This window comes from Micromonospora sp. WMMD1102 (assembly GCF_029626265.1).
Classification (GTDB): domain Bacteria; phylum Actinomycetota; class Actinomycetes; order Mycobacteriales; family Micromonosporaceae; genus Plantactinospora.
Genome location: NZ_JARUBN010000001.1, coordinates 4,247,516 through 4,360,667, shown reverse-complemented (window position 1 = coordinate 4,360,667; position 113,152 = coordinate 4,247,516). Strand labels below are relative to the sequence as shown.

At 71.1% G+C, this 113,152-nt stretch carries 111 protein-coding genes and 2 pseudogenes (1 of these 113 only partly in view); 42 read left to right on the top strand and 71 right to left on the bottom strand.

All coding sequences use genetic code 11. The annotated features are described in order from the left end of the window. Positions 1-854, top strand: the 3' portion of a protein-coding gene (locus O7626_RS19450; protein ID WP_278062592.1) for a hypothetical protein. It extends 658 nt beyond the left edge of the window; the window shows 854 of its 1,512 coding nt (coding positions 659-1,512); the start codon falls outside the window, past its left edge; the stop codon is at positions 852-854. A 4-nt stretch (positions 855-858) separates the two neighbouring features. On the opposite strand, the gene O7626_RS19445 is transcribed toward O7626_RS19450, so the two are convergent. The 3 genes from O7626_RS19445 to O7626_RS19435 are packed head-to-tail and all read right to left on the bottom strand — an operon-like array spanning position 859 to position 1,438. Continuing rightward, on the bottom strand, positions 859-1,047 hold the full coding sequence (locus O7626_RS19445; protein ID WP_278062591.1) for a hypothetical protein: 189 nt from the start codon (positions 1,045-1,047) through the stop codon (positions 859-861). Further along, positions 1,044-1,256 (bottom strand): hypothetical protein, encoded by a 213-nt coding sequence (locus tag O7626_RS19440; protein ID WP_278062590.1) that lies wholly within the window; start codon positions 1,254-1,256, stop codon positions 1,044-1,046. The genes O7626_RS19445 and O7626_RS19440 overlap by 4 nt, the downstream gene beginning before the upstream one ends. After that, on the bottom strand, positions 1,253-1,438 hold the full coding sequence (locus O7626_RS19435) for a hypothetical protein (RefSeq protein ID WP_278062589.1): 186 nt from the start codon (positions 1,436-1,438) through the stop codon (positions 1,253-1,255). Before O7626_RS19435 ends, O7626_RS19440 begins: the two co-directional genes overlap by 4 nt. Before the next feature lie 317 nt (positions 1,439-1,755). Here O7626_RS19435 and O7626_RS19430 point away from each other — a divergent pair, with 317 nt between their 5' ends. After that, positions 1,756-1,962: a winged helix-turn-helix domain-containing protein gene (locus O7626_RS19430; protein ID WP_278062588.1), complete on the top strand. Its 207-nt coding sequence runs from the start codon at positions 1,756-1,758 to the stop codon at positions 1,960-1,962. Positions 1,963-2,338: 376 nt separating this feature from the next. Here O7626_RS19430 and O7626_RS19425 read toward each other — a convergent pair whose 3' ends face one another. From O7626_RS19425 to O7626_RS19375, 11 genes are all read right to left on the bottom strand, one after another. Further along, positions 2,339-4,504: an FtsK/SpoIIIE domain-containing protein gene (locus O7626_RS19425; protein ID WP_278062587.1), complete on the bottom strand. Its 2,166-nt coding sequence runs from the start codon at positions 4,502-4,504 to the stop codon at positions 2,339-2,341. A gap of 80 nt (positions 4,505-4,584) precedes the next feature. Further along, a complete protein-coding gene (locus tag O7626_RS19420; RefSeq protein ID WP_278062586.1) occupies positions 4,585-4,821 on the bottom strand; it encodes a hypothetical protein in 237 nt (78 codons plus the stop codon). Positions 4,822-4,826: 5 nt separating this feature from the next. Further along, on the bottom strand, positions 4,827-4,979 hold the full coding sequence (locus O7626_RS19415) for a hypothetical protein (protein ID WP_278062585.1): 153 nt from the start codon (positions 4,977-4,979) through the stop codon (positions 4,827-4,829). Next, positions 4,979-5,179 (bottom strand): hypothetical protein, encoded by a 201-nt coding sequence (locus tag O7626_RS19410; protein ID WP_278062584.1) that lies wholly within the window; start codon positions 5,177-5,179, stop codon positions 4,979-4,981. Before O7626_RS19410 ends, O7626_RS19415 begins: the two co-directional genes overlap by 1 nt. Positions 5,180-5,191: 12 nt before the next feature. Continuing rightward, entirely contained in the window at positions 5,192-5,632 is a 441-nt protein-coding gene (locus tag O7626_RS19405; protein ID WP_278062583.1) for a DUF3307 domain-containing protein, read from the bottom strand. Beyond that, a complete protein-coding gene (locus O7626_RS19400; protein WP_278062582.1) occupies positions 5,629-5,763 on the bottom strand; it encodes a hypothetical protein in 135 nt (44 codons plus the stop codon). Before O7626_RS19400 ends, O7626_RS19405 begins: the two co-directional genes overlap by 4 nt. Then, complete coding sequence (locus O7626_RS19395; protein ID WP_278062581.1) at positions 5,760-6,776, bottom strand: ABC transporter permease; 1,017 nt, start codon at positions 6,774-6,776, stop codon at positions 5,760-5,762. The genes O7626_RS19400 and O7626_RS19395 overlap by 4 nt, the downstream gene beginning before the upstream one ends. Further along, positions 6,776-7,066: a hypothetical protein gene (locus tag O7626_RS19390; protein ID WP_278062580.1), complete on the bottom strand. Its 291-nt coding sequence runs from the start codon at positions 7,064-7,066 to the stop codon at positions 6,776-6,778. The genes O7626_RS19395 and O7626_RS19390 overlap by 1 nt, the downstream gene beginning before the upstream one ends. Positions 7,067-7,181: 115 nt before the next feature. Then, the gene (locus O7626_RS19385) at positions 7,182-7,433 is read right to left on the bottom strand and encodes a helix-turn-helix domain-containing protein (RefSeq protein ID WP_278062579.1); all 252 of its coding nucleotides are present in this window, start codon (positions 7,431-7,433) and stop codon (positions 7,182-7,184) included. Continuing rightward, positions 7,430-8,092 carry a hypothetical protein gene (locus O7626_RS19380; protein WP_278062578.1) on the bottom strand — a complete coding sequence of 221 codons (663 nt, stop codon included), beginning with the start codon at positions 8,090-8,092 and terminating at the stop codon, positions 7,430-7,432. The genes O7626_RS19385 and O7626_RS19380 overlap by 4 nt, the downstream gene beginning before the upstream one ends. Then, positions 8,092-8,772, bottom strand: a complete 681-nt coding sequence (locus tag O7626_RS19375) for a hypothetical protein (RefSeq protein WP_278062577.1) — start codon at positions 8,770-8,772, stop codon at positions 8,092-8,094. Before O7626_RS19375 ends, O7626_RS19380 begins: the two co-directional genes overlap by 1 nt. A 178-nt stretch (positions 8,773-8,950) precedes the next feature. On the opposite strand from O7626_RS19375, the gene O7626_RS19370 reads away from it, so the two are divergent. The 3 genes and pseudogenes from O7626_RS19370 to O7626_RS19360 all read left to right on the top strand — a co-directional run. After that, positions 8,951-9,145 (top strand): hypothetical protein, encoded by a 195-nt coding sequence (locus O7626_RS19370; protein ID WP_278062576.1) that lies wholly within the window; start codon positions 8,951-8,953, stop codon positions 9,143-9,145. A 289-nt stretch (positions 9,146-9,434) separates the two neighbouring features. Continuing rightward, on the top strand, positions 9,435-10,394 hold the full coding sequence (locus O7626_RS19365; protein ID WP_278062575.1) for a tyrosine-type recombinase/integrase: 960 nt from the start codon (positions 9,435-9,437) through the stop codon (positions 10,392-10,394). Positions 10,395-11,029: 635 nt separating this feature from the next. Further along, positions 11,030-11,944, top strand: a pseudogene (locus O7626_RS19360) (ISAs1 family transposase); the annotation flags it as partial. A 101-nt stretch (positions 11,945-12,045) separates the two neighbouring features. On the opposite strand, the gene O7626_RS19355 reads toward O7626_RS19360, so the two are convergent. The 15 genes from O7626_RS19355 to O7626_RS19285 all read right to left on the bottom strand — a co-directional run bounded on the left by O7626_RS19355 (position 12,046) and on the right by O7626_RS19285 (position 28,122). Beyond that, positions 12,046-12,939 carry an alpha/beta hydrolase gene (locus O7626_RS19355; RefSeq protein WP_278062574.1) on the bottom strand — a complete coding sequence of 298 codons (894 nt, stop codon included), beginning with the start codon at positions 12,937-12,939 and terminating at the stop codon, positions 12,046-12,048. Positions 12,940-13,148: 209 nt separating this feature from the next. Then, positions 13,149-13,757, bottom strand: a complete 609-nt coding sequence (locus O7626_RS19350; protein WP_278062573.1) for a TetR/AcrR family transcriptional regulator — start codon at positions 13,755-13,757, stop codon at positions 13,149-13,151. After that, positions 13,751-14,932 (bottom strand): M20 family metallopeptidase, encoded by a 1,182-nt coding sequence (locus O7626_RS19345; RefSeq protein ID WP_278062572.1) that lies wholly within the window; start codon positions 14,930-14,932, stop codon positions 13,751-13,753. Before O7626_RS19345 ends, O7626_RS19350 begins: the two co-directional genes overlap by 7 nt. Positions 14,933-14,959: 27 nt before the next feature. After that, positions 14,960-15,844, bottom strand: coding sequence for an ABC transporter ATP-binding protein (locus tag O7626_RS19340; RefSeq protein WP_278062571.1), 885 nt, complete (start codon positions 15,842-15,844; stop codon positions 14,960-14,962). 8 nt (positions 15,845-15,852) lie between these two features. Next, a complete protein-coding gene (locus O7626_RS19335) occupies positions 15,853-16,614 on the bottom strand; it encodes an ABC transporter ATP-binding protein (RefSeq protein WP_278062570.1) in 762 nt (253 codons plus the stop codon). Next, positions 16,611-17,462, bottom strand: coding sequence for an ABC transporter permease (locus O7626_RS19330; protein WP_278062569.1), 852 nt, complete (start codon positions 17,460-17,462; stop codon positions 16,611-16,613). The genes O7626_RS19335 and O7626_RS19330 overlap by 4 nt, the downstream gene beginning before the upstream one ends. A 2-nt stretch (positions 17,463-17,464) precedes the next feature. Next, complete coding sequence (locus O7626_RS19325; RefSeq protein WP_278062568.1) at positions 17,465-18,487, bottom strand: ABC transporter permease; 1,023 nt, start codon at positions 18,485-18,487, stop codon at positions 17,465-17,467. Between the two features lie 58 nt (positions 18,488-18,545). Beyond that, the gene (locus O7626_RS19320; RefSeq protein WP_278062567.1) at positions 18,546-20,153 is read right to left on the bottom strand and encodes an ABC transporter substrate-binding protein; all 1,608 of its coding nucleotides are present in this window, start codon (positions 20,151-20,153) and stop codon (positions 18,546-18,548) included. A 16-nt stretch (positions 20,154-20,169) separates the two neighbouring features. Continuing rightward, positions 20,170-21,117, bottom strand: a complete 948-nt coding sequence (locus O7626_RS19315) for an LLM class flavin-dependent oxidoreductase (protein ID WP_278062566.1) — start codon at positions 21,115-21,117, stop codon at positions 20,170-20,172. Beyond that, positions 21,114-22,037 (bottom strand): DUF1028 domain-containing protein, encoded by a 924-nt coding sequence (locus O7626_RS19310; RefSeq protein ID WP_278062565.1) that lies wholly within the window; start codon positions 22,035-22,037, stop codon positions 21,114-21,116. The genes O7626_RS19315 and O7626_RS19310 overlap by 4 nt, the downstream gene beginning before the upstream one ends. A gap of 29 nt (positions 22,038-22,066) precedes the next feature. Continuing rightward, complete coding sequence (locus O7626_RS19305) at positions 22,067-22,627, bottom strand: hypothetical protein (protein ID WP_278062564.1); 561 nt, start codon at positions 22,625-22,627, stop codon at positions 22,067-22,069. 115 nt (positions 22,628-22,742) lie between these two features. After that, complete coding sequence (locus O7626_RS19300) at positions 22,743-23,741, bottom strand: LLM class flavin-dependent oxidoreductase (protein WP_278062563.1); 999 nt, start codon at positions 23,739-23,741, stop codon at positions 22,743-22,745. A gap of 190 nt (positions 23,742-23,931) precedes the next feature. Continuing rightward, the gene (locus tag O7626_RS19295) at positions 23,932-25,317 is read right to left on the bottom strand and encodes a dihydroorotase family protein (RefSeq protein ID WP_278062562.1); all 1,386 of its coding nucleotides are present in this window, start codon (positions 25,315-25,317) and stop codon (positions 23,932-23,934) included. Beyond that, positions 25,314-26,618 carry an amidohydrolase gene (locus tag O7626_RS19290; RefSeq protein ID WP_278062561.1) on the bottom strand — a complete coding sequence of 435 codons (1,305 nt, stop codon included), beginning with the start codon at positions 26,616-26,618 and terminating at the stop codon, positions 25,314-25,316. Before O7626_RS19290 ends, O7626_RS19295 begins: the two co-directional genes overlap by 4 nt. Before the next feature lies 1 nt (position 26,619). Continuing rightward, a complete protein-coding gene (locus O7626_RS19285) occupies positions 26,620-28,122 on the bottom strand; it encodes an amidohydrolase (protein ID WP_278062560.1) in 1,503 nt (500 codons plus the stop codon). A 372-nt stretch (positions 28,123-28,494) separates the two neighbouring features. On the opposite strand from O7626_RS19285, the gene O7626_RS19280 reads away from it, so the two are divergent. The 3 genes from O7626_RS19280 (at position 28,495) to O7626_RS19270 (ending at position 31,443) form a co-directional block, all read left to right on the top strand. After that, positions 28,495-29,712 carry a serine hydrolase domain-containing protein gene (locus O7626_RS19280; protein WP_278062559.1) on the top strand — a complete coding sequence of 406 codons (1,218 nt, stop codon included), beginning with the start codon at positions 28,495-28,497 and terminating at the stop codon, positions 29,710-29,712. Between the two features lie 161 nt (positions 29,713-29,873). After that, positions 29,874-30,236, top strand: coding sequence for a transposase (locus O7626_RS19275; protein WP_278062558.1), 363 nt, complete (start codon positions 29,874-29,876; stop codon positions 30,234-30,236). A 172-nt stretch (positions 30,237-30,408) separates the two neighbouring features. Further along, a complete protein-coding gene (locus O7626_RS19270) occupies positions 30,409-31,443 on the top strand; it encodes a GDSL-type esterase/lipase family protein (RefSeq protein WP_278062557.1) in 1,035 nt (344 codons plus the stop codon). 192 nt (positions 31,444-31,635) lie between these two features. Here O7626_RS19270 and O7626_RS19265 read toward each other — a convergent pair whose 3' ends face one another. The 3 genes from O7626_RS19265 to O7626_RS19255 all read right to left on the bottom strand — a co-directional run bounded on the left by O7626_RS19265 (position 31,636) and on the right by O7626_RS19255 (position 33,650). Beyond that, complete coding sequence (locus O7626_RS19265) at positions 31,636-31,779, bottom strand: hypothetical protein (protein WP_278062556.1); 144 nt, start codon at positions 31,777-31,779, stop codon at positions 31,636-31,638. Next, positions 31,776-32,606, bottom strand: a complete 831-nt coding sequence (locus O7626_RS19260; protein ID WP_278062555.1) for a hydroxyacid dehydrogenase — start codon at positions 32,604-32,606, stop codon at positions 31,776-31,778. The genes O7626_RS19265 and O7626_RS19260 overlap by 4 nt, the downstream gene beginning before the upstream one ends. Before the next feature lie 255 nt (positions 32,607-32,861). Beyond that, entirely contained in the window at positions 32,862-33,650 is a 789-nt protein-coding gene (locus tag O7626_RS19255; RefSeq protein WP_278062554.1) for a FadR/GntR family transcriptional regulator, read from the bottom strand. Between the two features lie 211 nt (positions 33,651-33,861). Here O7626_RS19255 and O7626_RS19250 point away from each other — a divergent pair, with 211 nt between their 5' ends. From O7626_RS19250 to O7626_RS19240, 3 genes are all read left to right on the top strand, one after another. Beyond that, positions 33,862-35,031: an ABC transporter ATP-binding protein gene (locus O7626_RS19250; RefSeq protein ID WP_278062553.1), complete on the top strand. Its 1,170-nt coding sequence runs from the start codon at positions 33,862-33,864 to the stop codon at positions 35,029-35,031. Further along, positions 35,028-35,156, top strand: coding sequence for a hypothetical protein (locus O7626_RS19245; RefSeq protein WP_278062552.1), 129 nt, complete (start codon positions 35,028-35,030; stop codon positions 35,154-35,156). The genes O7626_RS19250 and O7626_RS19245 overlap by 4 nt, the downstream gene beginning before the upstream one ends. Before the next feature lie 1,685 nt (positions 35,157-36,841). Further along, complete coding sequence (locus O7626_RS19240; protein WP_278062551.1) at positions 36,842-37,996, top strand: DUF2264 domain-containing protein; 1,155 nt, start codon at positions 36,842-36,844, stop codon at positions 37,994-37,996. Positions 37,997-38,302: 306 nt separating this feature from the next. Here O7626_RS19240 and O7626_RS19235 read toward each other — a convergent pair whose 3' ends face one another. The 3 genes from O7626_RS19235 to O7626_RS19225 form a co-directional block, all read right to left on the bottom strand. Beyond that, positions 38,303-38,863 carry a sialidase family protein gene (locus O7626_RS19235; protein WP_278062550.1) on the bottom strand — a complete coding sequence of 187 codons (561 nt, stop codon included), beginning with the start codon at positions 38,861-38,863 and terminating at the stop codon, positions 38,303-38,305. Continuing rightward, positions 38,860-39,276, bottom strand: a complete 417-nt coding sequence (locus O7626_RS19230) for a sialidase family protein (RefSeq protein WP_278062549.1) — start codon at positions 39,274-39,276, stop codon at positions 38,860-38,862. The genes O7626_RS19235 and O7626_RS19230 overlap by 4 nt, the downstream gene beginning before the upstream one ends. Before the next feature lie 573 nt (positions 39,277-39,849). Beyond that, positions 39,850-40,446, bottom strand: coding sequence for a tetratricopeptide repeat protein (locus tag O7626_RS19225; protein ID WP_278062548.1), 597 nt, complete (start codon positions 40,444-40,446; stop codon positions 39,850-39,852). Positions 40,447-40,680: 234 nt separating this feature from the next. On the opposite strand from O7626_RS19225, the gene O7626_RS19220 reads away from it, so the two are divergent. Then, entirely contained in the window at positions 40,681-41,304 is a 624-nt protein-coding gene (locus O7626_RS19220) for a hypothetical protein (RefSeq protein ID WP_278062547.1), read from the top strand. 151 nt (positions 41,305-41,455) lie between these two features. Here the strand turns inward: O7626_RS19220 and O7626_RS19215 are convergent, their stop codons facing one another. The 3 genes from O7626_RS19215 to O7626_RS19205 all read right to left on the bottom strand — a co-directional run bounded on the left by O7626_RS19215 (position 41,456) and on the right by O7626_RS19205 (position 43,600). Continuing rightward, positions 41,456-42,541, bottom strand: a complete 1,086-nt coding sequence (locus O7626_RS19215; protein WP_278062546.1) for a non-ribosomal peptide synthetase — start codon at positions 42,539-42,541, stop codon at positions 41,456-41,458. Continuing rightward, positions 42,448-43,215, bottom strand: coding sequence for a BTAD domain-containing putative transcriptional regulator (locus O7626_RS19210; RefSeq protein ID WP_278062545.1), 768 nt, complete (start codon positions 43,213-43,215; stop codon positions 42,448-42,450). The genes O7626_RS19215 and O7626_RS19210 overlap by 94 nt, the downstream gene beginning before the upstream one ends. A 100-nt stretch (positions 43,216-43,315) precedes the next feature. Then, positions 43,316-43,600: an integrase core domain-containing protein gene (locus tag O7626_RS19205; protein ID WP_278062544.1), complete on the bottom strand. Its 285-nt coding sequence runs from the start codon at positions 43,598-43,600 to the stop codon at positions 43,316-43,318. 264 nt (positions 43,601-43,864) lie between these two features. On the opposite strand from O7626_RS19205, the gene O7626_RS19200 reads away from it, so the two are divergent. The 8 genes from O7626_RS19200 to O7626_RS19165 are packed head-to-tail and all read left to right on the top strand — an operon-like array spanning position 43,865 to position 51,962. After that, positions 43,865-44,305: a DUF402 domain-containing protein gene (locus tag O7626_RS19200; protein WP_278062543.1), complete on the top strand. Its 441-nt coding sequence runs from the start codon at positions 43,865-43,867 to the stop codon at positions 44,303-44,305. Beyond that, the gene (locus O7626_RS19195; protein WP_278062542.1) at positions 44,302-46,383 is read left to right on the top strand and encodes a GNAT family N-acetyltransferase; all 2,082 of its coding nucleotides are present in this window, start codon (positions 44,302-44,304) and stop codon (positions 46,381-46,383) included. The genes O7626_RS19200 and O7626_RS19195 overlap by 4 nt, the downstream gene beginning before the upstream one ends. A gap of 53 nt (positions 46,384-46,436) precedes the next feature. Next, positions 46,437-47,141, top strand: coding sequence for an alpha/beta fold hydrolase (locus O7626_RS19190; protein ID WP_278062541.1), 705 nt, complete (start codon positions 46,437-46,439; stop codon positions 47,139-47,141). Further along, positions 47,120-47,737 carry a hypothetical protein gene (locus tag O7626_RS19185; RefSeq protein WP_278062540.1) on the top strand — a complete coding sequence of 206 codons (618 nt, stop codon included), beginning with the start codon at positions 47,120-47,122 and terminating at the stop codon, positions 47,735-47,737. Before O7626_RS19190 ends, O7626_RS19185 begins: the two co-directional genes overlap by 22 nt. Next, on the top strand, positions 47,734-48,978 hold the full coding sequence (locus O7626_RS19180) for a (d)CMP kinase (protein ID WP_278062539.1): 1,245 nt from the start codon (positions 47,734-47,736) through the stop codon (positions 48,976-48,978). Before O7626_RS19185 ends, O7626_RS19180 begins: the two co-directional genes overlap by 4 nt. Further along, the gene (locus O7626_RS19175; protein ID WP_278062538.1) at positions 48,975-49,712 is read left to right on the top strand and encodes an alpha/beta fold hydrolase; all 738 of its coding nucleotides are present in this window, start codon (positions 48,975-48,977) and stop codon (positions 49,710-49,712) included. Before O7626_RS19180 ends, O7626_RS19175 begins: the two co-directional genes overlap by 4 nt. A 43-nt stretch (positions 49,713-49,755) precedes the next feature. Further along, complete coding sequence (locus O7626_RS19170; RefSeq protein WP_278062537.1) at positions 49,756-50,943, top strand: TPR domain-containing glycosyltransferase; 1,188 nt, start codon at positions 49,756-49,758, stop codon at positions 50,941-50,943. Then, a complete protein-coding gene (locus O7626_RS19165) occupies positions 50,916-51,962 on the top strand; it encodes an LLM class flavin-dependent oxidoreductase (RefSeq protein WP_278062536.1) in 1,047 nt (348 codons plus the stop codon). The genes O7626_RS19170 and O7626_RS19165 overlap by 28 nt, the downstream gene beginning before the upstream one ends. A gap of 189 nt (positions 51,963-52,151) precedes the next feature. On the opposite strand, the gene O7626_RS19160 is transcribed toward O7626_RS19165, so the two are convergent. Further along, positions 52,152-53,141, bottom strand: coding sequence for a hypothetical protein (locus O7626_RS19160; RefSeq protein WP_278062535.1), 990 nt, complete (start codon positions 53,139-53,141; stop codon positions 52,152-52,154). 320 nt (positions 53,142-53,461) lie between these two features. Between O7626_RS19160 and O7626_RS19155 the strand changes: the two genes are divergently transcribed. Next, positions 53,462-54,349 carry a TauD/TfdA family dioxygenase gene (locus O7626_RS19155; RefSeq protein WP_278062534.1) on the top strand — a complete coding sequence of 296 codons (888 nt, stop codon included), beginning with the start codon at positions 53,462-53,464 and terminating at the stop codon, positions 54,347-54,349. 120 nt (positions 54,350-54,469) lie between these two features. Here O7626_RS19155 and O7626_RS19150 read toward each other — a convergent pair whose 3' ends face one another. From O7626_RS19150 to O7626_RS19105, 10 genes are all read right to left on the bottom strand, one after another. Further along, positions 54,470-56,239 (bottom strand): ABC transporter ATP-binding protein, encoded by a 1,770-nt coding sequence (locus O7626_RS19150; RefSeq protein WP_278062533.1) that lies wholly within the window; start codon positions 56,237-56,239, stop codon positions 54,470-54,472. Positions 56,240-56,313: 74 nt separating this feature from the next. Further along, a complete protein-coding gene (locus O7626_RS19145) occupies positions 56,314-58,314 on the bottom strand; it encodes an ABC transporter ATP-binding protein (RefSeq protein ID WP_278062532.1) in 2,001 nt (666 codons plus the stop codon). A gap of 5 nt (positions 58,315-58,319) precedes the next feature. Continuing rightward, positions 58,320-59,804 carry a glycoside hydrolase family 30 beta sandwich domain-containing protein gene (locus tag O7626_RS19140; protein WP_278062531.1) on the bottom strand — a complete coding sequence of 495 codons (1,485 nt, stop codon included), beginning with the start codon at positions 59,802-59,804 and terminating at the stop codon, positions 58,320-58,322. Positions 59,805-59,838: 34 nt separating this feature from the next. After that, positions 59,839-60,648 carry a hypothetical protein gene (locus O7626_RS19135; RefSeq protein ID WP_278062530.1) on the bottom strand — a complete coding sequence of 270 codons (810 nt, stop codon included), beginning with the start codon at positions 60,646-60,648 and terminating at the stop codon, positions 59,839-59,841. Beyond that, entirely contained in the window at positions 60,648-61,244 is a 597-nt protein-coding gene (locus O7626_RS19130) for a class I SAM-dependent methyltransferase (protein WP_278062529.1), read from the bottom strand. Before O7626_RS19130 ends, O7626_RS19135 begins: the two co-directional genes overlap by 1 nt. 100 nt (positions 61,245-61,344) lie before the next feature. Further along, positions 61,345-61,653: an acyl carrier protein gene (locus O7626_RS19125; RefSeq protein ID WP_278062528.1), complete on the bottom strand. Its 309-nt coding sequence runs from the start codon at positions 61,651-61,653 to the stop codon at positions 61,345-61,347. Beyond that, the gene (locus O7626_RS19120; RefSeq protein WP_278062527.1) at positions 61,650-62,939 is read right to left on the bottom strand and encodes an AMP-binding protein; all 1,290 of its coding nucleotides are present in this window, start codon (positions 62,937-62,939) and stop codon (positions 61,650-61,652) included. Before O7626_RS19120 ends, O7626_RS19125 begins: the two co-directional genes overlap by 4 nt. Before the next feature lie 11 nt (positions 62,940-62,950). Beyond that, positions 62,951-63,946 (bottom strand): radical SAM protein, encoded by a 996-nt coding sequence (locus O7626_RS19115; protein WP_278062526.1) that lies wholly within the window; start codon positions 63,944-63,946, stop codon positions 62,951-62,953. Positions 63,947-64,107: 161 nt separating this feature from the next. Then, on the bottom strand, positions 64,108-64,878 hold the full coding sequence (locus O7626_RS19110) for a hypothetical protein (protein WP_278062525.1): 771 nt from the start codon (positions 64,876-64,878) through the stop codon (positions 64,108-64,110). Continuing rightward, positions 64,875-65,654 carry a hypothetical protein gene (locus O7626_RS19105; RefSeq protein ID WP_278062524.1) on the bottom strand — a complete coding sequence of 260 codons (780 nt, stop codon included), beginning with the start codon at positions 65,652-65,654 and terminating at the stop codon, positions 64,875-64,877. Before O7626_RS19105 ends, O7626_RS19110 begins: the two co-directional genes overlap by 4 nt. A gap of 333 nt (positions 65,655-65,987) precedes the next feature. On the opposite strand from O7626_RS19105, the gene O7626_RS19100 reads away from it, so the two are divergent. After that, the gene (locus O7626_RS19100; protein ID WP_278062523.1) at positions 65,988-67,331 is read left to right on the top strand and encodes a condensation domain-containing protein; all 1,344 of its coding nucleotides are present in this window, start codon (positions 65,988-65,990) and stop codon (positions 67,329-67,331) included. A 19-nt stretch (positions 67,332-67,350) separates the two neighbouring features. Here the strand turns inward: O7626_RS19100 and O7626_RS19095 are convergent, their stop codons facing one another. The 3 genes from O7626_RS19095 to O7626_RS19085 form a co-directional block, all read right to left on the bottom strand. Continuing rightward, complete coding sequence (locus tag O7626_RS19095) at positions 67,351-67,593, bottom strand: acyl carrier protein (protein ID WP_278062522.1); 243 nt, start codon at positions 67,591-67,593, stop codon at positions 67,351-67,353. An 88-nt stretch (positions 67,594-67,681) separates the two neighbouring features. Continuing rightward, complete coding sequence (locus O7626_RS19090) at positions 67,682-68,578, bottom strand: alpha/beta hydrolase (RefSeq protein WP_278062521.1); 897 nt, start codon at positions 68,576-68,578, stop codon at positions 67,682-67,684. A 281-nt stretch (positions 68,579-68,859) separates the two neighbouring features. Next, the gene (locus O7626_RS19085; RefSeq protein ID WP_278062520.1) at positions 68,860-71,892 is read right to left on the bottom strand and encodes a S8 family serine peptidase; all 3,033 of its coding nucleotides are present in this window, start codon (positions 71,890-71,892) and stop codon (positions 68,860-68,862) included. 496 nt (positions 71,893-72,388) lie between these two features. Between O7626_RS19085 and O7626_RS19080 the strand changes: the two genes are divergently transcribed. From O7626_RS19080 to O7626_RS19070, 3 genes are read left to right on the top strand one after another with little or no spacing between them, the layout of a single operon-like run. Beyond that, complete coding sequence (locus O7626_RS19080; protein WP_278062519.1) at positions 72,389-73,660, top strand: P-loop NTPase fold protein; 1,272 nt, start codon at positions 72,389-72,391, stop codon at positions 73,658-73,660. Then, on the top strand, positions 73,657-74,634 hold the full coding sequence (locus O7626_RS19075; RefSeq protein WP_278062518.1) for a hypothetical protein: 978 nt from the start codon (positions 73,657-73,659) through the stop codon (positions 74,632-74,634). Before O7626_RS19080 ends, O7626_RS19075 begins: the two co-directional genes overlap by 4 nt. Beyond that, the gene (locus O7626_RS19070; RefSeq protein WP_278062517.1) at positions 74,627-77,491 is read left to right on the top strand and encodes a hypothetical protein; all 2,865 of its coding nucleotides are present in this window, start codon (positions 74,627-74,629) and stop codon (positions 77,489-77,491) included. Before O7626_RS19075 ends, O7626_RS19070 begins: the two co-directional genes overlap by 8 nt. Before the next feature lie 94 nt (positions 77,492-77,585). Here the strand turns inward: O7626_RS19070 and O7626_RS19065 are convergent, their stop codons facing one another. Continuing rightward, on the bottom strand, positions 77,586-79,274 hold the full coding sequence (locus O7626_RS19065; RefSeq protein WP_278062516.1) for a glycoside hydrolase family 30 beta sandwich domain-containing protein: 1,689 nt from the start codon (positions 79,272-79,274) through the stop codon (positions 77,586-77,588). 345 nt (positions 79,275-79,619) lie between these two features. Here O7626_RS19065 and O7626_RS19060 point away from each other — a divergent pair, with 345 nt between their 5' ends. The 7 genes from O7626_RS19060 to O7626_RS19030 all read left to right on the top strand — a co-directional run bounded on the left by O7626_RS19060 (position 79,620) and on the right by O7626_RS19030 (position 85,323). Then, complete coding sequence (locus O7626_RS19060) at positions 79,620-81,437, top strand: ABC transporter ATP-binding protein (RefSeq protein ID WP_278062515.1); 1,818 nt, start codon at positions 79,620-79,622, stop codon at positions 81,435-81,437. Positions 81,438-81,511: 74 nt separating this feature from the next. Next, entirely contained in the window at positions 81,512-81,646 is a 135-nt protein-coding gene (locus tag O7626_RS19055) for a keywimysin-related RiPP (protein ID WP_278062514.1), read from the top strand. A gap of 40 nt (positions 81,647-81,686) precedes the next feature. After that, positions 81,687-83,519 carry an asparagine synthase-related protein gene (locus tag O7626_RS19050; RefSeq protein WP_278062513.1) on the top strand — a complete coding sequence of 611 codons (1,833 nt, stop codon included), beginning with the start codon at positions 81,687-81,689 and terminating at the stop codon, positions 83,517-83,519. Positions 83,520-83,529: 10 nt separating this feature from the next. After that, entirely contained in the window at positions 83,530-83,790 is a 261-nt protein-coding gene (locus tag O7626_RS19045; RefSeq protein ID WP_278062512.1) for a lasso peptide biosynthesis PqqD family chaperone, read from the top strand. A gap of 11 nt (positions 83,791-83,801) precedes the next feature. Next, positions 83,802-84,227: a lasso peptide biosynthesis B2 protein gene (locus tag O7626_RS19040; RefSeq protein WP_278062511.1), complete on the top strand. Its 426-nt coding sequence runs from the start codon at positions 83,802-83,804 to the stop codon at positions 84,225-84,227. Further along, positions 84,224-84,766 carry a MauE/DoxX family redox-associated membrane protein gene (locus O7626_RS19035; protein ID WP_278062510.1) on the top strand — a complete coding sequence of 181 codons (543 nt, stop codon included), beginning with the start codon at positions 84,224-84,226 and terminating at the stop codon, positions 84,764-84,766. The genes O7626_RS19040 and O7626_RS19035 overlap by 4 nt, the downstream gene beginning before the upstream one ends. An 8-nt stretch (positions 84,767-84,774) precedes the next feature. Further along, on the top strand, positions 84,775-85,323 hold the full coding sequence (locus O7626_RS19030) for a hypothetical protein (RefSeq protein WP_278062509.1): 549 nt from the start codon (positions 84,775-84,777) through the stop codon (positions 85,321-85,323). Between the two features lie 95 nt (positions 85,324-85,418). Here the strand turns inward: O7626_RS19030 and O7626_RS19025 are convergent, their stop codons facing one another. The 5 genes from O7626_RS19025 to O7626_RS19005 all read right to left on the bottom strand — a co-directional run bounded on the left by O7626_RS19025 (position 85,419) and on the right by O7626_RS19005 (position 88,311). After that, complete coding sequence (locus tag O7626_RS19025) at positions 85,419-85,736, bottom strand: hypothetical protein (RefSeq protein WP_278062508.1); 318 nt, start codon at positions 85,734-85,736, stop codon at positions 85,419-85,421. Then, positions 85,648-86,415, bottom strand: a complete 768-nt coding sequence (locus O7626_RS19020) for an AMP-binding protein (protein ID WP_278062507.1) — start codon at positions 86,413-86,415, stop codon at positions 85,648-85,650. Before O7626_RS19020 ends, O7626_RS19025 begins: the two co-directional genes overlap by 89 nt. 359 nt (positions 86,416-86,774) lie before the next feature. Continuing rightward, positions 86,775-87,191 (bottom strand): YeeE/YedE thiosulfate transporter family protein, encoded by a 417-nt coding sequence (locus tag O7626_RS19015; protein ID WP_278062506.1) that lies wholly within the window; start codon positions 87,189-87,191, stop codon positions 86,775-86,777. Continuing rightward, on the bottom strand, positions 87,191-87,874 hold the full coding sequence (locus O7626_RS19010) for a YeeE/YedE thiosulfate transporter family protein (protein WP_278062505.1): 684 nt from the start codon (positions 87,872-87,874) through the stop codon (positions 87,191-87,193). Before O7626_RS19010 ends, O7626_RS19015 begins: the two co-directional genes overlap by 1 nt. Then, positions 87,871-88,311 (bottom strand): hypothetical protein, encoded by a 441-nt coding sequence (locus O7626_RS19005; protein WP_278062504.1) that lies wholly within the window; start codon positions 88,309-88,311, stop codon positions 87,871-87,873. The genes O7626_RS19010 and O7626_RS19005 overlap by 4 nt, the downstream gene beginning before the upstream one ends. Before the next feature lie 325 nt (positions 88,312-88,636). On the opposite strand from O7626_RS19005, the gene O7626_RS19000 reads away from it, so the two are divergent. Further along, a complete protein-coding gene (locus tag O7626_RS19000; RefSeq protein ID WP_278062503.1) occupies positions 88,637-88,849 on the top strand; it encodes a hypothetical protein in 213 nt (70 codons plus the stop codon). An 83-nt stretch (positions 88,850-88,932) separates the two neighbouring features. On the opposite strand, the gene O7626_RS18995 is transcribed toward O7626_RS19000, so the two are convergent. Together O7626_RS18995 and O7626_RS18990 are read right to left on the bottom strand one after the other, a co-directional pair. Continuing rightward, positions 88,933-89,460 (bottom strand): hypothetical protein, encoded by a 528-nt coding sequence (locus O7626_RS18995; protein ID WP_278062502.1) that lies wholly within the window; start codon positions 89,458-89,460, stop codon positions 88,933-88,935. A gap of 233 nt (positions 89,461-89,693) precedes the next feature. Then, positions 89,694-90,499: pseudogene (locus O7626_RS18990) on the bottom strand (transposase family protein); the annotation flags it as partial. 218 nt (positions 90,500-90,717) lie between these two features. Here O7626_RS18990 and O7626_RS18985 point away from each other — a divergent pair. The 6 genes from O7626_RS18985 (at position 90,718) to O7626_RS18960 (ending at position 95,036) form a co-directional block, all read left to right on the top strand. Continuing rightward, complete coding sequence (locus tag O7626_RS18985; protein WP_278062501.1) at positions 90,718-91,209, top strand: hypothetical protein; 492 nt, start codon at positions 90,718-90,720, stop codon at positions 91,207-91,209. A gap of 57 nt (positions 91,210-91,266) precedes the next feature. Next, entirely contained in the window at positions 91,267-91,419 is a 153-nt protein-coding gene (locus O7626_RS18980) for a hypothetical protein (protein ID WP_278062500.1), read from the top strand. Then, a complete protein-coding gene (locus O7626_RS18975; RefSeq protein WP_278062499.1) occupies positions 91,416-91,724 on the top strand; it encodes an epoxide hydrolase N-terminal domain-containing protein in 309 nt (102 codons plus the stop codon). Before O7626_RS18980 ends, O7626_RS18975 begins: the two co-directional genes overlap by 4 nt. Positions 91,725-91,750: 26 nt before the next feature. After that, on the top strand, positions 91,751-92,575 hold the full coding sequence (locus tag O7626_RS18970; protein WP_278062498.1) for an alpha/beta hydrolase: 825 nt from the start codon (positions 91,751-91,753) through the stop codon (positions 92,573-92,575). Between the two features lie 189 nt (positions 92,576-92,764). Further along, positions 92,765-93,376: a hypothetical protein gene (locus O7626_RS18965; RefSeq protein ID WP_278062497.1), complete on the top strand. Its 612-nt coding sequence runs from the start codon at positions 92,765-92,767 to the stop codon at positions 93,374-93,376. Further along, on the top strand, positions 93,369-95,036 hold the full coding sequence (locus O7626_RS18960; RefSeq protein ID WP_278062496.1) for an SUMF1/EgtB/PvdO family nonheme iron enzyme: 1,668 nt from the start codon (positions 93,369-93,371) through the stop codon (positions 95,034-95,036). Before O7626_RS18965 ends, O7626_RS18960 begins: the two co-directional genes overlap by 8 nt. Before the next feature lie 73 nt (positions 95,037-95,109). Here the strand turns inward: O7626_RS18960 and O7626_RS18955 are convergent, their stop codons facing one another. From O7626_RS18955 to O7626_RS18915, 9 genes are all read right to left on the bottom strand, one after another. Beyond that, entirely contained in the window at positions 95,110-96,000 is an 891-nt protein-coding gene (locus tag O7626_RS18955; protein ID WP_278062495.1) for a dihydropteroate synthase, read from the bottom strand. 189 nt (positions 96,001-96,189) lie between these two features. Beyond that, positions 96,190-96,498 (bottom strand): hypothetical protein, encoded by a 309-nt coding sequence (locus tag O7626_RS18950; protein ID WP_278062494.1) that lies wholly within the window; start codon positions 96,496-96,498, stop codon positions 96,190-96,192. A gap of 497 nt (positions 96,499-96,995) precedes the next feature. Continuing rightward, positions 96,996-98,240, bottom strand: coding sequence for a HAMP domain-containing sensor histidine kinase (locus O7626_RS18945; RefSeq protein WP_278062493.1), 1,245 nt, complete (start codon positions 98,238-98,240; stop codon positions 96,996-96,998). 41 nt (positions 98,241-98,281) lie between these two features. Continuing rightward, entirely contained in the window at positions 98,282-98,968 is a 687-nt protein-coding gene (locus O7626_RS18940; protein ID WP_278062492.1) for a response regulator transcription factor, read from the bottom strand. A 49-nt stretch (positions 98,969-99,017) separates the two neighbouring features. After that, on the bottom strand, positions 99,018-100,304 hold the full coding sequence (locus tag O7626_RS18935) for a cation:proton antiporter (RefSeq protein WP_278062491.1): 1,287 nt from the start codon (positions 100,302-100,304) through the stop codon (positions 99,018-99,020). 46 nt (positions 100,305-100,350) lie between these two features. Next, positions 100,351-101,727: a cytochrome P450 gene (locus tag O7626_RS18930; protein ID WP_278062490.1), complete on the bottom strand. Its 1,377-nt coding sequence runs from the start codon at positions 101,725-101,727 to the stop codon at positions 100,351-100,353. Then, complete coding sequence (locus tag O7626_RS18925; RefSeq protein ID WP_278062489.1) at positions 101,724-102,782, bottom strand: alpha-hydroxy acid oxidase; 1,059 nt, start codon at positions 102,780-102,782, stop codon at positions 101,724-101,726. The genes O7626_RS18930 and O7626_RS18925 overlap by 4 nt, the downstream gene beginning before the upstream one ends. Before the next feature lie 68 nt (positions 102,783-102,850). Continuing rightward, positions 102,851-104,461 (bottom strand): FAD-dependent oxidoreductase, encoded by a 1,611-nt coding sequence (locus O7626_RS18920; RefSeq protein ID WP_278062488.1) that lies wholly within the window; start codon positions 104,459-104,461, stop codon positions 102,851-102,853. Between the two features lie 35 nt (positions 104,462-104,496). Continuing rightward, on the bottom strand, positions 104,497-106,074 hold the full coding sequence (locus O7626_RS18915) for an aromatic amino acid ammonia-lyase (protein ID WP_278062487.1): 1,578 nt from the start codon (positions 106,072-106,074) through the stop codon (positions 104,497-104,499). Positions 106,075-106,148: 74 nt separating this feature from the next. On the opposite strand from O7626_RS18915, the gene O7626_RS18910 reads away from it, so the two are divergent. Together O7626_RS18910 and O7626_RS18905 are read left to right on the top strand one after the other, a co-directional pair. Then, positions 106,149-107,702, top strand: coding sequence for an NAD(P)-binding domain-containing protein (locus tag O7626_RS18910; protein ID WP_278062486.1), 1,554 nt, complete (start codon positions 106,149-106,151; stop codon positions 107,700-107,702). Beyond that, positions 107,689-109,407 (top strand): AMP-binding protein, encoded by a 1,719-nt coding sequence (locus O7626_RS18905; RefSeq protein WP_278062485.1) that lies wholly within the window; start codon positions 107,689-107,691, stop codon positions 109,405-109,407. The genes O7626_RS18910 and O7626_RS18905 overlap by 14 nt, the downstream gene beginning before the upstream one ends. A gap of 97 nt (positions 109,408-109,504) precedes the next feature. Here O7626_RS18905 and O7626_RS18900 read toward each other — a convergent pair whose 3' ends face one another. After that, the gene (locus tag O7626_RS18900; RefSeq protein WP_278062484.1) at positions 109,505-111,226 is read right to left on the bottom strand and encodes an alpha/beta hydrolase; all 1,722 of its coding nucleotides are present in this window, start codon (positions 111,224-111,226) and stop codon (positions 109,505-109,507) included. A gap of 90 nt (positions 111,227-111,316) precedes the next feature. Then, positions 111,317-112,252, bottom strand: coding sequence for an RNA polymerase sigma factor SigJ (sigJ, locus tag O7626_RS18895; RefSeq protein WP_278062483.1), 936 nt, complete (start codon positions 112,250-112,252; stop codon positions 111,317-111,319). 195 nt (positions 112,253-112,447) lie between these two features. Between sigJ and wrbA the strand changes: the two genes are divergently transcribed. Beyond that, positions 112,448-113,065 (top strand): NAD(P)H:quinone oxidoreductase, encoded by a 618-nt coding sequence (gene wrbA / locus O7626_RS18890; protein WP_278066211.1) that lies wholly within the window; start codon positions 112,448-112,450, stop codon positions 113,063-113,065. Positions 113,066-113,152: the final 87 nt, after the last annotated feature.

The window sequence follows — 113,152 nt, the reverse complement described above, 5'->3', positions numbered from 1 at the left end:
TCAAAGAGATCGGCGCCATGATCGCACCGGTAATCGATAAACTCGCACCAGCGCTCACCAAATTCGGTGACAACATGATGCCGGGGTTGAAAGAAGCCGTCGAGCAAAGCGTTCCGCTGTTCGAGACGTTAGCGGAGTATCTGCCGGAGATCGGCGTTGCCATGTCGTCTTTCCTCAGCAGCATCGCCAGCGGTGGAGAGGGCGCGAACACCGTTCTTACCCACATGCTGATGTTCATCGAAGGCGCGATCATCGCTGCCGGGTGGCTGATCGGCTCACTGGCGTCGCTCTACCAATGGATCGTCGATACCTTCAGCTCACTGGGCAACACGACAGCCACGGTGTGGAATTCGATCAAGAACGGTGCCACATCCGCTGGCCGGTGGGTTGTCGACAAATTCACCGCGATGGTTGATTTCATCAGAGGGTTGCCGAGCCGGATCTCCCGTGCCGCGTCGGGTATGTGGAACGGTATTCGGGAATCGTTCCGATCCGCCCTGAACTGGATCATCGGCCGGTGGAACAGCCTGGAGCTGCAACTGCCGTCGGTGTCGTTCATGGGTGCCACGGTCGGTGGCGGGTCGGTCGGTACGCCGAACATCCCGTTCCTGGCCCGGGGTGGCACCGCCACGGCGGCCGGCCTCGCCATCGTCGGTGAGGAAGGGCCGGAGCTGGTCCACCTCGGCCGGGGCGCGACCGTCCAGCCGCTCAGCAACGCGGGCGGCGGCTTCCTGGGCACGCTACGGCTGATCCTGGAGTGGCCGGATGGGCGGGTCATCAAGGACCAACTGATCGACGCAGCGGCCCTGCGGAGCCAGACCGTCGACCGGTACCTCGGCCTGGAACGCCCGTAGCCGGTCAGGGCCGACCCGTCGCCGAGCTGGTCGACGGCTGCCGGTCCGGCCAGCAGTCCGGACACTGGCACGGGTACGCCCGAAACTGGAAGCCGTCGAGCAGCTGTACCCGGTCTGGGCAGCCGTGCGGGTCGGTGCTGACCGGCGGCAGGCGGGCGACCGCGCACGGCAGGCAGATCGAGTACGTCCTCACGGCTGCTGTCCTTCCACGATTGTGCGGAGCTGGTGATCGGTGACGAGCTGGCGGGTCACGTCCCGCAGGATCGCCGCTGCCGTGCCGCGCCGGTGAACGGCGGCGAGGAGGACGATGCAGCCGCCTCTCGGCCCGCAGTCGAGGCAGCGGCGGCCGTCGGTGTGCATGGTGACGACCTGGTCGTCGGTGAGGGCGGGATCGGCGGTCATCGTGGTTCGTCGTCGGGCGGGAACAGCGGCGGCAGCGGGACCGGCGTCCAGTGCTCTACGACCTGGAGGAGGCGGTCGATCCGGTCGGCTCGCTGCTGGTAGCCGGCGGTCCGCAGCACGCGGACTACGACTCTGCCGCGCCGGAGTACCCGCCGGAGCCGGTCGGTCTCGGGGTCGTCCATCCCGCGTCCCTCCCACCACTTCGGAGCCGGCGGCCCGGGGCACGTCGAGCAGGGACGTGACCCCGGGCCGCCGACCCGGCTTGTGGGCGCGCGGCGGGGGGCGTGAGGGGGTGACCGCGCGCCCGGCTTGCGGGGGTGCCGGCGGGAGGACGCCCCGCCGGCACCGTTCCTCCTGGTGCGACCCGAGGAGGAACACCGTGGACACTACATCGACTAGGTAGACTAGGTCTACGCAGTGACGTTGATCGACTTAGTACACGTAGTTGATGGGGGCTGACATGGGTGATCTACTCGCAGTGCGACCCGAGGAGACCACCATGCCCGCGAAGTACGAGCGGGTGGCCGAAGCCATCCGTACCCAGATCCGGACCGGCGAGTTGAAGCCCGGAGACAAGCTGCCGTCGCTGTCCCAGCTCGAAGCGCAGCACGGCGTGTCGTACGGCTCGGTTCGTGGCGCGATGCTGGTGCTGAAGGCCGAAGGGCTGATCGAGGGTCGTCCCGGAGACGGCGTCTACGTCAAGTAGCTCAGCGCGCGGTCCGGTGCTTGCGCCGGGCGTGGTTCCACAGCCGGCGGCCCCACCTCCACCGTTTCCCCGTCTGCCGGCACCAGCGGCACGGCCGGGACACCTTCCCGCGTCGGTGCGTCTTCGAGTCCCCGGCCGGCCGGTGGTGCCCCGAACCGCCACAGCATCGACAGTCACGCATGGGGAAGATCGCACACGACGTCACGTAGTAGAGAAGCCAGCCGCCGACGATCGCGGCGACGGTAGCGGCACCATCGAGGGACACCAGAAGCCTCCAGAGGCCAGATTCGGGGGTTGGCGCTCGGGTGGGGCTATGGGCTATTTCCCTGGCCAGGGGGCCTAGCGGTACCCCTAGCACTAGCCCCACCCGGGGCTATCAGTCGTCGATCTCCGCCAGGTTCGTTTCGGTGATCGTCTCGGCGTTCCGTGCGGTGATCCGGGCCTCCAGGGCGGCGAGTTTCACCCCGGCGCGGGTGGCTCGTTTCGTCGAGCTGGAGTCGATCCGGCGGTTCAGGCTCTCGGTCGGCACGCCGGCGGCGGACATCAGCCGGCCGAAGGTGTCGACGTCGAGATCGGCGTACGCCTCCGGGTCGAGCTGCTTGAGCCGAGGCACGATCAGCTCCGACCAGAGGGCTTCCTCGCCCTCGTGCCACACCTGCCGGACGTCGGCGAGCAGGTTCCGCATCTCGTACTTCGGCACCTCGACCTCCTCGACCTGGCCGCCGCGCCGGGCCTCGATGACCCGGGCCACGATCGCGGCGGCGGTCGGGTTGTCGATGTAGCAGGACCGAACCGCCCTGGTGGGACCGTTGCCGGCCTGGTACGCCCAGCCGGAGTCCTTCGGCCCGGTGCTGTCGCCGGGCTCGAACTCCGTCGGCCGGGCACCCCGGGCGTAGGCGCCGGTGCCGAGCACCAGGTTCGTCTCGGTGTGCGACGGCACCGCGAGGCAGTTCCGGATGGCGAAGTTCGAGCTGATCCCCGGCGGCACCGACTGGGAGTCGATCCGCTGGGTCGCGAAGACGATGTGCATCGCCAGGGCCCGACCACGCTTGATGATCGAGGTGAGGAGGAACTTGGCCCGCTTGCCCAGGTCCGGATCGGTGAGCAGCTCCTGCAACTCGTCGAAGATGCCCAGCAGCGGCCGGAGCCGGGCGTCCTTCTCGGCCATCCGCCGGTTGACCCGGTTCTCGGTGTTGAGGCCCTGGCGGGCGTACTGCCGGACCAGGGCGGCCCGCTCGTCGCACTGCCGGTACAGCCACTCCAGCGCGGCGAGGGCGGCCTCTTTCGTGGCCTCGTCGCCGCCGGAGCCGTACAGGCCCTTGAGGCACAGCGGCTCCAGGACGTCGAGGTCACCGGACCCCTTCAGATCGAAGGCGAGCAGCAGCACCAGCGGGTCATGGATCGCGGCCAGCGGCAGCACCAGGACCGACTTCGTCTTGCCGGAGCCGGGGATGCCACCGAAGAGGCTGTTTTTCTGCTCCAGCGGGTAGCTGACCGGGCGCATCCGCTCGTCGTAGCCGTAGACGAACGTGTCGGTGAAGTAGTCGAAGGTGCCGCCGTCGAGCAGCGGCCACGGCGGCGGGGTCATCTGGTTGACCGGCCGGTCCGCTACCCAGATCGACAGCATGCCGGGGTGCTCGCCGGGGATCGTGGCTGGCCATACCTGCTGCTTCGGTAGCCGGAACCCGGACGCGAGCCGGTCACGCTGGTCGATCACGTCGGTGGCCAGCACACCGGGTGGCAGGGTGATCAGGGCCTCGTGGCCGGCGTCGGCCCGGAAGATGTCCCGGACGAACTTGATGTCACCGGGCTCTTTGACCCCCTTGATGTTGCAGGCCAGGATCGCTTGCCGGGTCAGGATGGCGGTCAGCCGGATGAACCGCTCCCCGGTCCAGGCCCGCTCGAAGAACGGTTCCCCGACCGCCCGGCCGAAGTACGCCAGCACCGGCAGCGCCGTCACCGCGGTGCCCAGCTGCACCAGCGGCGGGGCGAACCAGACCAGCGCGGCCACGGCAACGGCGAGCAGCACCAGGCCGGGCAGGAACACCCACATCCGCGACGACACCCGCCGGTCACGCTGCCGCGACAGGGCGAGGTAGTCGGCGACGTTGTTCCGGCTCGCCGCGTCCTGCCGGATGGCGAAGCCTTCCAGGTCGAACGCCCACCGCAGCGCCCGGCCGGTCAGCCGGAGGGCACCCCGGGGCGCGTAGCAGGCGGCCTTGACGGCGTACTTCGGCGACCGGAGCCCGTAGTAGCCGATGGTGTAGGTGACGAACGCGATCACCCATTGGGCCAGGGCGTGCCGGCCGGCGGCGGTTCGCAGCGTCGCCGGAACGATTGGCTTGCGGTCCTTCGGCTGGTAGCGGCTGGTGATGTCGGCGAAGGTGGCCTTCCGCATCGGCGGGTCGACGGGTGGGCCGTCGGCGCGGCCGGGCTCCAGCGCGACCTGCTCGCCGCGCGGTTCGACGTACTCCGGCGTACCGGCCCGGGGTGCCGGGACGGTCGGCTCCAGGTCGTCGCCGGGCTGGATCTCTGCTGCCATGCTGGTGGTTCCTCCTTGGTGGGGAAGCGGGGCCCGGCCGGGCTTGTCGAGGGCGTCGGCCGGGCCCCGCGCTGTGCGGGTCAGTAGCCGTGCCGCTGGATTGCGTCGATGGCGGCCTGGCGCTCGGCCAGGGTGGCGGTACGCAGCTCGGCGTCGAAGGCGGCCTTCGCGCGCAGGAACTCCGGGCTCGGCTCGTCGTCGAGCAGGTCCCGGTCCCCGGCGTCGGTCTCGGCCATCCCGAGCTGGATCAGCCGCATCACCCGTCCACGGTCGACCGGGTCCGGTGCCGGCTGGCTCTTCTTCCTGAACAGGCCCATCGGGGTTACTCCTCGGTCTTGGGGGCGGGTTTGGTCGGTGCCGGCTCGACACCGTCCGGCGGGATGCTCAGGTACCAGTCACACGAGGCCCGGGTGTGCCTGCCCATGTAGCCGGCCCCGCACCGCTCGCACGTCTTGACCTCGCGGCGCTTCGGCATCAGATCCGCCCGGCCCGGTGCTGCTCGGCGATCCACGCGGCGTTGAGGCCGGCCTGAATCCGCTCGTCCTCGGTCAGCACGGTGACCTCCCGGCCGGCGGCCCGGTGGTCACGGATCTGCCGACCCAGGTGTGCCGGGTCCACCTTGACCTCCCTCGACTTGCCGTCGGCGTCGGTCACGAACATGAACTTCCTGACCACGATCTACTCCTCTCAGGCGATGATCAGGGCGGCCACGAACAGCCACCCGACGTGCCAGCTCTGGTCCAAGGCGTACGCCCCGGTGCCCAGGCTCGGGTTATCGTCCCGGTCCGGCCGGGGCGCTCCGAGCGTCCAGAACTGGCCGGAGCCGAGGACCAGGGCGAGCCGGAACAACGGGCTGCGCCGGTCGGCGATGTAGTGCGTCACTGCGCTGACGGCCAGCCCGGTGAGGAGGGCGCCCGGGTCGGGTCGCCAGCCGGTCACGGCGGCGAGCAGGGCCAGGGCGACGACGGCGGTCAGGGTGTAGGTCGCGACGTGCGCGGCGCAGGCGGCCCGGCCGGGCCAGCCGGGGCGGCCCTTGTGGTCGGCCTGGTGCTGCGTCTGCACCCAGTGATCGGCCACCTGGTGCGCCGCGTACAAGGCGGCGAACACGGCGGCGAAGGCGGCGGTCACCGGTCAGCCTCCGTACCGGTCACGAACGTGGTCCAGTAGTCGGTCTCGGCCTGGCGTTGGCGGTTCTGCTCGGCCTGCCGGCGGGCGCGGTCGGCGTCGCGCCGGGTTGTGCGGATCTCGCGGCGGCTCATCGCTGCTCACCCGCCCGCACCAGGTGGGCCAGTGCGGCACCCATGCCGAGAACGGCGACCGGCAGGCACGACACCGCGGTCGTGATCTGCCACGGTGCCGAGGTCGCTCCGGCCTCGATCAGCAGGTGGTACGCGACCTGGCCGAGCGCGCCGACGACCAGCGACGTGATCGCCGACCACATCGCGAACCGGCGAGCGCGCTGTGGCACCCGACCGGAAAGCCACACGTAGAGGGCGTAGGCCGCGTACGTCTCCATGCCGATCGGCAGCGTGATCGAGCTGTCGATGGTGGCCCACTTCCCGGGGTCGACGATGCCCGGAAGCAGGTTCACCGGACCGAACCCGGTCAACCGGCCGAGGTCGACCCAGCCGGCCCACAGCGCGACGAACGCCGGCAGGGCCAGCGGCAGAACCGGCCACACGGCGACCGGCTTGCCCTTGGCGGGCGCGGCGGTGTCATCCGTGTCCGTGTCCACCCGGGGCTGCTCCGGCGTCTCCACGGCCGGCACAGCGGGCAGGGTGACCGGTTCCGGAGCGGGGGTCGGCTCGGACGCAGTGTCATCCGTGTCCGGGGCCGGCTCGTCGGTGCGCTCCGGCGCGACGCTGGTCTCCGGTCCGCCGGCCCACCACGTGGGGTAGACGGCCGGCTGACCGTTCGACTTCCGCTCCACACCGACCCGGACGAGTTCGGCCAGCAGACTCGCCTGTTCCTGAGTGACGCCGTACTCCGACACCAGTTCGTCGGCGGTCGGCGTGGTTCCGGTTGCCTCGGCCCGCTCGTCGAGCAGCTGGAGCAGGCGGCCCGCGTCGACCGGTTCCGGTCGGGCCTCACGCTGTGCGCCTTCCTCGATCAGCCGGGTGCGGATCTCCTTCGCCTTCTCCTGGCCGATGTTGAGGCGGGACATCAGGCGGCGTACCGACGGCACCAGTTCGCCGTCCCGTACGGGCACCTCCCGGGCCTTGGGCATCAAGTCGTCCACGGTGCGCGGGTACGCGCTGGCGGGGGCGGTCATCAGCGGATCTCCTTGACGATCTCGGACCACAGGACGTGGCCATGGGGAGCGGAGGTCAGTTCGCGTTGCTGGCCGAGTTCCTCGACGACGACGGCGTCGTGCCGGGAGTCCCAGCGGCGGTAGGCGCCGATCGAGGCACGCTCGACCAGGTCGACGGCGGCCAGCGAACCGGCCACCAGGCCGCGCCAGATCCGGGGCGACGCCCAGATGGCCAGCGCGATGAGTCCGGCCAGCAGCAGCCGGAGAGCGGCCAGCAGTTGTTGCAGCAGCCAGAGGGCGACGGCGTTCACGCCACACCCCCGATGACTCCGAAGTTCGCCATCCCCGCGAGGACGGCCAGCACGGTGGACACGGCGACGGTGCGGTAGACGAGGCGGTCGATCGCGGCGCCGAGGTTCCGGAACATCAGCGACCACCCGCCCGTCGGGACAGGTACCGGCGGACCGTGGACGCGGAGACACCGCCGACCAGGGCGGCCAGCTCGCGGCTGGTCCAGGTCGGGTGCCGGTCGGCGGCGGCGAGGATCGCGGCCCGCAGCTCGTTCGGCGTACGGGCCACCGTGGTCGGCGGCTTCTCGCCGAGCTGGGCGAGCAGGCCGATCAGGACGTCGCGGGACAGCGGCCCGGCCGGGCGGGCGATCACCTGGTGTCGGGTCACTGCGGACCACCGGCCTCGGCCTGGGCGAGGAGGCCGCGGATCGCGTCGACGAGCTGGGCGGCGGCCGGCAGCGGCAGGAGGATCTGCTCGTCGGCTTCCTCCGGGTCGTGCGGCGGGGCGGTGTCGTCCCAGCGGGCGTGCCACGTCTGGATCAGCAGGTGCGGGGCGGGGGCGTACGCGGACTGCTCCAGGCAGACCGTGGTGGTCTCCCCGGTGCTCTGCTCGATCTGGGTGGGCTGGCTGACGTGGTAGGTCGGGGTGGTGGGGTGGCCGTCGGGGGCGCACCAGGGCTGGTGCGGCAGCGGCGGGCCGGCGACGATCTCGGCGGCGGTCCGGGTGACCCGGTGCCGGACGGCCGGGGCCACGGTGGTGCCGTTGTGGTCGTCCGGCCCGGCCGGCTCCACCAGGGCGTCGAGCCGGAACAGGTGGCCGCAGGGGCGGCCCATGTCCCGGGCTGCGTTCGGGTCCGGGTCGACGTGGCCGGTGAGTCCGGCGTCGGCGAGCATCGCCAGCACGGCGCCTTGGTGGCTGCCGCAGGCGTACGCGATGGCGTCGAGCGATCCGTAGGCGGTGCCGGTCGGGCCTGGGGAGTAGACCTCGATGCGGGCCGAGGCCGCCCGGCCGCAGCCGGGCAGCGACGGCAACGAACGGGCGGCCATCAGACGGCACCGTCGAGCAGGTCGGCACCGGCCAGCAGCGCAGCCGCCAACTGCCGGGCCTGGGCGGCGGTACCGGACCAGCCCTCCACACCCTGCTCTCCGGCGTAGCTGCCATCGATGCCCTCCGTCACGGTGATGATGACGGCCGGCGGGCCGGTCACCGTCCCGGCCTCGGTGCTGGTCTCCAGGTAGACGCGGGCGGTCGACTGGCTGTCGGTCCACGCCGGGTGCTCGGCGGTCACCTCGCCGAGGACCCGCTCGTGGGTGACGCCGATCGTGATGCCCTCGACGACCTGCTCCCCGCCGTGGTCGCGGGGGCACCAGGGCGGGCAGCCCTGGGACTGCTGCCGGGCCTGCAAGGCGGTCCGGCGGAGCGTGCCGACCTCCCGGAGCTGGGTGACCGTCTCCGCGTCGGTGAGGCCGGCGGAAAGGACCCGGTCCACGGCGGCGTGGTAGCCGGCCTGGGTGGTCAGGTCCGGGGCCTGCTCGACGGTGGGGGCTGCGGCCTGCCGGGGAACGGTCGGGCCGGCGGGGACCAGGTCCCGGAGGAAGTCGGCGACCTGGTCGGCGGCGTCGGTGGGGACGTCGACAGCGGCCCGGGTGGCGCGGTGGAGGTGACGCGCGGCGTTGGCCACGCGGTCGATGCGGTCGGCGGGCGGGGTGATCGTAGGCTGTGCCATGGGTCAGGACTCACTTTCCTGATCAAGGGCCCGGCCGGAGCTGGTATCTCCGCGTCCGGGCCCGCCTTGTTGGTTCGTGTTCCGGCGGGCCGGGGTGTAGCTACACCCTACGACCTTGTGTAGCTACACCGCAACCCCGTAGGCTGCCGGAAACGTAGCTACACAAGGGGGAGATCAGATGGCGCCCACCAGGGGTACGCCAACCCGACCGATCCGGATTGACCCGACGCTCTGGGAGCGATTCGGCAGGGCGGTTGCCCTGCTCGGCGGGGACCGGTCCGGGGTGCTCCGCGAGTTCATCCGGTGGTACGTCCGGGAGCCTGGGGCGAAGATGCCGAAGCGGCCCGACGAGCAGCCGGCGGCGGGGGAGTAGCAGGGTGGTTCGTCTCACGACCGTCTCACGGACTCCTCGTCACAGCCCGGACGACATGGACAACATGAGTCCGGTTCGGAGCCCTGACCTGCTCTACGTGGACGGGGCGGACGCTACGGACAACCCTTAGACCACTGGGGGTCAAGGGGTCGTCGGTTCGAATCCGGCCGTCCCGACAGCGAGAGGGTTCCCGCAGGTCAGAGACTTGCGGGAACCCTCTTTTCATAGCTCGGCATGAATGCCCGGTCTAGCACGCCGCTGTTGGACCCCTTGACTCGGGCAGGTTGCCATGTCACTACTGGATCTTCAAAAGCTCGCCGTCGGGCTCTCCCGGACCTGGGCCGGCTTCCTGCGGGACTGGGACCGGTCGCTGCGGGCCGGGAACTATCCGGAGACCACCCGCTACAACTACCTGTTGGCCGCCGCGCAGTTGGGTCGGTATCTGGGGGAGCACTCGCCGGATCCCGACGCGGACGACGCGGCCGATGATCCGTGCGCGGTGACGCGGGCGCATGTGGAGGCGTTCCAGGGTTGGATGATCGAGACCAGGTCGGCGTCGACCGCGCTGAACAAGCACAAGGGACTGCAGCAGTTCTTCAAGTGGCTGGTGGTCGACGAGGAGGCGATCGACCGGTCACCGATGGAGCGGGTACGCCAGCCCAAGACACCGACCAAGCTGATCCCGGTCATGCGGGACGAGGACACCGGCAAGCTACTGGCGGCCTGCAGGGGTAAGGGCTTCGTAAACCTGCGGGACGAGGCGTTGATCCGGTTGTGCTGCAACACCGGCGCCCGGCTGTCCGAGGTCGGCAACCTGCTGGTGACCGACGTGGACCTGAACACCGAGTCGGTGCACTTCCACGGCAAGGGCGCCAAGGATCGACGGGTGCGGTTCGGACCCAAGACCGCGCGGGCGCTCAGCCGGTACCTGCGGGCGCGGAACAAGCACAAGGGTGCCGTGTTGCCGAACCTGTGGCTGGCGGGTCGAGGCGCGGCCCCGTTTACGCCGAACGGCATCAAGATCCTCCTCAAACGGCTGGGTGAAGCGGCCGGGGTGCCGGACGTACACGCGCACCGCTGGCGGCACAGCTTCGCCCACGAGTGGAAGCGCGCCGGGGGAGACACGGGAGATCTGATGCTCTTGCTGGGCTGGACCTCGGAGGACATGCCCCGCCACTACGGAGCCAGCGCCGCGGCCGAGCGGGCACAGGAGACCCAAGCCCGACTGGGTATCGGCGAGCGCGTGTAGAGACCAGGGCTGCCGCACTTGGCCGATCCGTCCATGACGGATCTGAGGATCGGGTGCGGCAGCGCCGGTCTGACCTACCTGTGCCCACCGCGCACCGGCCTGGCCGATGACTAGGTTGATCCGCTCGGCTTACCCGGTTGCGACGAATGCTCGGCGAGCCGTCCCGGAGCGGATCTGACGGCCTCGGCCTGACGCTGACGCAGGACGCGCCCTTCGGCACCGCCGACTACCACGACCTCGACCCGCACCTTCAATGGTTGCATCCCTTCGAGGACTGCACGACGTGGCCGCACGCGCTCGGTCTGCGATTGCGCCCCGGTGCCGGGTGCCTCAACCTCCTGACCGCCGGCTTCACGTTGAGGACGCCTGGAGTCATCCACGGTGCAACCTCACGGGTCGACGCCGTTCGGCCATGGTATTGCCCCTCCCAGACGAGGAAGATTGTCGCCGACGGCTAACGAGTCATCCGCTCGCGCGTAACGGGCTACCGTCCCAGGGCCCCGGCAAAGTCGTGACGATGTCCGACTTGAGGCTTCTGGAGTAGAAGCGCCAGTGTTGGTGGCAGCAAGACGGGCATGACCGGCTCAGAAGGTCATCAAGGTTCCTACGCCACGGTGATCGATCCGAAGTGAGTCATGCCCGCTCTGCCATCATCGCTGATCTCGTCTTTGTCCGTTGCACCGGCTCTGACCGTGTCCGAAACCGCTGGCGGGCTACCCGCAGCACTGGCCGGGGTGCCTGATCCACGGGCTCGCCGCGGTGTGCGGCATCGGTTGTGCGTGGTGGTGACCGCGGTGGTGTGTGCCGTGGTGGCCGGCTACCGCTCGTACTCCGCGATCGCGGAGTGGGTGGCCGACGTCCCGGACGAGACGGCCGAGGCGCTGGGTATCGCCGCTGACCGGCGCCCGTCAGAGGCGATGATCCGCCGGTTGTTGCAGGCCCTGGACCCGGATCTGCTGACCACGGCGATCAGCGGCTGGCTCGCCGGCCGGGCCATGACCAGCGCCTCGGGCAGTCGGCGGGCGATCGCGGTCGACGGCAAGACCCTCCGCGGATCCCGCACCGCCGTCACCGCCGCCGATCACGTGATGGCCGCCTGTGATCAGGGCACCGGTGTGATCCTGGCCAGCACCGACGTCGGCGGCAAGACCAACGAGATCACCCGCTTCCAGCCGTTGCTCGACCAGATCAGCGACCTGCGCGACACGGTGATCACCGCCGACGCGCTGCACTGCCAACGCGACCACGTCGCCTACCTCGCCGAACGCGGCGCGCACTGGATCCTGACCGTCAAAGCCAACCAGCCCAACCTGCACGCCCAACTCGCCGGCCTGCCCTGGCGGGCCGTCCCCGACGCCACCCGCCACGACGACCGCGGGCACGGACGCCGCGAGATCCGCACCTGCAAGATCCTGACGGTCTCCACCGGCATCGACTTCCCGCACGCCGCCCAGGCCCTGCAGGTCCGCCGCCGCCGACGACGCCTCGATCAACCGAAACGCTTCACCACCGAGACCGTCTACGCCATCACCGACCTGCAAGTCGACCAGGCGAAACCGGATCAGCTGGCCGCGTGGATCCGCGGCCACTGGTCCATCGAGGAAGGGATGGTTGTCATCGAACCGGCCGGCCAACGCCGTACGCCCGATACTCAACCGAGGTACGGCGCCATCATCCGGAGGACACCTCCGGCGTCCTCCAGCATGGGCAGGTGCCCGACACCGGGCAGGATCTCGTGTCGGCCGTCGACCGACGCGGCCAGCTTTGCCCCGTCCGACGGGCTGCAGCTGCTGTCGAACTCGCCGGTCAACACCAGGACCGGACAACGCACGCGGGGCAGCCATGGGCTGCCGTCGGCCGCCCCGGCCGCTTCGAGAACCCGGCGAACGATCGGCTTGCCGTGCCGGTTCGTCAGGTGGCGGACAGTGGTCACCAACTCGGGCGGAGAGCCGGGGGCGACGGCCTCGGCCGCGAGGATCACGAACAGCTCGTCGACGGTGTTCCGGTCCACGAGGTCGAGCAGGGCACGGTCGGCACCAGCGTCAGACTCGCCGAGGTACGCGCCCATCGCCGTGACGGACAACGCCGAGCCGGGGAGGTCGGCGGCCACGCACAGTGCGATAGCACCACCGAGCGAGCAGCCGACGAGATGGAAGGGCTGCAGGTCGAGCGCCGTTACGACGTCGACGCAGTCCGACGTCCAGCCGGCCAGGCCGAAGTCGGCGTCGTCGCTGGACTCGCCGTGGCCGGCGAGGTCGACGGTGAGGCACAGCCGGTCGCCGGCGAGGGGCACGACCATGTCGAGCCAACACTCCTTGCGCAGGTTTATCGGGTGCACGAACAACAAGGGCGGCCGCGTGCCGCCGTCCGCCGGGCCGTACAGGGCGTACGCGACGTCGTTGGCGCGACGGGTCCGCACCGTTCCGTACCGCAACACGCAACCTCCCCGGTCCAAATTTGTAATCAGATTACATGAGATGGTCGGGTGAGCCAGCCCTTGACACCGAGCGGAACGACTTGGGTGGTAATCCAAATCCGATTGCACCAGCGTAACCAGCCGGTCCTGCGCGCAACCCCCATATCGAGCCCGTGCGACCGGCGCTGCCGTCCGCGATCAGCCGCAGCCCAGCCCGGGCGGCGCGATGCACCGCCCGGGGTCCGGAGGGGTCACAACAGTCGGCACAATTTGAGGTCAACACCAGTTCTGCGACGCTCGTGGCATCATCGATCCGGCGAATGTCAGCGGAGTCGGGCCTAGCGGGCGGTTCGCCGCCGTCCCCGCGGCGAGCTCAGGCGATCGCCGAGCAGGCTCTTGAATTCGGCCAGCGCCTCCTCGACCCGCGCCGTCTCTCCGGTGATCAGCTGGTCGACCATCAGGCCCCGCACCGTGGCCAGGGCCAGCCGTGCGATCGCCTGCGCCTCGGCGTCACTCTTCGTGACACCGTGCAGACTCTGGTGGAAGTACGACGTCCACACCGAGACCGCGGTGCTGGAGAACTCTTCGAACTTGTCCGGCTCCTCGAAGCTGCGGGAGGCCAGGTGGAAGAAGAACTGCATGTCGGCCATGTTCGCCCGGTAGTAGTTCCACCAGTGGTCGATGGCCTCGGTGATCGTAGCGGCCGGCTGGCTGGCAAACGCCTCGACGGTAGCGCTGCGCACGGCGTAGACGATCCGGCCGAGCAGCTCGTCCTTGCTGCCGAAGTAGTAGACGAGCATCCGACTGCTGGTACCGAGTTCCGGGGCCAGTGTCTCGAGGGAGAACCCGGCCAGCCCGGTCCGCCGCACAATTTCGATGATCCGGGCGAGGAGCTCGTCGGACTTCCGCGCCGACTTCTTGGTGGCCTGGGTTGCCGCGGTCACCACCGTGTCGCCCCATTCGTCGTCGATGCCTGCCTCAGCCTACGGATCGCCAGCTCCGCGAGCAGGCCCGCGATGTCGGGTACGACAGTGTCGTCGAACCGCGCCCGCGCCGAGTGATTGCTCGGCAGCAGGTGCGGCGACTCCTCGACTGCCGCCCCGACCAGAACGAAGGCCCCACCCGTCTGCTCCAGGAATAGCGAGAAGTCCTCCGAGATCATTTCCGGGACGACAAGGTCACGATAGCGCTCCGCGCCGTACAGGTCCGTCACGGTCTGCCGGACGAGCTCGGTGGCGTCGGGGGCGCTGATCGTCGGCGCCAGGTCGACCTTCACGTCGGCCTTGATTCGCAGGCCGTACGCCTCGACGATCGCCGTACCGATGCCGACGATCTTCTGATACGCGTCGCGGGCAGTCTCCGAGCTGGTCGCACGCAGGCTGACCTTCAACACCGCGTTGTCCGGGATGACGTTGGCGACGGTGCCAGCGCACAGCGATCCGACCGTGACGACGATCGGGTCCGCTGGCGAACTGTGCTGGGTGACGAAGGTCTGGATGCCCTGCACGATCAGCGCCGCTGTCGAGATGGGGTCGCGAGCCGCGTAGGGGCGGGCGGCGTGCCCGCCCCGGCCCTGGATCTCCAGGTCGAAGATGATCGTCGCACCCATGACGGCGCCGACGCGGCAGGCGAAGATGCCTGGCTCGGTGAACGACAGCACGTGCACACCGTACGACGCCAGCGGCCGCTGCCCGGTGGTCAGCAGCACCTTTTCGGCGATCATCAACGCTGCCCCACCGGCACCCTCCTCACCTGGCTGGAAGACGGCGAGCACGTCGCCTTGGTACTCGTCGCGCCGCCGGTGTAGCTCGTGCACGGCGCCGACCAGGGCGGCCATGTGCAGGTCGTGGCCACACGCGTGCATGTTGCCGTTCTGGGAGGTGAACTCCACCCCGGACTCCTCGACGACGGGGAGGCCGTCCATGTCGGCGCGCAGCAGCACGGTCGGGCCCGGACCGGATCCGGGTACGACGACCGCGAGCGACGAGCACGACTCGCTGGTCTCCACCCGCAGCCCGAGCGGCGCGATGGACTCGAGCAGCAGGCTTCTCGTTTCGGGCAGGTGCAGGTCGAGTTCGGGCCGCTGGTGCAGGCGCCGGCGGAGTGCGATGGTGTCGATCACGGTGTGGACGGTCCTCCTCGTAGTAGTTCAGCGCGCCGCGGTGCACGCGACGAAGTGGTCGGTACCCACGGGGTGCAGTCCCTCGCCGTGCTGGCCGCACGACGGACCGCCGACCGGGCACGGTACGTCCGGTGGCGTGCGGGCTTGCCGCCCGTCCCACGGGACCCGCGGGTCGGCGACCGGGACGGCCGCGATCAGGGCAGCCGTGTAGGGGTGTCGGGGCCCGTAGAGTACGGCGGCGGCCGGCCCGGTCTCCACCACCCGCCCCCGATGCATGACGGCGATGCGGGTCGCCAGCCGCCGGACGCTCGAGATGTCGTGGCTGATCAGCAGGTAGCCGACGCCGGTGCGCCGCTGTAGCTCCGCGAGCAGGGCCAGGATCCGGGCCCGGACCGTCTGGTCAAGGCTCGCGGTCGGTTCGTCGAGGATGACGATCTCCGGCCCGGCGACCAGCGCTCGGGCGATGGCGATCCGCTGTGCCTGGCCGCCGGACAGCTGCCGCGGGTAGCGGTCGAGAATCGAGGCGTCGAGCCCCACCTGCGCGATCAGGTCGGCGACGAGCGCGGTCGCCTCGGCCGCCGGCACACCGGCACGGCGGAGCGGCTCCTGCACCGAACGCCGGACCTTCCACAGAGGATCGAGCGACTGCACCGGGTGCTGGAACACCATCTGCGTCCGCTGTCCGTGGGCCGGCAGGTCACCGCCGGGGGTCGCCTGCCAGGACAGCGTCCCCGAGGTGGCCTGCTGCAACCCGGCGGCGACCTTCGCGACCGTGGTCTTGCCGCTGCCGGACTCGCCGACCACCGCCAGCGTCTCGCCACGGCGCGCCCGGAGACTGACGCCGCGCACCGCGTGGGTCTCCACGCCACGGCGGCGGTAGACAACCCTGATGTCGTCGAGCACGAGTTCCATAGTCATCCTTACCCGGCCGGGTCCAGTGCGGAAGCGAGCAGCGTGCGGGTGTACTCGGCCTGCGGGGCGTGGAAGATATCGTCCACGACAGCCAGTTCGCAGATTTCCCCAGCCTTCATCACCGCCACCCGTTGGCACGTCTGGGCGATCACACCCAGGTCGTGGGAGACGAACAGGACGCCTATCCCCCGCGTGGCCACCGTCGAGCGGATCAGCTCCAGGATCTGCGCCTGTACGGTGACGTCGAGGCCGGTCGTCGGCTCGTCGGCGATGAGCAGCATCGGTTCGGCCGCGATCGCCATGGCGATCATCACGCGCTGGTTCATGCCGCCCGAGAGCTGGTGGGGATAGCGGCCCATGACCGCGCGCGGATCGTGGATGCCGACCGACTCGAGCAGCGTCTCGCCTCGCGCGCGACGGTCGCCGTCCACCTTGAGAAACGTGAGTAGCCGGACGATCTGGGCGCCGATGCGCATCGTGGGGTTGAGCGCGGCCGTCGGGTCCTGAAAGATCATCGTCGCGTGCGGTCGGCGGAGCAGCCGTCCGTTTCGGAGAAACTGTTCGCCGCCCAGGCTGGCGTCACCACTGACCGCGCGCACGCCGTCGGGCAGCAGTCCGAGCAGGGACAGGACGGTCAACGTCTTGCCCGACCCGGATTCGCCGACGAGGCCCACGACCTCACCCGGTTCGACCGTGAGGTCGACGGGGCGCACGATGACCTTGCCCCCCGGCCCATCGACGGAGAGCCGCTCTATGGTCAGCAGACTCATCGCAACCTCCGGTCCAGCCAGTCCCCGATGACCTGGAACGAGGCGGCGGTCAGCAGGATCATCAAGCCGGGAAAGAACGAGGGCCACCAGGAGCCCAACAGGGTGTCGCCGACACCCTCGGCGATCATCGCGCCCCATTCGGGCGTCGGCGGCTGTACGCCGACGCCGAGGAACGACAGCGCGGCGAAGTCCAGGATCGCCCAGGATGCGATGAGCGTCGACTGCACGAACGGGTACTTGAACACGTTCGGCAGTACGTGCTCGATGGCCAGCCGGCCCGTCGAGGTCCCGCTGAGCCGAGCCGCGGAAACGAAGTCGGCCGAGCGCACCTCAAGTGCCTTGGCCCGGGCCAGCCGCACGACGAGCGGGAGGAACGCGATGACCACGGCGCTGGCCGCGAACCAGGCGTTCTTGCCGAGCGACGCGGTGATGATCAGCGCCAACACGATGCCCGGGAAGGCCATCAGGATGTCGGTACCCCGCATAACCACGATGTCGACGGCTCGTCCGAAAGTGGCGCTGAGCGCACCGACGGCGGTGCCGATCAGCAGCGTGACGGCCGCGACCCCGAGCCCGAGCAGGACGTCGATACGCGCTGCGGCCATACAGCGAAGGAAGACGTCGCGGCCGTAGCGGTCGGTGCCGAAGGGGTGGTCCAGCGACGGCGGCAGGAGCCCTTGGTGTTCCTGCGCGACGTCGGCGGTGCCGAAGACGATGGGCACGACGACAGCGAGCGCGGCGATCAGGCCGAGGATGGCGAAGGCGGTGTACGCGGTCGGGGCGCCAGGGCGCAGACGGCCGGCGACGTTGCCGCGCAGCGATACGGGGGTGCCGGCGACGGCGGCCACGGTCAGCTCCCCTCGGCGAGGGCGACGCGCGGGTCGGCCCAGCGGTAGAGAAACTCGAGGAGCGTGTTGATCACGACGTACGCCACGCCGATGAAGATGACGTACCCACGCAGCGCGAACAGGTCGTTCTCCTGCAACGAGCGGTACGCGTACCCGCCGATGCCGGGCCACGCGAAGAGCTGCTCGATGAGCACGTTGCCACCGGCCAGCACGAAGCCGGCGACCAGCCCGACGTTGGTGATCACCGGCAGCAGGGCGTTACGCAACCCCTCCTGCAACAGGATGGAGCGGACCGGATAACCGAAGCTGCGTGCCGTACGCGCGTAGTCGGAGTCCAATGCCCGGATCGTCGACGAACGGACGATCTTGATGATCGACGGGGAGGCGAGCACACCGAGCAGCAGTGCCGGCAGGAGCAGCGTGCGCAGCGCGGCCCCGGCCGTGGCCGTGTCGCCGGCAAGCAGCGCGTCGACGACGTAGAACCCGGTGACGTGCTCGGGTGGCGGATAGCCGCGCGGGAGCCGCCCGATGGGGCTGTTGAAGATCCCCCACTGGTTGACGAACAGGTAGATGGCAACGAGGGCGATCCAGATCACCGTGGTGGCCGAGGCGAGGACCACGAAGATCTGGATGGCCTTGTCGCCAGCGCGGTAGCGCCAGACGGCGGCGAGGACGCCGAGCCCGACGCCGAGTACGACGGCGATCAGCAGGGCGAGCAGGCCGAGTTCGAGCGTCGCCGGCAGCCGGTCGAGCAACTCCTCGCGGACGGGCTGGCTGGTGCGGATCGAGGTGCCGAGGTCGAACCGGAGCAGGTCGGACACGTACGCACCGAACTGCTCGGGGATCGTGCGATCCAGCCCGTACGTCGCCCGCACCTGGTCGACCTGCTCTTCGGTGGCGTACTGGCCCGCCGCGATACGGGCCGGGTCACCCGGCAGCAGTTGCGTGATGAAGAAGATCAGCACAGCCACCCCGGCGATGCTGACGGCCGCCACCCCGAGCCGCGTGCGGATGGTCCTGAGCATGGTGAGCTCCTCGACTGTTGGCGGGCCGGCGCTCTGTGCCGGCCCGCCGGACGACGTGTTACTCGGCCGCGACGCGCAGCCGGTCGAACCGCAGGTTGGCGTCGTTGGAGTGGGTTATTCCGGAGACCCCGGCCTGCGCGCCGACGAGCATGTTGCGGGTGAACAGGAAGGCCCAGGGTGCCTGGTCGATGACGATCTGCTGGGCCTGCTTGGCGAGCCGGCTGCGCTCGGCCGTGTCCGACGTTGCCATGGCCTGCTCGATCAGCCGGTCGACATCGGCGTTGCTGAAGTTTGTGTAGTTGGTGAACAGACCGGTCTTGAGCAGGAAGAAGAGCTGGTAGACCGAGTCCTGTCCCCATGAGTACCAGGAGTCGATGTACAGCTGCATCTTGCCGAGGTCGGAGTTGAACTCGGCGTCGTTCATCTCGTTGAGCTTGACCGCGATGCCGCCCTGCTGCAGCGCGCTTTGGATGAAGACCGCCGACTGGCGCAGCGACAATTCGGTCGCCGGAACCGACAGGGTCAGCGACAGCTCACCGGGGGCGACGCCGGCCTCGGACAGGAGTTGCTTGGCCTTCTCCACGTCGGTGGGGTAGGCCACCCGGTCACCCTTTTCGTCGAGCGAATCCCGCATCGGGTAGGGCACGGCACCGTAGGCGGCGCCGGCGTAGCCCTTCATCACCTCCGTGCGCAAGGCGTCGTACGGCATCAGGTAGGAGATCGCCTGTCGCACTCGCACGTCCTTGAGCACCGGGTCCTTGTTGTTCATGCCGAGATACACGATGTCGCTGTACGGCAGGTCGTAGAGCTTGAGGTTGGCGTCCTTCTCCACGGCCTGTGCGATGTCGGGCGTGAGCCCGTAGACCATGTCGACCGCGCCGTTCTGCAGCGCCAGGAACGCCTGTTGCTGGTCGGGCATGTTCTTGACGACGACCTTGTCGGGTGCGTCGGACAGGTCGGTCGCGGTGAAATTGGGATTCTTGCTCAACGTCGTCTGGCCCTCGGCGAGCGAGTCGACGACGTACGGGCCCGACTCGGTGGCGTCCTTGGCGAAGAACTTGGCCGACCACGAGTCGTCGGTCGCGGCCTTCGCCTCGGCGGTGGACTTGTCGAGTACGGCAAAGATCTGGAACGTCAGGAACATCTCGATGAGCGCCGAGTAGTGGGTCACCCGCAGTTCGACCGTGGATCTGTCGACCGCCACGATGTCCTTCGCCGGGTCCTTGACGTTGAACCAGGCGCCGACCGCGGAGACGTATCCCACGTCGGAGAGGGCCCGCTGCAGGGAGTAGACGACGTCCTCGGCTGCGACCGCACTTCCGTCGGCGAACTTCAGATCCGGACGCAGCTTGAGCGTGAGCACCGTCTTCGTGTCGTTCCAGTTCGCCGACTCGGCGAGATACGGCACGCTGCGACCGGTGTACTCCAGGACGCCCTCGGCCGGTGCGGCGTATTCCTCCTGAAGGAGCGTGCCGTAGATGTTGCCGACCACGCCGTACGCCGCCACCGAACGGAACTGGTGGGGGTCGACCGTATCCACGTCAGAGGGAAAGGCGATGATGACCTCGTCGGCCCCCGCCTGCTGGGGTGGGTCGCCGCAGCCGGCCACCGCAAGGCTTAGCAGCGCGGCAGCCGCCAGCGTGCCACGCACCGTGTTGCGCCGCATGGTTGGTCCTCTCTATTCACCCGGCCCGCAATGCCGAACCGAGCTTGTCGATGTCTTCCAGCAGGGACTCGGCGGAGATCGGAGCCAGGGCGACTTCCTGCGATCCAGCTTCCGCGAGGGCGTGGATGCGGTCCACGCAGGCGCGGAGGTCACCGCATACCGCCAACTGGTCGACCCAGGTGTCCGGCATCTGCGCCGCGAGCGCCGCCGCACCACCTGTCGCGACGATGTCTCGCAGGTCCTCGGTGATCCCGATCGCGTCGGTCATGACCGTGCTCGCGGAATCCGCGAGGTAGGCCGCGATAACGGGACGGACCTTCGCCCGGGCCTCGGCGACGGTGTCGTCGAGGGCCAGAAAGGCGAGGGTCGAGATGTAGGGAACGGCGCCCGCGATGTTGCGTTGGATGCGGACGAACTCGGGTGTGCTGAAGACCGACAGCAGCAGCCCGTCTGCGACCGTGCTGGCCAGCGCGGTCATTTTCGGCCCGGTCGCGCCGACGAGGATCGGTGGCGCCTTCTCGGGCGGAAACTCGAGGTGGACATGGTCGAACGCGAAGCCACCGTACGTGCCGGTCAGCTCCTCGCCGGCGAGTAGGGCGCGGATCGCTTCGACGTTGCCGCGGACGGCGGCCAGCGGACGCGGGTGGGCGATGCCCTGCTGGTCGAGCCATTCCAGACCGCCGGCCCCGAGGCCGAGCCGGAACCGGTCCGGGAAGGCCGCTGCCAGGGTACCGGCTTCCATCGCGGTCAGGGCCGGATGGCGGGCGTACGCCGAGACGACGCCCGTGCCGACCCGAATCCGTTCGGTGGCGCCGAGCACCACAGCGGCACCGGCGAACCCGCCGGTCGCGAAGTAGTCCTCGGTCGACCAGATGCTGTCGAAGCCGCTGACCTCCACGGCCCGGGCCACGGCAGCCAGGCGGGACGGGCGGAAGCCGCTGCCGAGGGCGAAGCCAACCTTCATCGCTTCGCCCGTTCCAGGACCTGGTCGGCGGTCAGCGGAATCGCACCGACGCGGGCCAACCCGTCGACGAAGGCGGCGAACCGGGGACGGACCGCGATCGCCTCGGCGATCAGCGCGCAGCCCCGGTCGGTCTCGCCCGATCGTAGTAGCAGCACGCCCTGCCAGAGCGTGGGTTCCCGGTCCTCGCCGAGGTCGCGCTGGGTCGCGGCGAGACCGACGAGCGCGTTCTCCAGGGCGTCGCCGTCCAACGGGGTGGGACCGGTGACGATGCCGGGCGCGAAGACGGCGTCGAAGAAGACGCGGTATGCGTTGCTGATGCGCAGGCTGGTGCGCAGGGAGCCCAGCGGGTCGGAATCGAAGTCCGCCCGTAGATCGTAGACGGTTCCCTCCCAGGGGCGGAGCGCCGGCTCGGCCGCGACGACCCGCAGTGACGCTGACATCCGGCCACGGACATCGCCGCCGGCCTTGTCGCCGGCCTCGAGCGCGGCGAGCAGGCGGTTGGCGAAGTCGCCTTCGGCGGTGGCGTAGGCCTCGGACATCGCGGGTAACACCCGGTCGTTGTCGAGCATGTTGCCGATGGTGATCGACGAGCCAGTGACCACGCTTCCACAAGACGGCACGCACTGGGCACCGGTGTGCTCGGCGACTGCGCCCGACGCGTCCACGAAGGCCACCTGCCGGATTTCGCGGTCCGCGTCGGCGGACAGCAGCGCCGCCAGGGCACGGTCCGGGGCGATTCCTGCCGCCATCCGGTCCAGCCCGAGCGGTCCGTACGAAACCTCCACGAACGACTGGGTCGCGACGACACCGACCCCGGCCCGTGCGTGGTTCGCGACCGGACCGACGCCGTAGGCGTGGGTAGCCGTGGCCACGCCGAGCTGTCCGGTGGCCTCATCGCGTGCGACGACCGAGAACGTCACTGTGCACCTCGCCTTCGGCCCGGCCGCGGTCAGCCGCCGAGGTACGCGGAGAAGTCGGTACGGACGCCGGTGCTGTACGGCGTGTTGCCGAGGCCCCGGACCGACGCCGCGTCCTTGTCGGTCTTCGCCGGTGGCGCCTCGTCGTCGTCGGGGCGGGTCGAACAGTGGAAGTGCCACATCGTCCACCGTGGGTTGCCCTGGCCGTCGTCCCGCTTGTAGACCTCGGTCGACCGGTAGTGCGTGGTCTGGTCGACGTACTGGTCCTCCGGCAGGTCGTTGCCCTCCTCGTCCCTCACCTGCTTTGCGGGGAAGGTGCCCTCGGAGACCACATACGCCATGTCGCCCGACACCTCCAAGCGCACGATGTAGTCTTCGCACATCCCCCAGTCGCCCGTGCGGGCGTAGTACGACCAGAGACCGGCCAGGTCGTCGACTCCGAAGTACGGATGGTCGTTGAGGTTGAACATCAGGAAGTTCTCTTCCCCGGTTGGAAAGATCGTCCGCATGAGCGGGATGTTGATGTTGAAGTTGGAGTAGTACCAGTCGCGGTGCAGCCGGAGGATCTCTTCCTGGTCGGACGGGTTGTTCATCGAGTCGACCTCCTGAGGACCAAATTTTGTAATCAGATTACATATCGGTGGGGTGCCTGGCTAGGCCCCTCCTGCGCCGGATTGCCCGCGAAGCCGCAGCGTGGCGCAGACCTGGCTAGTGGCGAGCCACCATCGTGATCGTCTGTGCGAACCCGTCGAGGGCGTCGCCGATCGCGCCCTCGCTGACGCCGGGCAACTGGATCCTGACAAGGCACTCGGTGACACCGAGTTCGTCCTCGTAGCGACGCAGCTCCGCGGCCACTGTTTCGGGCGAGCCGATCAGGAACAGCCCGTCGGCCCAACGCTTGAGGTTGTCGATGGAGTCGTCATCTGGGTACGTGGGGTGCAGCGACCGGTAGACAGTGCCGTATTCGTGCCGGATCCCGGGCGCGAACAGCTCCCAGGCCTTGTCGTCGGTATCGGCGACGAACGCCTCTCGGCGCAGCGGCTGTTCCGCGGCGGGCGGCAGGCCGGCCTCCTCCCGCGTCTCGCGAAACAAGGCGAGTTGACGGTGCAGCTTGTCGATGCGGTTGCCGGGCGGCATGACCCAGGCGTCGCCACTCGTGGCGGCCCGTCTGACGCCGGGACCCTCCAGAGCCCCCATCCACAGCGGTACACCGCTCGGATTGACCGGAAGGGGACGGATGCGCGCGCCGGTGAAGCTGTAGTGGCCGTGGCCGTCGACGACCTCGCCGGCGAGGAGTCGGCGGACCATCCCGATCGACTCCTGGTAGATGCGGGCGCGCTCCTCGTAGGGCACGCCGAAGCCTGCGAACTCGGCCTTGATCCAGCCGAGACCGACGCCCAGAATGGCTCTTCCACCCGACATGAGGTCCAGCACCGCGGCCTCCTCGGCGACCGCAACGGGGTGGTGCAGGGCTAGGATCACGATATCCGTGCCGATCCGCATGTTCGTGGTCACGGCCGCGGCGGCGCTCGCGAGGAGCATGGGGCGTGGCAGCCACCCGTCGTCGAGGAAGTGGTGCTCGGCGAAGACGACGGAGGAAAAGCCTCGCGTGTCGGCCGTCGCGATGTCGCGCAAGCCCCGGTCGACGACCGCCTGACCGGACTCGTGAGGGCCGACCTGGAAGCTGTAGTGCAGTCCGATTTTCATTGGTTCGTGAGTCTCCGGTGTAGGGATCTGCGGCATCTGGACGCATTCGGGTGCCGGAGCTGGTCTGAAAGGAGATCTGGCAGGGCAGGTGAGTGATCGGGAAGGCTGATCCGCTGGGCTGCCGCCAACCAGAAGATCCGCCGACTCACCCGAGGCCCCCAGCCCACCGACCGCAACGTCGCACATCCGATCAGCACGACTGCCCCCTCTCAGAAACCCACCGAGGCGGGGACACGAACCGGCCCATGTGCTGGCCGTCGACGACCTGACCGTCCTGGGCGACGAGACGGCCGCGCAGGTAGGTGGCGGTCAGAGCTCCGGAAAGTTGCCGACCCTCGAAGGGCGTCCAGCCAGCCTTGCTGTGCAGTCGGTCGGCGGCGACGACCCGGCTGGTGCTGGGGTCGACGAGGACGAGGTCGGCGTCGACGCCGCGCGCGATGGCGCCCTTCGTGGTGAGGCCGCAAAGTCGGGCGGGGGCGGCGCTGGTGAGCTCGACCAGGCGTCGCCAGGTGAGCCTGCCGGACAGGACGGCGTCGACCATGAGCGGGAGCGAGGTTTCCACGCCGGGATAGCCGGGTGGGGCGTCCCACACGTTGTTCCGCCCGACGTCCTTGTCAGCCTTGGAGTGGGGTGCGTGGTCGGTGGCCACGAGGTCGATGCTGCCGTCGGCGAGAGACGACCAGTAGAAGTCCGCGTCGTCGGGCGGAAACGCGAACGGCACTCCGCGCACGCCCAGGGTGTCGAGCTCGTCCTCGAGCAGGGCCGGGGGTCCGCACTCGCAGCTGACGTTCCCGCCGGCGTCGCGCGCGGCGGCGATCATGCCGATCGCGGAGGTGGGGGCGAGCGAGGCATGGGCGACGTGCACCCGGGTTCCGATGTCACGGGCGGCTGCCAGCACGCGCTCGAGCCCGTCGAGGACCCCGTCGCTGCGGTATGACCTGCAGACGAGGCGGGCATCGGTGGTGCTGACTGCTTGCAGCCGTGCCCGGACCCGGGCCTCATGCTCATGGTCGGCGACGTGGACGGCGACCGGCAGGCCGAGATCGGCGGCAAGCCAGAACACCTTGCGCAGGGTCTCGTCGTCGGGCATCGAAAGCTCTGCGGCGTACGGGTCGTCGGGGCGGTGGGACCGGTTCATGTAGACCTTGACTCCGACAGCTCCCAGGGCGGCCATCTCCGTCAACTCGAAGAGGTCGGTTCCCCCCGCCCACAAGGCGAAGTCGACGTGCGCGGCATTGGCAGCGAGTGCTTGCTTGGCTCGGAAACGGGAGGCGGTGGTCACCGGCGGATGTGTGTTCGGCATGTCGCAGACCGTCGTAACGCCTCCGCACGCCGCCGCCGCGGTGCCGCTCGCGAAATCCTCCTTGTACTCGAACCCGGGCTGACGGAAGTGCACGTGGACGTCGATGGCGCCCGGCAGGACGACGAGGCCGCGAACATCCACGACGTGGTCGGCGGCGAGGGTCCCCGGCTCACCGACCGCGGTAATCACGCCATCCCGCACTGCCACGTCGGCAAGGACGGGCCCCACGGGCAGGACCGCGGTCCCGCCGGCGAAGAGGACATCGGCGCTCATGCCAGTGTGCCCAGTTCCCGCAAGCAGCCGAGGAAGATGTCACGGCCGATGACCAGCGCATCGTCGTCGATGTCGAAGAACGGCGCGTGGTGCACGTCGCCGAGATCTGACCCGAGCCCGAAGTACACCGCCTGCCCGCCGGAGCGCTGCACGGCGTTCATGAAGCTGCTCATGTCGTCACTGGCCTTGAAGTCCGCGCTCTGACGTACCACAGTGACGCCTTCGACGCGGCCCGCCACCTGGGCGACCATCGCCGCCAGCTGCTCGGTGCTGTCCGCCCCTTCGGCCCCGCCGGCCACCTCGACCTGCACGTCAACGTCGGCAACGGCAGCGGCACCGCGCACCACATCGTCGACGCGGTCGCGCAGGTAGCCGAGAATCACGTTGTCGTCGGCGCGCACCTCGCCACACAGGACGGCTTTGGCCGGGACCGCGTTCCGTGTCTCGCCCCCGCGGATGGTTCCGACGTTGACCCGCGTCTCGCCGTCACCGTGCCGGCTGATGGCGAGCAGGTTCTCGACCGCGATCGCGGCGGCTTGAATGGCGTTGCGGCCTTCGTGCGGCGAGATCCCAGCGTGCGAGTTGCGTCCGAGGAAGTGCACGTCAAACTTGTGGCTGGCCAGGATCCTCCGGTAACCAGCGATCACCTCGCCGGTCGTCCTCGCCTGAACACCTATGTGGCAGCCGAGCAGGACGTCGACACCGTCGATGACACCGGCGGCCACCATGGCTGGACCACCCCGCAAGCCCTCCTCCGCGGGCTGGAAGATGAGTCGGACTTCGCCCACCAGGGAGTCGACTGCGGCGGCGAGGTCACGGGCCACAGCCAGGCCGATCGCCGTGTGCGCGTCGTGACCACAGCTGTGGTGGACACCGCCGTTGACTGAACGGTAGCCGTGCGTTTGAGCGGTGTGCGCGGGGTCACTCGACTCGTCACCGTAGTTGGCGTCGATGTCAAACCGCAGGGCGATCGTCGGGCCGGGCCTCCTGCCCGTCAGGGTCGCCACGACGCCGGTAAAGCCGTCGCGCAGCAGTTCGGCGTACTCGAGATCGGCGCCCTGCTCGAGAGCGCGCTGGAAGGCGGCGTCGAGCTCGTCCTGCGAGGGCAGCCCGGGCCGGGATGGGGCGACGACGTCACGGCCCACACGTACCGTGAAGCCGAGGTCTGCGAGTCGCCGGGCCACCAAGGACGCGGTCCGTACCTCGCACCAGCCCGGTTCGGCATGCTGGTGGAAGTCGCGTCGGTCTGCCGTCATCGCCTGAACGACCTCGGTCCGATTGCGTCCTTCGGTCACGGTCATGTCACCCCTCGCTTCGGTGCATCGGGTCGGCGGAAACAGGGGCCGACACACGTCGGGTCGCTATCGCTTCGGCTCGCCGGGTGTGATCCGGGGTCGCGTCGACAGCGGTGCGTCGAGGGTGTGACCGCGAGATCCCGGCACGCCGTACCAGCGCGCTTGCTCGTTCGAGCGCCTGCGCACAGACCGCGTCCTCGTCGACGAAGGTGCAGGTGCCCTGCTCGAAGACAACCTGGCCGCCGACGATCGTCATGGTGACGTCCGAGCCGCGGGCTGCGTAGACGAGCGTCGCCGGGATGTGGTGGTGCGGCGTCAGGTGAGGGGCGTCGAGCCCGACGACGGTGACGTCGGCCAGCTTTCCCGGTGCCAGGGTGCCCGCGTCGATGCCGAGTAGTCGGGCGCCTTCTCTGGTTGCGAGTTCAAGCGCCTCGCCGCTGTCCGAGGCTCTTGGGTCGAGGTGGTGCATCCGCTGCACGAGCACGGCCTGCTTCATGCACTCGAACAGGTCCTGGCGGTGGTTGTAGGCCGCTCCGTCAGTGCCGAGTCCAACGACCGCCCCGGCGCGACGCAGGTCGTGCAGGCGCAGGACACCGTCGGCACCGTACTGGTTCGAGACCGGGCAGTGGGCGACCGCCGTGCCTGTTTCCCCCACCATGCGCACCTCGGCGTCATCGAGGTGGATGCCGTGGGCCAGCGTTGTCCGCGGGCCGAGTAGTCCGTGCCTGTGGAGCCAGGCCACCGGCGTGGTGCCGTAGGCGGCCCGGTAGACCTCAGGGTCATGGGGGGTCGACGCACAGTGCGTATGCCATCCCGTTCCTGCGTCGCGGGCGAGCTCAGCGGTGGCCCGTAGCAGATCCTGGTCTGCATAGGTGACGTTGTGGGGCCCAGGCCAAACCAGTACCCGGCTGCCCGGAGGCCGCGCCTCGATGCACTCCTTGGTCAGCCGGACCTCGTCACTGCTCGTCCGCGAGAAGAGACGGCCGGCCAGGCCGTGGGCCGTGGCGACCGCACTGGGTGTGCCCGCCATCCCCCGAGCGACCACGCCGCGAAGCCCGACCGATTCGACAGCGTCGGCGACCGCCAGGACTGCCTGGGGGTCGGATGGGGCGTAGTGGTGGTCGAGCAGTGCGGTAGTGCCCGCGCGGGCGGCTTCGACAGAGCCGAGGAGGGCGGCGATCCGGGCGTCGTCGGTGGTCATGTGCGCGGCGTAGGGCCACATCAATTCGGCGAGCCACGACCACAGGGGCATTCCCTCACCGAGGCTCCGCGCCAAACCTTGGTACAGATGCGTGTGGGTGTCGACAAGGCCGGGCATCACGACACTGCCGCGGCAGTCCACCGTCCGGCGCGCAGCCAGGTGTGCCAGTTCGGCAGCGGTGCCGACAGCGGTGATCCGGCCAGCGGAAATGGCAACGGCACCGTCGTCGATGACACGGCGGTCCTCGTCCATGGTGACGACGGTGCCGCCGCTGAGCAGGATCTCGCAGGCGGTCACGGAGGAGATCACCAGGAGTTTCCGGTCGGGTCCGTTGGTCGGTTCATAGGAGGGAATGTAATCGGATTACAAGAAGTGGGCAACGGCCAAACATCCAGAAGCCCCGGCACGGGCGCTCTGCCAGCGGGGCCGGCGGGGGCTTGGCGACGCCGCGATCGACCCCGATGCCGGACCCGAGCGAGACTGCGGGCCCAGGACCCGAGAGCGCTCCCTGGCCGCAGCTTGCCCTACCCTGGCCGCGCCTGCACGAGGTACCCTCGCGGTCTTCGGAGTCGGCTGTACCGAGGAAAGGATATTGTCGCCTTCGTCCTTATTTCCGAGCACGGCCACCGGGACACCTGGTTGGTTACCGCAGGGTCCTGCGTGCACCCCCAAGGCATCCCCGTGACGCTGGCATACGGACGGCGACTGGGGCGCTTGACGAGACAACCCGAACACTGCTCGAATGTAATTCGATTACATGATTGGCCGTACGCCTTCGAGGAGGCATACCTCATGACTGTCACAGGGACCGCAGGCGCCGGATACGAGCCCGTCAAGGAAATTCTGGAGAAGTTGGTCGCCGACGGTCAGGAGACCGGCGCCGGACTTGCCATCTGGAAGGATGACACGGAGGTCGTCAACCTCAACGTCGGATGGAGCGACGCCGAGAGGACCAGGCCGTGGCACGAAGACACCCTCGTCCACACCTACTCGACATCGAAGCCGTTCGCCGCGCTGGCTGCGCTGACCGCGGTCGCCCAGGGTGGGCTCGGCCTCGATGAACCGGTATCCAGGTACTGGCGCGAGTACGGTCAGGCTGGCAAGGAGCACACCACCCTCCGGCAGATTCTTACCCACCAGGCCGGCCAGCCGGCCTTCCCACCCGCAGCCGAATCCATCGATCTGATCGACGAGGAGGCGCTGCGGAACATCCTCGCCGAGGCAGCGCCGGAGACACCTCCCGGCACCACGGTCGCGGAGCATGCCCTCACCTACGGCCACATCATCGACGGCGTCCTGCGGGCGGCGACCGGACGGCCACTCGGAGGCTGGTTCAACGACGTGGCGCGCCCCGCTCTCGGCCTGGACGCCTGGTTCGGCGTCCCTACCACGGAGCTTCCACGCGTGGCAACGCTCGAGCACGGCCTTCCCGGCGGTGCGGCCCAGATGCTGGTTGAGGTCTGCCCCACCTACGAGCGCACGCTCGCGTTGCCGCCCGGCGCGATGGACATGGACCGCATCAACTCCAGGGCATTCCGGCAGTCGACCTTCGCTGCGATAAACCTGCACACCTCCGCCCGTGGCCTGGCCCGCTTCTACTCCACGGTCACCGACGAAAACGGACCGCTCCGCGAACTGCTCGGCGAGAAACTGCACACCGAGTTCGTCACCACCCAGGTCACTGCGGTGGACCAGACGGTCCAGGAACGGGTCAGTTGGACCCTCGGCATGTTCCGCACCGCCAACTTCGTCGGCCTCGGCGGCCTTGGGGGGTCTGCCGGGTACTGGTCGTTCACGAACCGGCACGCGGTCGCCTACGTGACCCGCCGACTCCACAACCACGCACGAATCGGACAGATCGCTGGTCTGCTTGGTGACAACCTCATCAAAGCCGTCTGACGTCGGGATCCCGCTGAACCGGCTGAACAGCGCAGGATCGACATGCGAGTCAATCTGCGGCAGGCTCACCTCCGGGTCGTTAGTACTCCAACGTCACTTGGCTTCGGCCATGGGCGTGGCGTGGGCATGAGGACGGCCACCGCGTTGATCATCGATGGTTTGTGAGGACAACCGAAGATCGTGCGGTGGCCGTGTGCCACAGCGTAGACGTTGATCAGTGGCGGGTCATCCTGGACGAGGCGGTGACGCGTGTCGCTGAACGGTTCGTCCGCGCGGAGCCACGCCGGACCGCCGGGCAGTTCGTGGAAGGGCTGCTGTCGCGCGTGGAACGCAAGACTTGCTGGTCCCTGGCGGAACGGGCAGGCCACGATGATCCGCAGGCGATGCAGCGGCTGCTGCGTACGGCGGTGTGGGACGCCGACGCCGTCCGTGACGACGTGCGGGCCTGGCTGATCGAGCAACTCGGCCACCCTGACGCCGTGCTGGCCACTGACGAGGCAGGCTTCCTGAAGAAGGATGGGTGACCGGCGACGAGGTCTACGGCGCCGATCCCGGCCTGCGCGCTGACCTTGAACACTGTGGGATCGGTTACGTCCTCGCGGTCGGCTGCGACCGACGCGTGGCGGTCAACGACGGCCGCACGATCAGCGTCGACCTCGACACCGTCTTCTGGGCCCCGGGTATATCGAGGTCGAGGTGGCTGCGCGAATGGACCCGGGTCAGCCGGCCTGGCCCTTGGACCCGGACTCCCCAGGAATCTGGCGGGGAAGCCTGGCCTGGACCCAGGAGGATGGCGCCTGGCAGCCGTGGCGGCTGCCGCCGGACCGGGTGGACACCGCCCACGCCCCCTACCTGGTCGCGCGGGCGCGGATGGCGGCCGGTGTCCGGGCGACCGTCCGTACCGACGCGACCGCGCTGGAACTGCGGATCATCGCGCTGGACGACGAGGTGACGCCGGTCGACGTGCTCGTGGACGGCGCGCTGTGGCGGCGAGAGCCGCTCGCGGCCGGGGCCACGACGAGCCGCGTCACGTTGCCACCCGGCACCAAGGCTGTCGAGGTCTGGCTGCCCCAGTTCGGCGAGACCCGGATCGGCCCGCTGATCCTGCACGGTGCCACCACCGCCGACCCCACCGGCGACGACGGGGACCTCCGCTGGGTCACGTACGGGAGTTCCGTCACGCAGTGCCGCACGGCCCCGGGACCGAGCGAGACCTGGCCCGCCCTGGTGGCCCGGCGCCTCGGGTGGGATCTGACCTGCCTCGGCTTCGGCGGGCAGTGCCACCTCGATCCGATCGCCGCCCGGGCCATCGCAGGCACCCGGGCGGACCTGATCTCGCTGTGTCTCGGGATCAACGTCTACGATCGCGGGAGCTTCAGCCCCCGTACCCTTGCCGGCCAGGTATCAGGATTCATCCAGGCGGTCCGCGACGCCCATCCCCGGGTACCCGTCGTCGTGATCTCGCCGATCACCTCGCCGAGCCGCGAGCGGCTGCCCAACGCGGCGACAATGACCCTCGAAGACGTACGCGGCGCCGTCGCCGACGCGGTGACCACCCTACGGCTCCGTGGCGACGCGCGGCCGCACTTCGTCCACGGCCCGAGCTTGCTCGGACCGGACGACTCCCACCTGCTGCCGGACGGTCTGCATCCGAACGCGGACGGCTACCGCCTGATGGCCGAGCGGCTCGCCCCCCTCTTCGCGCACGACGCTCGCGCAGCGGACGCGTGATCCCCGCGGACGGCAGCTGCCGTACTGCCTCACACCGCCGGGCGGTGCGGATGACGGGCGCCGGTTCGCCCGCTTGGACCATGCGGGCGATCGACCGTTCGCGCAGCCGTCCAGCAACGGACCGCGACGTCCGTATGAGACGCCGGTCCGGCGAGGTCGGCCAGCTCGCGCGGATCGGCGTCGAGCGCTGGATCAGGCGGTGTACTGCAGGTCCGCTCGGCGTACCGGGTGCAGTGCCGCCTCGCCGCGCGCGTACCGCTCCAGTTCGTCGAGCGCGGCGTCCACCAGTCGTCGGATCTCGGTGTCCAGCGAGCCGGCCACGTGCGGCGTGATCATGACATTGGACAGGGTCCACAGGGGGAGTCGGCGGGCAGCGGTTCGGGGTCGGTGACGTCGAGCAGTGCCGAGAGCCGGCCGGACCGGCACTCGACGGTGAGCGCCCCGGTGTCGACCAAGGCGCCGCGAGCGGTGTTGACGACGGTGGCGCCGTCCGGTAGCAGCGCCAGCCGGCGGGCGTCCAGCAACCGGTAGGTGGCCGGTACCGCCGGAGCGTGCAGGCTGACCACGTCGCTGACCGGCAGCGCCGCGTCCAACTCGGTCAGCTCCGCCCCGCTGGCGGCCACCAGCTCCGGGGTGGCGTACGGGTCGGCGACCAGCACCCGCAGGGCGAACGGGCGCAACAGTTCCACCACCCGCCGGCCGATCCGGGAGAAGCCGACCACGGTGACCGTACGGTCGAGGTTGGCCCGCAGCCCGGGTGCCTGCACCATCGCGCGAGCGGATCGGGAGAGCGCGGCGGCGTGCGGCACCCGTTTGCCGGCGAAGAGCACGGCGGCGAGAGCGTACTCGGCCACCGGGACGGCGTTCGCCTCGGCAGCCGTGGTGACCAACAGCCCGCGCCGCCAACAGGCCTCGGTCACGTGTTCCTTGACCGTGCCGGCGGCGTGCAGCACCGCGCGCAGCCGGGGGGCGGTTGCCAGCATCCGCTCGTCCAGCGGCGGACAGCCCCAGCCGGTGAGCAACACCTCGGTCCTGGCCAGCCGCCGGACCGCCGCCGGGGTGTCGAAGGCGGTCACCAGCATCGGCTCGTCCAGCCGGGCCAGCCCGCGCAGCCGGGCCAGCCGGGCGGCGTCGAACATCGCCCGGTAGCTGGTCTCCGCCATGGCGCGCAATGTGGGCGGCGTTCTCATGGCAGGGCTGCCAGGTCGGTCTCGCCGGTGGCCCACCGGACGCTGCCTGATCGAGGTCGGGGTCCTGGTTGCCTTCGGCGTGCGGCGACCGCGCCGTCGTCGACCTCGACGGCCGGGGGCGGCGGTGCTGCGGCGCTCACCGTCAGCACGACCGTGACAGCGAACACGTCGCCAGCGCGCGCCGGTCCCGACGCCGGCTGACCGTCCCTGCTGCACAGTGTCCGGATCTCACGGTCGAACCTCCGTCGTCGGGTCGGAATCCGACTGCGTGGGTGTCTCTGCGGGCGGCGGCGTCTCCGTCGGTGGGTCCTCGGTGAGTTTGGACTCGATGCCGAGGTAGTGGTCCTGGATCGCCGTACGGGCCTGGTCCGGGTCGCCACTGAGGATCGCGTCGAAGATGGCGGCGTGGCCGTGGTAGGCGTCCACCGGCGTGCGCCCGCGTGCCGGTGGCGCTGCGGCGTGGTAGGCGAGCCAGAACTGGTCGAACAGCCTCAGCAACATACTGTTGCCGAGGTCGCGGAACAGCAGTTGGTGGAACTGGCGGTCCTGTTCGGCGATGCCTTCCCCCTGTTCGGCGAGTCTGCGCATCGTCTCGAGGTTCTCCCGCAGCGCGGCGAGGCTGGTGGGCGACATGGCCCGCATGGCGTCGCCGACCAGGTTGGCTTCGAGGGTCTTCCGCAACGCGACCAGTTCCCGCAGGGCCCGGTAGTCCTGCATGAGGCCGTAGGGGAGGTGCTCGAGCAGCGGGGTGAAGGAGAAGTCGCACACGTAGACGCCGCTGCCGCGTCGCGTCTCCAGGACGCCGGTGGACTCCAGCGCCTTGACCGCCTCGCGGACCGAGTTGCGGCTGACCCCGAACAGCCGGGCAAGCTCGGACTCGGGCTTGAGTGGGTCACCGGGGCGCAGCCCCTGCCTGAGGATGTAGCTTCTGATCTCCTGCTGCACCATCTGGTGCAGCGGAGGGGTGTTGCCGAGCCGCCGGAACTCCGGCTGCCCGTCATTCTGCCGAGTTGCCACGCTGTTGATCGCCCTCCCCGTTCCGCATGAACTTGTAGGATATCTTTCCACCCTTGACACCATGATCGGGTCCCGCCTACGGTATCGAAATCTGTAGGACATCTCGCAGCAACGCGCCGGCAATTCGGCGCGAAGGAGGCCGTCGGCGTCGGGTGGAGCGCTGGAAGGTGTGGTCCGAGACGCGTTCGCCCACAGCGGCACCACGCGGGCCGTGCCGGATCGCGGCGTTGGCCAGCCGGTGCTGAGCGTACGGGACCTGGTCGTCGAGTTCTCGACGCCAGCGGGTGTGGTGCGCGCGGTCGACGGGCTGAGCTACGACGTCCACGGTGGCGAGACACTCGGCGTGGTGGGGGAGACCGGTTCGGGCAAGAGCGTTTCGGTGCTCGCCGCGCTGGGCCTGCTCCAGACGGCGAACCTGCGGCGGGTCTCCGGCGAGGTGATGCTCGGCGGCGTGGACCTGCTGAGCCTGCCGGAGGCGGAGCTGCGGCGGCGGCTCGGTCGTGACGTGGCGATGATCTTCCAGGACGCCATCTCCGCGCTCAACCCGGTGCAGCGGGTCGGTGACCAGATCGCGGAGGCGCTGCGGGTGCACGACCGGGCCATGTCGGCCGACGCGGCGTGGGAGCGGGTCGTGGAACTGCTGGAGCTGGTGGGCGTGCCCCATCCGCGGGCCCGCTACGACCAGTACCCGCACCAGTTCTCCGGGGGGATGTGCCAGCGGGTGATGATCGCCATGGCGATCGCCAACCGACCGAAGGTCCTGATCGCGGACGAGCCCACCACGGCACTGGACGTGAGCGTCCAGGCGCAGATCCTCGACGTACTCCGGCTGGCCCGGGAGGAGACCGGGGCCGGCGTCGTACTGATCACCCACGACCTCGGAGTGGTCGCCGAGACCGCCGACCGGGCCGCCGTGACCTACGGCGGACGGATCGTGGAGACCGGCGAGGTCACATCGATCTTCACCCGGCCGCGGCATCCCTACACCGCCGCCCTGATGCGCGCGCTGCCGCGGCTCGACAGCACGGCGGAACGGCTGCTCCCGATCCCGGGACAGCCGCCCGACCTCACCGAGATACCGCCGGGGTGTGCGTTCGCGCCGCGCTGCCCGATCAGCCGCGGCCGTGCTGTCTGCGTACAGACCCGGCCGGCGTTGCGGGCAGACGACGCCGATACCGGCACGAGCGCCTGTCACTTCCCGGACGAGGCGGCGACGCGGCCCGGCACCGAAGACGGCGTGCCGGCGCCGAGCGGCGACGTGGCGCGGACGGTGTCGCCGAGCGGCGACGTGGCGCGGACGGTGGCGGTGTCGCGGGTGAGACGGTGGTCCGTCGGGTCGTCCGCCGGCCGTCGCGGGTGGTCCGCAGCTCGACCGCGGTGACGTTCGGGTCGACTGCCACCCCGCTGACCGGCACCGACACGCTGGTGGCGCGTTGGCCGGGGCGGGGGACCACCTGCCGCGAGATCGGCGCGGTGTCCGCCCGGGCCAGCGAGGGCCGGGCGTAGAAGGTGAGCCGCCGGGCGGTGCAGTCGCCGGCGTTCTGGGCGGACGTCCAGTCGGGGTTCTCGACCGGGTTGGCGCCGATGCCGACGTCCATCGTCTGCGGGCCGGGGGTGGTGAAGGCGTTGACGGCCAGCACCGGAGTCGCGGTGGCAGCGCCCGCGGCCCGCGGGCCGCGGGCGTCGCCCGCGTCGGCGAACGCGTGCACCTGGAACGAGCCGTACCCGTTCGCCCACAGGATCGCGTCGTCGGCATCGCGCACGGTCTCGGACGCTCCCGGTACCTGCCGCGAACCCGTTGCGTCGTACTGGTTGGGCCACAGCTCGACCCAGCCGGGGCCACCGTCGACCTCCGGTACGCCGGGCACATTGGAGGCGACTGCCAGGTCGTCGACGAACTGGTGCCGCGACTGCTCCATCCGGGTCGGCAGGCCCACGTCATCGGGGTTGCCGCTCAGCGCCTCCATCGACGTCCACACCCAGCTCGTACCCGCTGCGGTGGTGAGCTCCAGGCAGTAGCCGACCCGGTCGAAACCGCCGGCGACGCTTGCGGTCTCCTCGAAAGCGTACGGCGGCGTCGCGTCCAGCCAGTTCGCCGCGGTGGGCAGGTCGAGCCCTCGCACCGGCCGGTAGCCTGCGGCCTCGGCGTCGCAGGATGTGGACCAGGCGTCGCTTACGGTTTGTTCAGCGGCGGCGACGCTGGTCACGGATACGGTTGCCGCGGCGAATGCCAGGGCAGCGCACCCGGTGGACAGCAGGCGGGCGTCGAGCCGATGTCGAGGCATGGGCACTCCTTTGTGGGGGTTCGATCCGGGCGACCCGGGTACGCGAGCTGCGTAACCGGAAGAAACACACGAGAATGACCGCCACGTACGGTCCGGGTCGCCGGCGAGGGACTGCGTCTCGCCCCGACCTGTAGATATATGCCGATCTTGACACCCGCGCGGCAGCCGCCTACTCTTGCGCAATTTGTAGGACATCTAGCAGATATCTGTTCGTAGCGCAGGAAGGTCGATCCGTGTCAGGTGCATTTCTCCCCGGCTCCACCGGCAGCCGATCGGATCTGCTTCGGACGCGTACCGATTTCCAGGGTGCCGTCCGCGAGTGGTGCACGGCGCTGATACCCAGGTTCCGTCCTGGCTCGGCGCGTGTTCGCCTCGGCCACACGGGCGCCTCGTTCGACGAGGCCGCCGCGGAACTGGAAGGCTTTGCCCGGCCGCTGTGGGCACTGGCCCCGCTGGCCGCCGGAGGCGGCAGCTTCGGCAGTTGGGACCGGTACCGCGAAGGGCTGGTGAATGGCACCGACCCCACTCACCCCGAGTACTGGGGGGCGGTGACCGGCACCGATCAGCGCATGGTGGAGATGGCAGCGATCGGGTTTGGGCTGGCCACCGCGGCACAGGAGCTGTGGGCACCGTTGTCGGCGGCCGAGCGGGAGCGGGTCGCGGCCTGGCTGCTCGGCATCAATGACCACCCGGTCGTCCACAACAACTGGCAGTTCTTCCGCGTGCTGGTGAACCTCGGCCTGGCCCGGGTGGGTGCCCGCCACGACGCCACGAAGATGCACGAGGCGCTCGACACCATCGAGGGGTTCGCCGTCGGTACCGGCTGGTACCACGACGGCCCCAGCGGACGCGGCGACTGGTACATCCCATGGGCGATGCACTTCTACGGGCTGATCTACGCACGGCTTGCCGGCGGCGAGGACCCCGCGCGCGGACCGGTTCCGGGAGCGCGCGATCGCGTTCGCCACCGACCACGTCCACTGGTTCGCCGCCGACGGCAGCGCACTCCCGTTCGGCCGGAGTCTGACCTACAGGTTCGCGCAGAGCGCGTTCTGGGGCGCGCTGGCGTACGCGAACGTCGAGGCGTTGCCCTGGGGCGTGGTGAAGGGCCTGGCGTTGCGCAACGTCCGGTGGTGGGTGCGGCAGCCGATCTTCGCGGCAGATGGCACCCTGACCCTGGGCTACGCCTACCCGAACCTGCACATGACCGAACGGTACAACTCTCCGGGGTCGCCGTACTGGGCGCTCAAGGCCGGTATCCCGCTCGCCGCCCCGGCCGACCACCCGTTCTGGACCGTCGAGGAGGCGCCGCTACCGGAGCTGTCCGCGGTCCATGCGATCCCGCCCGCCGGAATGGTGATGTACCGCTCCCCGAAATCGTCGCACGTCGTGGCCCTGGTGAACGGCCAGACGACGGGATCGTTGAAGCACGGCGCCGAGAAGTACGCGAAGTTCGCCTACTCCACGCGGTTCGGTTTCAGTGTGCCCATGGGCAACCGTGACCTGGTCGAGGTCGCGCCCGACAGCATGTTGGCGGTCTCCGATGACGGCAGACACTATCGGGTTCGGGAGGACGTCGGTGACGCGTCAGTGGGTCATGGGGTGCTCCGGTCACACTGGAAGCCATTTGACGACGTCGAGATCGAGACGTGGTTGGCCGCGGCGCCGCCCTGGCACCTCAGGGTCCACCGGATCAGAACCGGTCGTTGGTTGTCCACCGCTGAAGGCGGCTTCGCCACGTCCCGCCCCGACGGGAACCTGGCCGAGGTCGGCGACGAGTCCCCGGGACATGCTTCCGTGTACGGCGCAGCCGGTCCCACCGCCATCGTCGACCTGGCCGGAACTCGCGCCGGTCGGCTCGTGGTCGCCGAACCGAACACGAATCTCCTCATTCCCCGGACCGTGATCCCGACCCTCGCGGCCCACCTCGACCCCGGTGAGCACTGGCTGTCGTGTGCAGTCCTCGCCGATCCCGCCGTCAGCGTGTTCGACCTCGCCTGGGCGGCCGGCCCGCCTGACCTCGACACGATCGACGGCCTACCGGACCGGCTGGGACGGTGATCGGGCCCACGGCGGCTGTTGGCTCCCCTGACGTGGGCGCCACCGAGGCCGAGTTCGCCGTCTAGTCCGGACGGAAAGCCCAGCAGAGCGTGTACCGCGAGATCGCCAGTAACCGTAAGCCGGACGGGCGGTACCAGCCGTGGTACGCCCAGAACCGGGCCGATGTCCGCCGGCGCCGGCCGAGGTTCGACCTGGGGCACGACAGATTGGTCGAGATGCGCGAGGTGCCCCGGCGTCCGGCCTTTCGCGCGAGCGCAGACTCCTCGTCGCCGCTGCATGACGGATTGCGACAGGTCGACGCGAGTCTCACGCCTGCGCGGTGATCCAGGAGGCGTCGAACCGCCGGAGTACGATTGCACACGGTGAGTTGTTGAGGCTGTCGATGCTTGGGTTGGCCACCTGCACCCGGCGGGCCTCGACGAGCGCGTACACGGTGCCGCTGCCGGTGGACGCCAGCGCCGAGTAGCCGCCTTCGCGCAGGTCACCGACCCTGTTGCCCTCGTTCGCGAGCGGAGCGTCGCTGAGGAGCCGGCCATACGTCGCCCAGGTCTCACCGTCGTCGGTGCTGGCGCGCAGTTTCATCGCGTACCGGTTCCACCGGGTCCGGGAAGCCGAGTTGAGGAAGATGAGGCGGCGGCTGCCGCCCACCGTGTGGGAGATCTGCGCGGCGTGCGACCAGGAGTCGATGATCTGCGCCCGCCAGTACCGACCGGTGTCGAGCAGCTCCCAGTTGCCGGGATGGCCGATCGCCACCCTGCGTGACGCGTCGGCCTGGTGTTCGGCGCTGGTCGCCCGGTAGGTCAGGATTAACTTGCCGTCCCCACGCTCCGCGACGGTGCCCTCGCCATACACCGCGCCGGTCGTCATGCCGTGCTCCAGCCGAGTGGTCTGCCAGTCTCCGCCGGGCGGTCGGTAGATGAGGCGGCCCTTGGCGGGGACGAAGAGGGTGCCGTCGGTGGATCGCCTGACCCGTTGCCGGGACCTATGAAGTCGTTGTCGCCCTGGTTGCGATCCAGGTCGGGACGTGCCACCGGCGACGACCAGGTCGCACCCCGGTTGGTCGAAGTCGCGATGTACACGGCGGGGTCGGCTTCCAGGTCCTCCGCCCGCTTGCGCAGCATGAAGCAGCACAGCTCGTTGCGGTCCGGGTCGTAGACGAGGGTGCCGTTGCCCCAGCTGTCGTTGCTCGCGCAGGCCAGCCCCGCCGCCGCGCTCCAGGTGACACCGGAGTCGGTGGAACGGCGGTACAGCAGGTTGAAGTTGCCGCTGTTGTCCAACACGCCGTAGGGCCGGCCTCCGCGACGGCGACGACGACTGAGGTGCCCGGGATCGCGATGATCGCGGGAATCCGGATCGAGTGGTAGTTGCCATTGCCGCTCGGCAGCGGCACGGCCGTGGCGCCGGCGCGCGCGTCCCCGAAGAGCATCTTGCTCGCCATGTCCTCGGAGTCGAGCGCGTACGCCGGGCGCGCGACAAGCTGATCGGCTGCCACCAGCCCTGCGGCGGCAAGTCCGCTGCCGAGCAGCGAACGACGGCGATATTTCCATGTCGGATATGCCACATCCTACAGAGACGGCTGTCAAGGTCTGCGGTGACTGGTGATTCCGCAGGTGAGGTGAGCGCAGACGGCGCCGGCCCTCTGCACGTCCGGACGTCCTCGTGGCAGCCTGAGATCGACGGCTACCGAAGGTGACGGACGTGCCAGCACCGGCGCGCCCGGTGTGCGGCAGAAGCGGATGCCGGAACACGTGCCGGACGCTCCGGAGGGTGGTTCGTTCAGACCGACACACGCCGGCCGTTTACGTTCTCGACACGCGGCGCGACAGTGGCTGCTGCGGCTGTGCCCGCTGGGTTCAGCGGTCCAGCTCCATCACAGTGAGTTCGCCGCCGCATCGAAGGCACGGCACGTTGATCGCCGAGTCGGCGTCGCCGAGCAGGCAGGGAACGCAGACCACCTCGTCGCAGGCCGTGCACTGCATGCCGACCTTGGGGGAGATCACGCTGACGTCGACGCTCGCCGGCTCCGTCCGGTGCACGGGCCGGTGGCATTCGCGGCAGTAGTCGATACCCCGCCGCCGCATGGTGATCGCTGCTTGCGGGTGGCCGAGGCGCGCGGCGTGCACGATGTGCTCGTCGGCCTCCGCGAAGCGGCCGAGCTTGCCGAGGGCCATGCCGAGTGCGTTGTGCGCCTCGAAGTACTCCGGTCGCAGATCGAGGCACGCGCGCAGCGGCTCGAGTGCCTCCTCCCACCGACCGGCGTTGGTTAGCGAGACCCCGAGGAACAGTAGGCAGCTCGACGAGCCCGGATCGGCGCCGGCTGCCTCGGCGAACCCGTCGGCTGCCTCCGACCAGCGCTTCTGGTCGAACAGCGCCAGAGCGCGCTGGAACGTCGCCTGCGACTGCTCGACGTCCGAGCGATTGTCTCTGCTCTTGCGCGAGAACAAACCCACCGGGCCTCCTTCGACGACCGTCCATCGTAGGTGTGGTGCCCGCGACACTGGTTGATTTCCGGACGCTGCACGACCGCAAGCACTCGCGCCTGGACCTACCACCGCTGCCGGTCACCGGCTGATCTCCTGGACGACCGCGTCGACCTGTTCGCCGACTGGTGGGTACTCCGCATCCACCGCCTCTCGTCGCGCAGGCCGAAACGCCTGGGTGTACCCACACGTAGAGTCCCTGCTATGGATGAGGGTCGCTTCGAGCGCTATGACCGGTACGAGCGGTGTCTCCTCGAGGTACTCAACCTTCTCGGCCTCGCGCCGCCACCCGCACCCTCAGGCGACGAGCGCCACAACCGGCAGGCCCGGCGGAACTGGCAATGCCAGGTGGCCATGATGATCATGCGGGAGCCGGTGCCGCAGCGGCCCGAGGAGCTGTTCGAACCGCTGATCCGCGCCGCCGTCTACGAACCTGACCCGAGCCACACCCAGCGGCACATCAGACCAGCGCTCGCTGCCTTCGGCCGCCGCCGTGTCCAGACCAGGCTGCTCGAATACCTTCGGACAGGAACCAAATACGAGATCATCGGCGCGGCGGACGCCTGGTACTGCTCGTACCTTCGCGTCGCGGGCAACGACGGCAAGGACGATCCGTGCACCGACCTGCGGAACGAGTTCCAGAAGACCGGTCTGCACATATTTCTGACCAACGAGGACCTCGGGGTCCGCTGCCGCATCATCTCGCTGTTGGACCTTCGCGCCGACAGAAATCCGCCAGAGCTGCGCCCTCTGGCTTCCGAGGTGCTCCGCATCGCCCGCGCTCACCCCGACGACACCATCGTCGCCCAAATCCGGAGCGGTGCCTGACCATGCCGGATGCGCTCGCTCGTCGACAGTCCCGCGCTGTGAGCAGCTTACTGAGCGTTCTCCAAGCTGATCTCGCAGTTCGGGACGGGTGTGGCAGGCCCGGTGACCGACGGGTGCGAGGCTCCAGGTAGGACAGCTGTCGACCAAGCGCTCACGGTGCGCTGGCTTCCCCGGCGCGGCCAGCCGTCGCCCCGTTACCCACTCCGTCCGCCCCGTCCGCCGTCCCGCCGTCCGGGGCACTCCCGCCGTTGGTCGCACTCCCGCCGTCCGGCGCCGTGCCGTCCAGGATCGTCTCGACGAGCCGGGCCAGTTCCGCGACGGTGGGGCGGTCGTACACCTCGTGTAGGGGCAGGTCGATGTCGAAAGCGGCACGGATCCGGAAAGCGAGCAGGGTCGCCGAGAGTGAGTCGCCGCCCAGTGCGAAGAAGTTGTCGTGCGCGCCGATCGGGGCAGCAGGGAGGAGGCGGGCGTAGATGTCGGCGATCGTCTGCTCGGTGCCGGCCGACGGTGGCGCGAACGGCATTGCGGCCGGCACCGCCGTGGACTCCGGCGCCGGCAGCGTGCCGTGGTCGACCTTGCCGTTCGCGTTGCGCGGGAGCGCCGGCAACGCGACGAACGCCGCCGGCACGAAGGCGGCGGGAAGTCTGGCTCGCGCGAACTCACCGAGTGCCGACGGGTCGACCTCGCCGACCACGTACGCCACCAGCCGTCCGGCGCCCGACTCGGCACGCCGCACGGTCACCACAGCATCCCGCACGCCAGGATGCGTGGCCAGCACCGACTCGACCTCGGCCGGTTCGATTCGTACGCCGTGGATCTTCACCTGCCGGTCCCGTCGGCCCCGGTACTCGACCGTTCCGTCCGGCCGCCGTAGGGCCAGGTCGCCCGTGGCGTACATCCGCTCGCCGGCCGCGTTGGGGTCGGGCACGAACCACCTGGCCGTCTGGGCCGGATCGTCCAGATAGCCGCGGCTGACCCCGGCCCCCGCGAGGTACAACAGGCCGGTGACGCCGGTCGGCGCCGCTGCCATCGCATCGTCCAGCACATACATCCGTACTCCGGGTAGCGGGCGGCCGATCGGGGCGTTGGCTCCGCCATCCGCGGTGGACACCCGGTGGTGCGCGACGTCGTCGGAGCACTCGGTCAGCCCGTAGGCATTGACCAGGGCAGTCGCCGGATAGCGCCGTAGCCACCGCCGGGCCACCCGGGCCGGCAACACCTCCCCGGTCGACACCATGCAGCGCAGGCTGGGCAACTCCACCTCGGCGCTTTCGGCGACCTCCAGCTGTGATACAGCGCGAGCATCAGTTGCCCAGCCAGCCGCTCGTCCAGCGGGTGCGCGGCCGCGGCCGCAGTCAGGTCGGGCACCAGCCGCCCGTAATCGCCGCGGCGCAACAGCACGTCGTGGCGATCCAGCGCGGACGCCAACCGTTCCGCCTCCAACTCCGTGCGGACCGCCCGCAGCCAGTCGCCCTCCAGCCCGGCGAACGGTTCACCCCGCCATAGACCGAGCGCGTCCTCCCACAGGGCTGCGGCGCGGTCGTCGTCCGCCCGCCTGGCTCCGCTCGCGAGCGTCCGGAACCGGTGCAGATCCACCGCCTCCGGATCGACCTCCAGCGCGTAGCTGCGCATCCGTCGTACCAACGCCGGCCCGCCCGCGCCGCCCAACGCCGCTCGCAGCCGCGACAGGTAGGTGTGCAGCGTCACCCGGGCACGCTGCGGCGGCCGCTCCCCCCACACCCGATCCACCAGCTGATCGAATGTGACCGAGCTGCCCGGCTCGAGTAACAGCGCGGCGAGCAGCGTGCGCTGCCGGGCCGGCCCCAGCCCGACCGGTCCCTTCGTTCCGAACGCCACCACCGGTCCCAGCACCTCGAAATGCATCGACGAACCCCCGCCGTGGTCGGCCACCAATCCTCCCCCGAAGTTGCCGCCCCATCGTCCTCCACCACAGTACGCATCCGTGTGGGTCGCCCGGGGGTGTCAATCCCTGGAATCGTGGAGGGCTCCGTCATGCAGCCTGGGCTTCCAGGGCGCGGGTCTCCGATCGTTCGTAGTCGATGGGTGAGTGCCAGTCGCAGACGGAGTGCCGGCGGCGCCGGTTGTAGGGGTCGGAGATCCAGGTGGCGATCTTCAGGCGTGCTCCGGTGCGGGTGTGGAAGTGGCGGCGGTGGACGTACTCGACCTTGATGGTGGAGAAGGTGGCCTCGGCGACGGCGTTGTCGAAGCATGACCCGACCCGCCCCATCGACTGGCTTGTGTTCCACCTGGCGCAGGCCCGGAGCAACCGGCCCACCCGTACCCACTGTCGCTGTGGAAGATCACCCCGTCGACGTTGCCGCCACGGGTGGGCACCAGATGCTGACCGACGACGGCGGACAAGTGCGAAGAATCTGGCGACCAAAGATCGCTAGCCCGCTGAGTAGCCGGCTTGTATGCTCGATCGCATAGAACTACCTCCATGTCTTACGGGGGCGGGGTGGGCTTGTTCAACGCGCGAGACACGACGGCGACCGCCGTCGCCTCGGCTGTCGCATTCGGTGTCACTGACTGGCAGCCGGTGCCCGCGACGCGGGTGGACAGGGTGCTGATCCGGGACCAGCTATACCACCGCCACGCTGGCCCGCGTCGTTACTTCTGGCTGCTCGACGAGGGCGTCCAGCTTGTCTACGAGCCGTTCGGCTGGGTCGGCGAATGGTACGTCGACGTGGTGGAGATCGACACCCGCGGCGACGCGGCCGACCCCGTCTACCACGTCACGGACGCGTACGTGGACATCGTGGTCGAGGGAATGGGCCCCACCTACCGGATGATCGACCTGGACGAACTGGCGCAGGCGTTCGTCTCGGAGTGCCTCGACCCGACTCGCGTCGTGGGCGCCCTGCTGCACGCGCAGCGATTCGTGGAGAGCTATCTGCATCGCGGTGCCCCGTTTCCGCCGCCGCAGATCCAGCGCCACTTCGCCGCGGACCACCACTATCCCCCGTTGCCACGGCCATGACCGAAACCACCGCCGGCCCACTGGTCTCGGCGCTCGCCAACGCGTTGCGCGAGTGCCCCCCGGACCACCCGGCGGATCCGGTCGCGATCGCCGAGATGTTGCCGGAGACCGAGCTGCCGATCCTGCGACGGCACAAGGTGGCGGCGCCCTATTTCTGGGCGCGTGCGGCGCGATGTGGACTCGACGACGTGGCCATGGCCGAGGCCACACGCCAGCGACGGCGAGCCGGCGTCCTCGCCGACGAGTTGGCCTGGGTCAGCCGGCTCCTGCACGCCCACGGGGTGCCCTTCGCCGTGCTGCGCGGCCCTGCCCTGGCGGCCTGCTACCCGCGCGGATGGCCGCGCGAGGCGAACGACGTCGACCTCGTCGTGCCGACGGTCGCCGAGGTCCGACCGGCACTCGGGGTGCTGGGCGAGGACGGTTACGTGGTCGCCCGACCGGTCGTGTGCCGACGCGACCCCGCCGCAGGCGGCGCCTGGCTCGGGGTGGCGCTCAACAAGACCCGTGCCGACCTGGAACACCCGATGTATCTGGACCTGACCGTGGGCGGGCCGGCGATCGACCGGACGGCGTGTGTCGCGATCGGACAGGCAGGGTGGGCACAGCGTCGCACCGTCACCGTCGCGGGACAGGCCGTGCCGGCGTTCGCCGGCTCGACACTGGCGCTGATCCTGGCGGTCGAGCTGATGGAGCGGGACGACCCGATCGGGCGCGACCTGCTCGACTACATCGTCGTGGCGCGGCAACGACCGGACTGGGACTGGCTGCGTGACCAGGTACACACCCATCGGATCGGTGCCGGGCTCAACCGGCTGGCCGGTCTCGCAACCCTCACCGGGCTGTCCGAAGAGGCCGACCGGCTGCGCTGGTTGGCCGGGACCGCCCGGCGACGGACGGGACTGCGGCGGGCCGGGCTGGCCGTCACCGACCGGATGTACCGACGGGTCGTCACCGGCGCACCGCGACTCGCGCTGGCCGTCGTCGAGCACTTGCCGGGCCGCGTCTGGTACCACCTCGGCCTGCCCGTCTACGGCTACCCCCCGCACCCGGTCGACGGGCCCGTCCGGGGCACCGGCGGCGCCGCCGTCGCCTCGCTGCCGGGATTCCGGGCCCGGATCCGACCCACCGCGCGAGCACAGGAGGTGGACGACATCTTCACCGGTTGCCAGCCGGCCCCGCCCGGGGCGCCGCTCACCACACCCGAGCTGCGGTACTGGCAGGAGGTCCTGACCGAGCAGCTCGCCAGCGCGGCCCCGCCGGGCGGGGTCGATCGGGCGCACGGCGCCACGTACGTCGAGGAGACGATCGTCGCCGACGGCGGCGCGGACGGCACAATGGGGATCCGCCGCGAGGGGCAGCTCGTCGCGGCCGGACGAGTGGTGGAGTGCCGGCATCCGCTGACCCTCGCGCGGGACCGCCGCATTGAGGGACTGTGGGGCGATCCGGCCTGCCCCGGGGCCGTCGCGGAGCTGCTCGAGCTGGTGCCGGACGACCTTCCGGTGCAGGTGACCGTGCCGGACCGGGGGACCGCCGAACACCTCGCCGACCCGCTGCGCGAGCACGGGTTCCGCCCGGAGGTGGTCGTGGTACGCAGACCGGTCACGGCGTCCGACACGGCCGGTCCGGGCGTACGCCCCGCCACGGCCGGCGACGCGCCGTTCGTCTGCGAGTGCCTCGGGACGGCGGTCGGCCGTGGTCTGTTCGGGCGGTCGCCCGCCGTGGACGTGTCCGAGTGGGTGCGGGACCGCTTCGCCGACGTCACCCGGGACGGGACGGTCTGCCTGGTGGTCGAGGAGGCCGGCCGGTTGCTCGGGCACGCGTACGCGGTCCTGGCACCGGACCGGTACCGGGCCGGAAGGTGCGGGTTCGTCGTGGACGTGTTCGTGGTTCCCGACGCACACGGGCGAGGACTTGCCCGAGTCCTGTCAGGGGCGCTGGAGAATGCTCTCCTGCGGTACGACGTCGCGGCGTTGGAGAGCGAGGTGGCGCTGCGCAGTCCCGGGGTGTCCGGGTTGCGGGCCAACCTGGCGTCGGCGGGTTGGGTCGACGACCGCGTGCGTTGGGTCCGCGAGGCATGACAGTCCCGTTCGCACCGCCACGGAGACTGCCCGGGCCGACGGAGCCGGTGTGGGTGGCGCGGCCACCGGGCGCCCCGTCCGCCGTCGTGGTCCTCCTGCACGGCCTCGGCGAGAACCGCACGGGCAACAACTACCTGTTCCGGGACCTCGCGGACGGCTGCCTGCGCGCGGGCTTCGCGGCGGTCCGGTTCGACCTGCCCGGCTGCGGGGAGAGTCGCCAGGAAATGGACATCCGCGCCTGGGATCTCCGAATCGCGGAGGTGACCGCCGCGATCGACCGGTGGTCTCCCGGCACGACGGTGCACTGGGTGGCACGGGGCCTCTCCGGCGGCCTGCTGCCCGACCGGCCCGGCGACCGGCTCCGCGTCGTGCTCAGCCCGCCCTCGTCAGCCGAGCTGCTGTCCCGGCTGCCCGCCGACGCGACGACGTTACGGCCGCGGATCCCGCTGCCTGCGGACGAGGTCGCGCTCTGGACGGCGTTGGGCGCGGAACCGAACCTGGTCGGTGGGCTACGCGTCCCGGTGGATCTGGTGCGGGCCCTGGCCGAACGCCTCACCCCGGCCCGGTACGACCTCGCCGTCCTGCCGGCGGAGGACCCGGTCGCCGGCCCGGCGGTGCCGCTGTCGACCGCCGGACCTTCGGTACGGATGGCGACCGCCGACCCGCTGTTCCGGTTCGAGTCCGACCGGGTGGCGTTGGCAATGCTCGTTCCGCAGCGGTTGAGGAGGTGGCGACAGTGGCTTCCGGCACCTTCGTGACGGTCAGCGGTGTCGACGGCAGCGGCAAGTCGACCCTGGTCGCGGCGCTCGCGGCGCGGGCGCGGACCCTCGGGCGGTGGACCGACGTGGTGACGCTCCGCCCGCTCCAGGGCGATTCCGAGCTGGTGCGCCGGGTCCGGCGACTCTCCACTCCGGACCCGGCGTGGCCGGTCCGGGAGCGCTGGCTCGCCGGATACTTCGGCGTGCTGCTGCTCGACGCGGCCGAGCGTCTGGTCCTGCCCGCTGTGCGTGACGGTGCCCTCGTGGTGACGGACCGTTGGGTGGTCGACCACCTGGTGAACCAGTCGTACTTCGGCGTCGACCTCACGGAGTGGCTGCCGGTGCTGGAGCGGTTGCCGACGCCCGACCTCGCACTGTGGGTCGACGTACCAGCCGACGTCGCGGAGGTCCGGGTCTCGGCGCGTACCCGGCCCGGTGTCGGTGCGGGTGGGCCGTTCCTGCGGCACGCGGTCGCCCGCTTCGCCGAGCTGGCCGCGTCGACGCACGAGCGGGTGGACGGCACCGCACCGCCGGAGCGTACGGCGGAGGAGTGCCTGGCCAGGATGCTCGCGCAGCAGCCGCAAGGGGCGGCGTGAGGGGCGCCGACGTACCCGAGATCGTCACGATCGACGGTCTCAGCGGCGTGGGCAAGACGGCGGTTGCCCGCGAACTGGCCCGGACGCTCGGCTGGCGATGGCTCTCCGTCGGCATGGTCTACCGCGCCGTGGCGGCGGGTGGCGAGGCCCGCACGGATACCACCGTTCCCGCGATCGAGTTCGTCACCGCGGCCGACGGCATGCTCGACCCGGTGGTGCGGATCGGGCCCCACCGGTTCGCCGAGACCGACCTGCGGAGTACCGAGGTGGCCGCGCGGGCGAGCCGACTGGCGGTGGAGCCCGCCGTACGCGCGACGGTGCGGGACGCGGTGACCGCCGCGGCGGCGACCGCCGGCCTCGTCCTGGAGGGGCGGGCCACCCGCGACCTGGTGCCCCGGGCGTTGCACGTGTACCTCTGGGCGGACGGGGCCGAGCGGGCGGCTCGGGCCCATGCCATCGGCGAGCGGGTGGATCCCGGTCGGGACGCACGGGACCAGCGCCGCACGGCGCAGCCGCTGCGGGTCCACTCCGGCATGACGGTCTGGAACTCCACCCGGTTCGCCCTGGCGCAGACGGTCGCCGGGCTGGCCCGGCGGGTCCGGATCTCGCTGGGCAGCGCGGTGCCGGAGTTGGTGCTGCTGCACGCCGCCCCGGCCGTGGCCGCCGGCGCGGACCCGGCCGGGACCGTACGGTGGCACCTCGTCGACCCGGACGACCCGGCCGTGGCCGAACTCCTGGCCTCGGCCGACTTCGCCGTCTGGGTACCGCCCGGTGCCCGGCCGACCGCCCGCTGGGTGGATGCGCACCTGACCGTCCTGCTCGCCAGCAACGACGTCGTGACGGTCGGTGCGCCGGGGCTGTCGGGTCTCGCGCCGGTCGATCGCATCCTCGACGGATCCGGTCGCGCCGTCGCCCAGCAGAACACCGGATTCACCTGCGACATGCTGGCCACGCAGCCCCGCGCCGGGCGGTCCGTGCGCGACTGGTGGACGGCCGTCGCCGCGGACGCCCGCTGGGTGTACGTCCCCGGGGCCCGGTCCCCGGTGCCGGTGCCGGACGAGGTGCTGCACCTGCGTCGGCCGACCGAGCTGGACGCCGTACTGGACGGGTTGGCCGGGTCCGAGGGCCCGGTTGTGGTGGTGGACCACGTCGGGGTGCCGACCCTGGCACTGCTCGTCGCGGCGGCCCGTCCGGCGGGCGGGGCGCACGTGGTCGGACCGGAGTGGTGGGAGGCCGGATGACCGAGCGCGAGGAGCGGTACGTCGAGGTACCCGGCGGGTGGTGCTACACGGTGCTGGACCGTCCGGTCGCCGCTGTGACGGCGGTCGTGGTGTGCGCACACGGGCTGACCGGTGACCGCAGCGGCCCCGCCGAGCTGCTCGCCGACTGGGCGGTGGGGCTCGGCGCGACCGGTGCGGCCGTGCTGCGCTTCGACTTCCGTGGCTCCGGCGAGTCATCCGGTTCCTGGTTGGACACGACATTCGCCGGCATGACGAGCGACCTTGTCGCGGTCGGCGAGTGGGCTCGGGCGTCGATCGGCCCGGTGCCGCTCGTCACCGCCGGCATCAGCATCGGCGGGGTGCCGGCGGCCCTTGCCGCACCGGACCTCGACGCGGCGGGGACGCTGCTGATGTCCAGTGACCTGATCGAGGATGTGCGCTTCGAGGTGGCGGAAAGCATGCCGATCCGCGGAGGCGAGTTCCACCTGCCGCACGGCTTCTTCCGGGAACGTGAGCGACTGCACCCGCGCAGCACCCTGGCCACCCGCGGCCGGCCCTGGGGGCTGCTCTACGGCGCCCGGGACGACAAGCTGCGGCGGGCGGCGACCGAACTGGCGGCGCTCGGCGCGTGGGTACGGGAGATCGCCGACACCGACCACCTGTTCGGGTCGGTCGGGGCCCGGGACAGCCTCCTCGAACACAGCACCGGCTTCGTGGCCGACCTTCTCGGTGCGGCCCACGCGGCCCGCGAATGACGACCGGATCGGACGGCCGGCGACCGACTGAGGAGGACGTACGATGCGCATCGCTCTCTGCCTGATCGTCAAGGACGAGCTGCCGTTTCTGGACCAGTGCGTGGCGAGTGTCCGTGGCCTGGTCGACCAGGTCGTGATCGTGGACACCGGCTCCACCGACGGGACCGTCGAGCGGGCCCGGGCCCTCGCCGACGTGTTCGTGGAGTACCCGTTCGACGACGACTTCTCCGCGGCCCGCAACGCGGCGCTGGAGCGCGCCGAGGGTGACTGGGTGGTGTTCCTCGACGCCGACGAGCGGCTACCGGCAAACGCCGTGGAGCCGCTCCGGCACACGCTGGCAGCGGCCGGCGACGACGTGCTCGGCTGCCGGCTGATGCGATACAACTTCTTCGCGACCGGTTCCTTCTACAGCGGGCGGGAACTGCGGGTCTTCCGGAACCTTCCGCAGGTGCGCTACCGGCGCAGGATCAACGAGTCCGTCGCGGACGCGATCCGGGACGCGGGCGGCCGGGTCGAGGCCGCGCCCGTGCTGCTCAACCACTTCGGCCACTGCCGGCCGGTCGACGCGCGCGAGCGCAAGGCGCACCGGTACCTGGCGCTGATGGCGGAGCAGCTCCGGCAGCAACCCGACGACGGCGTGCTGGTGGGCTATCTGGGGCTCATCGAGCGGACCTTCGGCAACTTCTCCACGGCGCTGCGGCACTCCGAGGAGGCGGTTCGGATCGCACCGGACCGGGCGACCGTGTGGCTGTTCCGGGGGCACGTCCTGCGTTCCGTCGGCGACGACGTGGGCGCGCTGGGGGCGTACCAGCGGGCGACCGCGCTGGCACCGACGTCGGCGGCCGGGCACAACATGGTCGGCGTCCAACGCCACGTGCTGGGCGATCTCGACGAGGCCGCGCGGGCGTACGAGACGGCTCGTCGGTGCGATCCGCAGCTCGTGCACGTGGACGTCAACCTGGGCCTGCTCGCCCAGTCCCAGGAGAACTGGACCGAGGCGGTGACCCTGTTCCGCCGCGCCGGCAGGGCGAATCCCGCCTTCTTCGACGACCGCTGGCACGGCCGGGTCGAACGCGACCCGTACCGGCCGTTCTACAACGAGACGGTCTTCGGCTACGCGGGCCTCGGATACCACCTCGGATACTGCCAACTCCGCGCCGACGACGCCATCGAGCTGTCCGCCGCTCAGCAATTGGAGGGCACATGGAGTTCCACTGGTTCCTACCGCTGAGTCCCGACGTCGAACAGATCGGGCTGTGGCCGGAGGAAGGACCCGAGCCCACACTGCCGTACCTCACCGAGATCGTCACCGAGGCCGAGGCGGCGGGCTGCGCCGGGCTGCTCGTACCGGCGACGTTCCGCAACCACCACGATGCGCTGATCGCCACGGCCGCCGTGCTGGCGCGTACGGAGCGGGCGGCGTTGCTGGTCGCCGTACGGCCGTTTCAGTTCCATCCGGCGCAGTTCGCCAAGATGACGGCCACGCTGCTGTCCTGGTTTCCGGGTCGGCTCCGGCTCAACGTGGTGGGAGCCGGTGGCGACGAGCCGGCGATGCTCGGGGTCGGCGACGACCGGGAGGCGCGGCAGCGCCGGATGGCCGAGTGGATGGAGGTGTTCACCGGCGTACTGTACGGGGGCCGGACGTTCTCGTACGCCGGCGAGTTCTACCAGGTGACCGACTTCCTGATGGTGGAGTCGCCCACCGAGCGGGTGCCGATCTACCTGTCCGGGTCGTCGGCCGTCGCGCGTGCCCTACTCGCCCGCTACGGCACCCACTACCTGATGTACGGTCTGCCGCCCGATGCCGCCGCCGCGGAGGTGACCCGGCTGCGAGCGGTGCCGGACCTCTCCGCCGTCAGGATCTGCATGCGGCTGCACCTGATCGTCCGGCGCACCAGTGCGGAGGCGTGGGCCGCGGCAGACCACCTCGTCTCCCGGGTCGATCCCCGCGTCGCCGCCATCATGCGCAACGAGCGGCACGAGGCGGAGTCCAAGCTGAGTACCGTGCACAAGCTGGCCAGCTCGGACGAACTGGTCGTGGCGCCGAACCTGTGGGCCGGGGTCGGGACGGCGCGGCGCGGTGCGGCGCTGGCCCTGGTGGGCACCCCGGACGAGGTGACCGCACGGCTGGTGGAGTACCACGACCTCGGGGTCGACAGCGTGATCGTGTCCGGTTACCCGAAGCTACGCGAGGTGGCCCGGTTCCGTGAGCTTCTGCTTCCCCGGCTGCGGGAGGCGGGTCTCGCATAGCCGGTGCCGCTCGTCGAACCCTTCGGGCTCGAAGGCGCGTCGTGGCCGCGCCAACGCACGGCGCGACCACGACAACGGCTTACTTCTTGCTGCTGCTCGGTCCGACCTTGTCGGATACGACCACGACGCAGTCCCTCATCTGCAGCACCCCCTCTCCGAACTCGGTTCACCGGCGGGCCGGGCCACGGACTACTGGTATACGGCGACGCGACAGGGCTTCTCGATGCGCACGTCGCCGTATCGCTTGCGCCCGCCGGAGCCTGGTGCGAGCTTGTTTCCGCGAAGCTGGGACAGGGCGTGTGCGGATTGCTCGCCGTCGACGATCTCGGGGAGGCGGGTGGGGTGGACGCCGATCCGCACCTGCATCTTTTTCAGATACTCGATCTGTTTGATGATGCAGTAGCTGCAGTCCAGGCAGGTGTCGATGTTCTCCGACCAGGCGAACCAGGACGAGGTCATCTCGAGTTTGCGCGGCGCCCCGATCGTCAGAAGGTTGTAGTTGCTCAGGAGGTTGTCGACGTACACCTCGGCGCCGGTCAGCATGCGCACGAAGTTGATGTCCCCGGTCGATCCCTCGTGCAGAACCACCCGGTCGTCGCCCACCTGCAACCGGTAGCCCAGCGACGCCGCCACGTCGATCTTTCCGGGCGCGCCGATGTCGTGGACCCAGCAGCGCCGCTGCCGGGTCCAAGCCGCGGCACAACTCGTCTTGTGGAAGGCCCGCACCCCGAGTTCGTCGCAGTAGTCGAGCAGACGCAGCTCGACCGGACGCTCGATCTGCTTGCGCTTCTTCGCGTCGTGCAGACCGCCCAGCACGAGTTGGCCGGTGAGCTCCGCCGCGGCCTGGGCGAGCCGGCGCAGGTGTTCCGGGCTGTCGTTGCGGCGGCGGATGATCGGCCGGGTGAAGACGAAGACGTTGCGGAACAGTCCGGTGAGCGCGGCGATGAACCGCAACCGCTCGTCGAACGAGATGCCCCCCTCGTCCAGGCCGGTCAGTGAGTAGTACACGATGATGTTGTCGTTGTCGGCGATCTCGGCCAGCCGGGCGAGCACGTCGGGGTGGTAGCCGGCCTTGGTGAAGATGGCGATCGGCGCCTGGTGGGTGCGCAGCTCGGCCAGCTTGGTCACCGTGTTCGCCACCTGTTCCGGGATGAACGGATCGCCGTAGGTGTCGTTCACCGAGATCGGAATTTGCCTGGTCCATTCCGGTGCGTCATCGCCCGCATCCACCATCATCGAGTCTTCGTGGAAGTCCGTCGCCCGATCTAGGACCGTTAGCTGAAGCGTCCCCACCGGATGCGGGGCGACTGGCTGGGTGCATGAACTGTCGGATGGCAAGATGCCTCCCCCGTGTCCTAATAGACCAACCGCATCTACCAGAGTAGATATATATACTTGTCGAAGCAAGCCGTTTGGTGGGGGTCACCACCCGCGTTCAGGGAGGCACCGTGTCGTCACTACCCGCCGCGATTTCCGTAGCTCCGTTGCCGCGGTTTAGGATGCCGAACGAAATCCGGGACGCGATCGCCGCCGCCGACTATCCCAACCCGACGGTGTTGGCGGACCCCGTCCGGCAGCGTCACTCGCTCGACGCCCTCTCCGCCGGCATCCCCGGCCTGGACGCACTGCTGGCCGAGGCGCGGAGCCTGGTCGACGCCACCGGAGGCGTCATCGTCGAGAACTGCGCGATACAACCGGACGAAGCGGTGGCGGTGCTCTCCTCGGCGTTCGGCCCAGTGGTCGTGGAGGGCAACGGCATCCCGCCCGCACTCGTCTTCGACGTCACGCCTCGGCCGACCGCCTCGGGACTCTCCGACGCCGGCACCTCACGCGGAACCGGCGAGTTCGGCCTACACAGCGACTCCGCCAACTTCGCCCGACCGCACGCGTTCGTGTCCCTCGGGTGCGTACGCGCCGAAGTCGGCCACGGCGGGGAGTCGCTGCTCGTCAGCGCCGAGGCGATCGCGTCGACGCTGCTCGCCGAGGATCGCCGGCACAGCCTGCGGACACTCGCCGATCCGGTCTTTCCGTTCCCCAACTTCGAAGGGATCGTGCACGGCCCCATCCTGTGGCACACCAACGGACGGTGGTGGGTACGCTACCGCGAGCCGGCCTCCACCGCGGCCGACCGCTGGCCCGGCCTTGACGAGCCACACACCACCGCGCTGGCCGACTTCGAGGCCGTTCTCCGGCGTCCCGGCCTGGTGGCCGAGTTCGTGCTCCGTCCCGGCGACCTGTTCGTGCTCGACAACCGACGCTGGCTGCACGGTAGGCGCGCATTCACCGCAGCGGCCAACCGGCTGCTCAAGCGCTGCAAGATGCTCCTACCGCCGGAGGGGCTGTCCGAAATGGATTCCGGACGGGCTTCCGCTCCGACCGCCCCCTGACCAGCCCGCCGACCGCCCCCTGACCAGCCCGCCCGCCGGCCGGGCACCACCCGCCGCCGAGACCGCCCGCCGGGCACCACCCGCCGCCGAGACCACTCGACGGATCCGCCGGAGGCCGCCCTACCGGTAGCCTTCCGCCTGGCGGTGGTACATCCGCGCGTACCGTCCGCCGCGCGCGATCAGCTCCTCGTGCCGACCCTGCTCGGTGATCCGGCCGTCCTCCAGCACGATGACCAGGTCGGCGTCCCGCACGGTCGAGAACCGGTGCGTCACGAGCAGAGTGATGCTGCCGGAGCGGCGGGCGGCTGTGGCCATCCGACCGAACCGCTCGAACAGTGCGTGCTCGGCCGCCGGATCCATCGCCGCCGTCGGCTCGTCCAGCAACAGGAGCAGCGGGTCGCCGCGCATGCAGGCCCGAGCCATCGCCAGCAGTTGCCACTCGCCTCCGGACAGGTCCACCCCGCCGAACGAGGTGCCGAGCGGGGTGGCGTAGCCCTCCGGCAGCCGCTCGACCAGTTCGGCAGCGCCGGCCCGCTCCGCCGCGGCCACCACGTCGGCCTGGTCGAGCTGGCGCAGGTCGCCGAGGCGGATCGCCTCCCCGGCGCGCACCTGGAACCGCACCCCGTCCTGGAACGCGGCGGAGAGCCGCCCGCGCCAGGAGGCCGGGTCGAGCTGCTGCAGCGGGACGCCGTCGACCTCGATCCCACCGGACTTGGGCCGGTACAACCCGGACACGAGCTTCACCAGGGTGCTCTTGCCGGCGCCGTTGACACCCACCAGGGCCACGGTGGCACCCGCCGGCAGGTGCAGGTCGACGCCGCGCAGCACCCCGTCCACGCTCTCGCCGTACCCGAAGGAGACGTTGCGGAGCGTGATCCCGTGCCGCAGCCGTGCCGGCGTCGGCCGGTCCCCGGAGTCGGGCCGAGAGGCCCGCTCCCGCAGCGCCTGGTAGTACTCGGTCACGTGCCCGGCCAGCGAGGCCCGGTGCGCCGCCTGGATGGCGAAGTTGATCTGGACGAGGAGCTGGGTGCCGAGCGAGAGCACCAGCACGGCGTCTCCGACGGTCGCGGTGCCCCGGGCGACCATCCGGCTCACCACCAGCAGCGCGGCGACCAGCCCGCCCACGTACGCCGCCCAGCCGAGCACCTGCCAGGCCGCCGCCACCAGATGTGCCCTCGCCTCGATCCGCCAGGCGCCGCGCCACAGCTCGGCGGCTCGGGCGCCGAGCATCGGGGCGGCTCCCGCGACCAGGACCTCCTTCGCCGACTCCGGGCGCAGGATCGTGTTCTGCAGGCGCTCCTCGAGCCGGATCGAACCCGTCGCGCGCTCGCGGGCGTCCCGGACCCGGCGCAGCCCCGCCCGGTTGGCCAGCAACGGCGGAACGGCCAGCGCCACCAGCAGCCCGAGGACGGGATGGACGTCCGCGAGCAGCCCGACGCAGAGCATGATCCCGAAGGCCGCGGTGGCAAGCTCGCTGATCGCGCTGAGCCCGCCGGCGAGCTGCCAGGTGCTGTTGCGGAGCAGCGACGCCCGGTCCAGGAAGCGCGGATCGTCGAAGTGCTCGAGCGTGGGGATCCGGGCGGACCAGGCGACGATCTCCCGGTTGAGCAGGATTCCGAACCGCTCGATCAGGTAGAGCCGGAGGTTCGACTCGATCCGGCCGCAGGCCGCGGCCATCGTGTGTGCGACCACGCCGACCGCGACGGCGGCGAGCAGGCCGGCCACCAGGCCGTCCATGGCCGAGTCGACCAGCCAGCGTTGGCTGAGCCCGGTGCCGGCGGTGCTGCTGGCGAGGGCGAGCGCCATGACAGTGACCCCGACCGCCCGCCACCGGTCGCCGGCAGTGGTCAACCGGACCAGGTCGGTCAGCATGGTCCAGCGGGCCCGCACCGAATCGCGTATCCGGCCGTAGGACCGGCCGGCCGGACCGCGCGCCACGGAACCCGCGGCGCCGCCGTTCCGACTCACGACTGCCCCGGGGCGGCGAACCGGGCCGCCTGCATGTGGTACAGCCGGGCGTACTCGCCCTGCCGCGCCATCAGCGTGTCGTGGTCGCCGGCCTCCGCGATCCGGCCGCCGGAGACCAGCAGGATCGTGTGCGCCGGCCGCACGGTGGAGAGTCGGTGCGAGATCAGTACGACGGTCACGCCCGGCATTGCCGCCACGATCTGTCGGTGGAAGTCGGCCTCCATCTCGACGTCGAGATGCGCGGTGGGTTCGTCGAGCACGACGATCCGGCGACCGTATGCCACCGCGAACAACACCCGGGCCAGCGCCACCCGCTGCCACTGCCCGCCGGAGAGGTCGACTCCGCCCGGAACCCCCGACCACAACGGGGTGTCGATCCCGTCCGGTAACTGGTCGACCAGCTCGGACAGACCCGCGCGGTCGATCGCGGCCCGTACCCCGGCGACGTCGTCAGCCGCCTGCGGCGCTCCCATCGCGAGGTTCGTCCGCAACGACTCGGGATACCGCACGAAGTCCTGGAAGAGCACGGCGAGCTGGGTACGCCAGGCGGCCGGTTCGATCTCGCCCAGTGGTACGCCGTCGACGGTGATCCGACCGGCGGTCGGCTGGTACAGGCCGGCGAGCAGCTTGATCAGGGTGGTCTTGCCGGCACCGTTGCGACCGACCAGTCCGACGACCGTGCCGGGTCGCAGTTCGAGGGTCAACTGGTCGAGAACGGTGGCGGATGCGCCCGGATAGCCGAACGTGACGCCGTCGAAGCGGACCATCGGCGGCTGCTTCCCCTGCCCCGACGCGCCGTCGCCCGGCGAGCCGGCCGGTGGCACCGCCGTGCCGGTCGCCGCCACCACGGGCGGCCGGGAAGCAGGGGCTGGAGCCTCCGCCGGGCGCGCGTACCGGCGCAGCAACCGGTCGTGCGCGGCCACGGTCAGCGCGCCGTACTCGATGTCGAAGACCTCGGTGCCCAGGAAGCTCAGCCCGAACAGGCCCCAGGCGGCGAGCACACAGGTGACCATGGTGTCGGCCTCGATGGTGCCGTGCAGGGCCGCGTACCCGGGGACCCCGAGCGCGAGCCCGGCGGCGAGCGCGGACAGCGCCACGACCGGACCCTGCGCGCGCACGGTCCGGAGGATGGCCCGCCACGTGCCGGCCATTCCGCCGACCTCGTCGCGTTGGTACCGCCGCACCGTCCAGTAGTCCAGACCGAAGATCCGCATCTCCTTGCCGGCCTCCGGTTCGGTCGCCAGCCCCGCCCAGTACCGTGCCCGGCGTTGCCGCCGGCCGCCCCCGCGCCGGATCTCCGCGATGTGCATCCAGTGCCTGCGCAGCAGGGCCCGGATCGTCAGGGTGATCGCCAGCAACACGACGGCGAGCAGCACCGAGAACCGGGCCAGCACGGCCGCACCGGCCAACCCGCTGGCGAGCCGGAGCAGTAGTGCGGTCTGGCCGGTCGCCGCCGCCCCCGGGGAACGAGCCCGACCGTTGCCCAGACCGAGGTCGCCGGCCTGTTCCGCGTCGGTCTGGAACGTCGAATCCTCGATCAGCCGCAGATCGGCCGGGGCCACGGCCAGCTCCCGCAGGCGTTCCCGCAGCGCGCCGTTGATGCTCTGGGTGACGACCGTGCCGACGAAGCCCTGGAGCGACTCGGCCGCCCTGCCGGCCAGCATCAGCGCGCCCAGGATCACCACGGCGCCCAGTGCGTCGTCCCGAGCGGCGGCCGGGGAGCCCGCCCCGTCGGCCAGAACGGCCACCAGGTGCCCCCCGGCCAGCGCCACGAGCACGGGGTTGAACTCGATCATCGCCCGGACGGCGACCAGGCCGACCGTGGCCCGGGGGTCGACGAGCCGGAGCAGCCCGAGCAGGCGCAGCCGCTGCCGGATGGCCGCGACGCGGCGGACCCCGCGCCCTCGGACCGAGCCGATCGCGCGCCCGAGCGGCGTCGCCGCCGGACCGGTCGCTGGCTCCGCAGGGGTGGGCTCGGCGCCGGTGGTCGGCGCCACCCCGGTCACCGAGTCGGACCCGGGCGCCGGTCCCGGCCTGCGGGCTCCGCTTCAAGCAGGACGGTGGTCAGCGACCGGGGCGGCAGTGGTAGCGCCGTGGACGCCGGCCGGGTACCGGTGGCCGCGAGATCGTGGCTCTCGTCGGTCAACCACGTGCGCAGCGTCGCCGGGTCCGTTGCGCCGAGGTCCAGGCCGACGTCGATCGGGGTGGTGTCGAGGTTCAGCAGGTTGACGATCGTTCCACCGTCGGGGTTCTGGAACGCCGACACCTTCACCGTGTCGGCCCCGGACACCTCGGCGTCGATCCGGTGCGCCCCCGGCCGGATGAAGCGGCTGTACGCGGCGACCGCCCAGAACCGCTTCGAGACGTGGTAGTCGGTGCCGTCGGCCTGGATCAGCGCCCGGGTCGGACCCGTCGAGATGCCGAACCAGTACAGGTAGCCGCCGACCTCGGCCATGGTGAGCGCGTCGTTGATGTCCTCGGCGAGCCGGATGCCGTCACACCGCCGGTCGCTGTCCCACCGGTCGTTCCACACGCCCACCCGCAGGTTGACGTCCGGGTCCCACTCCGACATCCAGGTTTGCCGTTTCGTCGGCAACGGCCAGCGGGCGCGGGTCCGGTAGTTGTGACCGGCGTGTATGTCGACCCAGCGGGCCGCCTCCGGGTCGGCCTCCACCGCCGCGGTGTAGGCCGCCTGCTGCTGCCAGGTCATCGCGTCGCAACTGACCAGCGACAGCGGCAGGCCGGACCTTTCGATGGCCGGGCCCAACACCTTGACGAAGTCGACGACGTGGTGCGGCTCCAACCGCATCAATGCGTAATGCACGACATGGTCCGGCATGTTGAGGAGCAGATCGGGCTCGTTGGCGAAACCGAGATCGGTGATTTCGACACCGCACTCGCGGTAGAACCGCACGTACTGCAGGAGGTATTCGGCGTACGTCGCGCGCCAGTCACCGTCCTCGGGGGAGGTGCCGGGCATCCCGCGGACCACGCCGTCCCCGACATCGCTGCCGTTGTGCAGCATGTACCCCGGCGCGCTCCACGCATTGGCGAAGAACCGCCGTACGCCGTACCGTACGGCCTGCTGCGCCAGCCACACCTGCCCGTGGTCGTCGCCGTCCCACTCGTACTTCAGCGGCTTGTCCGGCCCGCCCGGATCGGTCGGCGCGATGGATCGCATGGGCCCCTCCTGCCCCGCGGTGGTGGAGCCGATGCCCAGCCGCAGGATCGACAGCCCGGCACCCACGTCGGCGCGAAAGAACAGGTCCAGAATCTCGCGGCACTGCTCGGGCGAGAGCCCTTCGGAGCCGCGCAGCAGATTGGCGCGTTGGAAGGCCTGACAGAAACCGAATCCGTCCATCCGCTGCCGGACCTGGTCGTGGTGGACCTGTGCTGTCACAGCCATCGCACGCCCCCGTCGTCGTGCCAGCCAAAGACACTGTCGGACGTCTATGTTATGTATATCTTTCACGACTTGTCCAGGCATCGCACTGCCGGCGGTGCGGCGGACCGGCAGTCAGTCAGTCGGTCGTCGCGGCGACCGGTCGGGACCGGTCCAGCTCCGTGGTGAAGCGTGGATCGTCGGCGAACCTGCGCTGCGCCCGCCGGCTCAGTGTCGCCGCCAACGCCGCCGGGGCCGAGGGCGGCGGTGCGGTGCCGGCCGCCGGGCCGATGGAGAGCCACATGACGCCGCGCCCCCGGTCGACCGCCACCTCTCGGGTCGGCCTCTCGACCCAGGGCGGGGCGGACAGCGCCGCCCGTAGCGTCCGGGTCACCGCCTCGACCCGGCCGGCGATCTCGTGGGCGTCGCCGGGCGCCAGGCCGGAGCCGTCGACCAGGGCCCGCACCATGTGGCCGGCCAGGGCGAGCTGTCCCGGGCCAGGCTCGACACCCAGCTCGCCGCGCACGAACAGGTGACTGCTCAGGCACGCCACGAGCTGGGCGCGTACCGCCTGGTCCCGCTGCTCGGCGGTCTTCGGCCAGGGGTGGTCGAAGTCGTACGGGCCCTCGTCGACGCAGTGCGCCGCCTCGTGACAGACGACCGCGGCCGGGTGGTCGGCCGGATCGCGCGCCGTGAGGTCGATCCGCACATGCGCCAGGCGTCGGGAGAACATCCCGCAGGACCGCCCCTGCGGGCTGTGGATCGGGCCGTCGCTCACCTGGTATCCGAGGGTTGCCAGAATGGCCCGCGCGACCGGCTCGGCGGCTCCCGGCGACGCGGGTCGCGGTGGAGGAGAACCGCTGTCGACGTGTTGACCGGCGGCGCCCGGCGCGGCGTCACGCAGCCGTTCGAGCAGCCCGACCACGGTGGCGACGTCGACCCGGGACATCAGGGCCGCCGCACCGCGACGACCGTCGACAAGTCCGGGGCCAGCCGTATCTCGGTGGCCAGCAGCGCCGGATGCTCCAGCCAGGACAACCGGGCCCGGTCGGGTGCGCCCTCGTGCGTCGGCGGCCATTCGCGAAGCGGGGTGAAGTCGTCGATGACGAGCACACCGCCCGGGGTGAGCATCCGCTCCGGGTCGACGGCACCACCCTTCTTGCCGTTGCCGCCGCCGTCGACCACCAGCAGGTCGAACGGACCGTGGTCGTTGATGGCCGTCCAGTCGGCGCGGATGATCGTCACGTCGGGCATCTCCGCGAAGAGCTTGCCGGCCCGCTCGGCGCGTTCCGCGTCGCGCTCGACACTGACCACCCGCACCCCTGGGCGCGCACCGGAGACCAGCCAGGCGAGTCCCACCCCGCACCCCGTGCCGGTCTCGCCGATCCGTCCGCTCGCACCGGCCGCCAGCGCGTGCAGCAGGCGGCCCTGCTCGATCCGACACGAGTTCGGAAAGTCCAGTTCGACGGCCAGCGCCACGGCCGCGGAGACCAGGTCCGGCAGGTGGGCCTCGGTCGTGTGGCTGTCGGTTCCGCGATTCGACATGGCGGTTGGCGCACCCTTTCGTCGCTGGAGAAGCCGTTGGCGGAGGTGCCCTGCGTGGCTGCCGCCACGCAGTGTCGCACGCTGTCCGTCGATCCGTGGGTCACGCCGTGCCGACCAGGGCTCCGGCCGTGAAGAGGCAACCCGACCAGCCCAGCAGGCAGCGGCGCCCCGGGTCCGTCAGCACCTCGTCGTCGAGCTCGACGCCGGTCTCCGATTCCAGCCGGGTCGCCACCTGCATCCAGTCGAGTGAACCCAGCCCCAGCAGGGCGAAGTCGGTGGACCGGAGCTCGGCGTCGGCGAGTAGCGCGGCAACCGAGACCCGGGCAGTCCCTTCGCCGGCCAGGGCGTCCACCACCGCCGTGGCGACCAGGTGTTCGCATGCGCGCAGCCGCGCGTCGTCCGGGCTCATCCGGCAGCTCCTCCCCGAACCAGCGCGGCGATCCGCTCCCGGTCGGGCTTGCCGACGGCGTCGCGCGGCAGCCTGGCGCAGCGCACCACCCGGGGAGCCGGGACACCGTCCGGCAGCTCCGCGAGGTGGGCGTCGATGTCGGCACCGCTCGCCCCGGTGCCGGCGACCATGGCGTACAGAGTCTCGATCTCCGGGGCCGTCGGGTCGGCCATCGCCAGCAGATACACCGCCTCGACGCCGGGAACACCGCGCAGCAGGCGTTCGAGGTGGTATGCGTCGACGAACCGCCCGTTGACCCGCAGTGCCGGCCGGAGCCGTTCGACGAAGTGCACCACCTCGCCGTCGCGGTGCACGAGGTCACCGGTGCGCCACTCCCGACTCGGCGGTGTCGCTGCCCCCAGATAGCCCTCGACCGGCGCGGCCAGGCGCAGCCGCAGCTCTCCACGTACGCCAGGGGGCGGGTGCAGGATCTCGACCCCGGCGACGGGCCGCCCGATGCCCCGGTCTCCGATGAACGTCCCGCCGGTCTCCGTGCTGCCGTAGCCACGGGTCAGGTGCACACCGAACCGGCTGGCGAAGGCCGCGTCCAGCTCGTCACCGACCTGCCCGGCACCGACGATGGCGCGGCGCAGCACTCCCGAGCCGGGACGGCGCGGTGTGTCGGCAAGTAGCCGGGCCAGCGGTGCGGTCAGCGCCACCACGGTGGCCGCACCGCTGTCGATCTTCCTGGCCACCGTGGAGGGTCGGACCATCGGGGCGGCGTCGACCGCGCAGCCGCCGAGCATGGCGCTCATCGCGACACCCCAGCCGTACGAGTGGGTGAGCGGAACCGGCACGAGCACCCGGTGAGTGGGATCGAGCGACAGGCCGGTGACGTAGCCATCGGACTCCGTCAGCACGCTCGGCACGCCGCGCTTGACGATCTTCGGCCGATCGGTGCTGCCGGAGCTGAGATGTAACACGGCGGTGCTGGCGAGCCCGTCCGGCGGTGGGCCCGGAGCCGGTGGCGGGGCGCACAGGTCGGTGCCGAGTCGGAAGGCGCGCTGACCGACCGGGGTGTCCGGGCAACTGCGGCACGGCATCGGCACCGCGTCCAGCAGCCAGGCGGCAAGCGCGGCCACCAGTACGTCGCCGCCGTGCAGACCCTCCAACGCCACCACGTCGCCCGCCCGTACGCCGACCGTATCGAGCCGGTCGCGCAGGCGGTCGACCTCGGGCAGCAGTTCGGTGCGCTGCGCCGCACGGTCGAGAACGCGGACGGCCAGGTCCCGACGGCCGCTGCTCATCGGGTGTCCGTTCACCCTCGGCGGCCGGCGCCGGTGGGCAGGAAGACCGAGCCGCGGGTGCGCAACCCGGCCCCGGCCACGATGTCCCGGACGTGCTGCAACCGGACGATGTACCGCTGCCTGCCGTAGATGAGATAGCGTCCACGGTCCGCGTCGCCGGTGAAGTTGACGGTCAGCACGTTGGCGCCGGCGGCGAGGCCCCGCGACTGTCCGCCCGCGTCCGCCTTCTCCAGCGCGCTCACCGACGGAACGAGCAGGTGCGGATAGCAGATCCGCAGGCAGGCGATGACGTTGAGGGCGAGGTCGAGCGAGCCGGCCGGCGCGTCCGCGAGCGGTGTGTCCGGGGCGGGCACGAACGGGCTCACACTGCACATGTGGACGCCGAGTTGGCCGGCCAGCTCGATGTCCTGGACGATGCTGTCGAGGCTCTGTCCCGGCAGGTCCGAGATGAGCCCGGTGCCGACCTTGAAGCCGAGGTCCAGCAGGTCCCGCATGCAACGCAGCCGTGAATCGAGAGTCTCCTTGCGAATCTGGAGGTGTAGCCGGGGGTCGCTGGTCTCGTGTTTGAGGATATAGCTCGTCGCGCCGGCGCGCCGCAGTCGGGCGTACTCGGCCCGGGCCAGGTTTCCCAGGTTGAGCAGGATCTCGACGCGGTTGTCGTAGAGTTCCCTGATGGCCGGGATCGCCTTCGTCACCGCGGCGAGTGTCCGTGGCGTTTCCCCACCCTGCAAGAGAATGACGTCAATACCGGCGGCGTGTATCTCGCGGGCACGACTGAGGATGTCCTCGCTGGTCATCACGTAGCGGTCGTTGTAGCGGGCGTTGCCGCGCCGCATGGGACAGTAGTCACAGTCGACCCGGCAGACGTTGGTGATTTCCACTACACCGCGCAGGATCACGGTCTTCCCGAAGTGCTCGTCGCGGACGCGGCGCGCCTCCTCGAACAACTCCTGTTGTCGACCTGCGCTGGCCTGGATCGCCTCCCGGATCTCAGTCGAGGAAAGCATGCCCACGGCCGTTCACACACTCTGCTTGGCACTGGTTTGTGTTCCGCGCAGGAACGCGGGTGCCAACCATGATGTACCCCCGTACGTGCCGAAAACCTGCGAGCCCTCAGAATAGGCAGACCCGAGCGCGCCAGGCAACCATCAGCAGCGGTCAATGCGTGTCAAGAACGCGCGCTCGGGGGAGTGGGCGGCACCGACGACGCCACCGCCTCGACCACAAGCTCCCCCACCGCCATCCGCGCCTCGACACTGGCGATTCCGTGTATCTTCGTCGTCGCCGAGTGAATCAGCAGAGCCGGTAGGGCACGTGGGAAACCGGTGCCGAATCGCTCCGTCACCGCCGACAGGAAGGGCTCCCGGTCGGTGTCGTCCGGACCGTACGCCACGACGACACGGACGCCCGAGCGGACGGCGGCCTCCAGCTTGTCGAGCAGGTCGACGGTCTCGGCCGCGTACCCGGGTGTGCCCGGTCGGGCGGTGCCCAACGGCGGGACGAGTAGGACGAGACCACGCAGCCCGTCGACCCGGCCGACACAGTCGAGCGCGGTTCGGGCCCCGAAACACTCGCCGACGATCACCAGATCGGTGCCGCCGCGCTCGCGGACCCGCCGCGCTGCCGCGCAGGCATCGGCGGTGGGCGGTCGGAGCGGGTCGGCCGGGTCCGCCGTGCCGCCACTCTCGCCGACGCCGTGGACGTCGAGCCGTAGCGCCAGACTGCCGTGGGCGGCCAGCTCGCGCGCGACGTCCACCCAGACGCGTGCGTTTCCGACCGAGGAGATGCCGGCGCCGGGCAGCAGCAGCACCCCGGTCCCGCCGGACCAGTCGGCCGGCACCGACAACACCGAGAACAGCGGGTACGGGCCACCGTCGAGAAGACAGAACTCCTCGACGACTCCACTGTGCTGCGTCGGCGGCACCTGCGGCACCGTCACGCCACCCGCCGCGCCAGCCGGTCGGCCAGCCAGCCGGTCGACCGCGCCACGAGACGATCCGGTACCGGCCAGTCGTGGTCCAGTAGCCACCAGTTCAGCCGGGTCGGCTCGGTGCCGGTGTCCACCGCGCCCCCCGCCGCCGTCAGCTCGCCGGCCAGCATCCGCAGCCGCTCGTGGCCGACCGCGGTCCCGGTGAGATCGAGCAGCAGCGTCGGAAGGACCGTGGCGCGGAGCGATCCGCGCAGTGACCGGCCGGTCAGGCTGGCATAGAGCCGCGCGGTGACGACGTGCCCCAGCACGTCGACGTCCTGGCCGGCGCGCAGCCGCGCGAACAGGTCGCTGGCCTTCACCCGTTCCCGTCGGGTGGCGCCGGCGGCTCGCACGAACGAGGCCCGGAACGCCTCCCGGAAGAACGACTCGGGTTCGTGCGTGGGTTCCCAGAGCAGCAGGGCGCAGGCACTGCGCCGCGCCGCCTCGGCGGCAACCAGCGCACCGATCCGGGTGCCGACGAAGGCGACCCGGGCACCGCCGGTCTGGCCGACGAACTCCGCCGCGACCCGGGTCACGTCGGACACCATGCTCTCGAAGGTGACCTCCCGCTGATCGCCCTCACTGTGCCCGGTGCCCCGGTAGTGCGGGCGTACGGCTGTCACGCCTCGGGCGGCGAGCGCCCGGCCGAGCAGCACCTCACTGCGACAGGTCACCAGCGCGTCGGTGAGAACGGGCGGGCAGATCACCACGACATCGTCACCCGCGGGCCGCTCGGGCAGACTCACCGCAACGAAGATCCGATCACCGGGCGGGCCGTCGAGGCGGTACCGGTCGGGCATTACACGCCCGGCACAAAGTCGGTCATGCTCGTCCCTCGGGTCGGGCGGAGCGGGAAACCCACGGTCACGCCGATGCTAGGGACGGGGCGAAGGGCCCGTCAACCGCCGACGCGACCGCTTGCCGCATCGGCGTACAACGATGTAGCGTCGTACGCCATGCCGGCCCGCACTCAGTATCAGCGACGGCGAGCGCACCCGCGCCGCACGCCCTCGGACTGACCGATGGACGGCGAGCCGACGGTCGCCACGTTTTCCGGTGTCCGAAGTGGAGAGGCCCCGTTGACCTGGGGCCAGCGCGGCATCTGGCACGCGATCGAGCGCAACCTGCCGGGACATTACAACGTCTGCGTGTCGGTACCGGTGCCCCCCGACGTCCCGGCGGACGTCGGAACCGTGGCCGGCGCGGTCGGTCGGCTGCTCGACCGGCATGAGGCGCTGCGTACCCGGATCCTGGTCGCGGACGGCGAGCCGCGGCAGGTCGTGGAGCGGGCCGGCACGCTGCCGCTGGAGGTGGCGGAGTTCGCCGCGGCCGACCCGCACAGACTGGTCGAGCCGTGCCGAGCCGCCCCATTCGACTACCCCGCGGGTGACCTCCCGGTGCGGGTCGTCCTGAACACCGCCAACGGCACCGTCCGGGAGATACTGCTTGTCCTCTGCCACGTCGCGGTGGACATGCAGGCCGTGTTCATCGTCTGCGCTGACCTGACCGCGCTGCTCGCTGGCGAGCCACTGTCGGCGCCGGGCCCGCAGCCGCTCGATCTCGCCCGGCGCCAGCAAGAGGCGGCGGCCAGGCGCCGCTCGGCCACGTCGGTGGAATACTGGATCACGGAGTCCCGCCGGATCCGGTCACCGATGTTCGTCGACGCGGGGCCGCCGCAGAGACCGCCGTTCCGCAGCGCCGTGTTGACGTCACCCGCGGTCGGAGCGGGCGCCCGGATCCTCGCCACGCGGCACGGTGTCACCGATTCCACGGTGTACCAGGCGGCCTGCGCCGCGCTGCTCGGCAGATGGACCGGGCAACGTCGCTGCCATCTGCGGATGATCACGGACAACCGGTTCTGGCCGGGACACCGGGAAATCGTCACGCACCTGTGTCAGTTGGGACTGTTCGTCCTCGACCTCCCCGCCGACACCGGGTTCGTGGACCTGCTGGCGGAAACGGAACGCGCTGCCCTGCGGGCACACTGGCACGCCTACTACGACCAGGGCGAGCTCGACCGGGCCATCGACGAGCTGCAGCGCGGAACGGGCGGCACGGGGCATGCCGACTGCTACTTCAACGACAGCCGCTTCGACGGGCCGCCTGTCTGGACGGTCACCAGCAAGCCGGCGACCGACGACGCGCCGAAGCCACTGCCGTACGGCGATGGCACCGCGCCCGTCCGCGACGCCGACGTCTGGCGTGCCACGGCCCTGTCGACGTTCGGTTGGCAGCGCGACCCGGGGTGGATGCAGTGCAGCTTCTCGCTGCGGGTGTCCGGACCGTCCGCCGTGCCCAGCATTTCGTTGAGCGCCGACACCCGATATCTGCCGGCGCAGGAGATGGAGCGGTTCCTGCGCGCGTTCGAGGACCTTCTGGTCGAAGCCTGCCGCGACACGACGGCGGTCGACGTACCCCGATGAACCGCGCGGGACGCGTCCCTCAGGGCGCCCCCGCGTCCACCTCACGCAGCACGACGGCCGCCGACTCCAGGTTCTCGACCCGGAACATCTGCTCCGGATCGAGTTCCACGCCGAACCCGTCCTCGATCGCGGCCATCAGCGCCATGTGGTGGAACGAGTCCCACCGGTCGTCGGACCGGCGATCGAGTTCGTCGGCCTCGCTGGTGCCGGCGAGCTGGAACACCTCGATGAAGATGGCACGTAGCCGGTCCTCGACTGACACCGAACGCGCTCCGTCCCTGGGCCGTCTGATCTGCGCACATGGTATGCCCACCTGCTCCGCGTCGCCCGGTCGTCCCGGTCGTCGCCGCCTATCCCAGCACCGATCGCAGGAACGACAGGACCGGCTCGGTGACCTGCTCCGCCGGCGTACCGTCGAACACGTGCGTCCCGCCCGGCACGGCGATCAGCTCGACATGCGCGCCGGCGTCCGAGTACGCCCGCGCCAACTGCCGCGCCTGGCCGAACGGGACGAGCTGGTCGGCCGTGCCGTGCATGACCAGCAGCGGCGGACTCGCGGCGGTGACCCAGGTACACGGGCTGGCCCGGCGCGCCAGCTCCGGAACGCTCTGCACCGGCGCGCCGAGCAACTGGGACTCCGGAGAGTCCGGCTCGTCGGTCCACGGTGCCCCCTGCGCGGCCATCGTGGCGAAGTCGGTGGGGCCGTACCAGTCGACGATCCCGCGTACCGGTGCCGCTGGCGCCGTCTCCGCCTCCCCGTCCGGGCCCCCGCGACCGCGGGCGGGGGGCGAAGCGAGGGGTCCGGGCGAGTCAGGTCGCGCCAGGTCGGCCGTAACCAGTCCGGCCATCACCGCGAGGTAACCGCCGGCCGACTCGCCCCACACCGCCACCCTGGTCGGGTCGACGCCGAACCCGGCGACACTGTCGCGCAGCCAGTGCAGTGCCGCCAGTACGTCGTCGACGCAGGCGGGCCAGAGCGCCTCCCCGCTGAGCCGATAGTCGACGGACGCCACGGCGAAGCCCTGCCGGGGCAGCCAGTCGAAGATGTCGGCATCCGCGAGGACGGGCGGCAACCAGGCGCGGTGGCCCTCCCGGAACGCGCCGCCGTGGACGTAGACCACCAGGGGTGGGTCGGTCACCCCCTCGGGCACATGCAGGTCGAGCGCCAAGGGGCGAAAACCCGGCACCGTCCGGTAGAGCAGCTCGCGGTGCACGACCACCGACGTGGCACGTCGCGCCTCTGGCACCATCTCGATGGTTCTCAGCCCTCCCCGCCGGCCACGAATCGCGACTGCTCCTCGTCGGTCTGCGTCTGCGCCCGTGGGCATTCTCGGCAGTTGCACAGTCTATGGCGCCGGATCCTCGGTGACGCGCTGGACGCCGGTCCTCAGCCGACTCTTGACGAGGTCGAGGACCGGCGCCCGCTGGCACAGTCGAGGCTGAAGGAATGACAGATCACTGACGGACGCGACCGGCGAGGGCAGGATCGTCCAGCCCGGCACCTCGCCGGTCGTCCGTCAGGTGATGGTCATCGCGAGCTGATCAGCGGCCCGGAGACGACCTTCCCACCGGTGGTGAACTCCGTGTACGCCCAGTGTTCGACGTTGGGCAGGGTGCCGGTCGGCGTCAGCCGGACGGTGTAGTAGTTCCCCCGGGTGAAGCTCGTGGTCGGGGTGCCTCCCGCGTCGGTGAGCTGCACCGTCGCACCGGTGTAGCTGCCGTTGCGGGCCAGGACCGTGGCGGCGAACTGGTAGTTGGCCGTCCCACCCGCCGTCGCGCCCCGCTGCGCGTGCACGTACGCCGTGTACGCGCCGGCCTCCGGCAGATACAGCACGCTCCGTTCGTTGCTGCTCCAGTAGTCGAGGCTGTGGCTGATCAGCCTGCCGTTCCGGTACACGTACAGGTCGAGGTTGGCGGCGCCGGTGCTCGTCGTCTGGACGACCAGGCCCGCCGACCCGGTCGGCACGGTGATGCTGTGCGACCGGATGTTGTCCCCCTGCGAGTCGAAGAAGGTCGACGGGTACGCCGTGGACAGGCTGGCGCTGCTCCACGAGACCGCCCGGTAGCCGGTGGTGCGGGTGGTCACCGACCCGGTGAACCCCGGCTGGAACAGTTTCTCGCCGAACGAGCCGTGCCAGCCGAACTGCGCGAGCGAGTCGCTGTCGTCGTCCGTCCTCGGGTTGAAGCCCCACGGCCTGGTCGACACGGTCATCCGTACCGAGTGCGTCGGGCTGGCCCAGGTGATGGCGCCCGCGGCGTACCGGTCGAAGGGCGCCGAGCCGCGGTTGACGGTGATCGCGACGGTGACCGAGTTGCCGGGACTCACGGTGAAGCTCGACGGGTTCATGGTGACCGACATCCCCGTCAGGCCGGAGACGCTGGCCTGGTAGGTCTCCTGCGTGCTACCGACGTTGGTGAACCTGCGGTTCACCGTGACCGTGTTCGTCCCGTCGTACTCCCGGAGTGCGATCGACGGCAGGTTGAGTTCCTTGCCGTCGGGTGTCGCGGCGTCCCGGAACGCGGTCAGCTCGGTCGCCGACGGCACCACGGCCAGGCCGGGGTCGTTGGCGCGGGTCGGGTCCGGCATCCCGCTGCCCTGCTTGAGGGGGCTGCTGGTGCCGACCGTGTCGGTCGCGGTGGTACGCAGTGCCGACGCGATGGTGCCGGGCGACCAGTTGGCGTGCAGACCCTTCAGGATGGCGGCCATCCCGGCGACGTGCGGCGCGGCCATCGAGGTGCCCGAGTACACGTCGAAGTTGCGGTTGTTGTTGCCGGGTGGCGCCACGGCGGCGACCACGTCGGTGCCCCGGGCCGCCAGGTCGGGCTTCTGGAGCCCGGTGTGGACCTGGTCCGGCCCCCAGGAGGAGAAGTTGACCACGGACGGCACGCCGGGCAGGCTGGAGCCGTTGCCGCCGGTGGAGAGCGTGACGGTGCCGGTGGTCGGCCGCCGCTGGAGATGGGTGAGGAGCGGACCGGCCTGCTGGCGGGTCCAGAGCGTCACCGTCGGGAAGCCGTACAGGTTGTTGATCCGCTTGACCTCCACGTCGCCGAAGAGGATCACCGCGGCGCCGCCCTTGGCCCGCACCTCGTCGACGGCGGCGAACTTGTCGCTGTAGTTGCAGGCGACGACCTTGCCCTGCACCTTCGTGGCGTCGAGCGAGCCCGGCTGGCAGCTGGTCGTGCCGTCCGTCGACGCCTGGCCGGCGTAGACCAACGACCTGGACCCGCTCGGCAGCGAGTCCACCGAGGTACCCACGATGCTCGCACCGCCGCCGAGCGCGATGGTGGCCTCGTTGGCGTTGCTGATCGCCGCACCGACGGTGGTCACCCACGGGTAGGTGTTGCTGATGGTGCCGGACTTGCCGTCGTTGCCGGCGGAGGCGGCCACGAACACCCCGGCCAGGTAGGCGTTGAGGAACGCGTTGCCGATGGCGTCGTTGGGGACGAAGTCGCCGCCGGTGTAACCGACGGAATAGTTGATCACCTGCACGCCGTCGGCGACCGCGGCGTCGATCGCCGCGATGATGTCGGCGTCCGTGCCGGTGCCGTCCCACAGGGCCTTGTACACCGCGATGTGCGCGTCCGGCGCCACCCCCGCGATGGGGCCGAGGTCGCGGCCGTCGACCACCGTGTTGGATACGGGTACACCGGCCGCGGTCGAGGCGGTGTGCGAACCGTGCCCGAGCATGTCCCGGGCCGAGAGCACCTCGTTGGTCGGCAGCGTGCCGTACCGGGCGAGATAGTCGGTGGCGAAGTGCCGGGCGCCGAGGATCTTGCCGTTGCAGGCGGACGCGGGGAACTGGTTGCCGGTCTGGCAGGTCCCCTGCCAGCCGGGAGGTGCCGACATCGTCCTGGCGAACGACGCGCTCTCCGGCCAGATGCCGGAGTCGATGACGCCGATCACGACACCGGCGCCGGTGCCGGGGGCGGCGAGGGCGACCGGGGCCTGCCCCGGCCTTCCGGTGGTCGCGCCGACGGTGTCGCGGAGCACGGCGGAGCCGGCCCGGCCGGTCGGCCGCTGTCCCCAGGTGCTGGTCGACGGCTGTCGCCAGGCGCTGGTCGGGGTCGTGGAGTGCGCCTCGACCGTGCGTTGTTCGGTGACCGCCGCGACCCGTTGGTCCGCGCGCAGCGCGGCGACCTGTGCCGGCGACAGCGACGCCGAAAAGCCGTTGAACGCGGTCGTGTACGTCTGGTCGGCGCGAGCATCCATAGTGGACAGCACCGCCGAGCGGGTGGCGGCGAGGTGGTCACGGTACCTGCGTGCCGCGTCCGATTGCGCGGCGAGCCTCTCGCCGGCCTTCGGGCGGGTGGCGGGCAGCGCGTCCACACCGCCGGAATACGCTGCCACCGGCGGTTCGGCGAGCCGGACCAGGTATCGGTCCGATTTGCCTTTCTCGGCGGGCGTGCTGGTTCGGCGTTCGTCGCCGTCGGTGAATGCGGCCGGCCCGGAGTTGTTCGCGAGCGCGGGAGTCGCGCCCAGAAGGCCGACGCCGGACGCCAGCAGGAGGGCGACGACAGGGGCCGCCAACCTGCGCTTCCATGGGTTGATACCGGTAGCCACCTGGCTCCTTCCTGGATGCCGAACGACATCCATTGATCATGGACTACGCCAGGTGGTAGACAGGCAGAGTTGACTCCATCAGATCCCCCGTGTAGTCACTGATCGACCTTCGCCGATCATATGATGTTTCGTCGGCGCGAGAGTGCCCGCTGGACCACAGTGGCCGATGACCAAAGTCACGTGGCGGGTCTCGATTTGTTCGACGGTGCTCCGCCCACGCCGGTGGCCACGGGACCTCCGTTCGACGCGGTCGCCGATCTGTCGGCCGAGTGCACCTGGCGCCCACCGGTGGTGCGGCGAGGACATCCAGTGGGCGGACGATCCGACGCTCGCTGTGCCGGTCTCCTCCGTTTGGGCCAATTCCATCCAGATCGTGGTTCCTCTATGGTGACGATGCCGTCGCGTCGGGTGGTGGCGATGCGTCCGTCCGCATCGACCTGTCCACCTCCCCGTCCGCGCCGGAGTCGCAGCTGTCCGCCGCCGCACCGGGAGACCCATGACCAGCCTCGCCGTGCTCTCCGACGCGCCCGTGTCCGGTCCGGACGATCGACTCCGGTTCGACCGGTACGTCGACCCGCTGGTCTCGCTGCTCACCAACCCCGACAGCCACACGCCGTTCACGGTGGGCGTGCTCGGCGCCTGGGGCAGCGGCAAGTCCAGCGTGCTCACCATGGTCGACGAGCGGCTGGCGACCGAGGCGCCGGACGCGTTCCTCCGGGTGCACTTCAACCCGTGGGTGCACCGCGGCGAGCCCAACATGCTCATCCCGCTGTTGCACGCGTTCCGTGACACGATCCTCGCCGACCGCCGGAAGCGGTTCGCCGAGACGGCTCTCAGGGTCACCTCGATGATCGGCTCACTGACCGCCGACCTGCTGCTGAGCACGGTCACGCTGGGCCAGGTCTCGATCGAGCGGTTCGACGCCGCGAAGGAGCGCTACGTCAGAGAGCGCGGCCAGGTCGCCAGCGAGCTGCGGACCCTGCGCGACACGTTGCGCGACGAGCTGGCCGCGCTCAAGGGCCAGGGCGTGCAGGCGGTGTTCTTCATCGACGACATCGACAGGTGCGAACCCGACCAGATCATCGACCTGCTCGAGTCGGTCAAGCTCTTCCTCGACGTGCCCGGCGTCTTCGTACTGATGGCGATCTCCAAGGAACTCGTGGACCGGGGCATCTCCGTCAAGTACCAGGGGCTCGGCTTCGACCAGGACGGGCTGGTGGACCTGGGCGACGAGTACCTGGAGAAGATGATCCAGCTTCCGCTGTACCTGCTGCCGTTGGACAGCCGGTCGGTGCGCGACCTCCTCGCGACCTGTGCCCCCGCAGAGCTGCTGGACGCGCACGGGACGCTGCTGGAGTCCTGCCTGCTGCCGAATCCGCGCAAGATCAAACGGGTGCTCAACTTCCTCGCGGTGACCAACTCGATCCTGGCCGGCAACGCCGACCTGGCCGAACTCGACGCCGACCTGGTGGCGCGGCTCGCCATCCTGCGGGTACAGGCCCCCAGGCTGTTCCTGGCCGTCGTACGCGAGCCCCGGGTGCTGGTGGTGCTGGAGCAGCTCTACGGGGACCGGCTGGCGTTCGCCGAGGATGCTATGGTCAATCGCTTCGGGCCGGACGACGGTCGCCTGTTGTACCGGGCGGTGGCGCCGCACCACCAGCGCGTGCCGCAGCTGCGACCGCTCTTCGCCACCTCGCGTTTCGAGGCGGAAGCCGCCCGGCTTGGCGACTACCTGAGCCTGTTCGGCGGACCCAGGGCCGAGGCATGAGCGGGTCGGTCGACTACCGACGCTACGGTCTGGCGAACGGGAACCCTTACGTCAACCGGCCGATCGACCCGAGCCGTGACACGGACCAGAACCTGTTCCTGACCCTCGCCGTCCTGCCGCCGATGGAGACCATCCGGGAACACATCGCCCGGGAGGCCCCCGGCGACGGCTCGACGGCGTTCCTGCTGTCGGGACGCAGCGGCGCCGGCCGCACCACGCTGGCGTACCTGATCACGAAGTTGTACCGCGAGATGCACGGTATCGACGACCTCCATCTCGAGTGCTTCGGCCGGAAGGACCACGACAGCCTGGCCCGTACCCACCGGGTGATCCAGGCGGTCCGCAACGCCGTCATGCGCCGGCACCGGGACCGCCGGCAGGAACTGAAGGCCGAGATACCCGACATCGACGACGGGATGACCGAACTCGGCCTGCAGGCCCAGGCGGACCACCTGGCCTACGTCATGCAGGACGTCAGGCCGCGCATGCACCTCGGGCTGCTCGTCGACGGCGTGCAGGACGACGGGTTCATGGACACGATGGCCGTGGTGTTCCGGCACGTGCCGGCCGTCGTCATCGTGACCCGGGACGAATACCGCACCGCGGACACCGCTTCCGCCAAGCGTCTCGCCGAACGCTCGGAATGGCAGCAGTGGGCCCTGCACCTGCATCTGCCGCCGCTGCCCGCCGAGGACATCGAACAGATCACCGAGAACCGGTGGCGGGCCGCCGCGGGGCCGGCCGAGTGCCCGTTCGAGCTGGCCGGCGTGCGCGACGTCCTCGGCCAGCGCCGGCTGCCGGCGGGCAGCGCGATCAAGTGGCTGGGCTGGCTCATGGAGGGCAAACTCAAGACCACCAGGGGCAGCGAGCGCTGGCCGGACGCCCGCGAGCTGCACATCACGGCCGACTGGATCGAGTCCGTGGTGGAGTGGGGCGGCAACGCGCCGCGCGGCGAGGACGACCACGATGGCTGAGGGCCTGCCGTCGCTCAACCCGTTCCCCGTGCAGGCGACCACGGCCATCGAGGAGGGCTCGTTCGTCGAGTCGTACCGGTCCTGGGCGCGGTCCGTCCCGACCCTGACCGTGGAACCGGTCCGCCGGCTGACCGGCCTGGCGCACCGCTACCGGGAGTCGTTCGAGGCGGGTGAGCGCGTCGAGGGGCAGGTGGCGTTCGTCCACGGCCCGCACGGTGCCGGCAAGACGCACGCGATCCGGGCCGCCGTCGGCCTGGCGGCGACCGAGGTGCGGCAGCCGCGGGTGCTGCCGTTGTACGTCAAGCTCGGTAGCCCCAACGCGGTGAACGCCTACCGCCGGCTGATGGCGCAGCTCTCCATCGACGAGCTGACCGATCTCGCACTGCGCTTCCTCGGCTCGTTGAGTGCGGCAGCCGGGCCGGCGCCGGCCGGGGCGGTCGAGAAACAACTGCGCGATGATCCGGCGACGCTGCTGACGATGTTCAGCGACCACGTGTTGGAGCGGGGCCTGCTGTTGCAGGCGCAGGCCGACCGGCTGCGCACCGTCGTCACCGGGGAGCTGGACTTCCAGCGGGCGCTTACCTACCTGCTGGAGCCAGAGCTCAAGGAGGCGGCGTACCGGTGGTTGCAGGGGCGGCAGCTCACCGATCCCGAACTGCGCCAGCTCGGCCTCTCCGGACTGCTCGACTCGCCCGACCAGTGCCGGTACGGCCTGCAACTGCTCACGCTGATCTGCACCCGGGCCGGCCGGCCGCTGACCCTGATCCTGGACCAGGCCGAGAAGTTCCTGGCCCAGCCGGACGGCAGGATGGTCGCCGACAGCGCGAGCTTCCTGCACTCGCTGGTCGAGGCCGTGCCCGACCTCGGCGGCATGTTGGTGGTCGCGGCCAACGACGAGATCTGGCGGATGCTGCCGGACGACCTGCGGCAGCGCTTCGGCGTCAACGACATCGCGTGTACCGCGCTACAGCCAGGGCAGGCGCTGGAACTGCTCGGGCTCTACGTGCTCGCCGCCTACGGCCCGCAGGCGCCGGCCGGCTACCACGCACCCCAGCCGTTCACCGAGGACGCGGTGCGGAAGTTGCTGGTGATCAGCGGCGGCAACCCGCGGTCACTGTTGCAGCTCGCCTGGCAGTCGTTCGACCGGCTCGGACCGGGACAGTACGAGATCGACGTGACAGCCGTGCCGGACAAGGTGGTGCGCTACGAGCGCGCCCAGGTCGAGGCGTCGGTGCGGCGGGCACTCTGGCGCCTCGGGCCGCTGGTGCGCGACCCGGAGCCCGGATTCCAGTACGCCGTGGCGCTCGAAGGGACCGGCGGACTGCTCGTCCGCATCCGGGAGGCGTCGTTCTATCTCGAGGAGGCCGAGCGGGCCGAGGACGACATCCGGGCGCGGTCCTCGTCGACCGGCGACACCGGCCGGCTCGACCGGGCCGTGCTGGTCGTCATCGGGTACGCCAGTGAGGACGTCCTGCACCTGCTGGGCGGCGTGTACGACGACGTCGTCGTCTACCGTGACGCCGACTCCTTCGCCGAGCAGCTGCTCGGGCTGGTGCACCGGCAGGGCGGGCCGGACGTCGGGGAGGACCGGCGCGACTACTCCGGCGCGTACGAGCGGCTGGGCGAACTCGGCTGGTCGCGAGCTGTGGCCGCCGACTCGATCACCGGTGCCGCCAGCGCGGTGGCCCGGCAGGATGACGCCGAGCACGCCGCCCGGCGCTTCGCCGAGCTGGGTCACCGCTGGCCCGCCGAGCGGGACCGGCTGGTCGGGCGCATCGCCGAGGCCCGGCGGGAGCGGGAGCGGATCGAACTTGACGAGTTGCAGCGGGCGGCCGACGAGTACCGCCGGAGTCGCTGGCGCCGACGGTCGCTCGTCGCGGCGGCGGTGCCGCTGGCCTTCGCCATATTCGCCGTCCTGACGCGGCTGTTCACCGACAGCGACGTGCCGCCGCAGTTTGACCTGGCCCTCGGCGGGCTCGCGCTCGCGCTGAGCATCCTCGCCGCCGCCGTCAGCTTCGACGTGCCTCGCGCGAACCCGCCGCGGCCGGTGTCGCTGGGCGCGGCCGAGCGGATCGCGCGTCAGCGGTTCTTCGGCCGGTCGACCGGGAGTGGCAGTGTGGCCGGGCCCGCGGATCTGCGCGCCGCCGACCCGTACCGGCGGTACGGCGCGCTGCGCGTCGGGCTGCGCGGCGAGACGTCACTACAGCTGTTGCAGGCGTTGCAGGTCGAGCAGGTGGCGATCATCCGGCGGGCGCTCGCGCACCGGCTGGGGCAGGCCATGTCCCGGGATGGCGGCGCGATCCTGGCGGACACGGTGCTGGCGCTGGACACCGACGAACTTCCCTACCTGCTGGAGCCTTACCGGTCCCCGTACTGGCAGGACATCGCCGGGCTGCCCGCGCCGGTGCTGGTGCCGGTCCTGCTGGCGAACCGGTATGGCAGGGACATCCGGACGGGACGGCGGGCGCCGCAGTGGCACCCCGGAAACGTGGTCGAGGCGGTGCCGGCCGGCGTGGAAGAGCCGGACCCGGCCGCCACCAACGACACGGCGGACCCGGCCGCCACCGAGGAGACGCTCGACAGCGGAGATCTGGATCCCTCCGTCCGTCTCGTCGCGCGGACCGCGGCCGGCGAGGGCGCGCTCGGCGAGGCCTACACGGTGGGCCTGACCCCGGACCGCCTGCGGCGAGCTCTCGACGAAACGCACCAGGAGCAGTTGTACCGGGCGGCCCGGCTCGTGTCGCCGTTCGAGGGCGTTGGCGTCGCCGATCACCTGACGCTGGCCGACGAGATCGAACGGCTCTACCTCTTCCTGGAGCAGGTCCTCTTCTACCGCCGCGGCGGCATCGGCCCCTGAACCCGCCCGTTTCTCCAACGCTCGGGTCAGGATCGCCCCTACCCGTCGGGCAGACCGCCGCCTCGGGCGCCTGCTCGGGCGCCTGCTCCGCCGCTCAGCCGGCGGTGCAGGATCTGACCTGTGGTCGGCCGCCGGAGTTGCCGTTCGTCATGGTGGTGAAGCCGAACGTGTTGCCGCTGCCGTTGGAGCGCATCGTCAGTACGGTGTTGTTGTTGCTGAGGCTGGCGGTGCCGCTCCAGGTGGTGGTGATCGACTGTGGTGAGCTGACGGCGACGACGACGGTCCAGTTGGCGGCGCCGCTGACCGTCACGGAGGTGTTGTAGCGGTCGCCCCAGACCGTTCCGGTCGTCGTCGACGCGGTGCAGCCGCCGGCCGGCGGGGTGCTGGGCGGCGTGGTCGACGGCGGGGTGGTCGGGTTCGTCGAGGGCTGGCCGGTCGGTGGGGTGGTCGGGGCCGGACCCTCGCTGACGGTGACGGTGGAGATGCTCCGCGCCGGGATGTTGACGGTCGCCTGCCCGTCGCCCAGGCTCACCGGCTGAGCCGCCGCACCCAGGCTCTGCGAGGTGACTGTGTACTCGGCGTTCGAGATGCTCTGCGGCGTCTGGACGACGGCGTTGTTGACCGCGCTGTTCGAGCGGTTGAGGATCACCAGCGTGACCTTGCCCCTGCCCTGGTAGGCAGTGACCTCCAGGCCGGAGGTTCGCGAGCTCTTCGTCACGGCGACCCGCCGGTCGCCGGGGCGGACGTACCTGGCGTACTGCGAGAACGCCTGGCCGCGCCGGAGGACCTGACCCTTCGTGGTGCCGTACTGCGACTCGCCGTCGCCGACGAAGGAGTAGAAGCGGCGGCCGTACCACCAGACGTACGCGCTCCAGCCGGACTCCATGGACCTGTGCACGGTCCGCATGATGTCGTCGAGGCTCTCGTTCCAGACGGTCGCGTTGCCGGGGTTTCCCCAGATGTTCGAGCCGTTCCCGTCGGCCGCGTGCAGGTTCCACTCGGTCATCCACTGGTGCTTGCCGTACTGGTTCGCCAGCGGGTACGGGGAGAGGTTTCCGCTGTTCTCGGCGTCGTAGAGGTGCCCGCCGACGTAGCCGATGTTGTTGCGTGCCGTGGCGTCCTGGAGGGTCGGGTCGGAGTACCCGCGGTTGAACCGCAGGGACTCGCCGACCATCAGTCTGGTGTCCCTGACCTTCGCGCCCTGGTCGCGGACCCAGTTCCGCAGCTCGGTGCCGGTCCAGTCCATGGAGTCGTAGTCGGGGTGCCAGTCCGGTTCGTTCTGCACCGAGGTCACGTCGATGGCGACGCCCTGGCTCTTCATGTACTGCACGTAACCGTTGAGGTGCTCGGCATAGTCGTCGTAGTAGTCGGTCCGGAGTTTTCCGCCGTTGATCCTGCTGTTGTTCGTCTTGAAGTTCGCCGGGGCGGTCCAGGGCGAGGCCAGGATCTTGACGTCGGAGCCGTAGGACTTCGCGGTTCGCAGGCTGCTCGCGTACAGGTTCCACTCGCTCGACACCGGTGACACCACGGTCCGGATGATCGACAGCCCGAGCTGCCCCGGGCCGGTACCGACGAGTGTCTGGGTCTCGCTGTCCGTCCACGGGTCGCCGGACCCACCGAAGATCGGGGTCGCGGCCCCGAAGCCGTCGATCGTCTGGTGGGTCGAGGCGGTGTTGACGGTGAGGTCGGGCGTCGCGGCCGACAGGGGCGGGGCGGTCAGGACTCCCGCCACGGTGGTCAACGCGGTGGCCGCGGCCACCATCAGGATCCGGGACCTGTTCACGGTTCTACTCCACTGGCTAGGGCGGCAACGACCTTCGAAGGCGGTGGGCGTGAGGTCGCCGCGACGGCCCGGTGCGGGGAAGGTGGGTGCCGCATCCGACGGAGCGGAAGTCCCGTGACCGGTTGCATAGAAGTCTGTCTATGCAAGTGTTGAATCTAGCCCCGATTCCGGACGCTGGCAACCCTCGTAGGCACAGCTCCGATATAGCCGGAGTATCGGACCGCGCCGGAAGGTGTCGGTGGGCCGGCGCCGAAGCCGGCCGGCAACTCCCTTCAGCCCGGCAGTTCCGACGCCCGGCAACTCCCTTCATCCCGGCAACTTCGACATCCCGGTGAGGACGACGGCATGCCTCCCAACACCTGTGCCGCCGGCCGGACGCCACTGACGTCCCTGCTCAGCTACGTCCGCCCGCACGCCCCCGGACTGCTCGGCGGAGCGGCTCTGATGTTCCTCGGTGGACTGGCCAACCTCGCCCAGCCGATGGTGGTGAAGAGCCTGATCGACGCGCTGACCGGCGGCACCCCGTACCGCGAGCCGATGCTGGCGCTGGTCTCGCTGCTGCTGCTCAGCGTGGTCGTCGGGGTCTGGGGCATGTACCTGGTGGAGCTGACCGCCGAGAGCGTCGTGCTGACCGCGCGCCGGCGGCTCGTCACCCGGCTGCTGCGCCTGCGGGTCGCGGTCGTCGACGGCGCCGAGCCCGGCGACCTGATGTCGCGGGTGACCGGCGACACCACGCAACTGCGCGCGGCGGCCACCAGCAACGTCGTCGACCTGGTCGCCGGGATCCTCCAGATCGCCGGCGCGGTGGTCCTGATGGCCCGGCTCGACCCGGTCCTGCTCGCGGTGGTAATGGTCGTGCTGCTGCTGCTCGCCGCCGTGACGCTGGCCCTGGTGCCCCGGATCCGCCGCGCCGGGGAACAGGCACAGGAGGCGGTCGGCGGGATGGGAGCGGTCCTCGAACGTACGCTGGGGGCCTTTCGGACGGTCAAGGCCAACGGCGCCGAGGAGCAGCAGGCCCGCGCGGTGCACGCCGCGGCCAGGCAGGCGTGGCGACGGGGGCGGCAGGCCGCGCGGTGGGTCTCGCTGGCCGGCGTCGCCACCGGCCTCGCGGTTCAGGTCGCCTTCCTCGTGGTACTCGGGGTGGGCGGGGCCCGGGTCGCCGCCGACGAACTGCCGGTGTCCGCGCTCGTCGCCTTCCTGCTGTACCTCTTCTACCTCGGCGGCCCGGTGACCCAGCTGGTGGGCGGCTTCACCGGGCTACAGGCCGGGCTGGCCGCGGTCCGCCGGATCGACGGGATCGCCGACCTCGCCGCCGAGGACCTGAGCCGGCCGGCGGACCGGGACCGCGCCGGGGCGCCGGTGACGGTGCGGTTCCGGGACGTCTCGCTGCGACATCGGCCCGACGGTCCGGCGATCCTGGACCGGGTCGACCTGCGGCTGTCCTCGACCGGACTCACCGCCGTCGTAGGGCCCTCCGGCGCCGGGAAGACGACCCTGCTGGCGCTGGTCGAGCGCTTCTACGAGCCGACCACCGGTCAGGTCGAGATCGACGGCCGCGACGTACGGGAATGGCCCCTGGCCGAGCTGCGCGCCCGGATCGGCTACGTCGAGCAGGAGGCTCCGGTGCTGTCCGGAACACTGCTGGACAACCTGACGATGGGCTCGGCGCGGACCTCGGAGCCCTGGCTGGCGGAGGTCCTCGAACGGACCCGCCTCGTCCCGCTGCTGCGACGGCTGCCGGACGGCCTGCACACCGCGGTCGGGCATCGCGGCGCGTCGCTCTCCGGCGGCGAACGGCAGCGCATCGCGATCGCCCGTGCCCTGCTGCGCCGGCCGGGCCTGCTGCTGCTCGACGAGCCGACCTCGCAGCTCGACGCCATGAACGAACGCGCGCTCGGCCAGATCGTCGCCGACGTCGCGCGGACCACCACGGTGGTGATGGTGGCGCACCGGCTCTCCACCGTGACCAGGGCCGACCGCATCGTCGTGCTGGAGGCGGGCCGGGTCCGCGCCGTCGGCACGCACGCCGACCTGGTGGACGGCTGCGACCTGTACCGCGGGCTGGCCGCGACCCAGCTGCTCACCGGGATCGGCACCCGACAGCCGAAGCAGAGTCCCGACGCCCGACACCCGCAGCAAAGCTCCGATATCGCAGCAATATAGATCGATCTCGGATAGTGCACGCACGACGGGCTCAGGACGTCGGAGCCCGCGACCCAACCAAGGAGGACACCGAGATGGTGCAGAAGACGGCGTACCAGCGCCCGACCCTGTCGAAGCAGGGCACGTTCGCCCGCGAGACGGCCGGCAGCCTGTTCACGAGCTGCCGGGAGTCGTTCGTCACCCAGAAGCCGCGCTCGATCTGCAGCTGACGGCGCGCGCCCACCGTACCGAGACAGAGGGGTAGTTCCGATGGTGGCCGTACCGGACGTGGCATCCGGGCTCTCGTGGTTCCTGGTCGTCCCCGACACCGACGGCGGTCGCGCACTCGCCGAACCGCTCCGGCAGCCGGGAACCGGACTGCGGACGCTCACCCACGCCTCCGGACGGCCGTGGCTGCTCGGTCGGTGGACGGACGACGAGGTGGCGGTGGCCGAGTTCGGCGACCGCCGCCTCGTCGCGCTGGGCGAGCACCGTCTCGGGGCGGGCGACCTCGAACGACTCGGTGCCGGCGCCCGAGACGCCGGACAACTGTGTGCCGCCCTGCACGGCCTGCCGGGCAGCTTCCACGCGCTCGCCTCCACCCCGGCGGGTACGGCGGTGCACGGCAGCCTCTCCGGCTACCGCCGGGTCTTCTTCGCCTCGGCGGGGGAGCAGACCCTCGCCGCCGACCGGGCCGACGTACTGGCCGGGTTCACCGGCGGGCGGGTCGACGACGAGGCGCTCGCGCTGCGGATGCTCGCCCCGTACGCCCCCTGGCCGATCTTCTGGCAGCCGGTCTGGCGCGGGGTGCACGCCGTACCGCCGGACCGGCGCCTGCTGCTGGACCGGGCCGCCGCGCCGCGCACCGTGACCAGGTGGCGCGCCCCCGAACCCGTACTCGACCTGGCCACCGCCGCCGACCGACTGCACCGGGCGCTCTCCGACGCCGTGGCCGTGCGGGCGGGAGCCGACGAGGTGGTGGCGAGCGACCTGAGCGGCCTGGACTCGACGTCGCTGTGCGCGCTGGCCGCCCGGGGCGGCAGCCGGGTGGTGGGACTGACCTGTGTGAGCCCGGACCCACTCGACGACGACCTGCCGTGGGCCCGCCGGGCCGCCGCCGAACTCGGCTCCGTGCGGCACGAGGTGGTGGACGGCGAGGCGAACCCGCTGCCGTACGAGGGCATCCTCCGGCCGGAGGACCGGTTCGACGAACCGACCGCCGCGGTGCTGTACCGGGCGAGCTTCCTGGCGGTGTCCCGCCGGGCCGCCGAGCACGGCGCCGGTGTCCGGCTCACCGGGTTCGGCGGTGACGAGCTGCTCACCGCCGACCCCGCGATGCAGCTGACCCTGCTGCGGACGCATCCCTGGCAGGCCGTCCGTCAACTGCGGCTACTCCGCTCGGCATACCGGTGGGGACGCCGGGAAACGCTGCGGGCGATCGTGGACCGGCGCTCGTACGGAGACTGGATGGCGTCGCTCGGCGGTGACCTCGACGGGGCCGGAAGCACCCGGGCGCGTCCGCTGCTCGGCTGGGGGGTGCCGGTCGCGACGGCCCCGTGGCTGACCGCCGATGCCCGGGCCCGGCTGGTCGAGGCACTGCGCGGGCGGGCGGGTACGGCGCTGCCGCTCTCCGCCGACCGTGGCCTGCACGGTCGGCTCGCCGGGGTGTACGCGGGTGCGGCGAACGCCCGGCACCTTGCCCAGTCGACACGCCGGGTCGGGGTGACCGCGGCCCTGCCGTACCTCGACGACCAGGTCCTGGAGGCATGCCTGGCGGCACATCCCGCCCAGGTCACCTCGCCCCGGCACTACAAGCCGCTGATCCGCGCCGCCATGGCGCCGGTGCTGCCCGAGGCTCTGCTGGCCCGGGACACCAAGGCAGACACCTCGATCGCCGCGACCCGTGGCGCGCACCGGTACCGCGACGACCTGCTCGCGCTCGCCGACGACTCGCGGCTCGCCGGGCACGGCCTGGTGGACGTCGCGGCGCTGCGCGCGGCCGTTCGCGCTCCGGACGACCGCACCTGGTACGACCTCGACCAGACGCTGGCCTGCGAGACCTGGTTGCGGACCGTGGAACCCGCCCCCGCCATCCGATGCTGAGGGAACGACGATGACCTGGAAGTTGCCCGACCGGGTGTCCTGGACACCGACGGAGTACGGCGGCGTGCTGCTGGACGCCGCCTCCGGCGAGTACTGGACGCTCAATCCGACCGGGGCGGTGGTGCTCGGCTCGCTGCTGGCCGGCGGGAACCCCGAGCAGGCGGCGGCCCGGCTCGCGGCGGAGTTCGACGGCGACCCGGCGGTGATGGCCGCCGAGGTGCCGGAGCTGATCGCCGAGTTGGCGGCGGCCGGACTGGTGGTCGCGGGGTGACCTCGGAACAGGTGCTCAGACACGACCCCCGGCGCCTCGGCGTGCGGCGGCGGCTGACCGTGCGTGCGGCAGTCGTCGTGGCCCGGTTGCTGGCCGTGCAGAAGCCCGACCGCATCCGTCTGGTGCTGCGTCGGCTCAGCCGTGGCGCGCGGCCGGCGAGTCGGGCGGAGGCCGCCGCCGCACGCCGGGACACCGTGACGACGAGCGCCTTCTGTAGCGGTCCGGTGGGTTGCCTGCCACGCTCGATCGCCACCGTGCTGCTGTGCCGGCTGGCGGGCAGTTGGCCGGTCTGGCACGCCGGGGTACGCCGGTATCCGCCCTTCGGCGCGCATGCCTGGGTGTCGGTGGACGGCATTCCGGTGGACGAGCCGTATCCGGAGGACTTCCATATCCCGCTGCTGACCGTCGCCGTCGACGACCGACCGGAACCCGGATGAGCACCGTGCTCGGGTACGTCTCGCTGCTCTGCCGTGGCACCCTCGTCGTGGTGTTCGCGCTCTCCGTGGTCGGCAAGCTGCGCAGCCGGGCGGCCTACGCCGGGTTCCGGGACGCCACCTGGCGGTTGACGGGACTGTCTGCGGAACGGACGGCGGCGCTGGCCCGGCTCGTCGTGGCCGGCGAGGTCACCGTGGCGCTGACCGCGTCCGCCGGCCCGTTCTGCAGTGCCGGAGTCGGTCTGGCCGGTGTGCTGCTGGTCGGTTTCACCTGGGCGCTGGTGCGATCACCGGAGTCGGGGCGGGCGCTGGAGTGCGGGTGCTTCGGCTCGGTGGTCTCCGCCACCCGGCGTACGGCGATTGCCCGCAACGTCCTGCTGCTGGCCGTGGTGGCCGGCGGCATCGCGAGTACCCGACTCCGGACCGGGGCCGCACCGCTGGGCTGGGACGCCGCCCTGGTGTGTGCGGTCGGCGCCGTCGCGCTGGCCGTGGTGATCACCCGGCTGGACGAGATCACCTCCCTGTTCTCCGCTCGCCTGTGAGGCCGCAGATGTCCGTGCTCGTCGCCGTCGTCGTGCTCAGCAGCGCCTGGTGCGCGTTCAACACGGCCCTGCTGGTCGCGGTCGTGCGGCGGCTGCGCTACCAGTCCGAACTGCTGTCGGAGGTGGAGCGGCAGGGGGTTCCCGCGCGTGCCCTGCCGCGCGGTGACACCGTGCGGGACTTTCTCGTCCACGACACGCGCGGCCGGCCGGTCACGCCGGTCGTACCGGCGGCCACGCTTGTCGGCTTCTTCAGCCCGACCTGCCCATCCTGCCGTCGTGAGCGGGCCCGCTTCCGGGCGGTGGCGGCGCGCTGGCCGGGCGGTTCCGAGCGGGTACTCGCCGTGGTGACGGGACCGGCCGCGTCGGCCCGGTTCCTCCGCCGGCTCGACCCGGTGGCCCGGATCGTCGTCGACCCGGACAGCGCGATGCGGCAAGCTTTCGGGATCGAGAGCTTCCCGGCGATCTTCGTGCTGGCCGGGGCCGGGTGCCTGAGCTGGACGGGTATCCATGCCGACGCGGTACCGGGCCTGGCCGCCACCTCGTCCGGTGCCGGATGACCGGCTGGTCGACGCGCCGACCGGCTGGTCGATGCGCCTGGTCGACTGGTTGCCGCGCCGCGACCGCTTGAGGCGCCCGCTGGTGCGCTGCCCGTTCACAACCAGCGCATGATCTTTCCAGTCGCGGATCGCGGGATGTGGTCGACCGGCTCGATGATTCGCGGAACCTCGATCGGGCTCAGCTCGGCGGCGCACCATTCGTGCAGACGTCCGACCGACACTCCCGGGTCAAGCACGACACGACACGCCGGCACCTCGCCCCGGATCTTGTCCTCCACCCCGAAGACCTCGGCATCGTGCACGCCCGGGCACCGGAGCAGGACCTCACGGATGCGTGCGCAACTTACCCGGGTGCCCGCGACCTTCAGGAACTCGGCCTGCCGACCGACGAGCCAGACACCCTTCGGGCCCATCCGCCCGATGTCTGTGCTGGGGAACCATCCGTCCACCGCCAGTCCGGGAATAGTCGTCGTTCCGGATGATCCCGTCGGCCAGTCCGTCGGTCCGGACGTGTAGCAGACCCTCGTCGGGGTCGGCGCTCCGGGCCAGCCGGATCTCGACCCCGGGCAGTGGTTGGCCGACGTAGCCGAAGGGGTCCGGCACTGCTCGTACGTCACCGATGGCCAGGGTCCCCGTCTCGGTGGAACCGTAGATGTTGTGCAGGGGCAGGGCGGCGGCCAGGGACTGGTCGACCGCAGATCTGCTCAGCCTGCCTGCCGACGACAGGAACGCGGACAGTCCGGAGAGGACACCTGTGCTACTCGACCGGAGGATGAGGTCCAGGTGGAAGGGGAGGCCGGTGAACACCTGGACGTCGGGTCGATCGACCGCGGCAGCGAGTACCGACAGGCTGGCACTGGGCCTGACCGCCCACACCCGGAGTCCTCTTCCCAACGCGGCCACGAGGTGGCTGAACCCGTACAGGTGGAAGCACGGGGCGGCCAGCACCACGCCGTGCTGTCCCTGGTAGACGGCGTCGGCGATCCGCGGGCTGTCCACCGAGGTGGCGTGCATACTCCGGACGATCCGGTTCGGCGTGGCGGTCGAGCCGGACGACATGAAGCTGTAGGAGGTCTCTCCCAGCGGCGCCACGAGCGGTGAACCGGCAGCGACTTCCTCCGCCAGGACCGACCCCGGACCCGCCGGCTCGTGGCTGCCGTGCTGGTCGCCTGGACGGCTCGGCTCGGTCCGGATCCCCAGGGTGCCCTGATCCAGGCTGGTTCGAGTGACGAGGGCGGTCGTCCGACTCGGGCATGGATACGGCGACCTCCTCTTGACCTGCCCGTTCAGGGTAGCGCCACCGGCGCCGCCCGGGACACGCCGGGACCACCGGTCGCCCCGGTCCGGATCGCCGGCCGGCCGGGGCCGGTGACGCGGATGGTCCGCAACCAGCCGGCGGTGGGGCCGGGCCGAGGCCACGCGGGTGGTGGGTCAGCGCTGGCGGGCGGGTCTCACCGGCCACATGACCCGACGTCGAGGTGGAGGTACCTGGCGTTCACCCAGCGGCAGAGTCGGGTACCGACCACGATGCCCACGATCGTGACAAGCGCCGGAAGGTAGCCGCTGGCCACCTGGATGATCGGGATCGCCGGGCAGCCGCCGGAGAGCGCCCAGCCGCCGCCGAACAGGACCGCGCCGGGTATCACGCCCGGATGGATGCGGCCCGGCGAACGACGGACCCGGAACAGGGCGAAGACCACGACGATCAGCCCGACACCGCCGGCGAAGGCGAAGAACATCCGCAGGTCCTGGAAGGTGAACATGCGGTTCAGCTCGGCGTAGTCGCCGAAGCCGATGTTGGTGACGGTGAAGCCGAGGGCGAGCCCGGCGATGACGTTGGCGAGCAGGAGTCCACCCCGGGTACGCATCACACGACCTTCCAGAGCAGGAACGACACGGCGACGGCGGCGCCGAAGAAGACGGCCGTCGCGACGAGGCTGTCCGGATGGAGCCGGCCACAGCCGTTGAGCCCGTGACCGGAGGAACATCCACCGGCCAGACGGGTGCCGAAACCGACCAGGATGCCGCCGACGAAGAGCGTGCCGACCATCTGCGGTGGACTGTCGGTGACGATCTCGCGGAAGCCGTCCCCCATGTCCAGCCGAAGGTCGAACCGGCCGGCCGTGACCGCCGCCAGCAGCCCGCCCAGGAAGATCGAGAGCAGCAGCGCGGCCTGGGTGACCAGGTGCGCCGGACGCGGTGCGCCGGACGCGGCCCGGGTACCCAAATCCGGTTCGACGGCCGGGACGGCGGCCGGCGGCCCGGCGTGCGGGCCGACGGACTGCGGACCGGGGTCCGCCACCGACGGCCGGGACGGCGCACCGGGTCGGGTTCCGAAGTGTTCGGCGGTGGCCGCCGCGAGCGCCTCGGTGAGGGCGCGATCGTCGGTGAACTGTGCCTCCAGCCGTTCGGCACGGCGCTCGTCCCGCCAGTGCAGCACCCGTTCCCACGCGGAGGAGACGCCGAAGGACCGGTCGGTGCTGACGGTGTAGTTGATGGTGACGAAGGCCAGGCCGAGTGCGCCTGCCCACCAGGGCCAGTAGTTGCTCATGCGGGGCCTGAGATCCAATCGGTGAGGCGGGTCCACCAGCGGCGTCGCGGTTGCGGCGGTACCGCCGGAGTGCTCCCGGGGGTTTGCGCGACCTGCGGAAACAGTGGATGTCTCGGCAGTCCGGTCGGCGGCGCGGCCTGCTCGAAGTAGCCCGACGGCGGGGGTGCGGCCCGGCGGGGATCCGGCCCCGGCCACCGTGGCGGCGTCGACGGGTCCGGTCCGGCCGGATCGACCTCGGCGGTCGAGCCCTTCAGGTGCTGCGCGTGGGCGCCGTTGGGCAGCAGCGTGATCGGCACGACGGCGCCGGTCAGCGACAACGTGTACCGGGCACAGTCCCGCCAGCCGTCCCCGGTGTCGCAGTAGTACTCCCGCCAGCTGCGCAGAGACGCTCGGAGTAGCGGGAACAGAGGGCATCGTTCGGCGTGTGGGCAGCCCATGTCGCTCCAGTCTGACCGGCTGGGCCAACCGGTGGACCCGGCGGTCGAGCGCAGTCCCTGTCTGCTGATCCAGCCGGAAAGCATAGAGCATCTGGATTGCGACGGTGCTCGATGGCGGCACGGCGGAGGCATTCCGAGCGTCTCGGCGGTTCGTGCCTGTACGGGTGAATCCTCCCCACCTGCGGATTCCCTACTTTTCCGGCGTACTGAGCGGTGACCGCGGGTGTGGCGCACCGACAACGAATCCTGTCTTGATAGACTGGGTGTTCGGTTCGTGGCGTGTCGACGTGCCTCCCGCACCGAAACCAGACCGAGGAGCCCCGAGATGACCGCGCACGAGTTCGAGCTGATCCACGACATCACCGTCCCGGCCACCCCGGAGCAGGTCTGGGCGGCCATCGCCACCGGGCCGGGCATCGACTCCTGGTTCATGGGACGCAACGAGGTCGAGCCGCGCGAGGGCGGCACGGCCAGCATGACGATGTTCGGCAACACCGAGGGCGCCACCATCACCGAGCCATTCCGCGCAATCGGTTGACTACCGTATGCTGTCATGCGGTGTGGGAGGCGTGTGGGAGGGCCGAGGTCCAGGATTCAAGGGCTGCCGGCAGTGCACGCCTGCTACATGGCCGTCGACCGTGTCATGACTGCTGTAGCGGTTTTTTCTGTGGTCGTGAATACGATCCGTAGGCGCTCACCCGCCGCGACGGTGAACGTCTCGTCTTTCGACTGGGCGATGTCAAGCGCGGCCCCGTGGGTGACGAACCTAAACGCGGCGCCGAGCACGTGATCGCCCAGCCCGATGGCGCCAGCGAAGAAGACGACGCCCTCGTCGCCGGGTGTGAGCTGTCGCCCGGCGGTGATACAGACGCCGTCGAGGTGAGCGGACACGCGCTCGAGAAATCGCCCCTCGTCAGCGACGGCCACCAGTTCGATCGCAGCCGTCGGTCGCGCGAGTTCGACGAGATATGCGCGGATCTCCTCGGCATCTGCCGCGGGTAGCTGCTCGTCGAGCGGACCGCGATCTAGGAATTCGTCGACCGTCTGAAAGCCGATCGTGTACCCGCCGTCGTGGGCGGGGTCGGAGGGATTATCGTGGTAACCCGTGTACAACAGGCCATTTGCGCCAAGCCCGACCGTCTTCCTCACATACGGACCGACGTCCCAGTCCCAGACTGGGCGGCGAGATGGACCCCGCTTCGGTCTTCTTCTCGGTGCCATATCACTCCTGTCGGCCGCTGTCACGGCCGCATGCTTCCATAGGGGTTGCAGGCGGGCTTGCGTCGATGGCTCGTTGCGGATTCTCGCGAGCAGCCGTGAGTATGATCACTGATCCGTTCCCCGCAGAGTGTCGGCCACTGAGCGTTGTCACGTGGTGCGGCGTGGTCGATGTGGAGGATGACGAGTGCTGCGGCGACGATCTTCCCGATCCGCCAGGGGTCCAGGCTGACGTTGCGGAGCGCTCTGAACGTCGTCTTCAGCAGCGAGTTGCCGCGTTCGCCGATCGCCCGGACGCTGTTATGGGCCTTGTTCAGCTGCTGCTGCAACGTGGTGAGGCGACCACCTTTGGGTTTCTTGAACGCCACAGTGATCGTGTCGGACTCGCCCTCGTAGCCCAGATCGCCCAGCGCGCGCAGGTCATCGCTGGCCTGAACGAGGCTGGGCATGATTTCGGGGTGGGCACGCAGCGCGGTGGTGTCGTGCTCGCGCCCGGGCCGCACGCCGGAGGTCCAGATCGGCCAGCCGTCCGGCACGGTGATCACCTGGATGTTGCCGCCGTGCTGGTTGTGCTTGCCCGACCACCACAAGTCCACGCCCGAGGTTGGGCCAGGGGTGGACACCCGGTCGGTATCGACCAGCATCCCGTCGATGTTGACGTGGCTGTACCCGGCGGTTTTCGCAGCCAGCAGCGCTCCGTGCAGCCCGGGTGATCGGGCCGCCAGCACGTCGATACCTTCGTGTAGATAGTCATAGCCGGTCGACTTGCCGATCTGGTTGTCCCGGACCAACTGGGTCATCCGGGTGCCGTCCAGAAACCAGCGCAAGACCAGCACCGCCTGGTCACGGCAGGACAAGCGCGAGTGTGGGCGCGGGTGCCCCGCCGCACACGTTCATCGGCCAGCAGGCCGACCAGAAACTCCACCGTCGCCTCGCGTACCGGCAACTCGGCGGTGTATGTGACACTCATCGTCGACGCAGGACCCCTATGAAGTTGATCTGTGAGAGGACCACCTTCATACCGGGGTTCTGCGTCTTCTCGTTGCACCACAACCAATCCGGCGTGTCACCGCACCCACCAACGACCGACTACGCAGCGCAACCCACCGTTACGCGGAATGGCTCACCGCCTGGGAGCCGGGCCGGCGCTTCGCCTACCGTGGCACCCCCGGCGAGGACGGCGGGTTCATGGCGTTCGAATTCCTCGTCGAGGGTCGCGACGGCGGCTCGAGCACGCTGCGCATGGTGCACAGCGGCATCCTGACCGGCGACTGGGAGTCCGAGTACGAGGCGCTGAAGAACGGCAACCTGCTCTACCTGCGGAGCCTGGCTCAATACCTGGAGCACTTTCCCGGCCGCACCGCCGTGCCGGTCACGGCGCTCGGTCCGCAACAGCCGGACCAGGAGACGGTCTGGGCGAAGCTCACCGCCGCGACCGGCCTGTCCAAGGACGTCGACGAGGGCGAGCCGGTGCGCTTCACCGTCGACGGCCGGCAGGTCGACGGCGTCGTCGACACGGTGCTGGCCCCGACCTTCCTCGGCGTACGCACCGACGACGCGCTGCTGCGGTTCGTCGGCGGGGGCGGCGTCGTCCTGACCGGCCACCACGTCTTCGCCGACGTCGACCCGGACCAGGCCGAGCGGACCTGGCGGGACTGGCTGACCAGCGCGATGGCCTGAACCGGCGACAACGGCACCCGACAGCACCACGACGGACACGCGTACCTCGACGGGCCGATGGCCGCGCACCGCACCGCACCGCCACCGGTCGTCGACGCCAGCCACGGCGAGGACGGGCCGCTGCGCGGTGCTGCGATCATCGGTCTCGACCATGCCGCCGGCGAGACGGCCCTCGCCGACCGGTCGGCCGGCAGAGAGGCGGAATCATGACCGAAGAGATCACCCCGTACCGGATCGAGGTTCCGGAGGAGCAGTTGGTGGAGCTGCGCCGGCGGCTGGCCGCGACCCGCTGGCCGGAACCCGAGACCGTGCCGGACTGGTCCCAGGGGGTTCCGCTGCGCTACCTGCGCGAGCTGTGCCGGTACTGGGCCGAGGCGTACGACTGGCGGGCCACCGAGGCGCGGCTGAACGCCCTGCCGCAGTACCGGACCGTGGTCGACGGGCTCGGTGTCCACTTCGCGCACGTGCGCTCGCCGCAGCCCGAGGCGATGCCGCTGGTCCTGACGAACGGCTGAAGGGCTCGCTGGCCGAGTACCTCAAGGTGGTCGGCCCGCTCACCGACCCGGTCCGGTACGGCGGCGACCCGGCGGACGCCTTCCACCTGGTCCTGCCGACCCTTCCCGGGTACGGGTTCAGCGACAAGCCGACCGGCCCCGGGTGGGGCGTGCGGCGAATTGCCGACGCCTGGGCCGAACTGATGGCCCGGCTCGGCTACCAGCGGTACGGCGCGCACGGCACCGACTGGGGCAACAGCGTCACCACCGCCATCGGCCAGCGGGATCCCGGACACGTTGCCGGAATCCATCCGGTACCCCCGATCGCCGCCCCCGACCCGGCCACCTTCGACAGTCTCACCGACGCGGAGCGGGCCAGCCTCGCGGCGCTGCGCGAGGCGCAGGACCGGGAGTCCGGCTACTCCGCCGAGCAGTCCAGCAAACCGCAGACCATCGGGTACGCCCTGGTCGACTCGCCCGCCGCGCTCTGCGGCTGGATCGCCGAGAAGTTCTGGTCCTGGACCGACCACGACGGGCACCTGGAGACCGTGGTCAGCAGGGACGAACTGCTCGACACGGTCATGCTCTACTGGCTGCCCGCCACCGGCGCCTCCGCCGCCCGCCTCTACTGGGAGAGCTTCGGGCAGGTCGCCGAGTGGTTCCGCTCGACCACCACGGACAGCGTGTCGGTGCCCACGGGCTGCTCGGTCTTTCCGGGGGACGTACCCCGCCCGTCGCGCCGGTGGGCGGCCCGGCGCTACACCGACATCCGGTACTGGAACGAACTCGACCGGGGCGGGCACTTCCCCGCCCTCGAACAGCCCGACACCTTCGTCCGGGAACTGCGCGCGTTCTTCCGGCTGGTCCGCTGAGCCTGCCTCCGCCACGGCACGGCTGGTGCCGACCGGTCACCCTTCGGCGGGCCGGCGGCAGCCACCGACCCGATGGCACCGCCGGGTCCGCGGCGACTAGTGTCCGAGAGGCCGTACGGCGGCACGGGACGGGTGCCCGGCGTCGACGTCGGCGCGGCAGGCCACAGTGGGCGGACGCGGAGCATCGGCATGACGACGCAGCGCTTGACCGTATTCGTATCGAGAGAACTCGAGGGCCTTCTCGTCGGTAACTCGACCGGCGTCGTCGACATCCTGCGAGCGCACCAGGTCGACTTCGAGGTCGAGTTCGGCCACGGCGGTACGGCACCGGGCGCGGGTGCCGAGCGTGATCTCGTACTGACGCTGCTGGCCAGCGCGGCCGTGGTCGCCACGGTGACGCCGCTGGTGCGTACCGTCCTGGACCGGCTCACCAACCGTCCGGTCGTGGCGACCGAACTCAGGCTGGTACCCGTCGAGTCCAGCTCCGGTGAGGTGGTCCGGGCGGCCGACGGCACGCCGGTGTTGCACTGGGTCGAGGTCCGGCGCCTGCTCGACGACGGCGGCCGGGACCGGTCCCGGACCGAGCGGCTGAACCTGACCCTGGAAGGCCCGCTCGGCGTCCGCTTCGAACTCGGTACCTCCGCCCGCGACGGGCGCGACGAAGCCGACACGGTGGCGGAGTCCTCCGATCAGCCGACGGACCCGGGCGGGCAGTCGGCGGAGGCCCCGGACCAGTCGGCGGAGGGCGCCCACCAGGTGGCGGGGGAGGTCCGACGCCTGTCGGAGGAGACCGGTGGGTAGGCGGGTCGCGTTCACGGCGGCGTCCAACGGACCGGCCGGGCCGAACCAGTTGCGCTACGCCCTGACCGACCAGGCCAGGCTGACCAGGATCCTGGGCAGCCGCATCTGCGGATTCGACGTCTCGGGCACCAGCGCGACCAGTTCGGTGGCCGAGCTGCGCGACGGGATCTTCGCCGTCGCCGAGCAGTGCCGCCCCGGTGACACCCTCGTGGTGACCTTCGCGGGTCATGCGCTGATCGACGGGGGCGAACTCTTCCTGCTCTGGCACGACTCGCACCCCGAGCGTCTGCTCCGGACCGCGCTGCCGGCCCGGGACGTCTTCGCCGCCATGGACCGGTCCCGCGCGACGAACAAGCTGCTCGTCCTGGACTGCTGCCACGCCGGGGCCGTGCTGGGTCCCGGCTTCCGGGCCGCGCCGGCGACGTCGTTGAACGAGGTCGCGGCACAGGCGGGTAGCTTCCTGATGCTGCTGGCGAGCGACCGCCTGGAGCGGGCCCGCGAGGTGGAGAGCCTGTCCGGTGGCTTCCTGACGGTCAAACTGTGCCAGGCGCTCGAACGCGGCGCGGACTCCGACCAGGACGGCCAGACGTCACTGGGGGACGCGGTCGAGTGGATCCGACGGCAGGCGGAACGGCACAACGCGTACTCCCTGGGCGAGACGGTGCCCATCCCGCTGGTGTTGGGCAAGGAACGCGGCCCGGTCATCCTCACCACCGCACCGGTCTGGGAACCGTGGACCTTCCGGCTCGGCTCGGTGGAGATGGTGCTGCTGCCGGTCCTCTACGGCTTCGCCGACGCCGGGGCGGTGGCGATTTCGAGGCACCCGGTGACGAATGACCAGTACCGCGAGTTCGTCACCGCCGCCGACGCCGGTGGCCAGGACGCCGTGGAACCGGCCGGCTACAGCTACGACCCGGCGAGGATGAGCTGGCACGAGCCGTTCCGGCCGTGGGACGACCGGCGGTACCGGGCCGCCGACCTCCCCGTCGTCTGCGTGGACTACCGGGCGGCGGAGCGCTACTGCGGCTGGCTCAGCCGGCGGTTCGGCGGCTGGGACCCCCGGCAACGACCGTCGGACGGGGTGGTGCTCAGCCGGTCCGTCGACCCCGCGTACGCGATAACGCTGCCGACACCCGCGCAGTGGAGCTTCGCCGCGTACGGCGACTTCGAGGCGCTCTCGCCGCGCTCGGCCTCCGGGCGGACCAGGCGGATGCCGGTACGGCTGCAACCGGAGATCCACCAGGACGCGGCGATGCCGGCGGCGGCGGAGCGGGACGGATCGCGGACGAACTCGTTGGGCGTGTCCGACATGTTCGGCAACGTGTGGGAATGGTGCCTCGGCGCACCCCTGCGCGGGCACCGCAGCACGCTGGTGGCGATCGGCGACTTCGACGACGAGCTGGCGGACCGGGGACTCGCCCGGACGGTGGAGCTGCGCGGCGGCGGCTATCTGGACGAGGCGGCGAACGTGGTGCCGTACGTCCGGGCGTCGGAACTCCAGTACGGCCTGGAGACCGCGCACACCGACCTCGGGTTCCGGGTCTGCACCACCGTCGAGGTGGCAAGTCTTCCGGACCAGGTGGCGGAGATCCTCACCTACCACGGGGTACCCCTGCCGGACGACAGCCGCACGTTCCTGCGGCTGCCGACCGGCCAGTGAGCGCCGTCAGGGTGGCGACGGTGCCTCCGACCCGCGCCGTCAGGGTGGCGACGGTGCCTCCGGCGCGCGGTGCCTAGGGTTCGAAGCTGTCCAGCAGGCGCCGGACGGTCTCCACGGCGCCCACCTCGTGCGTCCGCAGCAGCTGACCGCCCCCGATCATCGCCAGCACCGCCATGATCGGCTCGGCCAGCCGGCGGTACGCCCCGGCGAAGACGCCCGGAGCGTGCACCAGGGTGGCCAGCACGGGCACGCCGAGCGCGCCGAGCCGGTGCAGTTGGAGGTACTGCGACATCTGGTAGGAGGCACGGCCGGTGCCGTCGTCCAGCTCGAAGGCGAAGCCGATCGCGGGATCGACGACGCAGCGGGTGACTCCGGCGGCTTCCGCCTCGCCCAGGCGCGAGCGCAGGAAATCCAGTCGGTCCGGCACGGCGGTGTCCCCGGCCCGCAGCGTGTACTTCCCGAGGGCAGGCGTCCCGCCCGGCAGGTACGGCAGCACGACCGCGCCGTCGTACCGGGCGACGGTGTCGAAGGCGAGTTCGCGGTGCGCGTAACCGACCAGGTTGACCATCCGCACGCCGAGCCGCATCGCCGTCTCGACCACCGCCGGGTGCCGAGTCTCCACCATGATCTCGACACCGAGGTCGAGGCACTGCTCCAGCGCCGGTAGCAGCAGGTCGAGCTGCGCCCCGGCGTCCCGGGTCCGCGCGCCGGGCGCCGTGGACTCCAGGCCGAACTCCACGAAGTCCGCTCCCGCGTCCCGGGCCGTCACGGCCAGCCGGCGCGCCGCCGACGGCGACTCCGCGACACTCTCCGGGTACGGGGAATCCGCGGACAGGTTCACCACGGCCACGAGTCGACGTCGCCGCGCCAGCTCGAACGTCCGGCGGCCCGGCAGCTCGAGCCGTGGCGCGGGCGGCAGGGACCCGCCGGCGAGCAGGTCACGGACCGCTGTCGGATCAAGCACCGGCACACCTCGCAGCAGCGGGCACCGCGTCCGCCTCTCCACGCGGGCAACGCCCGCCATTCTGCCGGAGCGGCCACCCGGCGACCGTCCGGTACGCCTGCGATGGTCCACCGCGCCCGCGCCGCCAGCCCGGAGGTGCTGTCGAGGGCGGGCGGCAGGAGGTGCGGGCGGCGACGCCGGTGCTGCGCTTCAGATCCGCGCTCTCGCCTGCGGCTGGATCGTGCCCACCGCGCCGTTGAGCGAGGTCAGCGCCCGGTTCTGATGCGCGACCGCCTTGCGTAGCGCGTCGGCCGGACCGGTCTGCCCGGCGGTCGCGGCGGCGCCGGCCAGCTCGGTCAGACACTCCTGGAGCCCGGACCCGATCCGTTGCAGGATGGCGAGCAGGATCGCCGGCTCGTTCACGGCCACGTCGCCGCGCAGCTGGAGGGCCAGTTGTTCGAGGGCCTGCTGTGAGCCGATCGCCAGGTCGACCAGCTCGGGCTCGGCGTGACCGGTCATCGGGCGGCCCGGTCCGGGTTCGGTGTCGGCCGGCTCTCCCGGCGGCCGGCGAGCCGGCGGAAGGAGTACGAGGGTGGTGCCACCCGTCCAGAATGGCAGCGGATGCCGGTGCCGCCCTCGGATCTCCGATCATGGCTTGGGGCTGAGCGGTCCGGGACTGGGCGGCCGATCGGGCCCGGCCGGTCATGCCGACGGACACCGGGCCGCCGTACCTCGGTCGCGCCGACGCCGGTCGGGCGATCCGGTCTCGGCTGATCGGTGGTCCCGGCCGTCCACAGTGGCCGACTTCCCGCCGGGGTCGATCGCCGGGGGGCGGGCGGGGCCAGCCCCGCATCGGTGCGGATCGAGCTTCCGGACCGCTGGCCAGCGAACCTCCCTCCGCCTCGTCGCCCAGCCGCGGGGCGGCGCCCACGAGGCGGGCGTACGCGAGCAGCTGTGCGGGCCGCGCCGCCACCGCGGACCGGGATCAGCCGAAGGGCCGGGGCCGGGGGCCGGGATCAGCCGGCGGGCCGGGTCCCGGTGAGCGCGGTGTCGGCCCTGGCCGGCAGCCGGACCACGAAGCTGGCACCCCGGCCGGGCTGGCCCTCGGCCTGGATCGTGCCGCCGTGCCCGGTGACGACCTCGCGCAGCAGCGACAGTCCGAGGCCGGTACGCCGACGCTCGGTCTCGACGCCGCTGCGGAACCGGTCGAAGATCCGCTCGGCGGGGTCGAATCCGGTACCGGTGTCGGTGACGGTCAGCTCGACCACGCCGCCGCCGGCCGGGCGGCGTACCGTCACCTCGATCAGTCCACCTGCCGGAGTGTGGGTCAGGGCGTTCGTCAGCAGTTCGCCGATCACCCGCCTCAGCGCGGACGCCACCCCGAGCACCGGCAGCGGCACGTCCGGACGGCTCAGCGTGAGCGTCACACCCTGCTCGGTGGCCCGGTCGGTCTCGGCGACCACCGCGTGCTCGGCCAGCGCGGCCATGTCCACGGTGCCGGTGCCGGGCCGGATGTCCGGCATCGCCGCCAACCGGGCGGAGAGCAGCAGGTCGTCGACGACCTCGCCGAGCCAGCGGGTGGTGCCGATCAGCCGTTCGAGTTCGGCGCGGTAGTCGGCCGGTACTCCGGCGTTGCCGGCCCGGCGGGCGAGCAGTTGGGCCCGGGTGTGCACCTGGGCGATCGGGGTACGGAGTTCGTGGCTGACGTCGGCGACGAACCGGCGCTGCCGGGCGAGCGCCTCGGCCAGCGGTGCGACGGTGAGGCGTCCCACCGTCAGGCCGCTGGCGATGGCGGCGAGCAGCCCGATCGCCTCCGCGATGGCGAGCGCGACGAGCAGGTGCCGGCGGTCGGCGAGCTGGTAGCGGGCGTCGAAGATGGCCTGCACGACGTCGTCGCCGCGCGGCTGGGTCAGCACGTAGTAGACGGTGCCGTTGCGTTCCAGGGTGGTCACCTCGGCGGTCCTGGTCTCGACCACCCTGGCCAGCGGCTGCTGGAGCGGGAACCCGGGAGGCGCGGGGATGTCGCCGGTGCGCAGCTCGCCGTCGTGCAGCAGGAAGAGCCAGGTGCACCCGGGCGGCCCGGACGGGTCGCTGCGGGTGGCGGTGTAGGCGAGTTCGCGGTGGATCTGCCTTTCCTGGCCCTGGATCAGCGAGGCGTAGGCGACCCCGCCGATCAGTGTGATCAGGACGGTCACGGCGAGTCCGACGAGTATGCCGACCCGGCGCCGGGCCCGGGCCACCACCATGCGTTCGGTGGCCATCCAGGAGATCCCGGCCGGTCCGTCCAGCGGACCCCGGGCCTTCACAGCTCGCCCAGCCGGTAGCCGAGGCCGTGCACGGTACGCACCGCGGCGCGGCCGAGCTTTCGCCGCAGGTAGTAGACGTAGGTGTCCACTATGGACGAGGCGGCTGCCTCGCCGAAGATCCGGCGGCGCAACTCCGCGCGGGAGTGCACCGCCCTGGGGCGTACGGCGAGGAGGTGGAGCAGGTCGAACTCCCGGGCGGAGAGCGCCACCCGGGAGCCGTCCGGCAGCAGCACGTCCCGGGCGCCCAGGTCGAGCCGGCCGGCGCCGAGCGGAAGCGTCTCGGCACGGTCCGAGGCGCGCCGGCACAGTGCCCGGATCCGGGCACTCAGCTCGTCCAGCTCGAACGGTTTGATCAGGTAGTCGTCGGCGCCCGCGTCGAGGCCGGCCACCCGGTCGTCGACCGTGCCGAGGGCGGTGAGCATCAGCGCGCGGGCCGGGACGGCACGGGACCGTAACCGGGACAGCAGGTTGAGCCCGTCGAGCGCCGGCAGCAACCGGTCGATCACCATGACGTCGTACGGCCGGGTGAGCCCGAGGTGCAGGCCGCGTTGACCGTCCGGAGCCACGTCGACGAGGTAGCCTTCGTCGGTCAGCACCTCGGTCAGCATCTCCGCCAGGTCGGCGTCGTCCTCGACCAGGAGCAGGCGGTGTACGCGGGGTGGCGTCTTGCTAGCCGTAAGCACATGTCGAGAATCCCACACCCGGCGAAAACATAGACTGTGATAGATGTCTCTATGCTTTGCCTCCCGCCGGTTGAACCGCTATGGCGCTTTCCTGCGTGTCGGCCTGGGCAGCGGCCCGCTCCTCCCGCCGCTCGATCCAGGTCAGCAGCGGCGTCGTCATCAGCGTCGTGACGAGCGCGACCAGCACCAGCGCGGTGAACAGCGTCGAGTTGACGATGCCGGCGGCCATCCCGACGTTTATCGCGATCAGCTGCATCAGCCCGCGGGCGTTCATCAGCGCGCCGATCCGCAGCGCCACCCCGTTCGGCTCCCGGCGCAACCGGGCCGCGCCCCAGCAGGCGCCGAACTTGCCCACGATCGCCACCGTGACGCAGCCGAGCGCGAAGAGCAGCACCGACGGTTGGCCCAGCAGCCCGAACTCGGTGTGCAGGCCGGAGTAGGTGAAGAAGAGCGGCAGGAAGACGATCTGGCAGACCGGGGTGACCGTGTTGACCAGCCGGTCGGTGCGCTCGTGGTGCGGCATCACCGCGCCGACCGCGAAGGCGCCGAAGACCGCGTACAGGCCGATCTCGTCGGTGTACCAGGCGACCGCGAAGAGGAGTGCGACCAGGCCGAGCAGCCGGGACTGGTCGCCGAGCCGGTCGCTGCCGACCAGCGCGGCGGTGACCCGCCGACCCACCGTCCAGAGCAGCAGCCCGAACAGCGCCGCACCCCCGACCGTGGTCAGCGCCGGCCCCACCCGCCCGGAGGCGGTGGCCAGGACGACCGCGAGCAGCATCCAGGCCACCACGTCGTCGAGTGCACCGCTGGCCAGGGCGAGTGAGCCGTGCCGGGTCCCGGCGTGACCGCGCTCGGTGATGATCCGGGCCAGCATCGGGAAGGCGGTGATCGCCAGGGCGACCCCGACGAAGGCGGCGGAGACCCCGACCGAGGCGCCGTCGGCGATCACCGGTGCGTGTCCCGCGGTGGCGAGCACCAGCAGCACGCCGAGGCCGAGCGGGGCGAGCACCCCGGCCAGCGACACCGCGCCGGCGGTGCCGGCCAGTCCGGTCGTCGGGTGCGCGGTGAAGGCGTACCCGGCCTGGAACATGAAGATGACCAGGCCGACCTGGCCGACGACGTAGAGCACCGGATAGAGCTGCTCCGGGAAGAGCGCGTCCTGCACGCCCGGTGCCAGCAGGCCGAGCAGCGACGGCCCGAGCAGCACACCGGCCAGCATCTCGCTCACCACCGCCGGCTGGCCGACCTTGCCGAGCAGCCACGCCATCAGTCGGCAGAAGAGCAGGATCACCGCGACGGCGATGAAGAACCGGGGAGCCAGGGCCACCGGGGTCATGTCCGGCCGCCCTCGGCCGGGGTCCTGCGGACCGGACCGGTCTCGCTCATCGTCGAACCTCCTCGAAGTAGGTGGCACAGAGACGTTGCCGTCGCGCGTCGAGCACCATCACGCTGCCGAGTACCAGCTGGACGAGACTGCGCCACACGTCGGCCCAGTTGTCCGCCAGCCGCATCAGCCACAGTCGGAACCGCCCGGGGGGCCGTACGCCGGCCGGGACGAGGAAGCACGGCCCCCGGCTCGGCAGCGAACGGCTGTGCCGGACGGTGGAGACCAGCGCGTACCGGCGCAGCACCTCGCGGGTGACCGCGCGCATCATCACCGGTGCCACGCCCCGGGCCGGACAGGCCCGGTTGGCGGTCACGCCGAACGGGACGAAGTGCGCCGCCCGGCGGTCCAGTGTCCGCCACCGGTCCGGGTCGAACGTGTCGTCGGCGGCCGGTCCGGTGCGCTGGAAGGCGAGGTAGTTGAAGAGCAGCACGGAGCCGGCCGGAATGGTGACCGCGTCGTCGAGCCGGATCGGTGCCGAGGTCACCCGGTGCGCCACCCCGAAGAGCGGATGCACCCGCAGCGTCTCGTCGATCACCCGGTCCAGTACCCGGTCAGGCGCCTCCCCGGCGTCGTCCAGGCCGGCCAGCAGCTCGCGCTGGGTCGCCGGGTGCTGGGCGACGGCCAGCAGCAGGTGCGCCATCGCCTCGGACATCTGCACCACGGCGGTGTTGAAGAAGGCGCCCTGGAGATACCAGGCCGTCTCCCGCGCGGTGAACGGCTCCGGCAGGGTCACCGGCGAGGTGCCCGCCTCGACCCGGGCCAGCAGGTGCCGGGTGAGCCGGTCCCGCCGCCGCATGTGCCGCAGCCCGCAGCACTTCAGCGCGGTCACCACGTCGTCGGCGTTCGCCACGATCAGCGCCCGGACCTCCGGCGGGCACTCCTCGCCGAAGACGAGCTCGTGGTAGACCTCGGCCCAGATCGGCATCATCAGGTCCCGCAGCCGCACCCGGCTGCTCCGGCCGGCGGGCAGCGCGGCGAGGACGCGCCGGGCCGCGGCGGCGGCCAGTTCCGTCGACCGCGACTGCGACACCGCCAGCACCCGCCGGGTAGTCCGGGCGACGGTGCGGTAGCGCTCGCCGGGCTCCAGGTGCTCCTGGTGCATCTGCGGCCCCGGTGCCAGCCAGTACCAGAACAGGTCGGAGAGGCCGGCGCCCCGGCTGCGCCCGTCGGCTGCCGGGTCGGCGTAGAGCCGGGTGAAGTGCTCCGGGCCGACCAGCGGGCCGGGCACCGCGATCCCCTCGGTGCCGTTCACCCGCGCGAAGATCCACCCTCGCAGCCGGACCACCGCCGGGGGCAGCCAGCGCGGCAGCAGCCAGCCGGCCACCGCGACGGGAACCGCCAGCAGGGTCCCGAGCACCGGCAGCGCGCTCATCCCGGCACCGCCCGGGTGAGCAGGTCCGGTCCCAGGTCGGCGGGGCGGACGGCGCCGGCCAGCGTCATCACCCGGGCCAGGTCGGCGCGGAACAGGTCGAGCACCTGGCCCACCCCGGCCCCGCCCCGGGCGGCGAGCCCCCAGAGCACCGGCCGGCCGACCCCGACCGCGACCGCGCCCAGGGCCAGCGCGGTGAGCACGTCGCTGCCCCGGCGGATCCCGCCGTCGAGCAGGACCGGAATCCGCCCCTCGACCGCGGCCACCACCGCCGGCAGGGCGTCGACGGCCGCCGCCGCCCCGTCCAACTGCCGCCCCCCGTGGTTGGAGACCCAGACCGCGTCCACGCCGTGCGCGACGGCGAGCCGGGCGTCGGCCGGATGCAGGACCCCCTTCAACACCACCGGCAGCCGGGTCGTCGCACGCAGCCAGTCGACCTGCGCCCACCCGAGGTCGGGGTCCAGGACGATGTCCCGGACCCGCCCGGTCTCCGGGTCGCGCATGTTCTCGCAGCACAGCTCGGGCGGCAGGTCGAGGAAACCGTTGCGCAGGTCCCGCTCGCGCCGGCCGAACACCGGCGAGTCGACGGTGACGACAAGCGCCCGGGCACCGGCGGCCTCGGCCCGCCTGACCAGCGACTCGGTGAACCCGAGGTCCGGCTGCGGATAGAGCTGGAACCAGAACCGCAGCGGCGGGCCGTCCCCGCCCGGCGCGGCGGCGACCGCCTCGATCGGTGTGGTGGCAGCCATGCTCAGCACCAGCACCGTTCCGGCGGCCGCCACCGCGCGGGCGCAGCCCACCTCCCCCTCCGGGTGGGCCAGCCGGTGGAACGCGGTGGGGGAGACCAGTACCGGCATCGACAGCGTCCCGCCGAGCAGCGGCGTACGCAGGTCGCGCTCCCCACCGCCGCGCAGCACCCGGGGCAGGATCCGGTAGGAGTCGAAGGCCGCCTCGTTGGCTCGCAGGGTCCGTTCCTCGCCGGCCCCGCCGGCGAAGAAGTCCCGGTGCACCGGGTCGAGGCGGTCCCACGCCTCGACCCGCAGGTCCGTGAGGTTCACCGGGGGGTCCGCGCCTGCCGTGGGAATGTGGCGCGGACCCGCCCGATGCGTCACCGGGGACATCGCCGTCAGTCCCCGGTGGCGTCCAGGCAGCGGCCCAGGAAGGCGACCAGCGGGGCCCGGTGCACGTCCGGGCGGTTCCACTGGTTCTCCAGGTTCTCCGCCAGGTGGTGGACCGCCGCCACCCGGCCCTGGTGGTGGTACCGGACCACCGGATGCAGGTACGCGGCGTCGTGCGCCTGCCCGACCACGTCCTGCGCGACCCGGGTCACCGAGACGTCGAACGGGTCCACCTGGTCGTGCTCGGGGCCGTACTCCAGGGTGACGACGAAGGCGTGTTCGACCGAGTGGTCCGGTGTGGAGAGTCCGTACTGGCTGAAGTACTCGACCGGCACCTCCTCGTGGTAGCGGGCGTCCGCAGCGGCCGTCTCCGGCCCGTCGCCCCCCGCCCCGGCCACGGTCAGCACGTCGGCGAGTACCCCGAACTGCTGCCACAGCGCGGACGTGCGGTTCAGCCGGGCGATCACCGCGTCCGCCATCGCCTCGCCGGTCGGGTCGAGCTTCTCGGCCGGCCAGGGGGTGTCGTGGTACCGCCGTTCCAGGATCCGGTGCAGGGCCCGGACGGCGTACCGGAAGCCGTGGATGAAGCCGCTGGTGGACCGCTTGAAGTCCCGCTCCTGGGAGAGCGTGCCGGCGAAGAAGAGGTCCGGGACGTCCAGCGACTCCCACTCGGCGCTCTGGGCCGGGAACCGGTCGTCGATCACCAGCGCCGGGCGGCAGCTCTCGTCGAAGATCGACGGGTCGAACCGGAAACCGGTGCAGAGCAGCACCCGGTCGTAGTGGAGTTCCTTGGTGACCTCGTCGGCCCGGAAGAAGCTGAACGTCACCCGGTAGCCGTCACCGTCGGGCTCGATGCCGCGCACCGTCCCGTCCAGGATCGCGTTCGCCGACTTGAGCTGGTAGGTGTCGAGGAAGTTGTTGTTCACCGCCCGCAGGTGCCCGACGTAGTGGGTGCGCCAGGCCATCCGGATCGAGCTGGGTCCGGCCAGGTGGATCAGGGTGGTGGTCTCCATCAGGTTGTCGGCGGTCTCGAACGCCGAGTTCCCCTTCCCGATGATCAGCACCCGCTGGTCGAGGAAGTCGGCCGGGTCGACCGGCATCGTGTCGTACCGCTCGGCGTGCGCGACGCCGGGGATCGCCGGCACGTACGGCTGGGAGACCCCGGTGGCCACCACCAACCGGCGGGCCCGGTACGTCGTACCGTGCTGGTCGGTGACCGCGAAGCCGCCCCCGGCGGCCCGGGACACCCGGACCACCCGGCTGCGGTACCGGACCCGGGCTCCGGTGGCGGCGGCGAAGTCCGCCAGGTAGCGCAGCATCACGTCGGCGTCCGGGAAGTACCGGTCGGTGTACCTGGTGAACCGCAGCGCCGGGTCGTCGCTGAGCAGCGAGTTCCAGTCCAGCCGCAGGTTCAGTTCCGGATCGTCGGAGCCGGTGTGCGGCTTGTTGATGGAGATCAGCTGGCGGTGCCGGGGGAACCGGGCGAAGAACGCGCCGGGGACGTCCGCGCCCTCCAGCACCAGGTAGTCGCGCCGGCCGTCCTGCTCCAGCAGCGCCGCGAGCTGGAGTCCGGCCGGTCCGGCACCGATGATCAGATAGTCGAGCGTCTCTCCGGTCACGGGAACGACGCTACGGCCCAGAAATCAGAGAAAAATCAGGATTCGTCCGGGAGCGCGGTCAGCTCGTCGAGCAGCTCCGCCGCCCGGACCACGTCGGCGTCCAGCGGCCGGTCCGGATCGATTGCCGGCACCACCTCGACCAGCCGGTCCAGCAGCTCGGCACAGCCCGGCGCGGTCGGGGTACGCGCGCCGACGTGCACGGCCTGCCGCAACCCGACCGCCAGCGAGCCGCAGAGCAGCCGGAGCAGTTCGGCCTGTTCCACGGCGCGCAGCGCCGCCTGGGTGCCGAACGGCACCACGTCCTGGTTGTGCAGGTTGGTCGGCAGGCTCTGCATCCCGGCGGGGGTGGCGTTGCGGCGGATCTCCGCCACCAGCGCGGTACTGGCCAGCTGCACGCCCTGCAGCCCGTGCTGCCGGCCGGGCCCGGCGGCCAGCATCGGCGGCAGCCCGCCGTTGCGGGCCGGGTCCACCAGCAGGTCGAGTTGGCGCTCGACGAGGTTGCCCAGCTGGGCGGCGACCGTGCCCAGCAGGTCGGCGGCGAACGCGGCCGGCTGGCCGAAGAAGTTGCCGCCGTGCAGCACCAGGTCCTCGTCGGGGAAGAAGAGCGGATTGTCGCTGACCCCGCGCAGGTCGGCCGCGACCACGCCGTCGACGTACCGCAGGGCGTCCTCGGCGGCGCCGAGCAGCTGCGGCACGCACCGGATGCTGTACGCCTCCTGGAGCGGCCGGCCGCCGGACGGCACCGCCCCGTCGAGCAGTACCCGCATCCGGGCGGCGACGTCGACCGCGCCGGGGTGCCCGTACGCGGAGATCAGCCGGGGGTGCAGGAACTGGCCGGGATCGCAGCCGAGCACGTCGACGAGGAGACAACTCAGCGACTGCGCGGCCCGGTGCGCGGCACGCACACCGTGCAGGGCGAGCGCGAGGGCGGCGGTGGTCAGCGACGTACCGTTCACCAGCGCCAGTGCGTCCCGCCCGTCCAGCACCAGCGGGCTCAGCCCCGCCCGGGTGAGCGCCTCGCCGGCCGGCAGCCGTTCGCCGTCCAGATAGGCCCAGCCCCGACCGCGCAGCGACTGCGCGGCATAGGCGAGCGGGATCAGGTCTCCGCTGGCCCCGACCGAGCCGTACCGGGGCATCGCCGGGGCGAACGGCGTCGCCAGCATCGCGGCGAGTCCCTCCACCACCCGCGGTGACACCCCGGAGACGCCCTGGGCCAGCGACCAGGCCCGGACCAGCACGGTGGCCCGGGCGACCGCCGGATCTATCTCCGGCCCGTGCCCCGCCCCGAGATGGGCCAGCGTGTTGTCGCACTGGTCGGCCTCGTCGTCCCGGCCGGCGAACCCGACCAGTGCGCCGAAGCCCGTGGTGGCGCCGTAGACCGGCCGGTCGTCGTCGCCGAGTACCGTCCGCAGGTGGCCCCGGCCGCGCGCCACCCGGTCCCGGACCTGGGCCGGGACCTCGACCCGGACCCCGGCCGCGACCCGGCGCAGGTCCGCCACCCGCAGCGGCCGGGCCAGGTCGACGGCGCCGGCGACGGTGGGCCGGGAGCCGGTCAGTTGGGAGCCGGTCGGAGCGGCGGTACGGGCCGGGCCGGGCGCACGCTGGGTCGTCATCGCACCGACCGTAGCCACGGATTCTCAGAGGGATCTGAGTTCTCTCTGATTACCGCTCGCTACCGTCCGGCGGCATGACGCACGATTACCTGATCCTCGGCGCCGGGCCGGCCGGACTCCAGCTCGCGGCCCTGCTGGAACGCGACGGTCACGACTACCTCGTGCTGGAGGCCGGTGAAGGGCCGGGCACCTTCTTCACCCGCTATCCCCGACACCGCAAGCTGATCTCCATCAACAAGGTCTACACCGGCTCGGACGACCCCGAGTTCAACCTGCGGATGGACTGGAACTCGCTGCTCGGCGACGACCCGGAACTGCTCTTCACCAGGTACACCGGGCGGTACTTCCCGGACGCCGACCTGATGGTCCGCTACCTGGCCGACTTCGCCGCCGCCACCGGGGCCCGGGTCCGCTACCGCACCCGGGTCGTCCGGGTCGGCCGGGACGGCGACGGCTTCGAGGCCGTCGACGACACCGGCCGGTGCTGGCGCGGCCGGCGGCTGGTGGTCGCCACCGGAGTGTCGCAACTGTACGTGCCGCCGATCGAGGGCATCGAACACGCCGAACGGTACGACACGGTGAGCGTCGACCCGCGCGACTTCGTCAACCAGCGCGTCATGGTGATCGGCAAGGGCAACTCCGGCTTCGAGACCGCCGACAACCTGGTGGAGACCGCGGCGGTGGTGCACGTGGCCGGACCGCACTCGGTCAGGTTCGCCTGGCAGACGCACTACGTCGGGCACCTGCGGGCGGTGAACAACAACTTCCTCGACACCTACCAGCTCAAGTCGCAGAACGCCGTGCTGGACGGGACGGTCGAGAGCATCCGCCGCCGCGACGACGGCGGATACCTGGTCCGGTTCCGCTACGCCCGCACAGTGGAGGCGATCCGGGAGATCGAGTACGACCGGGTGATCGCCTGCACCGGCTTCCGCTTCGACGCGGACATCTTCGACGACTCCTGCCGCCCGGCGCTGGTGATCGACGACCGCTTCCCGGAGCAGACCCCGGCGTACGAGTCGAGCACCGTGCCCGAGCTGTACTTCGCCGGCACCCTCACCCAGCAGCGGGACTTCAAGCGGTCGACGAGCGGCTTCATCCACGGCTTCCGGTACGGCGTCCGGGCGTTGTACCGGATCCTGCGCACCCGCTACCACGGGACGGGCTGGCCGGCGACCCCGGTCGAGGCGACCCCGGAGGCGATCACCGACGCGATAATCGCCCGGATCAACCGCTCCTCGGCGCTCTGGCAGCAGTTCGGCGTCCTCGGCGACGTCGTCGCGGTCTCCGGTGACACCGCCGCCTACCACGAGGAGGTGCCGGTGGCCCACCTCGTCGCGGGCGGCCTCGGCGGCGGCACGTTCTTCGTCACCACCCTGGAGTACGGCGCCGACCACGACAGCGTCGACCCGTTCGACATCACGGTGCCCCGGCCACGGGAGAACGACGCCACCGCCGCACACGACGCCAGCTACCTGCACCCGGTCGTCCGGCTCTATCGGGACGGGCAGGTGGTCGCCGTACACCACCTGGCGGAGAACCTGGAGAACGAGTGGAACCTGGCCGGGGTACACCAGCAGCCGCTGGCCGTCTTCGTCAAGGAACACCTCGCCGATGCCCGGGGCTGAGCCGCACGACCTCCGCCCGTCGGCCCACCCGACCGCCCGGCGGGCCGGGCCGGGCTATCCGCAGGTGGTGCTCGACCTGCTCACCGCCGCCCGGGACCGCCCGGTCTTCGAGCACGGCCCCCGGACCGTCACCGGCGGCGAACTCGCCGACCTGGTAGCCCGGCTCGCCACCGGGCTGGCGGCGGCGGGCATCGGTCCGGGGTCCGGGGTGGCGACCGTGCTCGGGGTCTCCCCGGAGGCGTTCGCCGCCGTCGTCGCGGCCCAGGTCGTCGGTGCCCGGGTGGCCGGGGTACGTCCCGGGCTCACCGCCGAACAGCTCCGGCACGTCCTCGGCCACGACATCGCGGCGGTGCTGCTGGATCCGTCGACCGCCACCCCGGGGCTGCGCTCGGCGTCGGCCGGACTGCGACTGCTGGCGGTCGGCCCGGTCGACGGGGTACCCGACCTGGCCGCCACCCCGGCCCCGGCAACCCCGCCGAGGCCGGCGGGCCGGCCGGACGACATCGCCCGGGTCATCTACACCAGCGGCAGCACCGGGGCACCGAAGGGCTGCGTCCAGACGTACGCCGCACTCGGCGCCGGCTGGGCGCCGCACCGGGACCGGTGGCCCCCGGCGGTCCGGGACCTCGCCGCCCGGCTCGACCGCTACCTGGTCTTCGGCTCGCTGAGCAGCCAGGTGATGCTGGAGTACGGCCTGCTCACCCTGGCGGCCGGCGGCACGATGGTGGTCGCGGAGCCGGCCGGGGGAGCACGGCCGTTCCTGCCCGACGCGATCGCCCGGCACCGGGCCACCGCCAGTGTGGTCACCGTGCCCCGGCTGACCGGGATGGTGGCGCTCCAGCGCAGCGACCCGGCCGACCTCGGCAGCCTGCGCGCGCTGCTGGTCTCCGGCTCGCCGCTGGAACCGGGCCGGCTGGCGGAGGCGATGTCCGTGCTCGGCCCGGTCGTCTACCACGGCTACGGCCAGACCGAGACGGGCATGATCTCCATGGTTACCCCGGCGGAGCTGACCGCCGCGCTGGCTGCCGCCGCCACCGGGCGCGACGCCGACAATGCCGCCACCGGGCGCGGCGCCGATCGGGCCGCCACCGGCACTGCGTCGTCCGTGCTCGGCTCGGTGGGCCGCCCGCCGGCCGTGGTCGACGTCGAGGTCCGCGACCCGGAGGGCCGGCCGGTGCCGGCCGGGGTGGCCGGGGAACTCTTCGTCCGCACCCCGGCCCAGGCGAACGGGTACTGGTCCGAACCCGCCGAGACCGCCGAGGTCTTCGTCGACGGCTGGGTACGCACCCGCGACCTCGCCCGGCAGGACGCCGACGGCTACCTGCACCTGCTGGGCCGCACCCGGGACGTCGTCATCGTCAACGCCGAACTCGTCTACGCCGGCCCGATCGAGCGGGCCCTGGCCAGCCACCCCGAGGTGGCCGAGGCGTACGTGGTGGCAGCGCCGGACGAGCAGACCGGGGAGGCGGCGCACGCCTTCGTCGTACCGGTAGCGGGTTGCCGGCCCGACCGCGAGATGCTGCGGGAACTGGTCCGGGAACGGCTCGGCGAGGCGAGCGTTCCCCGGACGGTCACCTTCGTCGCCGACGTCCCCGTCTCGGCCGCCGGCAAGCCGGACAAGCGCCGCCTCCGGCACCGCGACGGTGCCGGAGGCGGAGACGGAGGCGGGGACGTCGCCCAGGGACCGGGGCCGGCCGCCCCGTGACCGGCGGACCGGGAGCCGGGGCGGCCGGCGGAACGTCAGCGGCCCGGCCGGCCCGATTCGGCCCGGCGAACCGGGCCCGGGACGGCCGGCGGACGGGTCAGCGGACCGGCGAGTTGGCCCGGGTGATCCGCTCCCGCACCTGCTCGCGCAGCTCGGGCAGGCTGCCGGCCGAGGCCCGCGCCGCCGGGTCGAGCTTCCGGCCGTCCCGCTTCACCGGGCCGGCGACCGGATACACCTCGGTCTCGCCCGGCAGCGGCAGACCCGGACAGGTCGCGTCGGACGGGCGCGAGTTGTGCAGCAGGAAGACGTTGACCATCCCGTCCACGCACGGGTTGCCGTCGATGGCGTACTGGCCGTGGAAAGTGGAGTCGTCCACCGAGACCATGCTGACGCCGGGAGCCGCCCGGACCGCCGCCCGCGCCTGCTCGTAGCCGGTCTGCGGGTCGAACTCCGCCTGCACGACCAGGATCTTCGCCGCGACCGGGGCGGGCAGCTCCGGCAGGGTCTGCCGGGGTGCGTCGGACCAGAAGCCGCACGGCTCGGTGAGCCCGTACGCCCAGCCGAAGAGCGGGTACTGCGGTCCCTGCCGGTCACTGAGCCGCCGGTACCAGGTGGCGGAACGGGTGGGCTGGTCACCACAGGCGACCGCGACCCGGGTGCCGGAGAACAGCGTGTAGTCCTCCGGCGTCTCGGCGGCGATCCTCCGCAGCGTCAACCCGGCCAGCGGCACGCCGTACTCCGAGCGGGCCAGCTCGTCGAGTTCGGTCCGTACGGCCGCCGGCAGGCCGGCCCCGACGGTCTCGCCCTGCATCTCCTGCGCCGCCAGCGTGTAGACCAGGGTGGCGAGGAGCCACTGGAGCTTGCCGCCCATTCCGACGAAGAGCAGGTCGTAGCTGTCGCCGGGGATGCCCACGGTCTTGGCGTACTCGCGGGCCCCTTCCCAGGTCCGCGCCGCCTCGGCCGGGGTGTCGCCGACGATCTCGGGGAACTGTCGGGCCGCCCAGGGCAGGTAGACGTGGTCGAGCTGCCGCTGCCCGATCATCGGGAACGCCTCGAAGGCGGCCTGTAGCCGGCCCTGCCAGTTGACGCTGGAGTCGAGCACCATCTTGCCGGCGCTGGCCGGGAAGAGCGAGGCGTACTTCGCCCCCAGCCAGGTGCCGTAGGAGTAGCCGACGTAGTTCAGGGTGGCGTCACCGAGCAGTTGCCGGATCAGCTCCATGTCGTGCGCGGTCTGCCAGGTGGTGACGTACGGGGTCAGCGCCTTGCTCTGGCACGCCTCGGCGACGGCCCGGGGCGCCTTCTGGTGCTCGGCGATGCTGCTCGGCGACCGGTCCCGGGCGTCGAGGTCGGCGGTCGACAGCCGGCCGGTCGGAATCTCGCAGACCAGTCCGAGCTGGTCCGGGGCGGTGCCGCCCTCCTGGCCGGTGCCGCGCGGGTCCATCCCGACGAAGTCGTAACGCTCGCTGACGGTCGGTTGCAGGGCGGCCAGCGCACCGGCCAGCGAGCTGCCCTGGGCACCGGGGCCGCCCGGGTTGACCAGGATGGCGCCGAGCCGCTCGCCGCTGGCCCTCACCCGGCTGATCGAGACCCGCAGGTCGACGCCCGCGTCGGGCACCGCCCAGTCGCGGGGGACGGTGACCAGGGCACACTCGATGTCGCGGGTGGGGTCCGGCGGGGCGAACAGGCAGGCGCCCCAGCTGACTTCCTGGTCGAGATAGAGGTCGAACGGGCTGGTGGCGGCCTGCGCCGCTACCGGGGTCGCGGCCAGCGCAAGGACCACGGTCGCCGGTGTCACCACACTTCTGACGAGTCGGCGCACGGTACTCCCTCCGGAAGGAATCGGATGAAGGGAGCGTAGCCGGTCGTTTCCGGGCCGCCGACCAGCCTGGGGCGAACTCGGTCTCGTGCCTCATCCGCGCGTCCACGGACGCAGCTTCTCCGGGTTGCGCACCGACCAGATCCGCCGGATCCGGTCACCGGCGACGTCGAACGCCATCACCGTCACGATCGCACCGTCCAGCTCGGCCACCAGACCGGGCCGGCCGTTGACCGTCCGCTCCCGCAGCGTCAGGTCGGCCACTCTGCCGGCGATCTCGACGAGCAGCCGGGCGACCCGTTCGCCGCCGCGCACCGGTCGGAGTTCGGCGCTGACCAGGCCACCGCCGTCGCTGGTCGCTGTGACGTGCGGATCGAGGAGCGTGACGAGGGCGTCGATGTCGCCGGCCTGCCAGGCCCGCTTGAAGTCCCGCACCACCCGGGCGTGTCGGGCCGTCGGGGTGGCCACCGGCCGCGCCGCGCGGACCCGGCGGCGGGCCGACGAGGCGAGCTGGCGGCACGCCGCCGGGGTACGGCCGACGATCTCGGCGACCTCGGCGAACGGGTACCGGAACACGTCGTGCAGCACGAACGCGACGCGCTCGGCCGGGGTCATCGAGTCGAGCACGACGAGCAGGGCCATGTCGACCGACTCGTCGAGGGTCACCCGGTCGGCCGGATCGAGCGGGCCGCCGCCCGGCCGGCCGCTGCTCCACTGCGTACCGTCCGGCAGCGGCTCCGGGATCCACTCGCCCACGTACCGCTCCCGGCGGGCCCGGGCCGAGCCGAGCAGGTCGAGGCAGATCCGACCGGCGACCGTCGTCAGCCATGCCCCGGGGGACTCGATGCCCTCCCGCTGCCGCCCGGGGAGGGCGTACCAGCGGGCGTAGGTCTCCTGGACGACGTCCTCGGCCTCGGTCAGCGAGCCCAGCAGCCGGTACGCGAGATTGATCAGCTGGCGCCGCTCGCCGATGATCGCGGCCAGCTCGGGGTCGGCCGAGCCGTCCCCGGTCTCCGGTCGGGTGGTCATGCTGTCCACTGCCCCCTCGGTCGCTGCCTGCCCCGTCGAGAGTCCGACGAGACACCGCACCGGACTGTGAGGCCGGCGCCTCCCTCACAATCGCCGGCCCCGTTTCGTCGTACCGCTCGGACGCCACACCGTCCCGCCGCCGCCGGGCGAGGCGTGCCCGCCCGGCGGCGCGGACAGCGCAGCGAAAGGACACCGATCGTGGAACCCGTGCGGGTCACCGTCATCTACTACAGCGCCACCGGAACCGTCTACACCCTGGCCCGAGCCGTCGCCGAGGGCGCCGAGAAGGCCGGCGCCCGGGTACGGCTGCGCAGGGTCGCCGAGCTGGCCCCACCGGAAGCGGTCGACGCCAAGCCGGCGTGGGCGCAGCATCTCCGGGACACCGCCGACGTCCCCGAGCCCAGCCTCGACGACCTGGCCTGGGCCGACGCCGTGCTGTTCGGCACCCCGACCCGGTTCGGTACCCCGGCGGGCCAGCTCAAGGCGTTCATCGACACCACCGGCCCGCTCTGGTTCACCGGCGGCCTCGCCGACAAGGTGTACTCGGCCTTCACCGCCTCGAACACCGCGCACGGCGGGCAGGAGTCCACCATCCTGGCGCTGGGCAACGTCTTCTACCACTGGGGCGGGATCATCGTGCCGCCCGGCTACACCGACCCCGTCCAGTTCAGGTCGGGCAATCCCTACGGCACCTCGCACGTGGCCGGCGACGGGCCACCCGGCGAGGTGGCCCTGGAAGCGGCCCGGCACCAGGGCCGGCGGGCCGCCGACACCGCCGCGGCGCTCGGGGCGGGGCGTGGGCCGCGGTCCTGACCGGCGGGTGGTGGTCGTACCGGGCCGGTGCCACCGACGCGCCGCCCGGGGCGGGCCCGCCCCGGGCGGCGGCATCACCCGCCAGGG

Coding starts and splice junctions, on each gene's coding strand:
- O7626_RS19440 (WP_278062590.1), bottom strand. CDS start 1,256: ATGACCGCCGATCCCGCCCTCACCGACGACCAGGTCGTCACCATGCAC.
- O7626_RS19435 (WP_278062589.1), bottom strand. CDS start 1,438: ATGGACGACCCCGAGACCGACCGGCTCCGGCGGGTACTCCGGCGCGGC.
- O7626_RS19430 (WP_278062588.1), top strand. CDS start 1,756: ATGCCCGCGAAGTACGAGCGGGTGGCCGAAGCCATCCGTACCCAGATC.
- O7626_RS19425 (WP_278062587.1), bottom strand. CDS start 4,504: ATGGCAGCAGAGATCCAGCCCGGCGACGACCTGGAGCCGACCGTCCCG.
- O7626_RS19420 (WP_278062586.1), bottom strand. CDS start 4,821: ATGGGCCTGTTCAGGAAGAAGAGCCAGCCGGCACCGGACCCGGTCGAC.
- O7626_RS19415 (WP_278062585.1), bottom strand. CDS start 4,979: ATGCCGAAGCGCCGCGAGGTCAAGACGTGCGAGCGGTGCGGGGCCGGC.
- O7626_RS19400 (WP_278062582.1), bottom strand. CDS start 5,763: ATGAGCCGCCGCGAGATCCGCACAACCCGGCGCGACGCCGACCGCGCC.
- O7626_RS19395 (WP_278062581.1), bottom strand. CDS start 6,776: ATGACCGCCCCCGCCAGCGCGTACCCGCGCACCGTGGACGACTTGATG.
- O7626_RS19380 (WP_278062578.1), bottom strand. CDS start 8,092: ATGGCCGCCCGTTCGTTGCCGTCGCTGCCCGGCTGCGGCCGGGCGGCC.
- O7626_RS19375 (WP_278062577.1), bottom strand. CDS start 8,772: ATGGCACAGCCTACGATCACCCCGCCCGCCGACCGCATCGACCGCGTG.
- O7626_RS19370 (WP_278062576.1), top strand. CDS start 8,951: ATGGCGCCCACCAGGGGTACGCCAACCCGACCGATCCGGATTGACCCG.
- O7626_RS19365 (WP_278062575.1), top strand. CDS start 9,435: ATGTCACTACTGGATCTTCAAAAGCTCGCCGTCGGGCTCTCCCGGACC.
- O7626_RS19340 (WP_278062571.1), bottom strand. CDS start 15,844: ATGGAACTCGTGCTCGACGACATCAGGGTTGTCTACCGCCGCCGTGGC.
- O7626_RS19335 (WP_278062570.1), bottom strand. CDS start 16,614: ATGAGTCTGCTGACCATAGAGCGGCTCTCCGTCGATGGGCCGGGGGGC.
- O7626_RS19325 (WP_278062568.1), bottom strand. CDS start 18,487: ATGCTCAGGACCATCCGCACGCGGCTCGGGGTGGCGGCCGTCAGCATC.
- O7626_RS19320 (WP_278062567.1), bottom strand. CDS start 20,153: ATGCGGCGCAACACGGTGCGTGGCACGCTGGCGGCTGCCGCGCTGCTA.
- O7626_RS19315 (WP_278062566.1), bottom strand. CDS start 21,117: ATGAAGGTTGGCTTCGCCCTCGGCAGCGGCTTCCGCCCGTCCCGCCTG.
- O7626_RS19305 (WP_278062564.1), bottom strand. CDS start 22,627: ATGAACAACCCGTCCGACCAGGAAGAGATCCTCCGGCTGCACCGCGAC.
- O7626_RS19300 (WP_278062563.1), bottom strand. CDS start 23,741: ATGAAAATCGGACTGCACTACAGCTTCCAGGTCGGCCCTCACGAGTCC.
- O7626_RS19295 (WP_278062562.1), bottom strand. CDS start 25,317: ATGAGCGCCGATGTCCTCTTCGCCGGCGGGACCGCGGTCCTGCCCGTG.
- O7626_RS19290 (WP_278062561.1), bottom strand. CDS start 26,618: ATGACCGTGACCGAAGGACGCAATCGGACCGAGGTCGTTCAGGCGATG.
- O7626_RS19265 (WP_278062556.1), bottom strand. CDS start 31,779: ATGATCACGCCGCACGTGGCCGGCTCGCTGGACACCGAGATCCGACGA.
- O7626_RS19260 (WP_278062555.1), bottom strand. CDS start 32,606: ATGGCGGAGACCAGCTACCGGGCGATGTTCGACGCCGCCCGGCTGGCC.
- O7626_RS19235 (WP_278062550.1), bottom strand. CDS start 38,863: ATGACGACCGGCGCGGTGTATGGCGAGGGCACCGTCGCGGAGCGTGGG.
- O7626_RS19220 (WP_278062547.1), top strand. CDS start 40,681: ATGGATGAGGGTCGCTTCGAGCGCTATGACCGGTACGAGCGGTGTCTC.
- O7626_RS19215 (WP_278062546.1), bottom strand. CDS start 42,541: ATGGTGTCGACCGGGGAGGTGTTGCCGGCCCGGGTGGCCCGGCGGTGG.
- O7626_RS19195 (WP_278062542.1), top strand. CDS start 44,302: ATGACCGAAACCACCGCCGGCCCACTGGTCTCGGCGCTCGCCAACGCG.
- O7626_RS19175 (WP_278062538.1), top strand. CDS start 48,975: ATGACCGAGCGCGAGGAGCGGTACGTCGAGGTACCCGGCGGGTGGTGC.
- O7626_RS19170 (WP_278062537.1), top strand. CDS start 49,756: ATGCGCATCGCTCTCTGCCTGATCGTCAAGGACGAGCTGCCGTTTCTG.
- O7626_RS19165 (WP_278062536.1), top strand. CDS start 50,916: ATGGAGTTCCACTGGTTCCTACCGCTGAGTCCCGACGTCGAACAGATC.
- O7626_RS19155 (WP_278062534.1), top strand. CDS start 53,462: ATGCCGAACGAAATCCGGGACGCGATCGCCGCCGCCGACTATCCCAAC.
- O7626_RS19140 (WP_278062531.1), bottom strand. CDS start 59,804: ATGCCTGGACAAGTCGTGAAAGATATACATAACATAGACGTCCGACAG.
- O7626_RS19135 (WP_278062530.1), bottom strand. CDS start 60,648: ATGTCCCGGGTCGACGTCGCCACCGTGGTCGGGCTGCTCGAACGGCTG.
- O7626_RS19130 (WP_278062529.1), bottom strand. CDS start 61,244: ATGTCGAATCGCGGAACCGACAGCCACACGACCGAGGCCCACCTGCCG.
- O7626_RS19125 (WP_278062528.1), bottom strand. CDS start 61,653: ATGAGCCCGGACGACGCGCGGCTGCGCGCATGCGAACACCTGGTCGCC.
- O7626_RS19120 (WP_278062527.1), bottom strand. CDS start 62,939: ATGAGCAGCGGCCGTCGGGACCTGGCCGTCCGCGTTCTCGACCGTGCG.
- O7626_RS19115 (WP_278062526.1), bottom strand. CDS start 63,946: ATGCTTTCCTCGACTGAGATCCGGGAGGCGATCCAGGCCAGCGCAGGT.
- O7626_RS19080 (WP_278062519.1), top strand. CDS start 72,389: ATGACCAGCCTCGCCGTGCTCTCCGACGCGCCCGTGTCCGGTCCGGAC.
- O7626_RS19075 (WP_278062518.1), top strand. CDS start 73,657: ATGAGCGGGTCGGTCGACTACCGACGCTACGGTCTGGCGAACGGGAAC.
- O7626_RS19070 (WP_278062517.1), top strand. CDS start 74,627: ATGGCTGAGGGCCTGCCGTCGCTCAACCCGTTCCCCGTGCAGGCGACC.
- O7626_RS19060 (WP_278062515.1), top strand. CDS start 79,620: ATGCCTCCCAACACCTGTGCCGCCGGCCGGACGCCACTGACGTCCCTG.
- O7626_RS19055 (WP_278062514.1), top strand. CDS start 81,512: ATGGTGCAGAAGACGGCGTACCAGCGCCCGACCCTGTCGAAGCAGGGC.
- O7626_RS19050 (WP_278062513.1), top strand. CDS start 81,687: ATGGTGGCCGTACCGGACGTGGCATCCGGGCTCTCGTGGTTCCTGGTC.
- O7626_RS19045 (WP_278062512.1), top strand. CDS start 83,530: ATGACCTGGAAGTTGCCCGACCGGGTGTCCTGGACACCGACGGAGTAC.
- O7626_RS19035 (WP_278062510.1), top strand. CDS start 84,224: ATGAGCACCGTGCTCGGGTACGTCTCGCTGCTCTGCCGTGGCACCCTC.
- O7626_RS19030 (WP_278062509.1), top strand. CDS start 84,775: ATGTCCGTGCTCGTCGCCGTCGTCGTGCTCAGCAGCGCCTGGTGCGCG.
- O7626_RS19025 (WP_278062508.1), bottom strand. CDS start 85,736: ATGGGCCCGAAGGGTGTCTGGCTCGTCGGTCGGCAGGCCGAGTTCCTG.
- O7626_RS19015 (WP_278062506.1), bottom strand. CDS start 87,191: ATGCGTACCCGGGGTGGACTCCTGCTCGCCAACGTCATCGCCGGGCTC.
- O7626_RS19010 (WP_278062505.1), bottom strand. CDS start 87,874: ATGAGCAACTACTGGCCCTGGTGGGCAGGCGCACTCGGCCTGGCCTTC.
- O7626_RS19005 (WP_278062504.1), bottom strand. CDS start 88,311: ATGGGCTGCCCACACGCCGAACGATGCCCTCTGTTCCCGCTACTCCGA.
- O7626_RS19000 (WP_278062503.1), top strand. CDS start 88,637: ATGACCGCGCACGAGTTCGAGCTGATCCACGACATCACCGTCCCGGCC.
- O7626_RS18985 (WP_278062501.1), top strand. CDS start 90,718: ATGGCGTTCGAATTCCTCGTCGAGGGTCGCGACGGCGGCTCGAGCACG.
- O7626_RS18980 (WP_278062500.1), top strand. CDS start 91,267: ATGGCCGCGCACCGCACCGCACCGCCACCGGTCGTCGACGCCAGCCAC.
- O7626_RS18975 (WP_278062499.1), top strand. CDS start 91,416: ATGACCGAAGAGATCACCCCGTACCGGATCGAGGTTCCGGAGGAGCAG.
- O7626_RS18965 (WP_278062497.1), top strand. CDS start 92,765: ATGACGACGCAGCGCTTGACCGTATTCGTATCGAGAGAACTCGAGGGC.
- O7626_RS18950 (WP_278062494.1), bottom strand. CDS start 96,498: ATGACCGGTCACGCCGAGCCCGAGCTGGTCGACCTGGCGATCGGCTCA.
- O7626_RS18945 (WP_278062493.1), bottom strand. CDS start 98,240: ATGGCCACCGAACGCATGGTGGTGGCCCGGGCCCGGCGCCGGGTCGGC.
- O7626_RS18935 (WP_278062491.1), bottom strand. CDS start 100,304: ATGACCCCGGTGGCCCTGGCTCCCCGGTTCTTCATCGCCGTCGCGGTG.
- O7626_RS18930 (WP_278062490.1), bottom strand. CDS start 101,727: ATGAGCGCGCTGCCGGTGCTCGGGACCCTGCTGGCGGTTCCCGTCGCG.
- O7626_RS18915 (WP_278062487.1), bottom strand. CDS start 106,074: ATGACGACCCAGCGTGCGCCCGGCCCGGCCCGTACCGCCGCTCCGACC.
- O7626_RS18910 (WP_278062486.1), top strand. CDS start 106,149: ATGACGCACGATTACCTGATCCTCGGCGCCGGGCCGGCCGGACTCCAG.
- O7626_RS18905 (WP_278062485.1), top strand. CDS start 107,689: ATGCCCGGGGCTGAGCCGCACGACCTCCGCCCGTCGGCCCACCCGACC.
- sigJ (WP_278062483.1), bottom strand. CDS start 112,252: ATGACCACCCGACCGGAGACCGGGGACGGCTCGGCCGACCCCGAGCTG.